Origin of the sequence: Gimesia alba (genome assembly GCF_007744675.1) — a bacterium.
In the GTDB taxonomy this organism is placed as follows: Bacteria; Planctomycetota; Planctomycetia; order Planctomycetales; family Planctomycetaceae; genus Gimesia; species Gimesia alba.
Genome location: NZ_CP036269.1, coordinates 1870423 through 1985765, shown reverse-complemented (window position 1 = coordinate 1985765; position 115343 = coordinate 1870423). Strand labels below are relative to the sequence as shown.

The following is a 115343-nucleotide window of genomic DNA, read 5'->3' as shown; positions in this document are numbered from 1 at the left end:
GTCTTCGCTCGGAACCTTATTGAGTTTTGTGCGTTGTGTGAAAGCGCTCAATTTTAAAGTGAGTCACGTTTTCAAGAAACTTCTGACCTGGAATCCGCAACGACTCACCCTGGCACACCCCACGCAGGCTTCCCTCGACTACAGTCAATCTGCGGCGGCCGGTTCGGTCGACATGCGAGGAAATCTCAAGGCACGTTTGGGAAACAATAGAGAAAAGCAACAGGACATCGCCAGCCGCGCCGAAAGCGAGATGCCTTTACTATAAAGGTATAAAGGCTGCTGGTAGCTGCGCAATTTAAAGTGCTTCACGTCATCGGCCGATTGTCCCAGCACGATATCCCGGGCCCCCTGCTTCAATGCGCGATCAGCGGTTTCGAACAGCATATTAAAATACAGGTCGTACTTCGAATTGTTTTCGTAATCCACGCCCAGATAAATCGGCACAAACACCGAATCTGTAAACAGGCAGGCACCGAACGCCAGCACGCGATCCTCTTCATACAGAAAAATGACTTCCATATTGTCGGGCAGACCTTGCAGCATTTCGAGAAAAAACGACTTCGGCAGTCGTTCCAGTTGAATCTTCGCGCGGTCTAATACATTCCGGTAAAGCTGATACACCTCGTCCGTCATGCGTTCCGCTGCTTCCGTTCCACGGTAGTATTCAAAGCGTAATTGATTTTTCTTGATCTTCTTGATTGACTTACGAAGTTTGCCGCGCGTGTCCGACTTAAGACTGGCTAGAAACCCGTCAAAATCAGCATGTTCCGGCTGCATATGATTCATCGGCAGACTGTCGGCCAGACGATACCCACAATCGAGTAAAGGCTGCATCAAAGGCAGTTCTGCTTCGGAAAATTCTTTTGCGAGAATGCATTCTGCTTTGACTTCCCTGGCTTTTGAAACGAGTAACTCATCCAGTTGTTTCAGAATCGCCGCCCTGTCTGCATCAACAGCAAAACAGATATGGTTCTGCCCTGCTGAAACCGGCATGCCGAGAAAAATGACTTTTAACTGCAATAATCCAGGCGCAACTTTCGCAACCTGCTGTGCAACTTTCGCGCTGAAACCTTCCGCGAGCAGACTGATGTCCAGCGTGTACGCTGAAAAGGCGGCGGCACATACCGGCCGCTGATCTTGATCTCGAAAAAGAACATACCAGAACTGCGCATCATCCGACAACGATCGCTCAATGGCTCCGAGCAAGCTCCGCTGCATGAACAGATTCTCTGCGGGCTGGCATAATTGATCCCAGGCCGGACCATCGACCGCATCGATCGAATCCCAAAGTTCAAACGTAAGTGCAGACATCAAAACAAGACTCAAACAATGATCGTAAAATAAAAGGCAGCCTTTAGAAACAGCATTGCTCTATATTCATTTTTCGACCGGAGTCCATTGCATGCAACAATTTAATCTCAAATTCTATGTTGGCAGATTGCAAATAGTACAAATCCCGGACTTCGTATCACCAATTCGGCTTATCAGCGCATTGCTATCTGATTCACTACACAGACAATTCCAATCGCTGCACTTTTCGTGAAGCCAGATACGCGGTGAAAACCGTGATCATACCGATGATCCCAAATACGAATGGAAAATGAAAGCCGGAGAGATCAAACTTGCCTTGGCGTTCTGCCATAAATAGATTGTTATACACATGCAGGGGTTCAAAATCCATCACGCCGGGAATGGACTCCATCATCATGGAACTGACAAAAAAGAGAGCCAGCGCTGTCACGGCACCTCGCACCGGTTTTTTCCACCAGCAGACTCCCAGTACCGCCAGAGAATACATCATCGCATGCAACACAGGAAAGCAGGCGATATAAGACCAGCTCAACAGATTTGAGTAATACATCGATTGCATTGCCGTGTCCTGGTTTAGTGAGTTCCAACTAAGCAGAATTGTGGTCCCATCCAAAACCAGTAGAACGGCGCACAACCCGACGAGATACTTCAACCAGAACCAGCGATTGATCTGTATCGGTCGCGACATCCAGAAATGCGCCAGGCCATTTGATAGCTCTCCAGCAAAGACTCCTGTCCCTACAACCGTCGCCCAAAGTAAGCCAGTGATCCACATGCCGGAAGGAAGACTGTAAGCCGTCAGTTGCATGGCTCGACCTTCGGTGTGCCCCGTCGAGAGTACATTCGCAGTTGCCAGCACCCCAGCTAGTAACAGTCCAGCAACTGCCAATGGAACCGACTGCCTCAAATTAATCCAGACCAGAGCAGAGACTTGTCTGCGATGAGGGAACGAGAGCCACGAGAAAAACGGCGGCCAACTCCAACGACGTTTTTTTTGCCGTGTGACAGACATATTCCGCGTACCATATCGCCGCGTGAACCAGTACCCCAAACCGGCAAGAATCAGTAGATTCAAAAACAGAGGCAGCCAGATTCGGTTGGGCATATCAAGATCGCTGAAACTCCCGGCTCCGTCCCCATAGCCGTAATAAATGACCATCGACTGTGGAAACAGAGCACCAATCCAGTCTACCATGGAATCGAGGCCCGCGCGGGATAACATCATGCGTGCTTCTGTGGGTAAGATCCAGGCAAAAGAAATCGTCACCCCTAGAAATCCAATATGGACTTCATGACGTCGACGCGCACCAATCAACGCCAGGATCAGGAACAAAGCGGTCGCCGATACGGCTGTGATACTGGTAACTTTCGCCAGCAGGATCAATCCATCAACAGGCGTCAGACTGGAAAGCTTCTCTGATTGAGAAACCGGAAGGAAATCCTGCTCGGCGCGCGGGCACCTGTTCCAGAATTCCCAAAGCCAGAAGTACAGCTAACAGGATTGATCCCAGAAATATGGGACCTGCCAGACACACAATTCCGCCAATCATTCGCATAGTTGCTACTCGGGAAAGTGACACCGGCAATGAGGACGTGAACGTGAGTGTGCCTTGTGTGACTTCACTCAAACAAACTCGCATCGCCAGAAACACGGTCATGAACATGCCGTAAACCATACAGACCGAACCAAATCGAGCTACCGGCGTGCGATATCCTGAGGCCAATTCATAAATGACGACATACACTAATCCACACAAAATCCAGGCCAGACAAACAAAAAACGTGCGTTTGCGTTCCTGCCATTCTTTCCAGAGCAGAGACTGTAAAACGGTATCCATAAAACAGGTCCTTATTTGATCACGCTTTAAACAGCTTGAATGTCACACCACAACCGGAGTGCCCGCCTGAGGCCAGCCATGCGTGCGACCAATAACAAACGCTTCAAAAATTTCGTCCAGACTCAAATTCACGACTTCATGATCGATCCCGAGTTCGGTCAAGCGCTCCACAAAGTCTGCCGCCCCATCAATGGTCAAGATCAACTGGTCTTCCAGGCGCTGGACATCGAGCAGTCCTGCTGGAGGTGAGACTTCAGTGATCTCAATGGCATTCACGACAATGCGCTTGACTTCGCTCCGCAGTGTTTCAGTCTCTGATTGCCGAATAATTCTGCCACCATCCAAAATCGCCACTGCGTCCGCGACCGCTTCGACTTCATCGAGCAAATGCGAACTGAACAGCACCGTCCGCCCTGCTGCCTGCAGATGCTCGATCAGATCGCGATTGAATTCCTTGCGGGCGATCGTATCCAGACCTAATGCGGGATCATCCAGAACTACCACGTTTGGTTGATGCGCAAGGGCCAGTGTTAAACCGAGTTTGACATTTTGTCCCTTGGAAAGCTGATCGATTCGCTGGTGGCGGGGAATGTGAAACCGCTCCAGATAATCATCGGCGAGCGCCTGATTCCACGCAGGATAAAATGGATACAGGAAATGACAGAGTTCGATCGCAGTCATCCAGCCATACATGGTCTGATCTTCTGCCAGATAGCCAACACGACGACGCAACTCAACCGCTTCCCGCGATGGATCGCAACCACCAACTTCGATAGACCCGCTATCCGGTTTCAATAATCCGAGCAGGATGCGAATCAACGTGGTTTTCCCGGTCCCGTTTCTCCCCAGCAGCGCCAGTGTCTGACCGCGGGGGATTTCCAGTGACACATTTTCCAGCACAATTTTCGCACCAAATTGCTGATGCACCTGATGAATTTTGATCGCCGCTTCTGACATGAGCATCTCCTGATGTAAGTGTTAAGCCGTTCGGGTTTCCGACTCGCGTGACCGTTGCGCAGAAGCTTCTGCTTTAAGTTCCCGTTTCGCATCTGCAATCGATGCGGTAAGCATTTTCCGCAATTCAGTCGCCGTCAGCCCCAATAAAATGCCACGATGGATGACCGTAGAAAACTCTAATGAAAACTGATTGCGCTGTTCTGCCATTTGTTGAGAATTCTCTGCCTTAGCAGACTGTGGCAATACAAACGTCCCTTCTCCGTGACGCATTTCGACCAGCCCTTCGGCAGACAACCGCTCATAAACACGAACGACCGTGTTCACATTGACAGCCAACCGCTGTGCCAGCTTGCGCACAGAAGGCAAGCTATCCCCTGGTTTTAAGGTTCCAGAAAGACAATGCGCCCGGATCTGTTCCATGATCTGCCGCGAAATTGGTGTCGCTGAACCACGTTCAATTCGAATATGCATAATGATCTCCCAAAGAGTACACAGTACTATAACAGTATCTATCTTCGGGTCAAGATCCTTTTTTGCATTTCGGAATTTATGGTACTCTTGATTCTTCTGAGCTTCCTTGAAGAATCGCGGGGAATTCCACATAGTAAACATAAACAACCACTGATCTATTTTAACTTGTCGATTGTTTTCATTCCTTTGACCTGGAGTGTCTCGCTAACCTGCACCTGAGAAACAGGAGAGAATACATGTCGCATATGAACCGGCGAACCTGGCTTCAGCATGCTTCGTCCGCCTCCCTCCCCTTGTTGTTATCAAACACAACCCGCGCTGCAGACACGCCCGCACGCCCCAAGTTACCTGTTGCAGCGATCGTCACGGAATATACGCCAAACTCCCACGCTGACGTGCTGGTGGGAAAAATCCTCTCAGGATTCCAGCAGCAAGGAGGAACAGGGCCTGACCTGTATCTCGCCTCTTTGTTTACCGATCAGGTTCCGAAACGCGACCTGAGCCGGAAAATGTCGCGTCAATATCAGTTCCCGATTTCCAAGACCATTGAAGAAGCAATCACGCTGGGAACCGACCAGGTTCAAGTCGCCGGGGTTCTGAGTATTGGAGAACATGGAAAGTACCCGCACACGCCGAAAACTAATCAGCACATGTATCCCCGCAAACGTTTTTTTGATGAAATTACCGCGACCTTCCAAAAGTACCACAAGGCAGTCCCCGTATTTAATGATAAGCACCTGGGTTATCGCTGGCAGGATGCGAAAGCCATGTATGACATTTCCCGCAAACTGAACTTTCCGTTGATGGCGGGTTCTTCATTGCCGGTGACGTGGCGTGAACCGGCAATGACGCTGCCCGAAGATTGCGAAATTGAAGCAGTCTTATCTGTCGGTCGTGGCCACTTTGAAGCACACGGGTTCCACACACTCGAAGCACAGCAAACTTTGATTGAACGTCGAAATGGCCCCACCGGTGTCACTGCCGTGCAGACAGCGCGGGGGGCACAGATCTGGGAGGCAGAACGGCAGGGTCTGTGGGAAAGGCCTATGTTACAAGCGGCATTGGATGTGATCCCCAATGTCGCCAAGGGAGACTGGGAGGATATTTTGAAAGACAACAGCGCCTTCTATTTTCTGGAACATCAGGACGGTTTGAGAAGTACCATCGCGATGGCCAACCGACTCAGCCGGCACTACGCGGTCGCGGTGAAACTGCGCGGCCAGAAAAAACCGCTGGCAACATGGTTCAAACTGGAACTCAATCCCCCCTTCGGCCATTTCGCTTATCTGCTCAAAGCCATCGAACAAATGATTCACACGGGTCAGGCCTCATATCCAGTCGAACGCACATTACTCACAACGGGGATTCTAGACGCGGTGATGCATAGCCTGGCGAGTAAAGGTAAACGAATCGAAACGCCGCAGTTGGCGATCGCTTATGAACATGGCAACTGGCCTTTTGCGAACCAGAATTCGAAACACTAGAGCGAATCACCATTGATCATCGCGTACTTCATTCTAATATACTCGGTCCAAACGGCTATGGAGACGCTACAGTAAACCTGAACACAGGCTAAATTTCAGAGACCCGGATTACTTCAATTCTTCGCATAGTCGTGTTGCTATCGTTCGAGCGTGCTCTGCAGTGAGACACAGCGGATTGATCGTCAGTATCCCTTCCTGCAATCGGGCATGGTTGACATAGATAGACGGCGATCCCTGACGTAATCTTTGACAAACTTCAAACGCGGTTCCTACAGCGTCTTCATCAATATGAATATCCAATAGAGGCCAGCGTTCGCTGCTGATTGGCGTGGCCAGATAACAGGTGGCGTGGACCTGTGCGAGTTCCAGTTCTTCTCCGATCATTTCCAGCCAGGACTGGAATTCCTGATTCTGCGCGTCGTACGCTCCCGAAGCAAACAGGTCTAACGCAGTCAGGAACGCCATAATTTCTTCCTTGGAAACCTTGAGCGCCCTGCCAATTCCATGTCGGGGGATTCCCTGAAATAATGACGTATCGATCAAATCAGCGGGAGGCTGCCAGAGTTCGAAATGATCATCCATATCAAGCATCTGTAACGCGGCTGAAGAAATCAACTCGCGTTTGCCACATAGCAGACCGGTGGACTGTGGCCCGCGAATCGCCTTCCCCCCGCTGAAGGCAACCAGATCGGCCCCCGTGGCAGCAATCGCTTTGAGATTGTCGCGGGGAGGCAGTTCACCGGCCGCATCGACTAGAACCGGTAACTCATGCTGCCGCGCGACTTCCACAACTTCGGCCAATGCCGGTTGTGAATCAGCCGCATTTACATACACGATGCCCGCAGTTTTCTCGGTAATCGCCGACGCATATTCCCAGCTTTCCGTGCGACGCACGCCGGCATTGGAAACAATTTCGTTGAAGCCGACCTCGACCAGCCTTGCTCCCGCGGCGCGGACGGCATGATCATAGCCGCTGCGCTGTTCCCGCGCGATGATGAATTCATGGGGAAACTCTTCGCAGTGCGGCAGCTGTTCGATCCGTCGCATGTTGTGTCCCGCCAGAATCGCAGCCGTTCCCAACGTCAATGCCCCCGCAGCACCGGAAGTGACCAACCCTGCTTCCGTCCCTGTATGCGCGGCGATTTTTTTTGAAGCGGCGGCCTGCAGCTGCTCTAACGGAACCCACTCACCGGCGGCTTCGCGAAACGCTTCCAATACCTGCGAAGGCATCGGTGCCCCGCCCAGCCGCGTCACACTGCCGCAAGCATTAATGATCGGCTCCACACCGAAACGTTGATAGATACTCATCAGTGTCTGTCTCTCTGAAGGTCTAGAAAATGTGAGGAACTGAATCGCTTTGAAAAAGCAGGAACATTGACACCAAGCATCAGGGCGGATAATGCGAGTCTATCTTAAAGTAACCGCAGGATCCTGGTAAAGGGGCCAGAACCCCGGAAACGATGATCCCAGAGTAAAAACAGACACTTATTCGAATTCCCAAAATTGAAAGAAACATGCTCTTTCGGACAATTTTGTCTAGTTGTATAATGATACTTAGAGAGCGCAGGAGGCAGGAAAAGTCTCTGAGTTTTCGAAGCAGGTTCTTAGCGTCAGCTCTGCAATCAAATTATGAGTGAACGAGGTGGGAGCATCATTTTATGAGCAATTCAAATCAGCAAAAAACGCGAATTATGATTGTCGATGACCACCCAATTGTAAGAGAAGGATATTCGCGACTGATTGAACGGGAACCGGATCTTCAAGTCTGCGCAGAAGCAGACAGCAAAGTCGGTGCGATCAAACAGGTGATGAACGATCCGCCAGACCTGATCATCGTTGATATTTCGCTGAAAGATGGAAGTGGTCTGGAATTGATCAAAGATATCAAATCACAATTCAAACAGATCAAAATGCTGACGGTTTCCATGCATGATGAAACCTTATTTGCAGAACGGTGTATTCGGGCAGGCGCATTAGGCTTTGTGAATAAACAACAGGCCCCGGAGCAGCTCATCGAAGCCATTTATCGGGTGCTGAAAGGGAAGGTCTTTCTCAGTTCCGAAATTACAGAGCGTATGATCTGCCGCTCGATTGGTTCAGATAATTACTCCAATGAATCTCCCATTGAAAGTCTCTCCGATCGTGAACTGGAAGTCTTTGAGCAGATCGGTCAGGGCGAAACGACGCGGCAGATTGCCGAAAAGCTGAATCTGAGCCCCAAAACGGTAGAGACGTACCGGGAAAATATCAAACACAAGTTGGACCTGGAAAACGCAACCGAATTAACCCGCAATGCAATCCAATGGGTGCTTGAAAAACAATAGTCTCATCAGCTTTTACCAACATTCCATGTTCTTCCAGTTCACCTTCACACTTCTACTGGGGCATTTCCCGATAGCAGCATCAGAAATTCACCCTCGTGATGTCGCTCTTTCAGCCTGATATTTATCTTCTTTGATCTTAATAAAATAAGGTGGAAAGTAGGCGGGCACACTTCCAATGATTTTAGAAGTACAAAAAAGAATGAGGGCAAAGCCGCTCAAGAGTTTTGTACAACAGGGTCGAGACCATGGTGACCATCAGCAGAAATGATTTACAAGGGCTCATCGTATCATGTCCTGATTTGAAACTGGTCGAGGTGTTGCCCGAAGCATGCTATCAAAAGTTTCACTTACGCGGCGCCATTAATATTCCACTCGACCCACAGTTTGATGAGCTATTCCTGCAGATGTTCCCAGATAAAAGTCAAACGATCATTGTTTACAGTCTGAATTTCGAATGTAAACTTTCCGAACAGGCGGTACAGCGTCTGCAGGAACTGGGTTACCGGAATATTTATGATTATGAGCCTGGCAAAATCGACTGGAACGCCGCGCAGCTTCCCGTCGAACATGGTACGCCGAAGTCAGCGCCCTTTGGGAAACAACAGGGATTTCTCTTTCTCTGAGCAGCCTGCTCAAAGTCGTGTACTGAGATCACAACACGCCGTCACTGCAGAAAAATCAGAGTGCCTTTTGCTGGCACACAACATGGGTCACGGGTGAAGACGAGACCTGCTGCATGCCAGCATGTTGACAAGGCCAATGCAATGCAGCTCATAAGCATCGCAAATTCCATTCGATGAAATCTCACACAGGCGAGCCAGATAGCGTTTATTTATTGGTTTTGAGTGTGATTCTCATGATTATAACCTTACCGAAATCGGTATTAACCGCGGCTAACGCCGTGCGGCTGATCCGGTTTTTGGTGATTTCCCAGCCGGAATGACTTATTAGCCGAAGGGCGTTAGCCCCGGTTCTTTCCATTTGCAAAGAGGCATTCGAATTAAGAAACGCTACCTGGGCGGCCCTACAAGAACTGTGTCTCTACAGCATCAAAACTGAGAAAACTCTCGTTCCACAACCAGGTCATTACTTAATGACTTGACCCCATCGACAGACAAAGCCCGGGTCTGAGCCACCTGCTTCATAAAATTGGTGGGAACATCGCCTGCCAGAAAGACCTGTCCCCGATCGACCATCACGCGCACTTGAGCTAAAGGAACATAGCCGGAGGTCCTTAAAGCGCGTTTGACTCGTGCAATGAGCTGATTGTCTGGATTGGGAAGCAATCTGCTTCGCATCTCTCCTTGTAGTTTCACCATACTCTCCTTAGTTTTTTGTATTACAAAAGCTCTCAATCCGATGGATTTCAAAAACAGGCTTCCCCAAGCGTGTCAGCTTCGATTGTCATCTCAGGATTTCGTTTTTACAGTGACTTTATGTGGCTTTCTGAAATCAGACTTGGGAAGTTTTACGGTCAACACACCATCCGCACACTCTGCTTCAATGTGTTCACTCTGCACTTCACAAGGCAATTTGACAGACCGGGAAAAGCGGCCGCTCGTCCGTTCAATTCGATGAAAGGTTTTCCCTTTTTCCTCTTTCTCTTCTTTTCGCTCTCCCGTGATCAGCAACGAATTCCCAATCACTTCCACTTCAATCTCTTCGGGTTGAATTCCTGGTACATCCAGTTTCACTTCGATTGCGTCATCCGTTTCCGACATGTCCAGCATGGCATTGAAACCGACCGCGATCCCTCCATCACCGGAGAACGTGCTCAACAGATTGTCCATTTCATCTCGAAGCGTTCCCAAAGGAGCCCTGCCCCAAAATGAACTGAGCCCTGGTAAGCCTCGATCGGATCGTGCCACAGTTCCTCGAATCGCTGGTTTGAGTGTCATTTCATTCTCCTCCGTTACTGAATTAAATCTCACGCCACAGGCTGTGTACCAACCGAAAGAGATAGCCCCTATCCTCCCTCCTCAGGGAACTCCTGATGAGATTCGTCAAAGGGCGAGTGCCTACTCCCCAAACTGCTCGACCAGACACAGCTCAGGTTCACTTACAGGCGCTGGTGGAACCTCACTTCGTCGGATCGGTACTTTGCGCGGGCATTCAATGCCCAGCTTGACTTTTCCGCCATGAACCCTGACGACAGTCAAAACGATATCGTCGGCAATCCGAATCGATTCATTTTTTTTTCGAGTTAAAACGAGCATGACGTCCTTTCCCTGAAATCTGTGTGCGTGAAATATGGTTCTGACAGCAATAACGTGCCAAAAACGCAAGCCGTTGCAGTGTCACTTGATCAAACAAGTGCAGACGTTGCCGACAATCTGCATTCAAAACAGAGGGATTGGCAGCTTTAATTACCCGCACCAGTTCTTCCTTTGCCATCTGGCGGATCTGTTCATTCGCCAGATCAGCAATTAACCCATGATCTAATGCTTCTGCCTGCGCTTCCTGGAGAAATCGATTCCGGGAATGAGTGCCACTCTGTTTATGTTTTGATGCCGTTGAACTGTCTGTCGTTTTCATTGAGATCATTTCCTGGAGAGAGCGCTTGAACCAAGATGAAAAACACGAGACATCCCTGCCAGTTATGCTCAGAAGTTTTTTCACGACTCAAAGAGAGACGCCGAGATAGTACATTCCATACCAATTGAGCACACGAGCCCTGCCTTTGACCTGACTCTCTCGTACTATCTGCCCTTATGATGATTCATTTGTAAAACGAATTTTAAAGTGAATTTTCTGTTAATCTCAATCTGCTTAAGCTAAAACAGAGAATACCATTGCTCTACGCGAAACGCATTTCTTAAGTGAATCATCCAGTGTGGACTAGATTACAGACTCTGTCATTTTTGGAAAACGGGGATTCTTTCCGAAATTGAATAGGGGAATTCCCCAGTCAAATTCCAGCCGGTGCACAAAATCGCGGGATCTTATTTACAGACTCAGTACGAACAGGTATTTTGAAGTAGATATGAAAGGTTAAAGGGGGCTCATTGAATTTCACTTCCGGAAATAATTCGTCTAGCATGTCTAATCCGCAAGGCTTACCAGTTCTGCTGGTAGAACCAGATTCCGAATCACGGTCTCAGCTGATCCAGATCTTGTTGAGAGACGGCTATCGCATTGATATTGCAGAAACACAGGAACAAATGCTGGACCGAAATAATTGGTCTGACTATTTCCTGATCATTCTCGAGCACGATCTCCCTGATGGTAGAATTGACGAACTTCTCCCCCAGCTGAAACAGCTGGCCCCGCATGCCGAGTTACTGGTGGTCACATCTCAACACAGAATTGAAAACATGATCATCGCTTTTCGAAACGGTATTGCCGACTATTTTGTCAAACCAATTGACCCCGATCTCTTTCGTGCTTCCTTGAAACGAATCCTGCAAAACAAGACCGTCTCCAGCGAATTACGCCAGACGCAGGCACAACTCAAAGCCATTGTGGATACTGCCATTGAAGCGGTGATTACGATCAACCGCAAAGGCATCGTACAATCATTTAACCCGGCTGCTGAGAAAATGTTTGGTTATCAAGCCGAGGAAATCATCGATCAGAATGTCAGCATCCTGACTTCTCCCCCCACGCGAACACATCACGACGAATACATCGCCCGTTACCTGGAAACCGGGGAATCAGAAATCGTGGGAGCCAGACGGGAACTGAAAGCCTGCCGCCGCGATGGAACAACATTCCCGATTGAACTTTCGGTAACCGACATTCCTCAATTTGGCATCTTTGCCGGAATCATTGCTGATATCAGCGAACGCAAGCAGGCAGAGCAACAACAGAATGAATTGTCCCGCGCTATCGCCGTCGCCGGGCAGCAGGAACGCCGCAATCTTGCCAATATTCTGCACGATCATCTGCAACAGGTCCTGGTCGGAGTTCGCATCCACCTTGATATTGCCAAAAATGACACGACGGATGAAACGATTAAGCAGACACTGGTACGCGCCGATGAGCTATTGAATCAAGGGCTCGAAATCACTCGTTCTTTAACCGCAGAGCTGAATCCGGTTGTGTTACACGAAGAGGGGCTGGCGACCGCGGTGGAGTGGTTAGCTCAGAACATGAAAGAACGCTATAAGCTCAACGTGACTCTCGATCTCGATCAACGTGCCAACCCGAAAAGTGAAACCTCAAAAATTGTGTTATATGAATGCATCCGCGAGCTGCTGTTTAATGTCGTTAAGCATTCACAAACAGACGAAGCACATGTCAGTTTGAAACACTTGCCGAACCAGGATATTGAAGTGACTGTCTCAGATCAGGGAATTGGCTTTGACACAGAGCAACTTGATCACCAGCTTTCGGATGCCAGTGGAATTGGTCTGAGTAATGTCGAGTTCCGCCTGTCGCTTATTAAAGGAAAGTTCTGGCTGGAGTCTCAAGAGGGAGCAGGCACCACCGCACACATCATTGCCTACCTGAATTCCGATAAAGTCAGTGATCCCAATACAGGCGTCTGAAATCAGGAGGCGAGAATCCTTTTTCACTGAATCCAGAACCCCTGAACAACTGCACTATAGCCGCCGCTCCTGTTTCGTCTATGATAAATAGAGCCTTGATCTTTTCAGCGAACGAGTCGGCTTGCCTGACCTGTTCAGAGCAGTAATGTCTAAGAACTACAATCCCGCTTCATCACAGCAGAATGAGAATCCTTTATGAATCGTCCCACCAATCTGGCGGAACTTCGCGAAAGCGGTTGGCAAAGCAAAACGGTCAAACGTGAGATTTATGATAACTTAATGCGTGCTCTGCAGAGCGGCGAGGAACTCTTTCCCGGCATCGTCGGTTATGATGACACCGTCATTCCGGATATCGTGCTGGCGTTACTTTCAGAACATGACATGCTCTTCCTGGGAGAAAAAGGCCAGGCCAAAAGCCGCATCATGCGGTTACTCGTCCGTTTTCTCGACCCCGAAATCCCGTATCTCGACATTCCCGAATCGCCGGTCCACGACGATCCCTATCAACCGATTACCAGCACCGGTCGCAAATTCCTGGCAAACACTCCTGACCACGAAGTTCCTATTGCCTGGTGGTCCCGTGAAGACCGCTACGCCGAACGTCTGGCCCCCGGAACCAAATTCGCCGACGTCATTGGTGAAATCGATCCCGCCAAACTCGCGCACGGCGAAAGCATGTCAGCGGAAAGTGCCCTGCACTTCGGTCTGATTCCCCGCATGCATCGCGGCATCTTTGCCATGAATGAACTGCCGGAACTGGACGAACTCGTGCAGGTCGGCCTGTTCAATATTCTGGAAGAACGGGACGTCCAGATTCGCGGCTATCCAATCCGCTTCGATCTGGACATGCTGATTCTGTTCTCTTCCAATCCGTCCACTTTCAACCGGAGTGGAAAAGTGATCCCGCAGCTCAAAGACCGGATCGGCTCAGTCATTCACACGCATTACCCGCGTGACCGCAGCCTGGGGATTGAAATCATGGAACAGGAAGCCAACGTGGAACTGGACGGCGAAGTCCCGGTCGTCGTGCCTTATTTCATGCGGGAAATTATCGAGCAGATCACCGTCGCCGCCCGGGCTTCGAAGTATATTGACCACGATTCCGGCGTCAGTGCCCGCTTCAGCATCGCCAACTATCGCATGATGGTCGCTTCGGCCCGCCGCCGCGGCGCGGTCCTCGGCGAAAAACCGGCCGTCCCCCGCATCAGCGATCTGGGGCACCTCTATTCGTCTTCACTAGGGAAACTGGAACTGGATCTGATGGGAGCCAGCCAGATGTCCGAACGGCAGGTGCTCGACGCCATCATTGCCCAGGCGATTCAGGATGTATTTCAGGAATACATCGTCGAACATGGTCTGGCCGAGATCAGCGAAATCTTTGCACAAGGCATCAAAATCGAAGTCGGAGACATGCTGCCTTCATCGCAGTATGCAGATCGACTCAAACGGGTGCCCCCTATCTGGGACAAAGCCTTCGAAGTCAACGCCTCCGGCGACGAAGCGATTCGGGCGTCATGTATCGAATTCGTGCTGGCCGGCCTGTATGCCAACAGCAAAATTTCACGCTCGCAGGATCATGGTCGCATCACCTATGAAACCTGATCGAAATCCCGTTCTCAATTCACTCTCGTCAGAGAGATCGAGACATCAATATGACTGACAAACGACTGACCGGCGGCATTATTCATACGTACCAGAAGTATGATCCCAAGCGCATCCCCGACCCAATGCAGCCGCCCCCTGACTTGGTCTCTCCAGCACTCAACCATATGATGTATTATGGCTCGATGCGGGAACTGACCGAGGAAGAGCTGGCCCGCGCCATTCGCCTCGACCCCAGTCAAATCGCCGGCCTCGGCCCCAGTCTGGATGCACTGCTGGCGATGCTCGAAGAACGCAAACGCAAAATTCTTACCACCTACGAAACCGACAGCGTCCGCAAAAAAGCCCGCCGCAGCTATCGTGATTACGCAAAACACATGAAGCCCCCTCGACGGGTTAAAGACTTCTTTCATCAGGCGGTTCATGAAGAGCAGATCTATGACCTGGAGCGGCTCTGGTACAAAGTCAACGACGATCAGAGCCCCTTCTCGCAAGGGCTGGTCCAACTGGTCGATCGACTCGGCGACAAGTATGAAATTGACGAGCTGGCAGCTAATTACCATTTCACCGGTCGCACTTCGATGACGATCCCGGAAGCACTGGAAATCAAAGCAGAACTGGAAAAGATCGACGAACTGCTCAAGCAGATGGAAGAAGCCCGCGAGACCGCACAGATCGCGATCATCGACATGGAAGCCCTTTCCGAATTCACTCAGCCGGGGGATATGGAAACACTGGAAGCCCTGCAGAAACAGGTTCGGGACCTGATGCGCGAAATGGCCGATCAGCAGGGACTCGAGTTTTCCAAAGGCCAGTTCCGCTTGACTCCAAAAGCCTATCGCCTGTTCCAGAGCCGCATCCTCGAACGCATTTTCAGCGACCTGCAGGCATCACGCACCGGCCGCCATAGCGGCCCGGTGGTTGGCGAAGGGGCCGTCGAACTGCCGAGCACGAAGCCATACGAATTCGGCGATTCAGTCACAAATATGGATATCGTGCAATCCTTCACCAACGCCATTCTGCGCGACGGACCGGGACTACCGATCCAACTGAAGTCAGACGATCTAGTGATTCATAAAACCCGCAACGCGCCTAAATGTGCCACGACGGTATTGATGGATATGAGCGGCTCCATGCGGTATGAAGGACAATATGTCAATGTGAAGCAGATGGGATTGGCACTCGAAGCGTTGATTCGTGGTGAATTTCCCGGCGATTATCTGCAATTCATCGAGATGTATTCCTTCGCGAAACCGCGTACCGCCGGCGAGATCGTGGAGCTGATGCCCAAACCAGTCACGATCTTCGATCCTGTCGTCCGCCTGAAAGTGGATATGAGCGACGAACAGATCAGCGAGCAGATGGTGCCGCCGCACTTCACGAACATTCAACACGGACTGCAGCTCTCCCGGCACTTCCTCTCCACGCAGGACACGCCTAATCGACAAATCATCCTGATCACCGACGGCTTGCCCACCGCGCACTTTGAAGGTGAAATGCTGTATCTGCTATATCCGCCCGATCCGCAAACCGAAGCCGCCACGATGCGCGAAGCCCATTTATGCCAGCGCGAAGGCATCACCATCAATATCTTTCTGATTCCCAGCTGGTCCCAGTCCAGCGAAGACATCCAGTTCGCCCACCGGCTGGCCGAAGCCACCCAGGGCCGAGTCTTCTTCACCGCCGGCCGCGACCTCGACCGCTACGTCGTCTGGGACTACGTCAAACAACGCCGCGATATCATCAGCTAATTTTTCATTCTTTCGGTTTACGAATCCAGTGATCATGAAACTTGATGCCGGCCGTCCATTCGACAGCTGGCATGTGACAGTCAATGCAATCCCCCTGTGGCTTCACGGGGCAGACGGTTGACTGTACCTTGTCCTGGTGACACGACTTGCACTGCTGGATGTATTCTGCCCGATTGTGTGAGGTCGCATCGTGGGGATCATGACAATACGCGCACGAGAGCTGTCCCTCGGAATTCAGATAGCATTTGCTCTTCTTTAAACCGTACGGCTGAAAACGGGCCAGTTCATTTGGCTGCGCAGTCGAAGAAACACTGTTTTCATCCCGATGACACTGTGCACAGGCGGTGATGTATTGTTCCGCGTTATCGTAATTGATCAGTGGTTTACTTTCGTGACCGCGACCGATTTTCGCAAGTTCCGCATGTTGCTTACGAGGGCCGTGACAACGTTCACAGCCGATATTGGGAATGAATAAGTCAGCACGAACGGGCGCCCCCGGCGGCGGACCGACCGTCATGTGGCATCCCAGACATTCCAGCACTTCACGATGCTGCATGGGACGCCCAAAACACTCGATACTGTTCCGGTTATATTCATCGAACTGTTCATGATCGGGAGTCAGACCAAGGCCATTTTGATTAGTCAGCCAGGTCCAACGGAGTTCCACCCCCTGCCCCCGCTTTTCATCGACGGCAATCGCCGTGTGGGCATGGACTCCTGAGCCGAGCAACCAGGTCACCGGCAGTGCGGGCATCGTCGGATGCGTTTCATCCTGTACCAGAAATTGGCCGTCACGAGTTGAGAACGCCCACTTCTGATCACGGCGGGAATCTTGATAGACACCGGCTTTAACTAAAATGGCAGACAACTCGCTTTCCGGCATCCGCGTCACAGTATGCGAATGGCCGGAACGCTGGTGTGCTTCATATTCCTTACGGTGACAATCGGCGCAGGCTTGATCGCCGGCAAAATTAGCAGACAGAAACTGCTTCCAGGCAGCCGCAGGATCGCGATGAAATAACGCTGCCTCCGCTTGCTGCTTGCTACCAGTTCGTTTTTCAGTCTGAGAAGGAAGAGGCTCATCAGCGCAGGAAACGGCGATAGCCGTCATACTCAAAAGCAAGACGGCTATCAGCGTGTGCCTCAGTTTGCCGTTAACCTGCATCAACGGTGCCCTTCGTAAATCGGCGACATTCAACGGCACTTCCATTGTCTGGCTGGTGTAGACAGAAACAGCCCAGGTAGCGTTTCTTAATTCAAATTGTCCTTACAAATGAGGATGAACCGGGGCTAACACCCTTCGGCTGATAAGTCATTCTGACAGGCAAAGTATCCAAAAACAAGATCAGCCGCACGGCGTTAGCCGCGGTTAAAACCGACCTGGGTCAGGTTGCGGTCCTGGGAATCACATTCAAAACGAATCAATCAACACGACCTAACCCGGGAGCGGTGCTTCCTTGATTTTCCACTCTTTGCCCTCGCGCTGTAACTTCCAGGTCATTTGCGTTTCCGATTTGTCACCCGCCTTTTCTTTCGCAGCACTATCCCCTTCTTGAGAAGAGATCACTCCACCGATAATTTTGACAGGTACCGATGCCTCATCTCCATTGATCTCGGCGGTCCCGTCAACCACGAAGGCATATTTACCATAATCTTCGCGATTTTTGGGTGCAGCTCCGGAAACAAAGGCCGCCTGAAACATGTCTTCACTGCCACTCGCATCGCCCAGACCAACCACATGCGCATAGACGTTTTCTTCGGTCGTCAGCGGAGGTGCGGCACTTTCACCACAACCTGCCAACAACAGACAAGGAATCAAACATAAAATCCAGTTTTTCATCTTTCACTCACTTCCCAATCTATTTCATAAAAAGAACGCTACAGACACCATTGTCTGCAGCGTACTCTTGAAGCTCACACTCGTTTAAAATTCACCTATCGTTTCGCCATAGCGGATGGTGTTCAACGGCCGCCAGATCCCGGCGTTGTCGATATTATCACTAATGAAACGCACCGCGCCATCGGCCATCAGGGCATTGACTCCTCCCGTATGGTAGCTGCGGGCGGCAGCATAGACATCAGCTGTCGAACGCTCTTCAGTACAATTCAGATAAGGATAGGCGTCTGTGGGAATTGACGAGTCACATCCGGCCAACACATCGGCAACGCGGGCATTGGGATTATTATAGGCAGAGAAGATTGTCGCACCCATTGCCGGTGAAAACCAGACGCCGCGGATATCAACACTCACGCTTCCACCAAAACCGTCTGTTCCGACAACTTCACTGACCGCAACGGTATTGCTCATACCATCGACAAAGTCGCTGTCAGTCGATCCTTTATCCTGTTGAAAATGATCTCCCGAACCACCGGAAGGTATTGAGATTTTATCCTGCGTCGTGAAGTAACAGCCGAATGCCCCCCGCGTGCTGCGGCTTTCCCAGGAAAGCATATTCCCGGATCCCCAGCTAACGGCATAGTTATTTCCCTTTGCCAAAGATTCCAGCCCATATGAACCATCACTATAGTAGGAATTGTCTGTCGGAGCAGAAGGACAACTGTTAAATGCCGGCAAACGCTCACGACCAATATGATTCGGAGCCAGGTATTCACAATGATCCCAGGGGTTCGTCGTCGAGCTTCCCCTGATATTATCGGCACAGACTTTGACCTGATCCCACAACCCAGGCTGTTCCATGAAGGGTAGAATCATCACCAGCCAGTGGAATCCAATTTCATTCTGACCATGTTGCCAGCCCCCGGTTTTGAAACGATTCCCCGATTCATCATAACACAGATATCCGGGCGGGAATGAACCGTGAGTATCCAGGTGGTTGTGCAACGCAATCCCATACTGCTTGAGGTTATTCTTACACTGTGAGCGGCGTGCTGCTTCGCGCGCCTGCTGAACGGCGGGTAATAACAGGGCAATCAGAATGGCAATGATGGCAATCACCACCAGCAGTTCAATCAACGTAAAACCGCGACGCCATTTCTGTCTCGCCTGTTGCTGAAAACGTGAATGTTGCATGTACTTTTCTCCAAATTAAAACAATAAAAATAACCGATTCACCACCCCAGCCTGATCCGTGCTGGCAGTGGAATTACCAAAAATGACTCACAGTTTGCAGCCAGTAATCAATTTCCATTCTCAACGTCAGAGACTTCCCCTCCGCCAGACATTCAGACAACCAAAGTGCTGTTGCTGTAAAGAGGTAAGCAGTTTCTTTCCTGGTATCGCATAGCGAGACGCATTCAACGCCATCGCCTGTTGAGCATGATCTCGTGCTTTTGTCGTCTGTTGTGTATCTTCATAAAACTGGGCCAGTAGATAATGCTGGTCCGCTGTGGGAACCAGTGATAACGCCGATAAATACGCAACTTCTGCTTCCGCATAGTTCCCTCTTTTCCTTTCAGCAAATGCCATCCCTTTCCAGGCGGCGACGATTCCCGCCTGCTGCTGCTCTGAATACGGTAGTGATTTCCAGGCCTTCAGCGCCCGTTGATAGTACCGTTCGCTTTTCTCCCAATTCTCCTGCTGTTGATAGATGTTCCCCAGTAGCTGATAACTCAGTGGACTAGCTCCTGATTTTCCGGTCCAGGGTTCCAACAAGCGGATCGCTGCTGTGAGCTGGCCTAAAATGGAAAGCAAACGTGCTTGCTGAAAATGAAATTCTTCGCTTTGAACGGGACGCCGCTTCATGAACGCCAGGTTGCGTTCGATTTCGTAACAGTCCCGATCCAGATCGCGTGCCAGATCTCCCGCAGACGTGCCGCCTATGTTCTGCCAGGGCGACAACACACAGATCTCTCGCGTCAGTTTCCGCGCGTCTCCTAATCGTCCACTTCCGAGATATTCTTCCGTTTGCGTCACCATTTCATCGACCCGCGACTGAGTATAAAACGCAGGTACAACCAGAGCAGTAATACAAACCAACAGCCAGACCAAAGCTCCCTGGCGCGGCGTTGACGCTGATTCTTGATATCGAAACAAATTTCCGGCAAGCAAGAGCGAAGAAATCAGGAGCCAGAAGGCAATGGTCGGGCGCAATATAAATGACTCCCAGGCATCATCCTGCCCCAGAGTGACACTTGTCCGATCTCCCGTTAATGCCAGAAAAAGGATCCCGGCAGCCCCGATGAATAAAACGAATTCCACAGTCCAAAACAATACACGATTGTGCCGTTTTAAAACCCCGGTCATTGATTCCGCAAGCAGTATCGCCAAAGGCGACATGCATAGAAAACTGACCACAATGAGATCAGCGCGAACATAAGGCAGGCTCAATCCCCCTTCAACACGCACACTCCCTACCCACCAGCCAGCCAGAGACGTTAAAATGCCCGCGGTCACAAATGCCACCGTTCGACTCGCTGTCCGGCAGTCAAGCTCCGGCAGACTTTCTCTGCTGTCTGCCTGTAACTGATTTCGCGATTTCCGCTCCTGTTGTTTCATGCGGGCACGCGCCTCCGTGATTTCCAGATCAAGCCATCATAGGCGTAGTGCAGAAACGCCATGATTAAATTTGCCGTGAGCCAGAGTTCCAGCAGATGCGACTCCATCAGCCAGGCTCCCATTCCCAGAATCACGATAAAGACAGCTAACACAAGCCCCCAGCGAGGCATCAAACGGGTGAACAGCGCCGTCGTTGGTTTACCTGATTTCTGCGTACGATCCACCGACCAGCTGACAATCGCCAGATATTCAATGGAATGAAAGAGTGCAGACGCCGTCGTCAATACCAGCAACATCATGGGATTTTTCATGACGACCGCCCCTAACATTGCCAGATAAAGCGTCATCACACTGGTGAAATAGAGACAACGTCCCACCGTTTCTGCACGCAACTGCCAGAGTTCACGCAGAACCATGCCGGCCGGAATGGCAGCGAATAGAGTATCGACCACGCCCCATCCCTGACTATCAGCAGATCCCAGTGAGACCCAGCTGGCAATTCGAAATGTGACATACAATAAAAACGTGCGCATCAGCCATTTATCAATCCGCGCACGACGGGGAGAGATGCCGCCGTTTTTTCGGCCATAGATACTATAAATACCGTGATGCTGGGCGGCGAAATGCCAGGCGTTCCAGATGTAATCGATGGTCAACAGACAGGTCAGTGCGCCTGTCGAAATCTTCACAGCGACGGGAATCGTCAATAAGCAGACCGTGATCAAAAGATATTTCATCTTATTTGCCTGCAGTCGGTCCCGTTCCAGAAACAGGAGCGCTGGTGTGATCCAGCGATGAGGCGTTGTAATGAAATAAATCTGCCAGAAGCTGATGCCGCTCTGAATTTCCAGACCGCCCCACCACTGAAACAAAACCAGTAAAGGCCAACCGAGATTCGCCAGAAAGAGCAAATCGTATTTGGGGTCAACCAGCCACGCTGTCTGCAGCGATTGCCGAAAGCTTCCCGCAGCCGCTTCTGATCGCTCTGAAGCAGCTTGAGGTAAAAAAGCAGGTTGTGAGATTTGTGACATAGTTTTGTTACACCAATTTGATTTCAGAGCACCAAAACCTTTTGATGATGAAAGCAACCGCAGCTCACAGTGAAAGTAAAATGAAAGGCTTCAAACCAGATGCCTCATAATTCGCAATAAGTTTGACGGTCATCTTAGGCGTGGTTTGTTAAGAATCTGTGAGCAATTAAAGAAATAGCCTTTACAGAATCCCCTGAAAAAAAAGACTCTGCTGCTGTTGTCTTATTCAACCAAATAATTTTTTAAATTAATGTTTCGTGAATTTCAGATTGATCTATCAAGAAGAAATCAGAATGGGAGCAGGAATATTGCGATCAAGCCCGATAGAGTTGAAGTGTGATTCAGGCGCAGAATCTCAGCCAACAGCACGTTTCAGCGTCTGTCTTGTGGTAGAGATTTCAGAAGCAGTGAAGACATAGCGGAAAACAGACGCTCGTCCCCCTACCCAGCTCAGCCGGCCGGCTGTTCGGGGTTGAAGCCTTTAATATTCAGACCATGCGGTTTGACCGCAGAATTGTCATCGATCACCCGTATAAAGGCGGAAGTCTCCTTGCCGGAAGCCAGTTCTCTGACACGCACACGCCAGATCCCAGCTTTGTCATTGGGCGCAATCTGAATCTGAAACGTCTGCACGCCCCCTTTCAGCGCCCGGTAACCGGAAAACTCGGCAACGCGTCCTTCTGCATCCTCAATGGAGACTTCGACGGGAATGACCGCAGCGACTGGTCGATTTTTCGGGTCCAGGACTTTCATCGAAATGGTACCACTCTCCCCCCGTTTCAGCTGTTTGGGGGCAGTTACATCAACACGATCCAGTGGCTGCTCCGTCGCCAGATAAATGCCGCCCGCACCAGGCGCCAGTTGAATCGAGGCAGCCCGTTTCCCAGCGGACTCTTTTAACGAAACCGGCCGATGATGAACCAGGTCATACAGATACCCCTTGGAACGGTTCAAGGACAATGTCGTCTTCGCAGGTAAGCCGTTTTCCATTACACGACCATGTTGACCGACATAGTCACCAAATTCACGATGATCGTTCACCAGGAAAATATAGTCTGCGTGACTTCCCTGACGACAATAGGGAACGACATCGGAGTTCGACGAATCGACAGCCCTCACATATCTTCCCGCCAGTGCTTGACGCACTTCCTGTGCTTTTTTCTGCAATTCCCGTTTATCCAGGTCGGCTTTGCCGGTTCGTTTATAGGAAGCAATCACCAGATCTGCGTTCACCGCCGGAGCAACCCGCTCATCGGCAACGACGATTCCCCCGCGTTTCTGAAAGGCTTCGATTTCGTTTAAGATCGATTCAGTAATGACGTCGCAATCCATCATGAACAGAACTTTATACTGATCGAGACCGTGCTGTTGGATTGTTTCATCAAAGACGACATCAGTTTGAAGCCCGGCCCACTGCAGCATCTGATGGGCGTCCCCCAGCCAGTAACCGTTCCAACCATAGGTGCCTCTGCGTGCAAAGACCTGAGCAGCAAAGCTCTCATAAAAGGCAATATCATTTTTGGCAGCAGGCATCGTTTTCAATGCCGGGCCTAACGGCTGGACCACTTCCTGGATCAAGCGTGTCAGCTCATGCTGTGTCTGAGAATTGGTATAGCGATAGCCACCGGTTGTTTCTGTCGGCACCAGTGATTGCCAGCCATGATACATAATCCCCTTAATCGGACGGGAAATCTTGGCCCAGAATGCTTCCCGTAAATGCAGGGGCGCGATCGTAATAAATGGCGCATCAGGCTGCTCACGTTCCCAACTCGCCTGCTGCGGGGATTCCTGATCTGTTTTTTTCGCTTGCGGTGCGGTTTGCGAACGATACCAGATGATCTGTGTCATCTTCATCACATCCTGATGCTTTTGGGACCCGCGCGCCATCGCAAACAGTTCATCCAGGACGACATTAATGCGAATCGGATCGGGATAGGAATACGTCCAGTGCGAGAGATAATCCACATTCCCGCCAGATCCAAACACGCTGGCCACACGCATAGCAGGATCGTACCAGGTCCAGATTTTCTTATCCGTTGAGTTCAACCCCCGTTCCAGATCGCTGTTAAGATCATTCCAGCCATCACCGGTTTTCCAGTGCCATTTGTAATAGACGTAAAGCGGATGATCGTCTTTCACGATACGACTGGAAGGAAAATCCTTCAGACGTCGATAGTCAACACCCCGTGGCGGTCCTGCTTCTGAGGGAATTTCGATTCCGGCAAACTTTTTGAAGGCGGCTCGATCATGATCATGAAAACAGGGACGCGAATGCCCACGCACCTCGGTATGCAACAGGGCAGAATCGAACGCAGGATAATCGCCATAAGTCTGCACCATGGAGACCCCGACGTTGTAACAAAACTGTTTGATCTCGGGAATCACAGGACAGATATCTTCCCGACTGGCAGGATGGGTTCCATCACGGTTCACCCGCTGTAAGTTCTCCCGGCTGCGCAGATAGGATCCCGGCGAAAGTGAGGCATAAAAGGAAACCCCATTCGCGAGACCCCGGTCCAAACCTGCTCGCAGCGTTTTCACATTCTCTTCCGTGTCTGCCAGTGTCGGTTTTTCCGCTTGCCAGATTTTGGAATAATTAGCACGAACTCCAGCCGCATGCGTAAAACCAATCTGTTTGAGCCGCTCAATCTCATTGATGCCGGCCCCCCACATCACAACTGGAAAACGATTGGGTAACGGTCGCGGAACAATCTGAATCGGAAAGGATGCGGCGGCTGTTGCTTCCTGCCCGTCACCTGCTTTCAATTTGGCGCTCAATTCATACTTGTCCGGACGCAATGCGGTATTAAGAGGAAATGAAACAGTGCGCGGCTGACCTGGCGCCAGTTTTTTCAGCGTGGAAGTTCCTTGAACCAGTCCATTTAAGGACCAGGTCACAGTTGCTTCCGGTAACTGGGTTCGCTGCAGATTCGTAATATCAAAATCGAGTGTCCGCTTGGGTTCCATGCGAATAAAACAGGATCGCTGTGAGACACGTTCAAAACGCACGGGACGAAATTCAAGTTCCCCTTCGCTGATCCGCACCTGATCAATCAGACCGGGGAAGCCACCATAATTGCTCCCATTCCGATCACCGATCGTCAATGGTCTAGATCCAGGAGTAATCGAGCCGGCACTCGTAATCGTTTTCTCTCCTTGGGGAATCCCATTGATCAAAAACTGCCCACGACCGGCTCCGTTATAAATAAAAGCAACGTGATACCAGGTGCCCTTTTCCAGCTTCAACGGATTCGAATACCAGGTCTCTGAAAAGTCTCCGAAACCCAGCACCGCTTTCAAGGTGCGTGTGCCGGACCGCCCTGCCCGAGTAAACAGCAACTGGTAGTCGGTATGGCTCACATATTTTTTATCGAGCAGAAAAGCAGAATGGGCTTTGTCAAAATCGTCCTCAGGCTTGATCCACATCTCCAGTGTAAATGCCCCACGCGGAGAGAGACGAGGAGAATCTTTTACAATTGCCCAATGCCGTTTGTCTTCCACAGGAAACCCCGGAAATGAACGCAAGGCAGCGCCAAATCGTCCCTGGGATTCAATGACCGCACCATCAAACGTCGCTGTCTGCTGATTGCCGGAAAGATCGGCTCCGGGTGTTCCTCCATCAAAGGTCCAGAGCCCCAGAACATGCTTCCCAACGGCATTCTTCTGTGTGTACTGAGATTGCCACGGCTCCCGAAGCGTCTGCTGAATTGGTCCTTCAGCATGCAATTCCGGGGAGAGATTGAAAATGATTAACAACAAAACAAGCTGCTGAATTCGCCTGAGCATGAGTAAGCACCCGCTGATCGCATCTGATGGGAATGAAGAACCTCTCTAATATTTTCTAAATTCAGTTTAGCAATAAGCACCATGAATAAAAACTGAGCGTTCTATCACACTTGCCTAGATTGATTCCATCGGGAGCCAGATCGTAAATAGAGGAATCGAGTAGGTTTAACCGAGTTTCGTACTCCCTTTGTTTACTGACTTCAATCCTGTTATGATTCCTGTGGCTCTCCTGCGTGAGCGCAGCGCTTCGTTTTCTGAATCTGTCCTTTCAACCCTTAGTCCTCTTCAGATGCCTGCAAAATCTACTGATATGAAAGAACACATGCCGCCTCTGATCGTAATGACGGATCTGGACGGAACTCTGTTAGATCACGATACGTATTCGTTCGCCCCGGCGGTCCCCGTAATGGAACGTCTGCGCGCAACGGGGATTCCTCTCATTTTGAATACCAGTAAAACGGCAGCGGAATTAGCGTCTCTTCGCACCACACTCCAGAACACAGATCCTTATGTCGTAGAAAACGGCTCGGCCATTTATCTGCCTGCGGATCAGAAGGGACAAACTGCACATAAAACAGGAGACCAGGTGCATATTTTAGGGGCACGTCGGTCTGAAATACTCTCTGTCATTCAAAATATCCGGGCAGAGGAAAAATTCCAGTTCACTGGATTTACGGATATGGAAGTCTCTGAAGTCATTGCATATACGGGATTATCGGAATCCGATTCCCGGCTGGCGATGACCCGAGAATTCTCCGAACCGCTAATTTGGCAGGACTCGGCACATCAATTGCGTAAGTTTGAAGCACTGATTGCCAATCATGGTCTGCGGCTGCTGATAGGTGGCCGGTTTGTGCATGTGATTGGCGCGTGTGACAAAGGAAAATGTCTGCATTGGTTACGGGAGCGTTTTACTGACTCGTATGGTGCACAACCCACGTTTGTAGCACTGGGCGATAGCCAGAATGACGTTGCCATGTTGAATGCAGCAGACATTGCCGTCATTGTGCGCTCGTCCCATCATGAACCACCCGATCTTGAGAAGCAATCTTCGGTCGTTATTACTGAAGACACAGGTCCACAAGGATGGGCCAACGCGTTAACCCAAATACTGGATGAAACACTGATCTGATCTTTCTGACCTGATCATTCTGGTTTTGGCGCTCAAGCTTTGATTACGGAGGTCTGGTATGGGAGACTTTTACCAAAACGGTATCATTACCACTTTACACAACCTCTCTTCACGTTCGACGGAAGAGATGGAAGCCGAGTTAGTCCGATTTGCCGAAGTCCGCCCGATGAGCCTGGTTCTCCCCTGTCTCTACAGCGAACTGGAAGGGCCCGCCCTTGATAAAATTGTGACGGAACTGGCGAAAGTCGAGTATCTGCACGAAATTGTCATCGGCCTGGATCGGGCTGACGAAACGCAATACAAACATGCCATCCAGTTTTTCAGTCGCCTGCCTCAGAATCATCGCATTCTCTGGAATGATGGCCCACGAATGCAGGCTGTCAACAGAATGCTACAGGAACAGGATCTGGCACCAAAGGAACTCGGAAAAGGCTGCAACGTCTGGTACTGTCTCGGCTATATTCTGGCCCAGGGAACCACATCCTCGGTCGCACTGCATGATTGTGATATTCTGACGTACGATCGCAGCCTGCTCGCGCGATTGGTTTATCCGGTTGCCAACCCCAGCTTTAATTATCAATTCTGTAAAGGCTACTACGCACGTGTGGCAGACAGCAAGATGAATGGTCGCGTCACCCGATTATTAGTGACGCCCTTAATGCGTGCCTTGAAAAAAATTCTGGGGTCACTGGATTATCTCGAATATCTGGACAGCTATCGTTACCCACTGGCGGGTGAATTTTCATTTCGCGTGGATGTGATTAACGACATTCGAATCCCCAGCGACTGGGGACTGGAAATCGGTGTGCTGTCTGAAGTGAATCGTAATTATTCGACAAACCGCTTATGCCAGGTTGACATCGCCGACAAGTATGATCATAAACACCAGAATTTATCCGTCGAAGACGCCCAGGCGGGATTATCAAAAATGTCGATTGATATTGCCAAAGGAGTTTTTCGGAAACTGGCCACCAATGGTGTTGTGTTTTCGACCGAAACCTTTCGTTCGATCAAAGCCACCTACTATCGCATTGCTCTGGACTTTATCGAGACATATCGTAACGATGCGACCATTAATGGTTTGAAGTTTGATGTGCATAACGAAGAGAAGGCGGTCGAATTATTCGCGGAAAATGTATTAAAAGCCGGTCTCCATTTTCTGGAAAACCCGATGGAGACGCCGTTCATCCCCAGTTGGAATCGGGTGCAAAGCGCGATTCCGGATATATTCAGACATCTGTGTTACGCCGTTGATGATGACTACCGGGAGTTTTCCTGAAAATATGATTGAACCTGTCGAACATTCCGCAATCAGTGAGTACCGATTCCTCGTCGAAAATCACTTGCGGGTTATTTATCCGGAGATTGACCATAGCGCCTTCGCCCAGACTTTGATTGATATCATGGCCCCGGATGGGAATTGCCAGACACCGGAAACACACCAGAACCACTGGGATCAACGTGATACCGTGATGATTACCTATGGCGACAGTCTGCTCACGGAGGGGCAGCCGCCACTGGAAACATTGTTGCAGTTTTCAGAATCGTTTCTCAAAGAAACGATCAACAGCATCCATATTCTTCCATTTTTCCCCTTCAGCTCCGACGATGGCTTTTCCATCATCGACTACGGGCAAGTCAATCCAAAGCTGGGAAACTGGGATCATATCAACGCGATTGCCGACGAGTTTCGCCTGATGTCAGACCTGGTAATCAATCACTGTTCGAGTCAGAGTGAATGGTTTCAACAATTCAAACGAGGAGAATCACCGGGTAAAGATTACTTCTTCTGCGGCAGCCCGGATGACGATCTCTCCGAGGTTGTTCGTCCGCGAACCAACAGTTTATTGCAGCGGATCGATACGCCAGAAGGCCCTCGCTATGCGTGGTGTACTTTCAGCTTCGATCAGGTCGATTTAAATTTTGCGAATCCGCATTTACTGCAGGAAATTGTTAAAGTCGTCAAATTATATCTTGATCACGGCGTTCAAATTTTCCGTCTGGATGCGGTCGCATTTCTCTGGAAAACCGTCGGCACGAATTGTTTGAGTCTGCCGGAGACCCATGAACTTGTGCGTCTGTTTCGCACATTGATTCAATTTGTCTCGCCCCATGCCATGATCATCACCGAGACCAATATTCCAAACCGCGAGAACCTGGCTTATTTTGGAAACTCAAACGAAGCGCATGCCATCTATAATTTTTCCCTGCCCCCCTTGCTGGTGAATGCACTGCTCTGCGGGAGTTGCCAGCATTTAAAAACATGGATGATGAGCATGCCCCCGGCGCTGCATGGTACAACCTATCTGAACTTCATTGCTTCGCACGACGGGATCGGCCTGCGGCCCGCGGAAGGGTTAATGGATGAAGACGAAATCAATAATATGGTTTCGATGATGGAACAATTTGGCGCTCGAATTTCAATGCGCTCACTCCCGGATGGCGGCATGCGGCCTTATGAAATTAATATTTCATTATTCGACGCCATGCGCGGGACCCTGGACGGCGAAGACGAATGGCAAATTGAACGTTTCTTCTGTGCGCATGCCATCATGTTTGCGCTGGAAGGAATTCCCGCTGTTTACATACATAGTTTTCTGGGCACGAGAAATGATCAAGTCGCCGTCGAACAAACGGGGCAAAATCGTTCGATCAACCGTCATCGCTGGGACTATGACCAACTACAGACACAACTGGCAAATGAAAAATCAACGCACGCACGCGTCTTTAAAGGCATCTGCCACCTGTTAAAAGTACGGCGGCGGCAGCCCGCGTTTCATCCGAATGCAACACAATTTACGCTGCACCTGGGTAATAGCGTATTTGCATTCTGGCGTCAGAGTATGGATCGTCAACAAAGTATTTTCGCGATTAATAATGTCACTAACCAGGAACAAATTGTCCCCTTATCAGAAATCAATCTGATAGGCACCGATTCCTGGGTCGATTTAATCAGCGGCGAATTATATACCAATCTCAGAGGCGATCTGGTTCTTAAACCCTATCAGGTGATCTGGCTGACCAATTTATTACAGCAGACTTAGTAGAGTCAGCGCTGTAGAAAGTCTTACGATCATTCAACAGCCATCTCAACCTGATTCTGAAAGCAGAGTTGATAACCATCCGGGTCTTTCACAAACAGCTGATTCATCCCGTAAAACGCTACTTTTGGTGGTTCGAGATCAAGCCCTTGCAATGTCAGTTCTTCAAAAATTGCCTGCGCGTCATCACACAGAAAAAAGAAACTAACCCCTTTGCAACGTTCGGCTGCGGTTCCATCTTCATCGGGACAGGTTAGCTGTAACATCAAAGCCGCATTGCCCCGCTCCAGTCGGCACCAGGCCAGCGTGCCCTCCGGTTCCCACTTGAGTTTCATTTCAAACCCAAGCTGATCGCAGTAAAAATCTACAGACCTGGAGACATCTTCGACATACAACAACGGCACCAGTTCTTGAATCGCAGGAGTCGTTTGAGACATAAAACTATTCCCTTTCCGAATCGAAGTAATAAGAATTGTGAATTAAAAAAACCACAGTTTTAATCTTCTTCAACACGGTGGACCGTATCGGGAGAAAAGGCGGGCGTACAAATCGCGATGTATTCTGCGCCTGCTTCACCGGGAGTACTATACCGTACCCATTCACCCGGTTCCAAAACAATCGCCTGTCCTGCTTTGACTTCGATCACACCGTCAGCGCATTCCACACGCAGAACTCCCTTGAGGACAATCGACGTTTCACGAAACTCCGGCGTTTGTTCCGGCTCTACCCAACCACCGGGAGAGACCATCCGAGCGATGCTCATCGATTCATCACCCGTGTTAGCGCGTCCTACAAATTCTTCGATCTGCTTGGGTTTGTTACCTGCCGCTTCTACGACTGTCGGCTGTGTGATCAATTGAGACATGTCGGTTCCTTTATATGAAAATGATTTCCAAATGAGATCAAAACATCCAATCTCGTAAATTCTCGACGATCGTCTGGCTGCGTACTGGGAAAACAGAATTTGTCATTTTATGATGAACCCAAATGCATTTCAGGGACTTGCCTGATTTCGGCAATCCCACGATTCCCTTCACACTCTCATTATTGAACGGCATCCAGGAGAGATGATATGTTGACAAGTTTGATAATTCCAATTGCATTGTCGGCTGTGGCTTTATTTTTTGCCAGTTTTTTATCGTGGATGATATTTCAACTTCATCGCGATGACTGGAAAAAGCTGGAGAGTGAAGACGAATTCCTGGAAGCGGTCAAACAGCAGAATGTGCCACTGGGTAGTTATATGTTTCCCGGTTGCAATTCACCAGAGGAAATGAAAAGTGAAGAGTATCAGCAGAAATGGAATGACGGCCCGTGCGGCGTCATGACCGTTTTCCCGAAAGTGAATATGGGAAAGAAGCTCGGACTGACTTTTTTGTATTTTCTTGTCATCAGTTTCGCTCTGGCATATCTTTCAACTCTGGCAATTAAGCCGGGTGCAGAATTCATAGTTGTATTTCGCTTCCTGGCAACCGCCGGGTTATTAACGTTTCTCTCAGCCGCCGTACAGCATGCGATCTGGTTTCATAATCGAATTATCGGGCATGTCATCGAATCGATCCTGTATGCTGTCATTGTCGGATTGATCTTCGGGCTGATGTGGCCCGCTGCCTGACTCCCACTATTAAAAAAATTAATCATTCAAATCTAAGGAAAGAATAGATGACTGGTTCCCTTCCCTTATCGGGGCAAAAGTTCCTCTTGTTTGTCGGCGAGGATTATGAAGACCTCGAACTCTGGTACCCCAAACTTCGCCTGGAAGAAGCGGGCGCAGAAACCACCATGGCGGGATTGGAAGCGGGCAAAACTTACCTGGGAAAACACGGTTATCCGGCTGTTTCAGATGCCACGATCGACAGTATCAACGCCAACGACTATCAAGGCGTGATCTGCGCCGGCGGCTGGATGCCCGACAAACTCAGACGCTTTGAAAAAGTCTTATCACTACTCTCTGAATTCCACGAGAGCCAGAAACTGATCGCCGCCATCTGTCATGGAGGCTGGATGCCGATCTCCGCGGGAATTTATCAGGGGGTCAAGGTCACCGGTTCACCAGGCATCAAAGATGACCTGATCAACGCAGGTGCGATCTGGGAAGACGCGGCCGTCACCATGGATCGTCACTTCGTTTCCAGTCGCCGCCCCGGAGACCTGCCCGAGTTCTGTAGAGGCATACTGGAAGTTTTACAACAGGCAACGTAAAGCTGTCTGCTCACTGTCCTGTTCTACGATGTATCAGTTCTCCCTACTGATTGAAAATTCGCTTCGCGTGTTTTTGAATCTCTGGATTGGGATGTTCTAATAACTGTTTTTGAATGGTCGCATCGATCAACTTGGCGGAGACTTTCTCCATCTGAACAGCATCTAATAATGCCACACATCGAGTAGCGGTTCTTAGCAGAGACAGTAGTGCAATTTTACGATTACGGGATGTCAAACGGGGTAGTGCGTCGAGCAAATCTTCTGTTGCTTTGGAATCATTAATATCCCCGAATCCACTCACGGCTCCCATCTGCAATTCTGCCAGCTTGGGATCAGCCAGATAGCGTTTCAACTGGGCCTGACAGTCTGCATAATCAAGCATGGCGATCATCCTAAGCGCATCATAGCGGGTCCCCGCTTTGATTTGTGGGTCATCGGCCATCTTCATGGCTTTCTGGAGCGAATGCTGCCAGCGGGCAGCCAGTTTCGGATCTTCCTTCAAGATGGCTTCGATTCGCGTGCGCGGCCAATCGCCGGCAATCGTAATCCCGTTAATGATCCCGCCACCAATCACTACCGCCTGCCAGCATCGCAGAGTTCCTTTCTCTTCCGGCAAAGACGCTTCGAGTAATTTTTTAATCTCTTCTGCCTGATTTCGTTTCCCCAGTGCAATCGCCTGTCGCCAGATCTCGGGAATTTCACGGTACTCGTCTGGAGTGCCCACTTTGACGCTGGCGACGAGTGATTTGATTTTCGCAACCGGGTCCACCGAAACCGTCGGCTGCTTCGTGTCTCCCGGCTTCACAGGCACTGCCTGATGTTGTTTCCCGGCTGAGCTGCTGCTGGCAAGTGAGATTTCCGACAGAAAGAGCCAGCCCTGTTTACTCTGAAAGTCAACACGAACAAAGCGTGCCCGTTGTTCAGGAAAAGTGATAGCAACCGTGCGCGGATCAATTTCATAGAGCCCCAGACCATCGGGATGATCATCAAAGTCAGAGAACTTGAGCGGATTCCCAAACTGCTGACCGTTATTACTAAAGGAAACTTGAACCGAGGCGGGGGCGTGAATCGACCCGGGTGCATGATTCACGCCGTACACAATTTTTAACGAACGTACCAGAATTTTTTTACCAAGATCAAAATCAAGTCTGGGCTGAGGCTGTTCGCCGGCAAATCGGAACCCAACCCAGTTCCCGTCATTAAATTTCCCCGAAACAGGAGATTGATTCACCAGCTTCAACTTTTTCGGATCATCCGGGTAGTTTGCATCCGGAGAAACAGCTCCGGCATACTTGTAATGAATGGGGGCACTGTGTTCCTGTAGAAAGACCAGTAAATCCGCCATCGCTCCCGGCGGGATCTCGCGTTCCAGACCTTCCGGCATCAGTGATTTGCCGGTATTGCTCAATTCTTCGATTTCTGTTCTGAGAATTGTCTGCACTTTCCCCTGCTGTGCTTTTAACGTAATGCTGTTACTTTGCTCGGACACCAGAATCCCGGTATTAATTCGGCCATCATCGGTGAGTGCCAGATAAGATGCATAACGCCCGTCGACGGCTTTGTTGGGATCGAGTATCGAAGTCAGCAGAAATGATTTTGACTGATCCGTCAACGCCGCCAGGTCCGGCCCCACCACAAATCCTTTGCCATTCAATTTATGACAGTTCGCACACTGTTTCTCAAACACAGCACTCCCCCGCTCGATACTGGCCTGTTTCAGATCGATCGATTGATAGCGTTTGAGTACCGCTTCACGACTGGCACTGGTCGCCACCGAAAACAGTTTCCGGGCACGCTGACTGACTTTCTTATTTTTATGATCAATCAATCGTTGGCGACTGGTTAAGTCAATCTGTGCGGGCTGAATCAGTTTTTTCTCGACGTTGTTTAACAGTACAACGGTCGTCGATTCGCGTGCCAGAAGTTGACTCAGAACTTCTGCCTGCAGCGCAGGCGTAAACTGTTTCCAGTTCTCCAGAACCGTTTTCAACGCCTCCGCATTCTGCGTATTAATTAAACTGCGCACTGCTGCCATTTGAATTTTCAGCGACGTTTGCGGCGTTAATAAATCAGAGATCAACTGCAGATCATCCTGACCTTGACCGGCCTGGACCACAAACGTAATCGCAGCAATCCGCTCTGCTGCCCCACGCTCGGAATCTGCCACCAGTTGACGGGCTCGTTCTTGTAATGTTTTGATCTGTTGACCTAGCGCCTGATCCTGGCTGAGTTTCGCGGCATTGCTCACTTCCAGAATGCGAGACAACGCCGCCCACTCCCAAAGAGGCGTCTTCTCATTCTGAACTGCATCAGCCAGCAAATGCGAAGCAACCTGCTGCAGAACAGCCGCATCTTTGGTCGCGATCGCCATCCCCAGTAAGGCCTCAAAAACCGGCTGCAGCTTGGGTTGATCACTGACTTGGGGAATCAAAACGGCGATCGCCGGTGCCAGACGACTCGGTTCGAAACTGGTCAGCACGGCCGACCTGATATAGACATTCCCAGAATGCTGTTCCATCAACTGTAACAACGACTGTGTTGCCATTTCGCTTTTTAATTCGCCGAGAGAATAAGCCAATTGTAAAATGACAGACAAGTCTTCTTCCTGCTTGACTCGCTGTAGAACGGCATTTGCCAAAGGCTTTGATGCATTCAAAAATGGCTCTGACAATCGCAGGGCTTCTCTGCGAACTCCCGGATGCGAATCCTGAATTCGTGGTAGTAACAACTCTGAATCGAGAGCCTGCAAACCGTCTAAAGTGCAGAGTGCTTGCAGACGAGATTCCGGTAAGTTCCCCTCCGCGGCAATCGACTTCAATTCTGGAATGCATTTTTCGTCTGCCCGCAAGATCAGTTCCTGCTGTACCATATCACGCAGTGTACCATTTCTGCTTCGGAGCAGCTTCGCCAGATACTGCGGTTCTAACTCTTTCAATTTCGGAATCGGTTTATACTGCTGTTCTTTGCGAGAGATCCGATAGATTCGGCCCCGTGTTTCTCCCGCACGCACATTCAGCTTCTGGACTGCTTCGGGTGAAAGAAACTTGGGATGCTCGATGAGATAGCGATACATGTCCACGATTAGCAATGATCCGTCGGGCGCGGGTCTTGCTTGTACCGGCCGAAACCAGTTATCGGTTGAAGTCAAGAATTCCCGATCCTGTTCTTCCGGCGCACGTGTCCCAAAAAATGTCACTCCTTCCGGCTGGATGACCTGACGATGCACAAGCTGGTTGACCGGTTCACAGACAAACGTGTTCCCTAAAAAACCGTTCCCCAGTCGTCGATCCCGGTAAAGTCCCAGCCCACAGGCAGACGTCGGTCTCCCGCGCTGTCCGCTTAAATGAAACTGAACCAGTTCTCCCACGGGGTAGAGCTGGCTGGGATCATCGCCTCGGGGAACAGCAACCTCAGGCGGAGGCGAAACCACAAACGGATTCTTACGATAATAGGATTCATTGACGGGATAATACACGCACAAGCTTCCATTACGACAACCAAACCAGTTCCCCCAGTCATCGCGCACGCGGCCCTGTTGGGTTCGGCCGCTGACTGGCTCCAGCACACCGGTATCCGGTTTGAACCGAAAATCACGATTCGTCACATTCACTGTCTGACCATTAAACGATTTGATGATGCCGCCGAATAAGCCACCCGACGCATAGACCCAGTTATCAAGTCCGGGAACCAGACTATTCACCCGTGCCTGATAATTATGGGTGGCGAAGCCAGTTAAGATTGTTTTCTGCAAGTCGGCTTTCCCATCGCCGTTCGTATCTTCCGCATAAATCACATCGGGAGCCGTACAGACCAGCACGCCCTGCTTCCAGACCATCAAGCCGGTCGGAAAAGGCAGCCCTTCCAGGAACACGGTCGCCTTGTCATAGACGCCGTCTTTATCCAGGTCTTCCAGAAATTTGACAACGCCCCCCGGCTTCAGATTTCCATCGATGCCATTCGGATAATCCCGCATTTCCACAATCCACAATTTCCCGTCAGGACCGAATTCCACAGCGACGGGATCAATGACCAGAGGTTCCGCAGCGACCACTTCAACTTTGAGATTGTCAGCGAAATTCATGTGGGAAATCGATTCGGCGGGAGTCAACGGTCGTTTGCCCCCCGTTCGACTCACATCCTCTTTCGCTTGATAGGCATCCGGTAATTGTCGATCTACTTCATCCGTGATTTTTTTCTCTAGCCCGGACGCAAAAGGACCAGGCAAGTCATACCAGACCATTGCATTCCGGCCTTCATAGCCCCCTTCCTGCAGGACCCGTTCGGAGGGTATATAACAGGGAACGTCGTTCGCATAGGAGGTCACCCATAGCTTCGAGCCATGGCGTTGCTTTATCGCCAATGAATAATCGACAACAACCTCTCCTCCCAAAAAGACCATCGCCAGGTCATCACCAAAGACCCAGGATTTCACCGGGTAAACTATTTTATCCGTTAAGGCCTGTCCCCGCTCCAGACGTTTGAGATTCTTTTGCGCATGATAGCCCCTGATCCCCTTTTTCTGTGCGCGCTCTTTCCACTCATCCTCTGTCGGCAGCTTGTCCAGCTCAAGTGTCAGTTCGTCACTCTCCGTTTTCAGATCTCCTGATAGTGGGGTTAATTGGCTTTTGAGACGCTGGCGGACTCCGTCTGCGATGCCTTTTCCATTGACCCGTGCCGCCCCCTGATCATCGCCTCTGAACTTCGGATTCTGATCCGCACCACAACCAATCACCACCATCGCCATACAACCGGGAATATCTGCTTCAATCCCCTCGACAGCGCAACCGGCCCAGTCGCCGGACATAAAGGGAACTCCCCCTAGCGTCGTACAATGGCAGGCATAGTTCACCAGGATCGCACGTGTCTTTCCATCAATACCTTTGACCTGCAGGATCGGCAGGTCATGATCTTTCGGCCCGGTAATATTGCGGCGATTTTTGGCAAACGTCGCCGTTCCAATTCCCCACTCCAGAAGCGAGGGTTCGGTCTTATGGATGGCTTCTTCCGCCACTTTCGTCAGTAGAAGCGTCAAGTCCTGAGTGTAGCGATCTATTCCCGCCTGTTCTGAAGTAGTCAGATCTTTGGTATATAAGTTGGGGAGGACTCCTGTGAGCATTGGAGCCGCGTGCGTATGAGTGGAGCAGATCACCAGATTCTGAGGAGTGAGGGAATACTCATCTTTCAGATTCGCGACAACGGCTTTCGTCACGGATGCGGGAACACCACAATTATCAACCGATATCAAAATCTGTGGTTGATGATTTTCAGAACGAATCACAATTGCGCGTGCCCAGAGTTGCTGCTCGACCCGATCTATTGGCTTTGTACTGCGTGAGGCATAGCCACTTAATATCACCGGGTAATCAGGAGTGATATCGACTTTGGCGATGCCTACGGAATAAGTTTTCGTTTTTTCAGCAGATAAACTGGAAATGCAACCGCCTGCAACGATCACTGCCATTACAATTCGAAGTACAAATATTTGCTTCATCTTGATTTCCTCAAAGCAATTTCGGTCAGTAGCGCATCAATCGTTAAAAAAATCATAAATCAGATTCCAGATTTCCTGTTTCTTCAAAACTCATTCATCTATGATCTGATTTTGAATGATCATATCCAGTCTAACCGCTCGGCTGACGCAGGATCAATCCAGTGTTGCGTCATTCTCTTTTATTTTTGCGACACTTCAGAAAGAGACCATGTCCCGTTCTGCTACACCACAAGTTGCCATCTTCATTGAAACCTCAAAGACCTTCGGGCGTGGAATCTTACAGGGAATCTCAACCTATTCACGAACGCATGGCCCCTGGTCTGTGTACATTGATGAATGGGGACCAGCGACGACTCTTCCCGATTGGATGAAACAGTGGGAAGGAGACGGCATCATTGCCCGAATCCGCTCACAACAGATGTCAGATCGGCTCCAGCAATCGGGCGTACCGATTGTGGATACATTACAGCAGGTGCCTGACCTGGGACTCCCCGGCGTTTATTCCGATGATCGTGCTATCGCACAAATGGCATTTGAACATTTACGCGACCGACACTTGAGACACTTTGCATTTGTCGGCGTGGAGCGTGCCAACTGGTCAGTACGTCGCAGGAATGCGTTCGCAGAGATCTCACACCAGCAGGGATTCGAATGCGATATTTATTCCCCCCTTTCGCGCAGACGTTTTGTGGAAAGTTGGAATGGCGGTCAGGAAGATCTGGGAGACTGGTTGGAATCGTTGCCGAAACCAGTTGGTTTAATGGCCGCACACGATTTGCGCGCTTTATGTGTTTTGGATGCCTGTCGCCGTCGCAATATCGCCGTCCCGGAACAGGTCGCTGTCGTCGGCGTCGACAACGATGACGTTTTCTGCGAAGTCGTTGACCCGAATCTTACCAGTATCACACACCAGGCAGAACAGATCGGTTATCAGGCAGCCGCCCTGCTCGACCTCCTGATGCAAGGAAAAGCCGCACCGGTTCAACCTCTGATGCTGCCTCCCCGAAATCTGGTTCCTCGCAGATCGACCGATATTATCGCCGTCGATGACGTCGCCATTGCCTCCGCACTGGAATTCATCCGACGCAATGCCTGCACGCAGATTAATGTTTCCCAGATAGCACAGCATGTCAATCTTGCCAGACGCTCCCTGGAACGACGCTTTATGAAACTGGTTGGTAAAACACCACATCAAATACTCGCAGAAGAACGGCTTCGCCGCGCAAAACAACTTTTGATTGATACCGACTTCACACTCGAACAAATCGCTTCCATGGCCGGATTCTCCAGTGCCGCCTATCTGAGCGTGGTCATCAAAGAACAGGAACATTGCACTCCAAGGGAGTTTCGAAATCAAACTTTTCGCTGAAATCGTTGACCAATCTCCGCCACGATGCAGTATCAGCAGCCTATTGACTACCTGATAGCATACACATAAAATAATCCAATTACGTTTCACTTGTCAGGGATTAAGATGGCACAAAGCAATTTGCAACAAGAGCTTAGAAAAAAACAACCTTTCGCTTCTCCGGAGCAAGAAGCGATCCTGAATATCCTGCGTACCAGCGATGTCTTTCATAACCAGTTTGGCAGATTATTTCGTGAGTATGGCCTGACACCTTCCCAATATAACGTACTTCGAATTTTACGCGGAGAAGGAAAACCAATGCCTTCTCTGGAGATCGCAGATCGAATGGTCCAGGTCGTCCCGGCAATCACCGGTTTACTCGACCGCTTGCAGGCACAGGACTTTGTCAAACGAAATCGATGCACCGAAGATCGGCGCGTTGTTTATATTGAAATCACTCCCAAGGCACTCAAACTTCTGAAAGAAATTGACGAACCGGATCTTTGTCTGCATCGCAAACTGATTGGGCATTTGAGTTCAGACGAACTAACGGAACTCTCACGGCTTCTTGAAAAAGCGCGCACATCACTGGTTTCAGTAGATCAAAACTAGTTCATTTATCATCCATATAAATAGATCACATGTAAAGATTTTTTCAGATTCACTTTAGAACCTCAGTCGGTTTCAGATCAGTAAAGCTGATAGACCGAATTCGCCTCAAGCCTCAAGTATGGCAGATATTGACTGATAGCAAATTAACACTACGAAGAAATACCAAAGCCAATCACTTTCTCCCCTACTAAGTCCATCAAACCAGTTTTGAATTGAGCAATTTACTGAACATGCTCGGTTTGAGAGGTTTGGCCAAACATTCTTTCCTGTTTTTTTGGTCCAAATCTTTATTCTTTGCCTATGATCCTCTACTTAACTGCGGTTATTTTGTAGAGAGTTTTGATATAAAGAATGGTGCACTTCCCACTCAATCCTCGTTACAATGAGAATTGAAAATCACTCCAACCAATGCGTACCTGAAAATATGATTTCATTCTGTGTTATGTTTCAGTAAACTAATACATACCCTGATCTTTATATATAAGCCCTGAGTTGAGTAGAATGGAACAGACTCCACTCAACACATACGTATATTACTTCGCACATACACAGCGACACGGAGCCAGGAAAAACGATGGATCATTGCTAAATCCCTCAAAGGAACGACTGAATGAATTACGGCTCCGACTGGCCATCAACACATATCACTCTCCTGAAACGTGTGCGCGTTCCCACGGATTCAGAAGCATGGAGAGAGTTTGTAAAAATATATGGCCCTTTAATCTATAATTACTGTCGAAAATTTCGATTGAACGACTGTGATTCGGAAGATGTGTGCCAGGAAGTGTTCCGCCAGATCAGCACCTCGTTTCATTCTTTTGAATACAATCAAAAACTGGGACGTTTCCGATCGTGGCTGGGTACCGTCACATATCACGAAATCTGTCGTTTTCACAAAAAGGCCCAACGATTTAAGAACCAGTCGGGGGCCAACGGGCTTCAGGACTTTATCTATGAGCAACCAGGGGAAATTGATGCGATGTGGTCAGATGAATTTTGCAGCCACATCTACACCATCGCTCTAGAAAATATTCGGCCTGAATTTGATGAAAAAACCTGGAGAGCATTTGAGCTGACCTGGATCAAAGACATCCCTTCCAAAATAGCCGCAACTGAACTGGATACAGACATAACCTGGATCTATAAAGCAAAGTTTCTTGTACAAAAAAAACTGAAGGAGGAAATTCAACGACTCTCTTTTGATAGTGTTGTCTTTCAAAAATAAGTTGATCCCGAGTTTTTCATGGAAAAGTGCATCGCGGAAAGTTTGTTATTCCAGTATCTCGTCAATGATCTTGACGAAGAGATGGGTAACCTTGTTAAAGACCATCTGAATCAGTGCCCCCTTTGCCAGAAAAAAGCAGAGGCATACTCAGAAGACTATGAACTCAAACAGTGGCATGATTCCCATCAGCGGCAACAAAGTCATCCGGATTCACAAAATCATCCCTTCACCGAAGATCGATTAGACCGATTATTCAATTCGACGGTGTCCTCTATTCAACGGTCGAATCTCCAGCAGTTGGAGAAAGACTCATCAAAAAGCACTCAGCGTCCCAGTCAGAGTTCCAGCGCGACTTTCAATAGAAAGCTGGAGCAAGACACTATCAGAGTGGTTGGCAACTATCATTTAATCAAAAAAATTGGCCAGGGAGGGATGGGCGTTGTCTATCTGGCTATTCATGCACATCTTAAAAAACAGGTGGTGCTGAAACTGTTACTGAACAGCGACTGGGAAAACTCGAATCAGACACAAAGATTCTATCGCGAAATGGAACTTGTGGGACAACTGGATCATCCCAATATCGTGAAGGCAACTGATGCTGGTGAGACAGATGAAACCTGCTTTCTTGTCATGGAATATCTGGAAGGCCATGACCTGAAAAAAATTCTCAAAATAGAACGCGCGCTCTCCATCACCGCTGCCTGTTCCATCCTGAGACAGGCAGCCAATGGGTTTCAGTATATCCACAATAACAATCTGATCCACAGAGACATTAAACCATCAAACCTGTTTTTAACGACAGCGGGGAAGATTAAAATTCTTGATTTGGGCTTAGCAGGGCTCAGCCATTCCGAAAGATCTTTCAGTGATCTGACTGACAGCAATTGCATCATGGGGAGTGCCTACTATATGGCTCCCGAACAGGCACTCAATGTCAAATCGATTGATCAACGCTCAGATATTTACAGCCTGGGATGCACATTCTATCAACTGCTCACAGGACGGCTTCCTTTTAAAAAAAACACTCCCGTAGAGACGATTATTGCCCATCGGGAAGATACCGCTCCGCACTTATCCGACTACCTTCCTGAAATCCCTGAGCCACTGGAAGAATTATTTCAGTCAATGATCCAAAAAGATCCAAACGACAGAATCCAGACGATGGCCGAGATTGTAAAAAAAATTGACGCCTTCCTGGCTCAGGAAGAGGATATTCATTTCAGCGAAACATCAGACACCAATCTGACCCATAGCCAGGAGCTGATTCAGCTATGCCAGAATACCGATTTATCCCCTCCCGTTGAGGCATTGAATCAGTACTCCAGCACTCTGTTTCAGCCGACATATCGGTTTTGGAACAAAAAAAACATACTCCTGTTAATTATGGGAGTTGTCTTGTTAAATACAGGACTGCTTTATTTCATGGGGTTCAATCTCCCCCAACCTCATCCCATTCCCATCCCAAAAATTTCTCCAGAAGAAGCCCAGAACCAAAGAGCAGCAGCCGAATGGGCTTTAAAACATGAATGCGAACTTACACTGCGCCTGGCAAGTGGTTCAAACATACTGGTTAACAATACGTCAAAAGGATTACCCAAGAATGATTTTCAAATCCTTAAGCTTAAGCTTTACCATGACCAGCCTTTAGACAAAAACTTTCTATCTCCCTTAAAAAATATTATGAGCCTGAAAGAGCTTCGGTTAGATGACTGTGTACTTGGTGATGATGCACTCGTTCCTATCAAAGGTCTCACTTCTCTGACACTGCTGGATATTCACTCTACCAACCTGACAGATAAAGGCTTATCTCATATCAGCGAGTTAAAAAATCTAAAAACGCTTTCCATGAAATCAAACCCAAAATTGACTGATGCAGGCCTGCAAGTCCTGAATCAGCTGACTCGATTAGGAGACGTAGATCTGGCTAGACTGAAAATCACAGACAAAGGCATCGCGTTTATCCAGAATAATCCAAAACTGTTCAAGCTGAATATCTCAGATACAAAAGTAAGTGATGCCTCTATCCCACACATCATCGCACTCAAGGTACTTAAGACCCTACGGATCAAGAATACTGAGATTTCAGAAAAAGGTATCGAAGAGATCAGGAACGCCTTTAAAGATCATGACCCTGTCTCATTTGATTAAAATCATTATTTCAGTTCTCTCTTTTCACTATTATCGCTTACCGCTTTTCACATCCTGAGTGCAAGTTTGCTCATCACTTTAACAAATCTCTGATGATTCTCATCTTGACCTGTTTGCCCCTTCCTGAATACTTCATATAAGTATATTTCTATAGAATCAACAGACCATTAAAAAGGGCCCCAAAATGGTAGGTAACGCTCTCTGGCCGGAATCGGATAGAACGCATCAACAGAATCGTCCTTCTGCGCAACCGAAAGTCCGTGAAGACAAAATCAGTATTGTAATCGCCGCCAGAAATAATGCCCTGTTTCTGGCAGAGGCTATTGATTCGGCTTTGAATCAAAGTATGCCTTGTGAAGTGATTTATTCTGATGACTGTAGCTTTGATGATTCTATTGATATTGCCAATAGCTATCACGACCAGGGAGTCATCACTCTGGAAACGCCTTATCACATCGGAGTCTGTGAAGCACGAAACCGCGGTGCAGAGCAAGCAACGGGAAACTATCTTTTATTTCTCGATGGAGATGATATCCTGCCGCCTGATTATGTAAAAGAACACTGGGAGACAATGACTCCAACGACTCCCTTTGTATATGGGGGAGCAGAAGCCTTTGGAGATTTCACAACTCTCTGGGATGCCCCGGAATGGAAACAAGGGCAGCTCTGGACAAGAAATTTTGTAAATACTTCTGCGCTATGGAACCGTCAGGCATTTGAGACGGCTGGTCGCTGGCAAAACAAAATCAATACCATGTGGGACTGGGATCTGGCTTTGCGAGGTGCAAGACTGGGTGCGCCTGCATTGAGTACGGCGATTCTGAAATATCGCCAGCATACAAGTTCCTGGTCTGCAAATATACAAACCAAATATGAAAAGCGACAGGAAATCCTGTTACCACAAATGCGCCGCTCATGTGCGAGACTCAGCGTCGGATCCATTATCAGTGGCAGGCTTGCTGAATTTTTTCCGCAATGGATTTCAGCTGTCGCCCAGTCTGTCAAACTGATCAATTCCACGGAACCGGTCGAACTGGTGCTATTAGATAATTCCAGGAATGAAAATATGCTATCAATGATGAGAACGGAAACAAATCGATATCAAAATACATTTGAAACAATCAGAATTATCCCCCATCCTGTATCTTTCAGTTATTCAAATGAGAAAGAACGCAGGAATCAGGTAGCAAAGTTTATGGCTCACTCCTGTAACCGCCTGAACGTAGAAATGAGGGGCGATGTGCACTGGTTGATCGAAGACGATATCCTGGTTCCACTGGAAGCAGGTGCGAATCTGATGAATCAGCTGACCGATGGCTGGGTTCCACCGAATGCGGTGAGTGGCTGCTATCGAAGCCGCCATGCGGAATCACAATTTGTAGGCGGGCATTTTGACGACTATCATCTCGTCAACGCGTTTACCGAAATTGGCACTGAAATCACACCCGTGGATTATTGTGGAACGGGTTGTCTGATGTTCTGGAAAGACCGAACGCCTCGCTATTGGGACAGCCATTATCAGCACGCACCCGCACACGACTGGGAATGGTGTGCGCGAGTCAAAAAAGCGGAAGGTGAGATCTTAATGCTGCCCTCAGTCCATTGCGGCCATGTGAAGACGCCGGATGAGATTCTCTATTGAGATGAGATCTAAATCGAACAAGGGCACAAAAAAAGAAAAGCACAGGCTCACGTACACAATGATAGGAAGCAGGCACTAGTCCCCTAACGTTGCGTGCTCATTAAAAGCAAGTGAGCCCATGCATTTTCATGATTAGTTCATTCATGCTTATCACAGTAATGAATGACACCCTCTACCCCCCTATAGCGCTTCTCAAATCATTTCTTCCCGTTTTTTTCTAATATTTCGACTATTATTTCAAAGAAAAAAACGCGACCATACAACACACCAGAGCAGTACTGTTCTTTTGACACTTATTCACATAGTTAAACTAATTCACAAAAGCATGCTACTTTAGCAACTGACTGTAATTTATCATAAGTCATTATTTAATATATCGTTATGTCTAACACATAGAATCATCCATCAATCTCACCCTGTACAGACAAATCTGCATTACTCAATTCCTTTTGTCAATTTGATCACCGAACACAGAAACTATACATTTAAACATAACCCTAAATCAAGGTTTTGAATATTCTCAGTTCAAACACGATGTTTTAATTTGACAATATATTGTTAACAATTTACAACTTGAGTTTATAAAAGCGAAAAGTGTGGAGTAAAATGTTTACTGCTCCGAATTCAGCCTGGGATCACCGGCTGGTTCACAATTAGAAACAACAATGACCAAAGGCAAACAGAGCGATCGCTTTAAGGAACGCCAATGAATGAAACACAATTAGTACGAGGCTTGGGCGAACAGATCGTAGAGCGTTTGCGAGAAGATATTTTTTCGGGCAAAATCGCAGAAGGAGAACGCCTACGCGAGGTGGATCTGGCACAGCGGTTCGCCGTCAGTCGCGGTCCGATTCGAGAAGCCATCCAGCAACTCGCCTGGGAGGGAATTGTAGAAACAGATCGGAATAAAGGCGCTCTCGTATCTACCTCAGCCCCCAATGAAATCACCGAATTGATCATTCCCCTGCGTTGCACGATCGAAAAATACGCGGTCCGTCTTTTTTTTGATACTTTAACGGAAGACGATTTTCTCGTCTGGGAAACAATTTTGGAGAAAATGAAACGTGCTTGCGAAGCGAAAGATTTCACACTGATCTCAGAACATGATATCGCCTTTCATCGTGCTTTAGTCACTCGCTCTCATTCCCCTGACCTGTTAGCGATCTGGTCTGCTATTGTCTCTCGCGTGCGACGGCATTTTCGTGAATCTCATTTAAGGTATACCAACCCGATTCAAATCTACGAAGAGCATCTTCCGATACTCGACGCGTTGAAAAATAAAAGTCTGACAGAAGCACTGGAAACGATCGAACATCATATTGAATAAATCAGCTGAAATTCTGTTATGCAAACTCAAATGAAACATCTTAGAACATTGTTACTTCAGACGCTGATCTTGTTCGGTAGCCTTGCCAATAGCTTTCAATTTGTCCGGGCAGAAGAGAAACCTGATCAGGCAGAACAGGAACATTTTTTTGAACAGCACGTTCGCCCGCTCCTGATCAAGCACTGTATTGAATGCCATGGTCCCAAAAAACAGTTCGCCGAACTGCGCCTTGATTCCCGCACTCACATACTCAAAGGAGGCGAGTCTGGCCCTACGATCAAAGTCAATCACCCGGAGAAAAGCCTGCTCATCAGTGCGGTCCGACGAGAGTCACTCGAAATGCCTCCCGAGCAACCGCTGAAAAAAGACGAAATCGAAATCCTGACAACGTGGATCAGTCAGGGCGCTGTCTGGCCTGAAAAATCAGCCATTGGAAACACCACAAAAGTCAACTTCGCGGAACACTGGTCGTTTCAACCGATTCAAAATCCCAGCCGCCCCAAAGTCAAGAACACAACCTGGCCGCAAAACGAAATCGATTATTTTATCCTGTCTCAACTGGAACAGCGTGAGCTCAAACCCTCTCCCCCCGCCAAGTTATCGACCTTGCTGCGCAGGATTACCTGGGATCTTACCGGACTGGCTCCCTCAGCCGAACAGTCCCAAATTTTCACCAGTAGCCAGAGTCTGCAATCCATCGAATCGGTGATTGAGCAACAACTCGCTTCTCCCCATTATGGAGAACGCTGGGGCAGATACTGGCTCGATCTCGCTCGTTATGCAGACACGAAAGGCTACGTCTTTTTTGAAAAGCCGGCGTTTCACAACGCATTCACCTACCGAGATTATGTCATCCAAAGTTTCAATCAGGACAAACCCTTTGACCAGTTTATTCTGGAACAACTGGCCGCCGATCTAATCAAAGACCAGATACCGCATCAGTCTCAAGCAGCATTAGGCTTCATCACTCTGGGACCACGATTCAAAAATGATACGCATGATATCATCTCCGACCGCATCGACGTGGTCACTCGTGGATTTCTGGGCTTAACGGTGGGCTGCGCCCGCTGCCATGACCATAAGTATGATCCTGTATCCATTGAAGACTATTACTCTCTGTATGGAGTCTTTCGAAATTCGCTCGAGCCGATTCATCTCCCCTTTCGAAACCTGGAAAACCTCCCTGACCCGCTCAAGACACAGGCACAAAACATTAAACAGGCCGCAGAAAATCTGGAACAACTTTATCAACAACAGTATGAAAGTGTATTACAGGGGACTTACGAGCGTTTAGCGGAATATCTAAGTGCTGCCCAGTCACGCAGGGATGGGCCGAATACCGTAAAGTTTGATGTCATCGTCGATGGCGATGATCTGAACCCGGAAGTCTTATTGAAATGGCAGGAATTTCTGGATCTCACTGAAAAAGCCAACTCCCCGGTATTCCGTCTCTGGCATCAACTGGCCAAAATTCCTGACGCGCAATTCGCCAGCCAGGCCCCCCTCTTACTTCAGCAGGCACAGCGCAATCAAAACAGTGATCCTGTCATTCCACTCATCGCCTCTCAGCTGCTCAACAACAAACTGGATCACTTTCAGGATGTGATTTCAAGCTACGAAAAACTGTTCAAGCAAATCGACCAGGAATGGAATAACTGGATCGTCGAAGCCCCCAAACCCGATCAGAAATCAAACCAGAAACCGTTCGCCTCAGAAAAACAGACGTTCCGGCAAGCCTTTTTTAGTCCTGACTCGCCGCTGGTCACACCAAGGCATGGTTTCACGATCTTGAAACTGTTTCCGGATCGCAAATTACAGAAAAAAGTCAAGGATTTGAATGCCGCTTTAGACAAAGCCCGTGCTGGAGCCCCCGTCGAACTGGCACAGATGTTATCCTTACAGGATGCAGAACAAATTATCGAACCACGAGTTTTCCGACGCGGAAATCCGGGAACCCCGGCACAGTCGATTCCCAGACGCTATCTCAGTTTTTTCGACCAGGTTTCGGATCAACCCTTCACACAAGGCAGCGGCAGACTGGAACTGGCCCAAGCCATTACTGATCCTCAGAACCCTCTGACGGCCCGCGTCATTGTGAATCGGGTCTGGCAGCATCACTTTGGCCTGGGAATCGTTTCGACTCCCAGCGACTTCGGGATTCAGGGCGCGCGTCCTTCGCACCCCGAACTTCTGGACCACCTGGCAAGCTGGTTTATGCAGCATGGCTGGTCGATCAAAAAACTCCATCGCTATATCATGTCCTCTGCGACATACCAGCAACAAAGTATCTCACGCGCAACAGGTGAGAAACTCGATCCCGCGAACAAACTGTTATGGAGAATGAATCGCCGCCGTCAGGACTTCGAAACCATGCGCGATACGCTTCTCCAGGTCAGTCATCAGCTGGATTTAAAAATCGGTGGAAAATCGGTCAATGGAATCACTGCGAATTCCAACAAACGTAGAACCTTATATACATCCATCAATCGGCAAAACGTGCCCGGCCTGTTACGCACCTTCGATTTCCCTTCTCCCGATGTCAGCAGCGGCAGCAGAAATTCAACCTCGGTTCCGGGACAGTCGCTGTTCCTGATGAATCATCCGCTCGTCCTCAAAGCGGCCCAGATCCTGGGAGAAGCAGCAGAAGACACTGCCAATCCGACCGCAGGAATTCAGCAACTCTATCAGAAAATTTTACAACGCGCACCAACGCAAGAAGAATTGAGTGACATGCGTGCGTATCTGGAAACAGATCAGGCTCCCCTCAAACAAGCTCCCATCGCGTCTCAATGGGAATATGGTTATGGCGCCTATGATTTAAAAACAAACACATTATCCCATTTCAAGACGATTCCCCATTGGAACGGCAAACAGTACCAAGGCAGTGATCGCCTGCCCGACCCCAAAATCGGTTGGGTCTTTTTAGATAAAACCGGCGGCCATCCGGGGAATGACATGAACCATGTCGCCGTCATTCGCTGGCGCGCTCCTGAAACGATGACCGTCTCCATCAAAGGCAGTTTCAAACACGAACTGCCGCAAGGAAATGGGGTGCGGGGACGAGTCTTGATAGCCGGCAAACAGACTCTGGGTCCCTGGACCATTCATCAAAAGTCGGTGGAAACCAATCTCGACCAAGTCAAACTGAAGAAAGATCAAACCATCGATTTTATCGTCGATATTGCAGACAATCTGGGATTCGACACTTTTATCTGGTCCCCTGAAATCAGTGTCCAACCGGTTCAAACAGCGGCTACTTCCAAAACAGACAACGGTCAACAACCTGTAAAACACTGGAACTATTCACAGGATTTCAGAGAACCAGACAAGATCCGGATTACCCCCTGGCAAAGCCTGGCGCAGATTTTATTGCTCTCCAATGAATTTCAGTTTATCGATTAAGTCAGCAGGTATACCATGCATCCACTCACACAAAATCTTCCCCCCTTCACTCGGCGCGAAATGCTGACGCGATCCGGGATGGGCATGGGCATGCTGGCATTAGCCGGTCTGACTGCCAAAGAAAACGCACAGGCAGCCGGCAGCAGCACTCCCATCACCCGACACCATCCGGCTCAAGCCAAACAGGTCGTGCACCTGTTCATGAACGGCGGCCCTTCGCACGTCGACACCTTTGATCCCAAACCATTACTCAAAAAGTTTCATGGCAAGCCGCTCCCGAATCCGAACCTGCCCACAGAACGCAAAACCGCCGGTGCCCTGGGGTCTCCCTTTCAGTTTCATAAATATGGGGAATCCGGCATCGAAGTCAGTGAGCTGTTTCAAAAAACAGCCGCCCATATCGATGACATGTGTATCATCCGTTCGATGCATTCTGACATTCCCAATCATGAACCCTCATTACTATTGATGAATTGCGGCGACAACGCCCTGCCCCGCCCCAGCTTCGGTTCCTGGGTGAATTACGGCCTCGGTACCCTCAATGAAAACCTGCCCGGTTTCGTCGTCCTCTGCCCGAATGGTTTTCCAGTAGTCGGACCTAAAAACTGGCGTTCCGCTTTTCTGCCTGGATCCTTTCAGGGAACGCATCTGGATACGAAAGAAACCGACGTCTCGCGATTAATCGAAAACATCAACAACCCGCAATCGCCCGAGCGTCAACGCCGACAGTTAGATCTATTACAAAAAATCAATCAACGTCATTTAGCACAACGGGGACACGATTCCCTGCTCGAAGCGCGCATCCAGTCCTTCGAATTGGCTTACCGCATGCAGTTTGAAGCCTCGAATGTGCTTGATCTTTCCAAAGAACCGAAGCACATCCACGAAATGTACGGGGATGGCCTGCAAGGCCGTCAGTTATTGATGACCCGCCGCCTGCTCGAACAGGGCGTCCGCTTTATTCAGGTCTGGCACAGTGGCGGTCAGGAATGGGATCATCATAGTGGCATCGAAAAAAATCTCAGACGCCTCTGCGGACAATGGGACCAACCGATCGCCGCGTTTCTGACAGACCTGAAACAACGAGGCATGCTGGACTCCACATTGACTCTCTGGGGTGGCGAATTCGGCAGGACCCCCGTTGCAGAACTTCCCGCCATGAACGGTCGGGATCACAATCATTATGGTTTTAGTATGTGGATGGCTGGCGGAGGTGTTAAAGGAGGCTACGTCCACGGCGCTACCGATGAAACCGGTTTCGCCGCTTCTGAAAATAAAGTCCACGTGCATGATCTGCATGCCACCATGCTGCATCTACTGGGCATCGACCACGAACGACTCACTTATCGCTACGCAGGCCGGGATTTTCGTTTAACTGACGTGCATGGCCATGTTGTCAAAGAAATCCTGGCATAGTCAATCAAACATAATTAAATAGACACTTCATTTAAGGCTCCCCCTATCTATGAAAATCGAACAAATCGTTTGTCAAATTTTGAGGTCAGGTTCCGTCACCAATAAAACAGCCAGCTGTCAGGATTCCGTGCTGGTACGGATTAAAACCGACAATGGTCTGGAAGGCATTGGTGAAGCCGATTCCTCACCGGAAGTCGTCAAAGCCATCATCGACGCGCCCTACAGTCACAATGTCGCCTGCGGTTTAAGAGAACTGCTCATCGGCGAAAACCCACTGGAAACAGAACGACTCTGGCAGAAAATGTATCGGCACACCATGTATTTTGGCAGAACCGGCGTCACGATCACCGCGATGGCGGCCATCGATATGGCGCTCTGGGATTTGAAAGGCAAACACTTTGGCGAGCCCATTCACCGTCTACTGGGAGGCCAGCACCACACCGAATTCCAGGCCTATGCCTCGATTCTGTTCGGCAAAGATGGCCAGGAAACCTGCGATATCGCCCAGCGCTGGATTGAAAACGGCTACACGGCTGTCAAATTTGGTTGGGAACCGATGGGCCAGTCAGAACAACTCGACCTGGAACTCGTCGCCGGTGCTCGTGAAGGAATGAAAGATGGTATATTACTGATTGACGCAGGTTGTGTCTGGGATGCCCGAACCGCACTACAGCGCGCCCACGCATTTTCAGACTACAACATCGGCTGGCTCGAAGAGCCGCTCTTCCCCCACGATGTTGCCGGCTATGCCTGGCTCAAAGACCGCTCACCCGTTCCCATTGCCGCCGGGGAAGAAGAGTGTGGCCGTGAATCGTTCCGCCCCTACTTCGATCAGAGAGCCCTCGACGTGTATCAAATCGACCTGGCCCGCAATGGCTTCACCGAGGCCTCGTACCTGAAACAACGTGTTGCAGAAATCGGCGCTCGTCCCTGTAATCACTGCTACACCAGCCCGATCACGGTCGCCGCCAGTCTACACTGGCTGGCCACCTGTAAGGACGCCTTCATCTTTGAAGACTGTGTCGAAGACGAACCACTCCGGCACGAATTGACCTACGAAAAAGTGCAGGCTGAGAATGGCGTGATTCAAGTTCCCAATCGACCCGGACTCGGAATCACGCTGAATGAAGAATTCATCGCGGCCCACGTTGTCGCGGAATCAAAATAAAATCAACATCCGATTTCTCCCCTTTTGAAATAGAATCAGCACGATGTCACAAACTCCCATTCGCACGAATATCGATTTCGATAAACCCGGAATTCAGTGGGGCACGCTGAATATTCCGTTTTCCTATAACCTGAGTGGCTGGTCGCAGCTCCAAATTCCCATTTCCACCTTCGCAAACGGCGAAGGGCCCACCGTGCTGCTGATGGCAGGCAATCACGGCGATGAATATCCCGGCCAGATTGCCATCATGAAACTCATGAAATCGCTCAACTTAAATGAGATTTCAGGACGCATTATTTTCATCCCCGCCATCAACATTCCGGCCGCCAAAGCAGCCACCCGCCTTTCTCCTCTGGATGGCAAGAACCTGAATCGCTGTTTCCCCGGAAACGCCGATGGCACCGTCACCGATATTATGGCGCATTACCTGACGCACGAAATTTTTCCGCGCGTCGATGTCGTCATCGATCTGCACACCGGTGGACGCGGCGTCTATTTTTATCCGTGCGCCCATATGCATCTGGTGGATGATCTTGAACAACGCCGCCGGATGGCGCAGGCCACCCAGGCCTATAATACTGATTTCGCATTCCTGTACGCCGACATCGCCGGCAAAGGTCTCCTGCCGGTCGAAGCGGAAAACATGGGAAAAACTGTGGTCACCACGGAAATGGGAGGGGGCGAAGTCACAAACGCCGCCGTCCATCGCCTCTCACAGGAAGGGCTGCACAACGTATTGGTTCATCTGGAAGTATTGCAAGGCGAAGAACAGAGCCGCTCGGATTTAGGGCTGCCCCCCACTCGCTGGATCCAGGCACTCGACGCCGAAGACTATATTTTCGCGCCGGAGTCCGGGCTCTTCGAAAGTTTTGTGGATGTCGGGGCCGACGTTTCATCGGGGCAACCATTGGGAGCCCTCTACTTCCTCGAACGTCCCGACCGCGAACCCACGATCATTCATGCCAACTCCGAAGGTATCGCGATTGCCCATCGCGGCCCCACACTGACCAGTCAGGGAGATATTCTGTTTTGTCTGGCACATGACGTCGAACCAGAAGTCTTAAAAACGTTTGCATAACCACGATAGGAATCTCTTATGAGTTGGCTGGACTGGTTAATCGTTTTCGTCCTGAATGGATCTGTCATCGCGTTCGGATTTTATCTGGCCCGCAGTACCAAATCCAGTAGTGACTGGTTTCTGGGCGGCCGCTCTCTCCCCTGGTGGGGTTTAGGACTTTCGATTTTTGCCACCAGTGTCGACAATGCCGACGCAGTCTCGTTGACCGGCTACGCCTATAACCACGGCATGCATATCATCACGGCCTTTACCCTGGCCAGTGTCTGCGGGGCCATCCTGGCTTCATTCATCGTCGTACCTGTCTTATATCGAGGCGGCTTTTATACCAATGCCGAGTACCTGGAAACCCGTTTTGGAAAATCCATTCGAACCATCAGCGCGCTGATTCAAATTCAATACCGGACCAGCATGCTGGGGCTGATGATCTGGTCGATCTATCTGATGTTGCAGGGAATCCTCGATTTTACTCCCGTACAAATCTGGACCTTGATCGTCCTGCTCGTCATCTTCACCGCCGCCTACACAACCTGGGGCGGCTTGACCTCGGTCGTCTGGACCGACGCCTTACAGAGCCTGATCATGATCGCCGGAGGCATCGCCATTTTCTGCGCCGTCTGGTCCGCCAGTGGAGGCTGGTCGGAAACAGTTCAAAAATTATCGGAGTCAACCGACGAGAAAGGACAGCCGCTGATTAATTGGTTGCACATCGGCCAATTCCAGGACAGTCAAGCGACGTCTCCTTATCTGATTGTCATCGGCTGGACCATCGTAGGACTGGGCTATTACACCGTGAATCACACACAAACCATGCGGTTAATGGGAGCACGGTCTCTCTGGGATATGAAAATGGCAACGCTGTTCGGCTGTCTGCTGATCATGCCCATCATGATCGGAACCACGCTGATGGGCGTCATGGGCCGCGTGATCGTTCCCGAATTTACCGATCATTCCGCCGCCGACCAGTTGTTTCCCTATTATGCGAACCAGTTTCTGGCCCCCGGTTTCAAAGGACTGGTCGTCGCCGGGATCTTATCCGCCGCCATCAGCACCTTCGATTCCATCGGCTCTGCATTGTCGGCCCTGTTTACTCGTGATATTTACGCACGCTGGATCTGTACCGATCAGACGGAAAAACATTACCTGAAAGTCACGCGCTGGGCCACCATCGGCATCCTGCTGATGGGATTCCTCTATATCCCATTTATCGTTCGTTATGACAATATGATCAAAGCCTTTCGTACCCTGATCCCCATTTTTGTCACTCCCCTGTTTACGATTTATCTGTTAGGCATCCTGACCCGCGTTCCTCGTCAAAGCGGCCTCGTCGGCCTGATCGCCGGCTCCCTGTTCGGCCTACTGGGGTTCATTGACCGCGAACTGGTGGAACGCCAGCTTTTCAGTCCGCTACTGACCGAACAATGGTACGCCTTCCCCGCATCCATGATGGTCACTTCACTCGCCATGTTGGGATCTGCCTTCAAATGGGGTTGGCTGGAAAAAGGAACTTCCCTGAAACAGTCGGATGTTTCACCAAAGCATGACTGGCTCTCTGAAAGCCGACAGGAACTGGCTGAGATCAAAGTCTCTCCGTTTTCAAAACCTGTTCCACAATACCTGAACCCGAACTGGTATGCGATTTTATTAATCGCACTTTCGTTCTGGATTATCTTTGGCTTCTTCTGGTAACAAACATTCAAACCCGCATTAATTGAAACGATAGTATGTTCACACGAAATCAAATCTTACTTGCAGCGAGTATATTGCTCGCTCTGATGGCAAAGCTGGTCTTCGCTACCGAAGCTGCTTCAGAAAAAACTGCGCCTCGGGATATTGAATTCACCGCGGACTGTGACCAGACAAAACAACGCTACGTCATGCTTCTGCCTGAAGCGTTTTCGGATCAGAAACCACACTCACTTTTAATCGCCCTGCACGGTCATGGCTCGGATCGCTGGCAATTCATTAAAAATCAGCGTGGTGAATGCAAGGCAGCCCGCGATATCGCTCAGAAATATCAGATGATTTATGTCTCGCCCGATTATCGCGCACGGACCTCGTGGATGGGTCCCCAGGCTGAAGCCGATCTGGTTCAAATCATCCACGATCTGAAATCGAAATATCAAATTACCAACATATTTTTGTGCGGCGGCTCCATGGGCGGATCGTCCAGCCTGACCTTTGCCGCGATTCACCCGGAACTCATCAATGGCGTCGCCGCGATGAATCCTACGGCCAATCATCTGGAATATGATCAGTTCCAACCGGCCATCCAGGCCTCCTTCGGTGGAACGAAACAGGAAATTCCCGAGGAATATAAAAAACGGAGTGCCGAGTATTGGCCCGAGAAATTGAGCATGCCTGTCAGCATTGCAGTCGGCGGTCAGGACCGACTGGTTCCCCCTGACAGCGCCCGTCGCTTGAGTAAAGTGCTCAAGCAGATCAACGACAATGTGCTGCTGATTGACCGTCCTCAGCAAGGCCATGCGACGTCCTATGAGGACAGTCTATCCATCCTGGAATTTATGATCCAGCGCGCATCACAGAAGAAAAACGAATAAGCAAGCAAACGGCTACTGTCCAATTTGCGTTTCGCTGCGCAGTAAATTGCCCCGATTCAGCAACTCTTCCGTCGGCACCACGACTTTCGGTTGTAACTGGTAGGTAAAGTCGTGCCGATTCGTCACCTCGAATGGCAGAAGATTATCAGAGACAAGGTCCAGCGGCATCACTTGATACCAGGGCGTCCTCACCTTTTGCATTACCGTCTGCGTTTCATAGCCATCTTTGGTGAGTGTGATTTCACGAGTGCCATAATAAGTAAAGTCGACCGAAGCCGGCGTATAGCCGATCTCTTCTCCATCGACCTTGACCAGAGCGCCCGACGGAATCGACCGTATCGTCATTCTCCGATGCACACAGCCAAATTGACTGCCTGATACCAACACCATGAGCGCAACCAGCAGCCAACGTTTCACAGAAACGGAGACACTCAGAGGAGCGGATAAGGTTAAATCGGAATTTTCAGGGAAATCAGAATCGGACATGGATGATTTGAAAGGAATTAACAACGACGAAAAATGAAAGTTCAGGCGTTAAAGCCTGATTCAGGAGCGGGGATTCTACTTTGCTTCCCCATTTCTGCCAAGAGAAGTTTGATTTCAATCCCCATCACTATTTAAACGTAACTCCTTTATTTAAAAATAGTTATACACACCAACCCAAACAGGCTAAATAAACAGATCCCCGCGAACCTGATCCCCCTGAAATGTTTCTCACTATCATACGGCCCGCGAAAAAAGCAGTTTTACTGATTTTCCCAGATTATTTTGAAGACAAAAGCGGGTAAGTGACTCGGTTATCTTGAATTTCTATCGCGGGCGTGCGATAAAGTGCTCATCAATAGTAAGTTACCCAATTCTGAGCCAGCAAATTTAGAGCGGTAACAAAATCGGGACGTGGCGCAGCCTGGTAGCGCGCTACACTGGGGGTGTAGAGGTCGCAGGTTCAAATCCTGTCGTCCCGACTCTTGCCAAAAGCTTAAATCTCGTTAAAAGTTGTGAAAACAATGATTGGCGAGATTTAAGCTTTTTCTTTTACCCCGACTCAACCAAAGCAGATTCTGATCACTTCCTGGCAGAGCTTCCTCGCCAGCGATTCAACGGGCAAATTCACCCCGATTGTCACAAGGAAAAATCAATGCAGAAACGAAAACTAGGAAAGAGTGACCTGGAGGTATCCGCACTGGGTCTTGGCTGTATGGGGCTGAGCTTCGGATACGGTGAACCTGTTGAAGAGCAAGCAGGAATTTCTTTGATCAGAACCGCCGTCGATCGGGGCATTAACTTTTTTGATACAGCGGAGGTCTATGGAGCGTACACGAACGAAGAACTGGTTGGCAAAGCGTTGGCGCCGATGCGTGACCAGGTGATCATTGCCACCAAATTTGGGTTCGCCATTGATGCGCAGGGCGTACAGACGGGCCTCGACAGCCGGCCGGAACATATCAGAGATGTCGTAGAAGCATCTTTGCAGCGGCTGCAAACCGACTACATTGATCTGCTGTATCAGCATCGTGTTGACCCCAATGTGCCAATCGAAGATGTTGCGGGAACGGTCAAAGAACTGATTCAGGCAGGCAAGGTGAAACACTTTGGCCTCTCTGAGGCAGGGGTGGAGATTATCCGCCGTGCCCACACCGTGCAACCTGTCACCGCACTGCAGAGTGAATATTCACTCTGGTGGCGAGAGCCGGAAGACGTGATCTTCCCGACACTCGAAGAACTGGGGATTGGCTTTGTCCCCTTCAGCCCCTTGGGGAAGGGATTTTTGACCGGTAAAATCGACGAGTCCACCACGTTCGACAGTAGCGACTTCCGCAACAAAGTTCCGCGGTTCTCACCCGAAAATCGGAAAGCAAACCTGGCTTTGATTGCGCTGCTCGATCGGATCGCCACGCGTAACAATGCAACAACGGCTCAAATCGCACTGGCCTGGATATTGGCCCAAAAGCCCTGGATTGTCCCCATTCCGGGAACAACCAAAGTGCATCGTCTTGAGGAGAACATCGCAGCAGTTGAGGTCAAGCTCTCCGAATCCGATCTCGCTGAAATCGAGACTGCCGCTGCACAAATCAATGTCAAAGGGGACCGATACCCTGAAGCCGCGATGAAAATGATCAATCGCTGAACGAGAACGACAGTAACACGCAGAAAAAATCTGAACCGAGTCTTGTCGCCCCAAATCCATTCCAGACAGCGTTTCACGGGAATTCGTGGAACGCTGTTTTCTTTAATGCTGATCCAGTTTTTCCATTTCAAGTTGCCAACTCCAGGCGATGTGACTACAATCAATCTATTATTCGTACGAACTTCATAATATAACTTATTTAACGCGTGATTACAGATGCGAATTCACAAACATTCAAGCTGAATCAGGAAGCCCTCTCATGCTGAATCGATTTTTTCTCACCGTTTCCCTGGCGTTAATGCTGCTGCCAGGTTCAATCTGCTCCGCTCAGAATCAATCAGGCCAGGCTTTGACTCCTGATGCCCCCTATCATGCCCAAAAGCAGGACCCCGTGAGTCACAATGTGGAATTCTCCATCGTGGTCACTCCACCTTACCACTGCAAAGTTTTGAAAGTCTGGGTTCCGGTCCCGCAAACCGATGTTGCCCAAGAGATACAAGAGAGCCAGTTCAGCACGTTTCCCAATGATGTGAAACCGCAAATCAATCGTGAACCCGTTTACGGAAATCGATTTGCTTACTTTGAATTTCATGATCCGCAGGGAGCGCAGATCATTACCCACAGTTTTAAAGCGAAAGTCTGGAATCTGGACTGGCAGGTAAATCCGAAATCCGTGGAAACAGTGGAAAAATGGCCCGATTCATTTGCGTCTTACCTAAAGCCGCAATCACTGAATCAGGAACAAAAATTTCAGCAAGTGATCCAACAAATTGCTGCTGGTCCGAAGAATGCCAGCATGCCTCTCATGAATGCCATGAACTGGATCGACCAGAATCTGGCCTACGATCACATCAATGCTTCGCTGAAAGCAGACGCCAATCATGCATTCACACAGCGACGAGGACATTGCAGTGATTACCACGGATTGTGTGCCACCATGGGTCGGGCACTCGGATATCCGACGCGTGTGACATATGGTCTGGCACTCTATCCGAAAAACTCCCCCTCGCACTGCAAGATGGAAGCCTTTTTACCGCCGTATGGCTGGGTCAGCTTTGATCTGTCGGAGACACAGAAACTCGTCAAGAAGATCCGAACGTCGCAAGACTTATCCGCTTCACAAAAAGTAACGCTGACAGCGGCCGCCCGCAAACGGACGCTCTCTGGTTTCCGAGAAAACAGCTGGCTGCTGTTGACCAAAGGGACTGATTACGAATTAGTCCCCAAAGCCTCCCAGCCGGTTCGCGTGGTTCGAACCGCCTATGTCGAAGCGGATGGCGAAGCCCTGCCCGATCCCGATCCTGCCAATGGAAAGAAACGCGAATTCTCCTGGATGACCTCACATCGCTATACCGCAGACAAACCCTTCAAAAAACCGTTCAAGGATCTCACCACGCTCACTGTTGATTAATTTTCCGGCAAGGCAGGAGCTGCCACAGACGGTGGTCGCGCAGAAAAATTCCCAGCCAGACCAGTACACCGATAATGATCTGAATCACAAACGGATCACCCACACGCCAGTGGGTGCAAATCGCGCCGCCCAGATAACCCGTCAGTAAAATTGCGCCCAGCACTGAAGTCCAGGGGAGCAGGTAAATAATCAGGCAGACTAATTCCAGAATCGCCAATGGAAAAACCATCGACTCGGGCAATCCCATTTTTGCCATTCCTTCGGACAGTTCCGGTCCCCCTTTGAATTTCATGATCGCGCTCATCCCAAAAACAAAGGCCATCAGCGCGGCGATGACACGACCGCACCAGACCATGATCTGGTGTGAGTTCGATTTCGTTTTAATGTCGGGCTGGCTCATGTCGTTTCCTTTACGAATTCGATAAATGCTTTAGATTCGCTGGATCTCTACTTATTGTTTGACCGGTATTTCAGGTAGTTCAAAAATCGGACGAATTTCTACAGTCCCCTTCTTGGCCGGGGGGATTTGGCTGGCGACTGCAATTGCCTCGTCGAGATTCTCGACATCGATAATATAATAGCCACCAAGCTGTTCGGTGGTTTCTGCGAAAGGCCCATCGGTAATCAATCGCTTCCCTTCACGAACCCGAACGCTGGTCGCCATTGAGACAGGATGTAAGGGAGACGCCGCCAGAAACTGTCCTTTCTCGTTCAATTCATGGCAGACTTCGGTCGACTTTACCATACAGGCTTCACGTTCCTCTTCAGTCCAGTCACTCTCGGTACTGTAAATCAGCAGCATGTATTTCACAACTCTCTCCTTGTTCTTGGTCCATTTCTATATGTTGACTCTCTGGGCCACTCATACTGACGACTTTACGCCGCACGCGATTATGACTGCATCTTTTCATCGCGAGCTTTGATCAGCGCGTTGATTTCTTCATCAGCGGGTCTGATTTCAAAAGGGCCGCCCTTCACTCCAGGGTGCTTCGACATCAGAGCGATGGCGTGATTCAAATCGCGCGCTTCCAGAATCAAGAGTCCGCCGATCTGCTCTTTCGTTTCAGCAAATGGTCCCTCGGTCACATCCACCTGACCACTGTGCATTCTCAACGTGACCGCCTGGCTCGCATGCTGCAACGCTTCGCCGCCAATAAAATGCCCACCGCGACGCAACTCGTCGTCATAGGCCATGCACTCCTCCATCATCGCTGCCATCTCTGCTTCAGTCTTTCCTTCCCAGGCAGACTCATCATAATATCCAAGACAAATAAATTTCATCATCAGTTCCTTTTAAATTGAAAGAAGCTGTTTTATTACTTTACCAGCGAATAAATACTCGTCTATCCGCCATTAGAGGCCTCCTGCAGACGTTGAATGTCAATCTTTGTCATCTGCATCAAAGCCTGCATGACTCGATTTGATTTCCCTGCCCCCTGCATTAACTCAGGTAAAATGGAGGGCACAATTTGCCAGGACAGACCGAATTTATCTTTGAGCCAACCACACTGCCCCGGCTCTCCTTCCTCAGTCAGTTTTTCCCACAGTTCATCGATTTCTTGCTGTGTGTCACAGTTCACAGCAAATGAAACGGCTTCGTTGAATTTAAACATCGGACCTCCATTCAGAGCAATAAACGTCTGCCCTTCTAACTCAAACGAAGCGACCATCACGGAACCCGCCGGACCGGGCCCTGCCTCTCCGTAGCGAGAGACGCTCAGCTTTTTTGAGTTTTTGAAGATTGATGTATAGTGATCGATGGCTGCTTCCGCATTATCATCAAACCAGAGAAAGGGAGCAATTTTAGGTGAATCCGACATGTTTACTTCTACTTTTCGGCTTAATTTTCAGCGTTAGTGAAATGATCACACGCTCTGACGATTTATTCAAACATCACCTTCATCGCTGCATTCATTTCATCCAGGCTCACATCACGCACGTGCGTGGCGACAGACCAACGATGTCCAAATGGATCTTCCAGCATGCCATAACGATCTCCCCAAAACATATCCGCCACAGGCATCGTAATTTTTGCCCCGGCAGCGACAGCCTGTTTTACGCTGGCATCCACATCTTCGACCTGTAGATGCAGACACACAGGCGAGCCCTTCAGTGCCTGCGGTCCCAGACCGCCACACTCAGCATTTTCGTCAGCCAGCATCATCCGCGAATCACCAATTTGCAGACAGGCATGCATCAACTTACCATCGGGCCCCGGCAGACGCATCTGTTCGACTGCCCCAAACGCGCTTTTATAAAACTCGATTGCATCAGCGGCTCCCGCACAAACCAGGTGAGGAGTGAGTGTATGCATGCCATCCGGAATTGGTTTTACGGCGGACGTGTCATCAGGCGTATTCATTGTTCTTCTCTCCAATTTCAGCAGGGATCAAAAATCCGGCTGTCCTCACACTTTGGACGAAAATACCGGCGATTTAATGAGTAGTCGAATCGAATGATCCTGAATCGACATCTTCATCGACTTTTTTCAAGAAATTCAGCATCAAGTCTCAGATAAGCCGGCGTTGATCACTTCCTGCAAACGTTTTTCGAGAAATCGACGTTCTGATGACTGTTTTGTCAATGTCAGGGCGCGTTCATAAGCGGCTCGAGCCTCGTCGCTGCGACCAAGGCGGCGACAAAAATCGGCTCGGGCGGCGTGCGCCAAATGATAGTCTGTCAAATCACCTCGCGCGAATATGGCATCGATTAATTCCAAACCGGCGGCGGCATCATCCCGCATCGCTACGGCCACTGCCCGGTTCAGCTCAATAATTGGTGACGGGTTGGCCTGGAATAGCAAATCATACCAGGAGACAATCTGCGTCCAGTTTGTTTCTGCAGACGCGCGTGCCCCCGCATGCACCGCGGCAATCGCTGCCTGAATGGTATAGCTGCCCACTTCTCCCGAACCAATCGCACGTTCAACCAGTGAAATCCCTTCTCTGATCTTGTCCCGATCCCAAAGCCTGCGATCCTGATCTTCCAGCAAAATCAATTCGCCATCCGAGGTCGCTCGCGCTTCTCTACGTGATTCATGTAACAACATCAGTGCCAGTAATCCGATCGCTTCCGGATCGGGCAACAGCTCGATCAGCAAACGCGCCAGGCGAATCGCTTCTTCAGATAGATCCCCTCGCGTGAGTGTATCCCCTGAAGAGGCAGAATAACCTTCGTTAAACACCAGATAAATCACGGTCAGCACCGCATCCAGTCGTTCCGGCAAATCGACGTGTGTGGGTACGACATACGGAATGCCTGCTTCCCGAATTTTTGATTTGCCACGTACGATGCGCTGAGCCATCGTTGAAGGAGAGGTCAAAAATGCACTGGCGATTTCCTCCGTCGTCAGACCGCACACCTCGCGCAGCGTCAAAGCAACCTGGATATTCGGCGCAATCGCCGGGTGACAGCAGGTAAAAATCAAACGTAGACGGTCGTCTTCGACCTCTGTATCCAACTTATCGGCATTTAACTCTGCGATTCCCTCCAGCCGGGTGATCAATTCCTCTTGAGACTGATCATAGCGAGTTCGACGGCGGATCGTATCGATCGCCTTAAAGCGACCGGTCGAGACCAGCCAGGAAACGGGATTGGCGGGAATTCCATCCCGCTCCCATTGCTCCATCGCCGCAGTAAAGGCTTCATGGAGTGCCTCTTCCGCCAGATCGAAATCCCCCAGCAACCGCACGAGTGTGGCATACACGCGACGCGATTCGTGACGATAGATTTCGTCCACTTTCCGGGAAACTGATTCGGTAGATCGTTCGCTCATCCGCTATTCCGTTTCGACTTATCGATGAATGACGGATCTATCTTAGAAAAACAAGCATCAGAGTCCAGAGCGACCATAGTCCAACGAGTTGAAGATATCATTCTGCAGCGATCACAAACCGCGGGATTCATTCCGCGATCTTGCTCAATATCGGATGGTTATTGCGGATATGATAAGACAGGGCTTTGCGAGCGGAACGCCAATCTTTTTTGATCAGCGCATTCAGAATCGATTGATGCTGACGTACCGTTTCGATGGCGGTTTCCCGATCCTGATCTTCCCAGTCAAACAGAATGTCGTAATACCGGCCCTGATGCTGAAAAAAGTCCTGAATGTAATAATTCCCGGCTTTTTCGATGATATATTCATGCAACGAATTATCGATCAAGACACTCTCAGACTTCTTTTGGGGAATCACATTTCCAGCGAGAATCCTCTGTAGATCTTCTTTGACCAGATGCGGCTTGGCCAGTTCGAGTGCTTTCAATTCCAGCAGTTCGCGTACTTCCAGAAACGCCTGCATATCTTCCTGGCGAAACGGTCTGAGCCTCCAGCCTCGTCGGGGAATGTGATCCAGAATTCCGGTTCCCGCCAGACGGTTCAAAATAATTCGTAGCGAAGAACGACTGATGTTGTATTTTCGAGCCGTCACTTCTTCGCGAATATCGATCGGCTCTCCCTGTAAACTCAATTTCACGAAATCATTGGTGATCACTTCAAACATGTCGACAGGAGGTTCTGGAAGAACAGACTTTTTCCCGCGCTTTAACGGTTTGATCTGCTCCGTGTTTAAAACCAGCCTGCGATTGGCTCCTTTTTGCAGCAGTCCTTCTTCGACCAGTTCTGCCAGTGCCGTTCTGACGGGAGAAAAGCTGACCTCATAATGCTCTGCCAATGATTCCAATGTCAGCTGCGCAGGCAGTTCCTGTCCATTCCGCAAGCGGACTTCCAAATCATTCTTGATATAATTTTTGAGCGACATCGTTTGAATGTGAGACTTAAAAGCAGTCAGGCAACATGCGTTAGTAAAATCGAAAAAGAGAGTCTCGGAATGACAGCTGAACCCGCCAGACTCTCTTTCAGTCTACAGTTCAACACAAGTGCTTTAAAGCCCGCATCTCCGGAAAAGCAGAAAAGCCCTGTTTCCTAAGTCAAAACGATTCCTCGTCGCCCCGCCCCCCTTGTCTCATCTCAAGATTGATAAAAAAAGCCCCTTGCTCTACCGATAGAACAAGAGGCCTGAGATACTTCTCGATTTTGGACTTCAGTTAAACCCCTAACTCCTCCCAGGGGCCGGTAATTGCAAAGGTCATGCCCGGGTCTTGAATGTTAACGAACAGCCATTTGCCATCCGGACTGAAGCAGGCACCTGCCCATTCTCCACCACTGAAATCACCTTCCAGATTGAGATGCTGGCCTTTTTTCAGTTGGATGTTATTGATGGCGACGGTTTTCAAAGTTCCCTTGCGACTCAACGCATGCAAACGCAAAGGCTTCAGGTCAGCATCTTCGCATAGAATCAAACCGCCTCGCGGACTGACTGTCAAATTATCCGGGCTATCCAGAATCTCATGGCTGGGAGACTGAAACACAAGCTGCAGCGTCTGATCTTTGGGTGAGAATGACCAGACCTGTCCCAGGCCGGCTTCTCCCCCATTGGTGCAGTTAAAATAAACCAGACCGTCACCATACCAGCAGCCTTCCAGGCGACCAAAGGTTGTCGCCCCCTTCTCTTTTCCCTGTGAGTAAACGCCGAGTCCGTCTTCCTTACCCGGCGTATTACGACGCTCCGGATCTTCAATGTCAACCCATTCCGCTTCGTAACGAACGCCACGGCTTGCACCAGTTCGCAAATCCGACTGGCCTTTGACCTTCAACATCTGCAAGCCGCCCCCCTGGGTGAGTACTTCACGCTCATTGGGCAGGAAGCGATAGAAGCCCGCTGTATCCCGGTCTTCCGTTTCATAAATGATGCCATCGCGCGGATCAATGGCGAGTGCTTCGTGTACGAATCGCCCTAATGCTTTCAGCGGCTCTAATGAAGCGGTCCCTTCGGCTGGTACTTCAAAAACCCAGCCATGATGTTTTTCATGATGATATTGAACGTCGCGAAAACTTTCTTTCGGGCCAATCACTGTCTCTTCACAAGACAACCAGGTTCCCCATGGAGTTGGTCCGCCGGCACAGTTTTGTACGGTTCCCGCTAAACTGGTCCAGCTCTTCAACCATTTTCCTGCTTTGACATCAAATTGAAGATTCGCACACCCCCCGCCCGCTTTCCGGTCAAACGTAAGGGCTTCCGGACCGAAACTTTGGGAGCCTCGAATTTCATGATTTCGGCAAAGCGTAATCACATCCCCGTTCTGGGAAATCACCGCCATGCCGTCATGACCTTCAGGCGTGATCACCCCATCTGACATTTTGTCTCCCACCCAGCCAAACGACTGGTAGCGGAAACCGTCCGGCAGCCGCAGTAACGGCAACCCCGTTGTCTCATCCAAAACAGGCCGAAGTTCGGAATGATCTTTCGTAATCCCGTTGGCAGACGCCATCGTTAGAAAGCGGGAAAAAACCGTTCCCACCGCAGGGGCCGTAATAGCCGTCTTTAAGAAATGACGTCGAGAAGAAGAGGTGCGCACGATTGGCTCTACCTTATAAACAGTGAGTTCAACATCCAGTTTTCACTCATTGAAACAAATCAACGGCTGGATCTATTTTGGGATAATACAGCCTATTGTTAATTTTTGATGAACGTTCTATTAAGAACTCTAAATAGCAAATTCTTATTTCGCTGTTCACTGGCTTTCACACCAGAAAAACGGTCCCAGATCACAGATCCTGAAATGTCAGGAGCCCCAAGTGTACACATAAAGCCACTCATATCGGGCCGCAGTTAACAGCACAGCAGAGCTGCGTTTTATCTGTTCATGAAGAAAGCGGAGTGAGAGACCAGACCGTGAACGAGAAAGAAAACGTCCCTTTCCCTCAGTCTCAACAATCAAGGAGACGAAACGGGAAGTGAGATATTAAAGAATGAGCAGCAACTCTGATTCAGCGTGCTCTACCGGGAAAGGAGAAGCCGGATTGTTTAATCTGCGACGATTTTTCGGTTGGTTCTTTGAGCCCCGAACTCCCTTTCATGGCGCCGCCTACTCCCAGTATTTCCGGGTGACGGGCAATTTTATCACTAAAGATGCGAATATCACGTGCGATTGGTTCCAGGTTATTCAACAGAACCGTCAATGAACTGGCCGACCGATTCATATTGCGGTACAACTCGGGATCTGACATGAACTTTTTGAGAGACCCATCGCCTGAATTCAACGCGCGGGTAAACGAATTCATCTCCGCCATTATCGCATCCAGGCGGGATAAGCTCCGATCCAGTTTAACGATCATCGACTGACTGTGTTTGGCCAACGGATCGGTAACCTGTGACAGATTATCCAGGTTTTCTCCCGCTTTCTTGACCGCCACTTCCACCGAAGCAATCGTGCGGTGCGTACTTTCGATCATGGCAGGCATCGCGGCGATCGTACGTTTCAGGTTTTCCTGTTGCTTGGGATCAGCAACGAGTTGATTCACACTCCCCATCATCTGATTCATTTTTCGCATCGCCAGCGAAAACTCCTCTAAGGAAGTCGCTGCACGCTCGATCACGACATCCAGGTTCCCCTCTTTGGTCTCCATCAGTCGGTTCATGTTCCCCGCCAGTTTCTCCCACTCTTTACTGGTCGAAGTGAACGCTTCCAGTGTTGTAGAAACCTGCTTCTCCATTCGGAAGACGACTTCCATCGGGTCACTGGAAGCCTGCCCGATCAGACGTTCTCCCGGCTGAATAAAGTTTGTACTCTTGCCGGGAGTAATCACAATTTTTGAATCGCCCATGATCGAACTGACAATCTGCGGGCTCGCGTCTTTTCGCAGATGCTGAGTTTCACTGATGGCCACCAGCAACAGCACACCCGGCTTGGAATCACTGGTGATAATCTTGCTCACCTCGCCAATCCGAATCCCGTGCCGCACAACGGGCGTCCCGCGATGTACTCCGGAGATGGATTCAAATCGCATCGCAATCGTGTATTTCTTCTTCCACAAGGTTTCCAGTTGACCGAACTGAAAGATCATCGCGGCTCCCGTAATCATCGCGGAAATCACAAACAGTCCTACACGAAATTGTATTTGGCGATCCGTCATATTTGCCTCAATCTTGATCTCATCCTTGAGATCAAACCCTCTCGTTACGTTTTAAAATTGTTGATGAATACGATTTCTGAACAGTGCCCGCTCAGGCGGCTTCCGCCATCTCCCGAATCCGGTCCCCGGCTTCGCCATAGACAAACTGATGGACCCGCGGCGAAGAAGATGCGAACGCTTCTTCTGCTGTCCCTTCGAAGACGATCTGTTCCTCTTCCGGATTCAAACGCGCCAACGGATACAACATGATAATCCGATCGGCGACTTTTTTGACAGTACTCATATCATGCGTCACGACAATGCTGGTCACCGGGCGACTGGCCCGTGTCTGCAGAATCAGCTCGTTAATGACATCCGTCATCACAGGGTCAAGCCCTGTTGTCGGTTCATCATACAGCATGACTTCAGGAGTCATCGCCAGTGCACGCGCTAACCCCACACGTTTTTTCATACCGCCGGAAAGTTGCGCCGGCTTCTTCTGACTGATTGTTTCAGAAAGCCCGACTTCTCTTAAACGTTCAACCACAATCTGATCAATGTCTGCTTTTTTCAATTTGGTATTCTGGGTTAACCCAAAGGCAACATTCTCGTAGACAGACAGGCTGTCAAATAACGCCGCCCCCTGAAACAGATAGCCAATTCGCAGTCGATCCCGATGTAATTCACGCGGGCTGCGATCTGAAATCGAACGGTCATTCCACAATACATCACCTTGTGTTGGCTGCAATAAATTCATGATCAGCTTCATGGTCACACTTTTCCCGCAACCACTCTCCCCAATCACCACCAGCGTTTCCCCACGACGCACACCAAACGAAACATCGCGCAGAACCTGATGTGTTCCAAACTGGCGCGAGACATTGCGCAGTTCAATGACATAGCCATCTTTTGATTTCTGCTCATCCATAGTAATGTTTTCTTTGGGTTCAGTTTAGTAGCGCTGAGTTACCTGAGGACACCCGGATAAACCGTCTGCATGAAGTGATAAAAATTGACGATTCCCACTCCCAGCAGAAAATCTAGAATCATGATCATAATGAAGGAATACACGAATGCTTCTGTCGCTGCTTTGCCAACTCCCTCAGCACCCGCACCACAATGGAAGCCACGGTGACAGGAGATTAACGAAATGGCAGCGCCAAAGAAGAAGCTTTTAAAGATTCCCCCCATCACATCATAGGCGTACACAAATTGTATCGAATAATGCCAGTAGTAGAACGAATCGACGCCTAAGATCTGGGTGCTGAAAAACCAGCCTCCCAGGATTCCCACCGCATCAGCAATAATAGTGAGTAGCGGGATCAACAGACAGCAGGACAGAAATCGCGGCACAACCAGATAGTGAATCGGATCTGCCCCGAGCGCGCGCAAGGCATCGATCTGTTCGGTCACGCGCATCGTTCCCAGCTCGGCCGACATCGAAGTCCCCACACGACCAGCCAGCATGATTGCGGCTAGAACGGGCCCCAGTTCTTCCACCAGTGAGATGGAAATTACCGCGCCGATCTGATTTTCCAGATGCATTAGTTTGAACTGATCATAAGACTGCACAGCCAGGACCATGCCAATAAAGCCGCCTGTAATCAAAATGACAGGAATACTCTGAATCCCTATGTGGTACATACACCACCAGAGATTGCTCCGAGGAGGCAGGCGCGTCACCATCCAGCCCAGCATTTCCCAGCCGAACAGAAACAGGTCGCCCATGAGACAAATTGTATTGATCACCCCGCGCCCCAGCCCATGAATGATGGTATCTCGGGGGTACGAAGTTGAAACTGATGACATTAATGGTTTCCAGTTCAGACTTTACTATGCAAATGACAGAATATTCCGAGGCGGAAGGTTAATGGATTTTCTGATTTGAATCGAGACCATTTCCACCACGACAGGCAAAAAACAGACCTCATCGATATTCCAGTCCAAAACTGACATTTTTTGCACTGACTCTTTTCGAAACCGGTACACTCCTGATAAAATATATCAAGATAAGTTGAATTGATAGTTTAGGACCTATCTCTATTGCCCATATTGATTTAATGCAATTCACCCATCTGGGGCAGTCGAGAGAGGCACAATAGAATATGATGTACCTTCAGCTTTGACATCAATACCGAAGAACGCAAGCGAAAGTAAGGATAGGTAAAATGAGAATTTTTTCTGTAGCGCTATTTACCGCAATTTCACTCTCAATGATTCCCGTGGTTTCGGCAGAAGAGAAGAAAGCAGACCCGGCGACGGAACAGGCCAAAGCCAAAATTCGTGCCGCCGGTGGTTCCGTTCTGGAACTGGCACAGAATGATGACCGTCTGGAAATCGCCTTTCATCTCTCGGACCAGAAAATTACAGATGACACCCTGAAAACGCTGGCAGGCCTGTCGAAAGTGGCCAGTCTGAATTTACGTGGAACGGAAGTCACTTCAGCTGGTCTGGCGCATCTGAAACACCTCAAAGATCTGACACATCTGCACCTTGAAAAAACGAAAGTCAACGACGCCGGTCTCAAACAGCTGCAAGCCCTCCCCAACCTGGAATATTTGAACCTCTATGGAACAGAAATCACAGACGCCGGTCTGCCCCAGCTCAGTTCATTGAAAAAACTGAAACGTCTTTATGTCTGGCAAACCAAAGTCACTCGCCCCGCGGGATTGGCCTTACAAAAACAAATTACGGGCTTAGCAATCATTGGTCTTCCCGAAGAACCCAAACCGGTCGCAGCAGCAAAACCAGAACCAGCAAAACCAGAACCAGCAAAACCAGCTGCAAAGAAACCAGCCGAGAAAAAGCCGGCAGCGAAGAAAGAGAAAAAACCAGCTCCGAAACCCGCTAAAAAGAAAGCGGAAAAGAAAAAGGAAGAAAAGAAACCCGCTCCAAAACCAGCTGCTAAAAAAGAAGCCCCTAAGAAAGAAGAGAAAAAGAAGTAACTTCTCACGACAACTAAAAACGATTTTCCGCAGGGCTGATTCAGCCCTGCTTTTTTTGGTTCCGGCGTTCCCCTCAACCAAACATCCGTCAACCAAACCGCACATGCTCCGCACATTTCGAGATCTTGATTCCATTTAAATCGCCAAAACCATGCCCTCATTCTACAGAATTCTTGATCCTAAACGCTCCAGAAACTGTTACAATAAACTAGAATCAGGGCTGCCAAGCCTCGGTGAAGTTGAATTCGTAAAGAGTCACCTCAATTCCCTCATGCTGATTTTGGAAGCACTGCTTCAGATGAGACAGGAGTAGTAGTGGCAATTTTAAGGAGTGGGCCCCCTTGGAAATTACCTATCAGCAGGAAATCATCGCACCGATTGATGTGGTTTTCAGCTTTCTCAACGATGACGAAAAAATGAAGCTCTGGATGGAAGGCCTGGAATCAACTGAATATCCCAACGGCGAAAATGCTGATAACCCGGTGGGAACAGAGTTTATCCAAACGATTCGAGAAGGCGGTCAAATACAGCAATACACAGGGAAAGTCACTCAATACGAGCCTCCCACTCTGCTCGCAGTCGAACTGCAAAGCAACGCGTTTCAGCTCAATGTAACGTATGAATTAACGGACCTGGGCCGTAAAACGCAATTAGACTACCATTGTGAGCTGGTCTTCGCTTCCCTGTTTCATCGAATCATCGGCATTTTATTCTGCGGATTGACAAAACGAATCTTAAATTCGCAAATGAAAAAACTGAGTCTACTCGCAGAGCAGGAATCAGTCCGGCGGTCTCCCCCGCAAAAATGAGCAGAAATCAAGCGTGATCAAACGGACCTACTTCTTCTTTTTGCCTTTTTCTTTCGCTAACTCAACCGCCGTCTTGGGTCCCAGATTGTAGAGCCGCGCTGTCTTGTCATAGCAGGCCACGCACATCCGAAGACCATCCGGATGGAAATCCAGATCGTAAGGCACACTTTTGACTTTCTGGGCAGTAAAAGGTTTCTCTTCTCCCAGTTTCCAGAACCAGATCATGCCGGATGAATTTCCTCCCGCAGCGGCGATGAAATCATTCTCGGGATGAAACCGAACTCCCCAGCAGGTGCCTTTGAAATTATCGCTGGGCGTCATCACCGCCAGTCGCTTGCCGGTTTCCCAATCAAACAGAATCACTGTCGGAACTCCGATACCGGCAAATGCATTTGAGACTTCTCCAATGCTGGAAATCGCAAAATATTTTCCATCCCGGCTGATATCCATCCCCCGCACACCACCAATGTGAGCGTGGAATGTTTTATCATATTTGTAAATCACGCTCCCATCAAAATCCCGCACCAGTTTCCCGGTTTTCACATCCCACTGCTTGAGATTTCCCCGCAAGTCACCGGAAATCAGATATTGACCACCAGGGTGAAATTTCACGTTATAGACCTGATGCTCATGCCCTGCGAGTGTCCGAATCAGCTTGGCCGTTTGCACCGACCAGATTTTTACCAGCCGATCATTGCCGGCAGTTGCCACCAACGTGCCATCCGGACTGAGTGAGACCCCGCGTACATAACCCTTATGTGCATCAATCAAATGCTTCGGCGTTGGTTGAGCAGAAGTCAGGTCCCACCAGGCAAGCTTGCCTTCATAGGCCCCGGTGATGAGCAACGGTTTGGAATCATCGACATCAAAGCGACGGACCCAACTCTTATGGCCTGCGAGCTGTGTGTTTTCGGCACTGACCAGATCCCAGCGCTGGAAGTCAGACCCCTGAGCACCGGCCAGCAAATAGTTTCCGCTTGCATCAATTTTACAGGAATACAGGGGGCGTGAATTCTGAAACGTGGCAACTTCGCGAATTAACTTCGGATCAGCAATCGGCGGTTTTGACTGATACAATTTGGCAATCTCTAAAAATTGATTCTCTTTCATTTTTAAATTAGCCAACTGTTTATTAACTTCGGCAACCTGCTTCTTCAATTCCCCCTGTTGTTTTTGTTTTTCCTTCAGGGATTGTTCGAGCGATTTGACTTGCTGCTGGCTCTGTGTGATTTGTTTTTTCAGCAGATCGGTATCGGGAATCGGTTTGGCTGCAACGAGAGGTTCGTTCGATTTCTTTTCTCTCACTTTGTTTTCGTTGTACTTCTTCAACGCCTGTTGAGATTGCTTCAGGGTGTCAGAATCGATCTTAATTTTTTGCTGTGTCTCTTGGACCCGTTTCTGAATGCCTTTGATTTCTTCATCAACTAGTTGCAGTTTTTTTGATGCTTCCGCTACAACTTTGCTTTGCAGCGCAGTCTGTTTGGCTGCCTTCTGTGCATCCAGTTGTGCAAACTTGAGCGCCGCAGGCAAAGGGGTCGATCCATGATCTAAAATCGGCTTCACTGCCATGACCGGTTGTTCGACAGGCTCAGTTTTCGCATCCGGCTTCGCGGCTGTCGCGGGTAGAATCGTTGAGAAAACAGTCAGCAACATGCCCAGACAGACTCTCCAAGATTTGATTGGCTCAAAACCGCTCACGCCAGAATCTCCTTGATCGGCTCTGCTTTGGGATCTGCTTTCGCAATCGGCTGACCGTTCGGATAAAACTCTTCTGTCGAATCCAGTCCTACCGCCTGATAATACGTGTGGAACAGATGACCGCCGTTGACTTCACGATCAATCACCTTTGTGCCTGTTTCATTGGTCTTTCCGGAGACAGCGCCCCCTTTGATGCCTGTGCCCCCCAGGGCCACCGACCAGGCCGTTCCCCAGTGATCACGACCCACCCGTTGATTAATCCGAGGCGTTCGCCCAAATTCACACATGCAGATAATTAAGGTGTGGTCTAATAAACCACGGTCGTACAAATCGGAAATGAATGTTGCGAAAGGCTTATCAAATTCACCTAACTGCTCGATATGAAAATTGAAGTTTTCTGAATGCGTATCGTAGTTGGTATGCCCGACTTTGACGAATGTCACTCCCTTTTCAATCAGCTGCCGGGCCATTAAACAGTGACGGCCAAAATCATGCTTACCATATCGTTCGACGTCTTTGTCAGAAAATTTGCTGAAGTCAAAAATATCACTCCGCGCCATTAAAGCCGCTGCCTGATCGAACGATTGATTGTAAACTTCCGTGTGCGCAGTTCTTCGCTTCTGCTCAAAACGCTGGCTAAATTTATGACGCAGGCTTCTGCGAAGCTTATCCCGATCCTCAGTCATCGATGAATGCAGCGCCAAATTGCTGGGTGCTTTTCCATTCGAAAGCACCAGCGGTGCATGCCGTGGCCCTAAAAATGTCGACTCGGCAGAGGAGCCCCCTGCCCCCACTGAAATATAGCCTGGCAAAGGACTTTTCGGCGGTGCCAGATGATGTGAAAATGTCGATCCCAGATAAGGATAGGCAAAACCGGGTTGTTTCTTCCGCCCGGTCTGCATGATGTAGGCACCTTTACCATGGTCGTTCTCTTTGGTATTGATGCCCCTTACCAGTGCCAGATGATGCATCTGCTGCGCGGTATAAGGCAGAAGTTCGCTGATCTGAACTCCTGGTGCCGATGTCGAAATCGCCTGGAAAGGTCCCCCCGTTTCGACCCCTGGTTTGGGATCCCAGGTTTCCAACTGGCTGACTCCACCAGAAAGCCAGAATACCACGACCTGCTTTTGTTGTGACGCCAGTTTTTTCGCAGCTTCGACCTGAGTCATGCCGCCAAAGCCGAGCATACTCAAAGCCCCCGCCGCCGTGCCTCCTAAAAAGGAACGACGTGTCAACGATTCATGGGATCCACAAGCATATTTACAACGCATTGTCTCACCTTCCCTGCATTTCAATAATGTGTCTGACTGACTCTGAAAACCGTACTTCGTACACAATGCCGACTAATGATTAAAACGAAACTCCGAAGACATCACTAATGCCCAGATCAAATCACTCACCAGTTCCGACCGCGTTTTGCTTGTTTTCCCTGCCAATAAACTAGCGACTTCTTTTGTCTCTGCCTGATCCGGATGCCGATTCAAGACGCTCAGATATAATTCTGCTGCCGCTTTTTCTGGCTGCTCAACGGGAAACTTCAAAACTCGATCAGCCGTATTGCCGGCACGCGCAGAAAGAATTCCCTGAATGGCTTGATTATTGGAAAGATACAAAATCTGGTCCGCGGTGGCTTCAAACCTTTCCGCAGGCTTGCCGGGTAAACCACCAAACAAAGAAACAAACTGGCGTTCGTAATTTAGCAGCTTCTTGCGTAAGCTCGCTTCGGTCAGATTCTTCTTCAAACTATTCCGATAGACGGCTGTCTGCCCCGTGGCTTCGAGAACCGCCCAGGCAAACTGCTCCGGGGTGAGCGGCTTCAAAATCGCATGAGTAAACTTCGCATCGTCCAGTTCCGCGGCGTCTTTGCCGTTGAACAGGTCATTGGCACTGGACCGCTGGTAGGTCTCACTCAATACCAGTTCCCGCAAATACCATTTCAGATCAAATTGATGTGCAATCATCTGATCGGTCAGCGTTTCCAACAGTTCCGGATGCGAAGGGGGATTCTCGGAATGATCGGCGTCGAGCGGATGCACAATACCCCGCCCCATCATCATCGCCCAGAGACGATTCGCCATCGTGCGGGCAAAACGGCGATTTTGGGGTGAAGTCAGCGCGGCTCCCAGTTGTTCCCGACGACTATATTTCGGAATCGGCCTAACATCTTTCGCTGGTTTGACTTTGTATTCTTCCCCCTTCTTGAAGGCGGGCTCGGGAACTTTGCTTCCGTTAAATACGACCGGTAAGGTTGTCTCGGGACCTTTTGAAGTTTTATCACGGACTTCAAACACCGACTCAAATTTGACTTCACCTTCGGCCTTCTCTGCAAAAACCGTCTGCTTTTTCTTTTTGTCCTTGAACACAAAACTCCGTACCAGAAACGCAGAGATGCCATAGTAATGATCCTGCTTCCAGTCATTCACATCGGGATGATCATGGCATTGAGCGCACGTTAAGTCGGCTCCCAGAAAGATCCGACTGATGTCACGCGTTAACTCATTCACATCACCATCACGGGCCAGGTAAAACCGGGCGGCTGCCTGCTCCTCTTTCTTCGAACCGTCTGCGGCAAGAATCTCTCTCACCATCTGATCCAGTGGTTTATTTTCCGCTACAGACTGACGCAAAAACTCTTCCCATGCGCCGACATCGATGTACTTCTTTCGCAGACGCTCCATCAATATCACATCCAACTGCTGCGAAATATACCGGGCATACTCCGGCGACCCCAATAATTGATCCACCAGAATCGTTCGCTTCGCAGGACGCTTATCTGTCAAAAAAGCACGTGTCTGTTCAATGGATGGAATTCGGCCTGTCAGATCAAGGGTCACTCTCCGCAGAAATTCACTGTCACTGCAGCGAACAGAGGCCAGCTTGTCATAATCTTGGTGTTGCTGCTGAATCTGCTGATCAATCATCTGATGCAACGGTTTCGCGACAGGCAACGCTGGTTTTTTCGCGACCAGGGGTAACTCAGAGGTGGTTGCCGGTCCGGCGAATAGAGACTGCGCAACTAAAGCATGCGACAGGAAAATGACCAGAAGTAAAACGTAAACACACATGTTTGTCCGAAACATGGGTCTCCTTTCTTCCGTTCTCTTCAATTTGATTCAGATAGTCAGGCTATCTGAGGCGGGACGTACAGAACTTCAAGACGGTACGGTACGCTGTTTGAAGCCAATTCACATAGGTGGGTCTTTATCTATCGTCTATTTTGCTGGCGTTCCTTCAGTCAGTCAAGTTCAAACCGTAGATCTTGCTTAGGTTTACGAAAACCACTCAAGATGCACAATCGGCGAACTTTTTTCGCAAAATATCGATTTTGAGTGTCGTCGCGATTCAGAGGCGACTACTTAGACACTGGCGAAAGATCGTAACAGGCGGCCTCTTCACTATTTCGAACAAATAGTTTACCACCAGCCAAAGCCGGATGATTCCAGGTTTGCCCCTCAATTGCCTGAAATTCGGCAACCTGCTCGTATTTCTCAGGATCCGCTTTGACCAGTTCCACCCGGCCATCTTCAGCCAGAATCAACAGATGAGAGCCAACCAGTAACATCTGGCCATATCCATAGCGGCCCCGTTTCCAATTGCGTTTCCCAGTCTCCAGATTCAGGCAGGTCAACACACCTTCATCCAGTCCATACACGAATCCGTCCCACTTCACAGCAGAGTTGAATTTCAACTTCATGCTCTGGCTCTTCCAATCCTGAGTCACTTGTGCGTCTGATTCGACAGATGGACTGATCCTGATCCGGGCAGAACCTTTTCCATATCCGGTTCCGAGAAAGAGGCTGTGATCATCGACCACAATCGGTTGCGCCGCATTGATCCCCGACTGATTCGTCCAGGGAAAAAACCAGAGCGACGTTCCATCGGCAAGTGCAAAACCTTCCAGCCCCTTGGAGTGAAATACCAGAACTTGTGGCGTTCCATTCAGCACTGCAAACTGGGGCGCACTATAACTCGACTTCTTCGTTCCGCCCGTCCAGACTTTCTCACCCGTCAATCGGTCAAACGCAATCAGCGATTGATCCTCTGCCTTGGACCCGCTTTTCTGAAGCCCCTGATTCACTATCACTAGCTCTTCCCAGATCAGCGGTGACCCGGCCATCCCCCATTCGAGATTTTTTAAATCTCCATCCTTCAATAAATCATGCGACCAGACCAGTTCTCCCGTGCCTGCGTTTAGACAATTCAGAATTCCGGTTCCCCCCATTGTGTAAAGAAAACCGTCGTGGAACGTAGGAGTCGCCCGCGGTCCTACACCTCCCAGTGTTTCCGAAAAACGCACCGGATCCGAATAAACCCAGATCTGTTTCCCGGTCGCCGCGTCGTAACAAACCACGGTCTCCTGCGCGCCGCGCTGTTCCTGGGTAAACGCACGGTCGCCTATCGCACAGAACGAACTCCAGCCAGCACCAACGGGATGTTTCCAGAGTAATTCAGGTGGATTCTGTTTCCAGTCAGTGCGAATCGTTTGATCCCGAACCACACCGTCCCGTTCCGCCCCGCGAAATGCGGGCCAGTCGCCGGGAGAAACTTCTAAAGTCTGTTCCGTGACCTCAACGTTTGCTGCAGGCGCATTGTTTTCGATCTGTTCAAAATATTGCTCTGCGCGTTGCTCAGGCGTTGGTAAAAAACGAAAGCGAAAGCGGGGCACCATATCACCTTCAAAACTTTCGACACGCAACAGTGAAAAGAAAAGCACGAAAAACAGCACTGTTCCGAACAGACCTTTGAAACGCGTTTTCCAGGCGACACCGGAAATCAACATCCACCAGATCAACAAGCCAATCAGCAGATTCCGGATCCCAAAATAGACTGAAAAGACCTGATAGGTTCGGTCAGGGGCTAATTGAAACCATTGATAAATCATGGCAGCGATGCCCACCATAAGAACTCCCAGGCCCCACTTCCATCTGAGCTTCCGCTTCCGCAACGGTGGAGTCTCGGAATGATCGGACTCAGAAAGTTCCTGCTGTTCCAGTTCGCTGGTATTCATAAACCCGCTCCGACTTACTTCTTAAACAATCCAACATAGGATTTTACTACTGTGGAAGCAGGTTTGAGATCCGATTTCACAACCTGAGCCAGCGGAGCATAGACAGTTTTCACCGTCTTCGAAAACGGGCCGAACTTCATCTTCCCTTCCAGCCAGGCCAGAGGTCCTGATATCACAAAGTACAGCAGCAAAAATGCTGTGAAACACATCGCGCAAACCCCGGCCTTTTGCACAAATGTCGGTTTTTCCGCATCTGGTATTAACTTCGCTTCAGAATCATTGGGAGCTGCCATGTTCCGTACCTCTTACCCGTAAAAGATCCTGATAGTGATACTCTTAAAGCACAGGTTGCGTTTCAAATTTCTTCCTGAAATGAAAAATTCAGCACCACGTTCATTTTTTATGAAAGGCTGGCAATTGCTGGCCGGTTTCCCGATCGAATTCATCAGGCCGCCGCATACGAGGCAGACGATCATGCGTCTCTTCCTGCCACTGGTCGAGGGCCGCCCGCAATTCCTGTTGCACTTTCTGAAACTCTTTCTGACCTGCGAGATTGTGTAACTCATGCGGATCAGCCTCAAGATCATACAGCTCTTCCGCAGGCCGCGGTGCCAGAAAACAACCTTGTTGATCTCCATTGAGTTTCCTGGCATCGCGCAACTGACGCATTTTGACATAAGTTTCACTGCGTACCGCGTCTGCCGGTGGCGTGCCGGGAAGATCGGGATAAAAATTGCGAATGTATTTGAATCGGGACGAGCGAACCGCGCGACCAAAATCTTCAAAATCATGCCAGTTATGTTCGGCGAAAATATGAAGCCGCGTTGTCGCAGCCGGATTTTGCAGTAGAGGCTTAAAACTCTTTCCTTGAAATGTCTCGCCGACAGGTAGACCGGCCAACTCCAGAATGGTGGGCGCCAGATCAACCGAACTGATCAACGAATCAGAAACCGATCCCCCTTTGACCTGTGCAGGCCAGGTCACAATCCAGGGTGTTCGCACACCACTGTCATACACGGTGGTTTTGCAGCGTGGGAAAGGACGCCCGTTATCACTTAAAAACACAATTACCGTATTTGATGCGACATCCTGTTTTTTCAATTCATCACGGACGCGCCCAACCACCCCATCCAGCCTGGTTATTTCATCGTAATACAGCGCCAAGTCATCTCTGACCTCAGGGGTATCGGGCAGGTATGGAGGCACGATGACATCTTCATTTGTATGTGGACGTTCGATAATGTTTCGTTGATAAGGACGATGCGGATCGGTAAACGCAAACCACATGAAGAAAGGTTTATCTTTCGGTCGCTGTTTGAGAGTCGAGACCCATTCATTCAGTTTGGTGGTCACGTGGTCAAACTTGCTTTTCGTCGGCGTACCCAGATGCCACTTACCTGCGGACGCAGTGTAGTAACCCGCGTCTTTTAACTGCTCCACAAACGTGACCTGACTCTCGGGTAACGGAAGATGCAACTGATGCGCACCGGTACTGTGCGGATAACGGCCGGTAATGATACTCGAACGGCTCGGACTACAAGAACTGCAAGTCAGATACGCATGATTAAATTTCATGCCGTCCACTGCCAGTTGATTCAGATTCGGAGTCTGAATTTTAGGATGACCATAAGCACCACAATCATCCCATGCCATATCATCGGCAATGAAAACGATAAAGTTTGGTTTTTCCTCAGTCGGTTTTTGCGCAAATAAATCTTCACCGCAAAAATGCAAAGCCAGCAGTAACGTAACCAGGGTTAAAAACGGAATCAATCGCATCATTCTCTCTTCACTCACTTCTGACTTATCAGGTTCAGGGTAAAAAACGCGTCCGTTCTTCCGGTGTCGGCATCCGACAGGTTTCATGTTTGCCAAACAGCCGATAACGTGAGCCCGCCACCATGCGATAACCAAGATTCCTGATCGGCAAAGGAATCAACCACAATAGCCATCCACAAACATTCCAGGGAAATCCCAGCAACCAGAGGACTCGCACAATCGCCGCTGATCGCCGATAGAGCCGGCCTTCCTTTGGAGTACGAAATATGACTGTGTCAATGTTTTGAATGTCCTGCTCACTTAATAACGCGGCTGCTGTCTCTCCCTGCAACGGGGAATACAAAAGCCGCCCTTGTCGATCTCGCGCAATCGCAAAATCCACACTGCTGTTACATAAACCACACACACCATCAAAAAATAGAACTGGCTTATCCACAGCAACCCCCAATCCGCTGTTTGCTTCTTGTGACTCTGTTTGAGAAACAGGACTGGGAACCACTTCGTTACGACTTTCCTGAACAGTCTGATCAACGGTCGTTGATTTATTCATCTGATTCCGTATCGCAACCTTGAATAAAATTAAAAGAGCCCGAGTAAAATCTCGAAACACTCAGGTAACCTAATAGTATACGTAACAAGTATTTATCTCCAGTCGTTTTTTGTCGCTTTGAACGGAATCCTGCGAAATCTTGATGCGCTGAATGAATCGCGAGCAAACAGAAGCTTCTGAGCAGATTTCTTCCTGTCGTTTGCTGAAAAAAACGCTAAAATAACAGAGACGAACAATTCCAAGCCTGCCCAAAAGGGCGCTGCTTTTTCTGTATTCATCCATTAGAGCCCGTGATGTCAACACACACTCCCCATCCTCATTCGCAATCGCGTTGGAATCAGGGAGTCTGCGTATCGACACTGTTCCACCTGACGCTCATCGGCGGGTTAGCCATGATCGTCGATCAGATGGAAACACAGCCCAGTTCACCCGCGAATTCAATTCAAACGCGTTGGTCTGCTCCGCCCAAAAACGTTGAGCCCGTCCTGATGGAAGTGGCTGTGACGGAGAAACAGGAAAACGCTTCCAGCGGAGCCATACTTTCCAAACTGCCACCAGTTCTCGACTTAAATTCTGCTCCCGATACCAAGTCGCTTTCCTCGCTTTTGGACGGTCCACTTCCCCAAACAACTCAGCATGAAGAATCGCTCACTACCAAATATGCGGCTGACATCGTTGGCGCCTTACTCACTTCATCCGCCCTCGGAACCGCCGATTCCGGCTCGGGAAACGGCTCCGGAAATGGTGATTTTTTCGGCCTGAATCCGAAAAGCAAACGCATTGTCTTCGTCGTTGACTCTTCAAAGAGTATGAACTTTCCCCATGAAAGCGTGGGCAAAACCAGACTGGGACGGGTCAAACTGGAACTTGCCAAAACCATTTATTCAATGGATGAGCATCAGGAATTCTTTGTCATCTTCTTCAGTGACTTTGCCATCCCCATGCCTGCCAGAAAACTTCAGCCCGCAACGCCCGAAACAAAAAAGAAATTCCTATCCTGGGTCGCCAAGGTCCCCGGCGTCGGAACAACAGAACCACTGGAAGCCCTGCTGATCGCACTCCGTCTGCAACCAGACACGATTTATTTCCTGACGGACGGGCAATTCAATCCCACCATCGTCAAAGCGTTCAACAAAGTGGCTGCACGAACAAAACGAAATCGAAACGTGATCGTTAACGGGATCTGCTTGGGAAATCGGGAAGGCGAATCAGTTATTCGCGAACTGGTTGAGCAGAATTCGGGCAGCTACACCTTTATTCCCTGATCCCACCTCTCTCATAAACATCACAAATTTACACTTCTCGATACTCTCTCGTAGTATCTTACACTCTGTCCGAATCTAAGTCTTTACAGATAAATAGTTTTTGACATATTATGCCCTTTATTCGATCTTCACATTTTTCTCGTGATATTTTTGAGCATTCTTCGCCTTCTATGAAGGCAGCAATTTAATTGCTCAGCTTTCAATAACTTTTCCGAATGTCGCCCAAAAATCAAAAACTGATTCGACCAGGAATCATCTGAACGGGGCGTATCGATATCTGGATCTCAACAAATAATGAATTCATTGAACTCCGCCGAAACAGAGACTCAGAAACTCGGTGAGCCGAAGGGGACTTTAAACTCTCCCTCCTTTCTGGCGCTGCTGGCAACCCAGTTTCTGGGTGCGATGAACGATAATATGTTTCGCTGGTTTATCATTCCCATCGGGAAACCGATAATCGGCGATGCCGTCGCGCTTTCACTGGGTTTGGCCTGTTTCACGCTGCCCTACCTCCTGTTGGCAAGTGTCGCTGGTTATCTTGCCGACCGCTTCAGTAAGCGTACGGTGATTATCTCCTGCAAAGTGGCTGAGATCATCATCATGACTCTAGGAATTCTGGCCATACAGGTCGGGAATATCTATCTGCTCTTTTTTATCGTGGCCTTAATGGGCTGCCAGAGTGCGCTCTTCGGTCCTGCCAAATTCGGCAGTATCCCCGAAATGCTGCGTGATAACCGCCTTTCCAAAGGGAACGGTGTCATGGGACTGATTACCGTGGTCTCTTCGGCCCTGGGGTTTATCGCCGGGAACTATTTATACCACGTCACTCAGCCTGATCTAAATGCTCCCGGATCACTCACTGATTTAGCGATCGCCGCATTAACGCTCGTTGGTGTTGCCATTGTCGGTACAATCGTCAGTCTGAAAATTCGTAAACTCCCCCCTGCTGCTCCCGAACGCGGCTTCCCCTTTAATCCCGCCAAAGAGACCTGGCACCAGCTGCAACTGCTCCGCAGCAGTACGCCTTTACTCAGAACCGCACTGGGTGTTGCCTTCTTCTGGATGCTGGCTTCACTCGCACAAATTAACGTCGATACATACGGAATTCATGAGCTGGGACTTTCACAAAAAGATATCGGACCCTTATTGGGAATTCTGGTCTTCGGTGTCGCCTTAGGAAGTATGCTCGCCGGAATCTGGTCTGCAGGACGCATTGAACTAGGGATCGTCCCCTTAGGCGCTGCCGGAATCGTCATCACCTCATTACTCCTGTTTTTCACAGGCAGCAGCGTGATCCCCGGACAGGAATCCGATTCGCAGATGTATTACCTGCTATCGCTACTCTGGCTGTTTCTGCTCGGTGTCAGTTCCGGTTTATTCGATATTCCGCTGGAAACATTCCTCCAGCACCGCAGCGATGTGGAAACGCGTGGTAGCATTCTGGCTGCGGCCAACTTCCTGGCGTTCGCATTCATCCTGTTTGCTTCATTCGCATTTTGGGTGATGCAGGATACTTTGAAGATGTCAGCCAGCCAGATTTTCATGGTCATCGGGTTACTTACAGTTCCGGTTGGCATTTACATTTTCAAATTGCTCCCAAACGCCACTATCCGCTTTATGGTCTGGCTCGTGAGCTGTACCATCTATAAACTCAGAGTCAAAGGGCTGAAAAATCTGCCCAAAAAAGGTGGCGCACTCCTCGTAGCAAATCATGTCTCCTGGCTTGATGGAATCTTTCTGATTCTCACTTCCACGCGTCCCGTTCGCATGATCGCCTATTCAACTTATGTACAAGGTCCCTGGATTTCGTGGCTGACAAAACTGTATAAGACGATCCCCATCAACGTGGAAGATGGACCGAAAGCATTAATGCGTTCCATTAAAGATGCCCGCTCTGCAATTGAAAATGGTGAATTAGTCTGTATCTTCGCTGAAGGCAAATTGACTCGTTCCGGTTACTTGCAACCGTTTCAGTCGGGTTTAATGAAAATCATTAAAGGAACTGGCGCTCCCGTCATTCCCGTCTACATTGACGAACTATGGGGGAGCATTTTTAGTTTTCATGGCGGAAAGTTTTTCTGGAAAAAACCCCGGCGCTGGCCTTACCCGGTTTCCATCCGCTTTGGAAAACCGATCCTGCATCCGGAAAATGAAAAACATGTCCAGAAGGTTGTTCAAAACCTGGGGATCGAAGCGGCCAATTTTCGAAAGACGTATCAAATGATTCCACCAAGATTGTTTCTCAGAAAATGTAAAAACCGACGATTCCAGCAAAAAGTCGCCGACTCAACGGGAGTTGAAATTACAGGCGGCAAGCTGCTCACCGGGGCGCTGTTAATGCGTCGGTTGCTTAACAAACATGTTTTAAAACAAGACGAAAAAATGGTCGGCGTGCTCCTGCCACCTTCGGTCGGAGGTTCTGTCATCAATGCCAGCCTCGCGATCGCCGGTCGGGTTCCGATCAATCTGAATTACACACTTTCTGACGGCGATATTAACTATTGCATCAAGGAAGCAGGCATCAAAACCGTTTTGACCAGCCAGAAATTCCTGGAGAAAAAACCGATCGACATGGACGCCAATGTCGTACTTCTTGACGATTTAAAACCCAAAGCTTCAGCCCTCGACAAACTGATCTGCGCCTTCATGGCCTATGTCGTCCCTGCCTGGATCATCGAACGAATCATCGGTTTAAAGCACGTTGATTCCGACGAACTGAGTACCGTCATCTTTACATCCGGTTCAACAGGACGCCCCAAAGGTGTCATGCTCACACACCATAATATTGTTTCCAATATCAATTCCGCCGACGATTTACTGCACCTCTCCAACAAAGACTGCATTCTTGGAATCCTGCCGTTCTTCCATTCCTTTGGGTATACAATTTCCCTCTGGATGCCATTTATCCGAAACATGGGAGTCTGCTATCACTTTAACCCGACCGACGCACGCACGGTTGGAAAAATGGTCGAGAAGTACGAAGTCACGCTCTTCGCATCAACGCCGACCTTCCTAAGACATTACCTCAAACGCTGCACTCCGGAGCAATTCAAAACGCTGGAAATTGTCATCACCGGCGCAGAAAAACTGCCGCAGAGTCTAGCACATGAATTCCATGACAAGTTCGGCATCTTTCCGACGGAAGGTTACGGCACGACCGAACTCTCTCCCGTCGCAGCAGTAAACATCCCCCCCAGCCGACAACTCGATCCGAATGAAATCAGTTCCAAACCAGGTACCGTCGGCCGGGCGATTCCCTGTGTCATGGCAAAAACCGTTGACCCGGATACCATGCAAGATCTGCCCGACGGACAGGAAGGACTTCTGTTTATCAAAGGCCCGAATGTCATGAAAGGCTATTTGAATAACGAAGAAAAAACAGCCGAAGTCATCTTCGATGGCTGGTACAACACCGGCGACTTCGCCACAATCGATGAAGATGGGTTTATCACTATCACAGGCAGACAAACCCGCTTTTCAAAAATTGGTGGGGAAATGGTGCCGCACGTTCGAATCGAAGAACTCATTGCCAATATTGTCAGTGATCCAAATGAAGACGAACCTGAGGTACAAGTTGCCGTGACCGCCGTTCCCGATCCTAAAAAGGGAGAACGGTTAATCGTTCTTCATAAACCGCTGAATATCCCCATTGATACCATTCTAAAAGAAATTGCCAAACAAGAGATTCCCAATCTGTGGATTCCCTCCAGCGACAGTTTTCTGGAAGTGGAGTCGATCCCGCTCCTGGGGACAGGCAAACTGGATCTGGCTAAAATCAAGCAGCTAGCCGCGGATGCGTATTCCACTGAACTCAGTAGCTAGTCTAAACAATGATCACGTCTGGGTTTATCAAAAATCATAATCCACACCACTGATAAGGATTTACACGAAATCCTTTAAAAAAACGGTTAGATTTTCAGGTCCCATTGGTCCATTAGTGTATAGAACGGGCCATGGTGTGGCGAGAGCCACTATGAATTCAACCGTTTACGCGAAAGTGATGAGGAAGCAGGCATGATCAATCAAACTGTCAAACTGACGGAACGACAAACGGCAATCTATCAATTTCTGAAAGATAAGATTGTCAACCGTGGCTATGGCCCGACTGTCAGAGAAATCGGCGACGCATTCGATATTCGATCCCCTAACGGCGTCATGGGACATTTAAAAGCACTGGAACGCAAGGGACTCATCAAACGACAGTCTCACATTTCCCGATCTATTCAACTCTGTGATAATTCGCAAAAACCGGCCAACATTGCTTTAGCCGGCACCTTAATAGCAGGCGCTCCCCTGGATCAACCCTCTCAAGGTCAAACCCAAGTTGACTTCAGCCCCTTGTTCAACTCATCTGAAAATTTCTGCCTGAAGGTCAAAGGCACTTCCATGATCGATGCCCAGATCCAGGACGGCGATTATGTCGTAGTTCAAAAACAGGAAACCTGCCAGCAGGGAGACATCGTCGTCGCACTGGTTGACAAGCAGGAAGCCACGTTGAAACGCTTCTATCAAGAAGGAGATCGAGTTCGATTAGAGCCGGCTAATTCCGCAATGGCTCCCATTTATTCGAATGATGTTCAAATTCTCGGCGTTGTGAAAGGCGTCATCAGAAAATTTATTTAAGCTTTCGGTTCAATCTAATCCTGACCTGACAGCGTTCCCATTTGTGTGCGTGCCAGCGTAATCAGCATCAGATCGGGCAGGCATGTTGCTCCAGCATGACGCAACATGTTTACTACTTGCGCGGCAGTATAATGCGCATGAGTACAAACGTGTAATAAGACATCACTCCGCCTGGTTTGATACACACGCCCCTTGCCCGAGCTGTTGCTGCGTTTTTGGATGAATTCGTTCAGGGCTGCTTCCGTTAACTGCTCCAGATAATTTATCCAGCGCTGCTCCAGCGCTTCCCACTTCTGTTTCAACTCGGACACTGATTGAATGGCTCCCTCAGCTTTTTGATTCCCCGGAATCTCTCCCTCCAGATCCCCGGGTAACAGGGGATTTTCATCGCCCAGCAGTGCTTCCAGCCAGATATATTCCGCCGCATACAAATGCAACATTGATTGCCAGATTGTCCCCTGCCCAATCGCAAACTCTTGCATGCATTGCGACTCTGAAAGCATTTGAACAGACTCCAGTAACCTCTGATTCGCCCACCTTCGGTGTTCATGCAACCGTAAAATCAATTTGAGTGACATAGTAGCATCTCCCGATCCGTTCTGAGAAAACCAAACTCCCAAGGTCCTCTGCCCACTCTCTGCAGAGACAAACTCAGGTACAGGGGTTCGCAGGTCAGAAATCTCATTTTTCCTCATGCAACTCTATTTGAAAACTCTAGTTAAGCATGATTTAGCTGACCGGGCGTTTTTTAGTCGTTTTTTTCATTTAGATTGTTTCTCAGCACTTGAATTGCCGAAACTATTTTCTATCCTTACCCTTACATTCAGGTAATTTTACCGCACTCTGGGGGATTAGCTCAGTTGGGAGAGCGTTTGGCTGGCAGCCAAAAGGTCACCGGTTCGAGCCCGGTATCCTCCACTTTTAAGCTGACTGTTGAAACCAACAGTCAGCTTTTTTTGTGGGCTCAAATCGATGTTCCTACAGAACGCACCTTTAAAACAAAAACAGCCAGCATTTATTACAAATGCTGGCTGGAAAACAGTTCGTTTAAGAATTCAGGAGCACTGAGTCTTCACGCAGTTTACTTTTCGCTATTCTCGCTTTGGCTCAGTTGCCTGGGGAATAATGATTTCCTTGCCGAGTTCACATTTCGGACAGTCCACTTCTGTTTCTTCAATGATTTCTTCCTGCACTTCACCTGGTCTGCAGATCTGGCATGGTTCTTCGACCGTTTCAGATTCTAACAGCACATCTTCCGAGTAACTGCCGCCTCGCTGCAGGTAGTCGCATCCATTATATCCCAGAACAGCTCCCCCACGGGGATATGTGTAGTACGCAGAACCAGCATAAAACGATTTGAATTTTCCAAAATAGCTGCGCGAATAATAACCAGAATATGCATAACTCTGGTTCAGAGATGAAATGGCTCCTGCCACATCAGAAAACTCACTCACAACAGCAGACTGCACATAGCTTAAACCGACAATCATCGCCAGAACTGCCACCGTTAGAATAATCACCAGCTCTGCTGATATAACGAAACCATTTTCGTCGTTCCAAAACTGATTTACCAAATGACTCATTTGAAGCTCCTTTGTGTATTTTGATTAACAGCACTTTTTAAGTTAAGAGGATCGAATTTTAGAGCGTCTCATTTCTCAGACAGTCACATATCACGGCAACTCAACTTCTGTTTTGACGCCACAACTTTTACAAACTCAGGGTCAATACCCTGCCAATTTTTTTGATTCCTGTTTTGAAAGTGCCGATTGGCTAAAGCGGGAGAGGAAAGTTTCTCAGGCTTTCCGTTTCTGGTTTTCAAGGCGGAACTCATTGCCTCACTCACCATAAAAATCAGGGTAAAGACACCAGAACTTCTCTCCGCTTCAGTCAATCAGTCATCGGTGGTCTCTCAGGTCACCGACTTGTGTAACGGTCTCTCAGGTCGCCACACACTCTCTCTATGCGTTTCACTTCTTCGCCTTCATTCGAGTGGCAAAAGTGGATTATTCAGATTTCGTTACAACCGTTAGATCCCGACTTTTCAATAACTCCGGAACAACTGGTTTAACTGACATAACACGCAAGACATGTGCCACTCATAGAATCTCTATAACAATCAACACCGTCACATCCGTCATAAACATCACACACGTAATAACTTATAGAATCACTACAAAACGAACTTTTTTCGTATGCGTGTTTTTATAAATCGCTGAACTCAGAAAATGTTCAAATCTCTTTACAAGGAATTTAACGCTTTTGATAAGAATTCCTGTCGTATCGATTATGCCGATTGTAAAGGGAATGGAGTCCAGAAGCGGGACGACTTGATTGAGAAGACATCAGACAGATGCCCTTAAGAAGCAGAGATAGAGCCAGATCCCTACTGTGATGTGCCTGTGAAGGGGGCTCAGAACGGACAGAGGCTTAATCGTTCAACGCGCATAAAAACAGCCCCCTGAAACGTGAGTTTCAGGGGGCTGTGGTTTTTTACTTGGCAGCAGTGTCTGCTGTTAGTTCAACAGCGGATTGTCACCGCCGGCGATAGCGCTGAAGAAGTCATCGAGATCGGATGCGTCTGCATCGTCGATCACAGGCAGACGCCGCTGTGAATCGTTCAGCGATTCACTCATCAGGTCGTTGCCCGCTTCATCAGCGTCCAGATCGTCATAACCCAGGACGTGCCCCAGTTCGTGCATCACGACCGTCAACAGATCCATGCGACCGAAGGCTGCACTCGCTTCGTCGGCGACCAGGTTGCCGTCTGCATCCAGCGTGAATTCGCTGTTGTCAAACGGGCTGTCGTCTACGAACCAGCCATAGCCGGCGGCATTCACGTCGATCAGGATCGTGCTGCTGTTCGCACCACCGAGCATCGCATCCGGCAGATCTGCCAACACAAAGCTTACCGACTGCAGACGATCCAGTTCTTCCGCCGTCAACCCTGTGGCACTCCAGTAGGTCAACGCGGCATTCCGCACAGCGTCCAGATCGGCCTGGGTGATCGAGTCAGCAGGCGTGCTGCTTACACCGGCGGCGGCTACCAGCGGTCCGGTCCGTTCGATGCGAACGGCGTCCGCGATGATCGAACCGTCGGCCACATTGTCACTCAGTGTCACCGTGATCGTTCCACCGGCTCCGACAGCGATGGTGCCCAGGATTTCCCAGTACTTGCCTTCGGAATAGAAGTCGTCCGCTTTCAGTCGCTGATTGACCACGATCGGCCCGGTGCCAATGTTATATTCTGCATTGCTGGCCCGAAGGCTCGAATGCTGGTACCAGGTAGTAGACACGGTATACGTCCCGGCGGCCAGACCGTTGAAGTTCCAGGTTGCCGTACCGTTATCGCCCAGATTCAACTGCTGCGCATCAGATTCGTAGTAGAACAGACTCGCACCGCCCTTTGCCTGCCAGGGGCCCACACTGCTGTAATCGGCGTCCCCGTTGTCGACAATCTGCACCGTCGTCATCGTAGCCGATACATTGATCGTGAAGGGATTCTCGTCGGTATCATCGTTGGCAATCGAAACCACGCCGGCGGAGACACCAGACATTCCCGTGCTGTTGAATTCCAGCACAAACGTCGTCGATTGGCCGGCGGCCAGCGCCACCGTTCCCGGCCCCGAGAAGACACTGAAGTTCGCCGGAGTGGAGATCGCTCCCAGGTTCAGCGTGTCGGTGCCTGAATTCGTAATCGTGAAGGTCTGGAACAGGGATTCCGCAAAGCTGGCTGTGCCCAAGTCGACACTGCCGACGCCGCTGACCAGATCAACGGCGTCTGCCTGCACTTCGATTTCCGGGCTTCGCAGGCCGATGGGAATCAGTTCCAGTCGCATCGCATCGGCGACGACATCACCATTGGCACCGTCGTCGGTAATCGTCACCGTCAACGTGGCTCCTGCTGCCACCTGGAAGTTCCCCAGTTCTTCCCAGGTCGTACCATCGGCAGTGAAATCATTGGGAGCATACCGCTGGTCCAGGCTGACCGTAATCGGTCCCCCTTCAATTCCGGAGATCGTGATCTGGGCATCCGGTGCCAGACTGCTGTGCTGGAACCAGTGAGTCGATACCTGATAGGTGCCGGCTCCCAGATTGTCGAAGGTCCAGGTCGCGGTGTTGCTGCCCAGCAGATCGCCACCACGCAGGATATCCTGATCCCGCTGGAAGTAGGTATAGAACGAGGAATCGTAATTGATAGAAACGGTTTCCCAGGGACCACTGTTGCTGTAATTCAGGTCTCCATTGTCCACAATCATCGAGTTTTGTGCCGATCCCGTCACACTGAAGTTGAAGGGATTTGCATCAAACGAATCAGCGCCGAAGGAAATCATGCCGCCAAAGGGACCGGCGACTGCAGCATCCATCTGTACGGTAAATGTGGTGGAAGACCCAGGTGACAGATTGTCATTCCCAAAGCCACTAAGGAGGCTGAATCCTGCTGGCAGGTTCAGCGTTCCCAGTGCCATATTCCGTTCACCATAGTTGGTCACAGTGAAGGTCTTGATGACAGGAGCCCCGACGATGGTCTCTTCGAAATCAACGGTGCCGCCATCTTCGACGACTCCCCCGTCAACTTCCACGCTGATCACAGGATCGACCACGCGATAGATGCGGATTTCATCGGCGAAAACAATCCCATCGGCATTGTCGGTCAGCTGCACACTCAGGGTGTTCCCTGTGATCGCAACCGGATTACCAATATATTCCCAGAGCGTGCCATCATCCAGGAAATCATTGGGGTTGGTCTGATGACTCACCAGTACGGTCGTCACAGGAGACAGATCGTCATAGATCGTATAGGGAGCGTTGCTAGCAGCGGCCCCGCCGTAGGGAGCGAGATTCGGGTGGACGTACCAGTTAGCAACCACCTGATAACGGCCTGGTTCCACATCAAAGCTCCAGGTGGCACTGTTGGCACCACTGCCGCCCACATCTGCCACGCCGGCATACAGGAATTCGGGATCGCCAATGCCCCGGGGGGTATAATCGTTCCAGGTTCCCGTGGTAGAGAAATCGGAGTCCGTGATGCCGACGGTGGCCGGCCCCGCTGTTCCACTCACAGTGAAGTTATAAGGATTCTCATCTTCGTCGCCCGTTGTAAACGAAATCTGACCAAAGGTAGAACCGCTGGTCCCCCCGTCAAACTGGATCGTAAAGGTAACGGAACCACCGCCGGCAATCGTAACCGGCATTGTATCGGTTCCAAACGGCGAAGCGGGATCAATGCTGAAGCCGGCAGGAAATTCGACCAGGCCGGTGACATCGACGTCCATCGAAGACAGATTGGTCACGGTAAAAGTCTTGCTGACCGGTACTCCGGGCAGCGTGCTGCCGAAGTCAACATTGCCGGTATCGTCTTCGACAACCGTGCCCATATCCACGGTGACCTGCAGATCGGGCTCTGGCAGATATTCAATGCGGATCGCATCGGCAATCACGCCGTAAGACAGGTCGGACATATGGTAGAAGTCACGCGGATTGTTGTTGGCGTCGTTGGTCAGCGTGACCGTCAGTACCCCACCAACAACAAGGTACGATGCGTTCAAATCAAACCAGGCAGTTCCGTCTTCCGTAAAGCTGGACGGGGTAACCTGCTGGTTGACATCGACCGTCACCACGCCCGATCCGCCATCCAGAGAGAACGGCGCGTCATCGACGCGGTTGAAATAGGGAGCCCAGGTGGTCGAAACCCGGTAATTGCCATCGGCCAGATCGGTAAAGGTCCAGGTTGCGGTTTCTGCACCAGGTTGAGTCGTGGCGCCGGGCTGATTTGGAATCGCTGCCGTCGAATCCGCTTGGTAACCATCGTCACCCAGGTTGGTTCCGTCCGGGAAATTTTGAAAACCGGCCGTTGCGGAAAATTCCGCATCGCCGTCATCGATGATCACCACGTTGGAAACACGGCCATCCAGCAGAATGTTGAAGGTCGCTTCGTCGACATCATCGGTTTCGAATGAGAAGATGCCGGAGCGGTCTCCGAAGCTGGAAGCGTCCATCGTAATCGTAAACTGGATCGTGGCCCCAATGCCAACGGCCTGAGGGGTCAGGTCGGTCGTATAACCAGCTGGAATTGTGATATTGCTGATATTCAGGACCGCGGAACCGTTATTGGTGATTTCAAAGGTTCGCACGGCGGGAGTCAACAGTTCGGTATCACCGAACTGAATACCGCCGGGATGTCCGTCAACGACCACCGCCGGTGGTGCCAGTACGTCGGTCACATCCGTCAGTTCGATTTCCGGACCTGCAGAAACCCGTTCGATGCGGATCGCATCGGCGATCACATTGCCATCGGCCAGGTTGGTCAACATGACGGTCAGGGACCGGGTGCTGATCGTAAACGTCCCCAGATCTTCCCAGATAGCGCCATCGGCACTGAAGTCATCGGGCAGTAACTGCTGATTCAGATCAACGGTTGCCAGCGGAGTCGCAGCAATGGTGCCCACATCGGACTGAGCCCCGTCAAAGACCGTAAACGGAGTATCGGTGGCGACGAGCCCGACTGATTGAGGATTGTCCGAAACTGGCCAGGTCACGGAGACCCGGTATTCTCCCGGTGTCAGGCCGAAGAATTCCCAGAAGGCCTGAGCAGGCCCCGTTCCGGTCGGCGTGTTTCCGTGGACCGAATGAATGTCGTCTTCGAAACCAGTCCCATTGGTAATGGCGGCCGTTCCATTCGGATGGAAAGCCCAGTCTCCGGTGAGCGTGAAGCCGACATCGCCGTTGTCCACGATGAAGCCGGGACTGTCTTCAAATGGACGCACATTTTCGAAGTTCAGATACTGCACGGTACCCACGCCGTCCGCCGTCAGGGAGAAGCCGGTGTCGATCACGGACTGTCCCTTGGCGTCGAAGTCCAGCGTATCCAGGCCCCCGCGGCCGTCGGCCGAACGCAGGACCGGTGGTCCGTCGATCGGGAAGTTACCGTCCTGGGAAAGTGGATCGATGAAGATCAGGTCGTTGAACTCACTACCGACCACGTTTTCCATGAAGCTGGGGTTCGTATCCGGCTGCTGTGGCTGAATCTGTCGCAGTTCGACCGTGTTGCCGCCGAAGACATCTTGAGGCATGTTGATGATATCGGCATCAAACACGATGCCCTGGCTGGCGAAGCGGAAGTCGATCGTGTCGTTGCCGTGGATATCGGTGATCACGTCGGCACTGCCGCCGGCCCCTGGTTCCATCAGGAACACGTCGTTGCCGCCGTTTTCGCTGCCGACGCCATTGCCGCCGCCGTCCAGGTTGTCGTTGCCGAAGCCGTCACCCAGAATGTTGTCATCGTTGTCGCCGGTGATATTGTCGTTGCCGTCACCACCGAAGACGTTTTCGATGCTGTTGTCATCGTCGCCGCCGCCGGTGCCCAGAGCCAGGCCACCACCAATGTTGGTCGCGGTTCCGGCAAACAGGTCGACGTTCACGCCTGTGGTGTAATCCCGGTAATCGAGGCTGTCGTTCCCCAGATCCCCGTTCAGGGTGCCGGTGAGGCCCGCTCCGTCACTCAGGTCGAAGCGGTCATCCAGGTTGCCCCCGATCAGGTTTTCGAAGTCGAGGAAGCTCAGGAACTGTTCCGGTGGTGTGGCCGTGGCGTCACCGCCCGTGGTCGGACGACCGCTCATCAGGTTGGGACGGTCGGCGATAATGAAGCCGGTATCCGTCGAGGTGATACCCCAGTAGTTATTCAGATCGGGACCTTCCAGCGTATCCCCGCCGGCGGTTCCCAAGAGATCGTCGATGTTATCGAAGCCCAGGCTGCCGATGCCGGTACCCAGGATGCTGCCGTTGTTTTCGCGGCCCTGGAAGCCGTCGATGGTTCCCAGACCGGAGAGGGCAATGTGCACCACGGCGGCATAGGTGGTGTAGTCGATGGTATCGACGTCGCCGCCCCCGTCGATGAAGCCTCGCAGAATGCTGCCAGGCAGGAAGAAGAATTCATCATTGCCGGCATCCCCGTTCAGGCGGGTGTCCACGCCCATGGGCGTGCTGCCGTTCTGCAGGGAGAAGTCATCGTCGCCGTTAAAGCCGTTGATCGTGACGTTATTCAGGTCTTCCTGAGTCGTCAGGTTCACACTGATGTCATCATTGCCGTCGGTCCCCGTGACGTTCAGGTTATCGATTGCCATATACGTGATATCGGTGCCCACGGCACTGGTCAGGCCTTCGACGGTGGTCGAAGTGACTTCGAACGTGTCACCAGTCAGATCGCCGGAATCGATGAGGATCAGCGTGTCGTCGCCCCCTTCGCCGTCAATCATGATCTGAGCATTGATGTTGTCGACGGTATTGCCGGCATCAAAGACATTGATCACGTCATCGCCGGCGGCCGCCAGGATGTCGATGTTGAGTACGCCCAGCGGAGCCGAATGCACACGGATCACATCGTTGTCGGCTGCGTTGGTGCCGAAGACGTCATCGGCATCCAGTTCGATATTGGTCAGACTGGTGATGGAGTCCAATGCAATCAGGTCGATGGTTTCGCTGCCCGGTCCCGAGACCAGTTGCAGATCGTTAAATCCACCGAACAGCAGGTTGGTGAATCCACCATTGGCCATCACCTGGGAAATCCCGTCGCCGGCTCCGAGAGCATCGTCAATCACCACCTGACTGGTTGCCGGGGTGGCACTGGCATCGACGTGCAGACCACCGCCGGTGGTCGTGCCAAAGATCCCGGCCCCTTCCACGCGAGCGAAGGAGAGCCCCAGATCGATATCGGTGTCGCCCGTCAGAGCAGCCACAATATTGCCGCTGCCCAGGGCATCGTCCATGTCCGAGAAGTAACCGGCGTCATGGTCGGTAATGAAGTCGACGTTCACGTCATCAACGCCGGCGCCCCCGTCAAAATGAATCGTGATGTCGGTGGCATCGTAGGTGTTGGGGTTGAAGATGTCTTCCAGGAAGAAGTCGGCCGCTGCATTCAGGTGCGAACCGTTGGAAATGCCAATCGCCGGAGCCGCCGTGGTAAAGAACGGCAGGCCGCCGGGAGATTCGTTGATGTTCAGCGTGTCGTTATCGGCAGAACCGATGACGGTGAAGGAGAGAATGTCGCTGGCGTCTCCCGTGAAGAAATTCGCCGCATTGATATCGATCACCAGATCGGTGCCCGATCCATCCAGGGCCGCGTCAATCGTATCGGCGGCTGCATTCTGGAAACCGGAAGCCAGCATGTCCAATACCAGGTGGTAAGCCCCCGTGCTGGTGGTGACGTTTTCGATGCTGCTGTAGGTTACCGGCAGTTGAGGATCGCCGGCAAAACTGAAGGTTCCCGAACCAGGGCTCATTCCCAGTGTCAGCACGGGAGACGTCAGCCCGGTAAAGTCCAGATTAAGGACATCGCCGGGAACCGTCGGCAGAGTCGGATTACCGCCGTTAATGGTAATCGGTGAATCCTGCGTTGGCAGAATGTTGAAGGTATCTTCATCGTCGCCGCCGTTGATCGTAGTCAGGGTCGCATCGACATTGCCCAGCAGGTCGACGGTCGCACCAGCTCCATCGGTAATCGGATCGACGTTGATCGTAATCGTTGTATCTGCGATGACTTCCCCAGTCAGTGCGAGCAGGAAGTTGTCGCCGGAATTCAAGATTACGTCCGCGCCCGTCGATTCGACGGTCACACCGGCATTGATTGTCAAATCATCCCCGGGGCCGGCACCATCGGTTGAGGTCAGAGTGACCGTCCCTGAAGCCGTAACGTTGCTGGCAACGGTCAACGGGCTGGAAGCGGAAACGGTTACCGAACCGTTCGTGGCCACCACACCTGACAAGGGAATCACATCGCCGATGATCAAAGCGCCGGTATTGCTGACAACAACGTCGCCCGAGGTGACATTGGCAGACAGGGTGCTCACTGCGGTGTCGATATCCGCATCTCCCGCACCGCCAACACTACCCGCCGCCTGGAATGCAACTCCACTTGCGGTAATCAATGGTGCTTCACTCGGGCTGGTCGTGTTATCCACAACGCCGCCCCCATTACTAATCACCACGACTCGACCACCTACAGACTGCAGATCGGCAATCTCGACGTCCCCAAAAGCCTGTGCAAGCAGATCACCGCCTCGTGCATTGACAAGACTCCCCTCATCCTGCGTGAACCCACCGCTGCTGTCACTGTTGAAATCAGCAATGAGCCTGACTAATTCAGCCGTGGTGGTATCCACCAGAGAAGACGCTCCCAGTACCAGATTATCATCAGCGAACAGGTTAATCTCACCACCATTGGTCTGCACGGTATTGTTGACGTTGATATCCCCTTGTACGTTCGCCTGAACAATCGAGGCCGCACCAGTAGCTTCAATGGCAGAGTTGATATTCAGCGTCCCGCCGATGGCTAAGAAAATATGACCAGGGGCCGTCATCCCGATCAGTCCGTCTACAATCCCTACCGTGGCTGCAGAAGGTTCCTGGATGAAGATATCGCCTGACGTTGTGACAGCGGCCATGGTATTGATGGCCAGATCAATGTCGCCGGCACCCGCAGCTCCAATGACGGTCGCGGCCCGCAGGGCCACGGTATCTGCAGTAATCACAGCGTCTTCTGCAATACTATTGTCGCCGATGTAACTCAGGGCCGAGGTAATCTGCACTTCGCCACCCGTATTAACGTTAGTTAGAGAGATTTGGAGGGATGCATCAAGGTCAATCAAACCATTCCCACTGCTGGTGATCTCTGTTCCATCGACCATTGTAAGGTCACTAGCAGAATCAATATCGATCAGGTTACTACCAGTATTGGAGATGACAGCAGAATTATTAACAAGGAAGCCCCCCCCGGTATTTTCCAGCTCCAGAGTTCCCGTGGAAGCGGCAATATCGTTTGAAATTGTCATGGTATCGTTCGATCTTAAATCAACGGCTCCCCCTGTAACTGCCTCACTGACCAACAGAGTGCCAGTGGTCGTCAGGAAGATGCTACTGGCAGCGGCTGTGATACCACTCAAACCATCGACCGTGCCAATTTCCAATGCTCCGGTATTATCAATCGTAAATCCACCACCGGCCACGCTGGTTGCCAGAGTATTGACGTTTGTGTCTATACCGGTAATACCGCCGGGACCACCAACACGCAACGCCGCCCGATCTGCGGTGATCAGAGCATTGCCTGTGAAATCATTGATCCCACCGCCTGTAGCGGTCACACGAACTTCACTGGTTGTTGTGACCTGTAACGATTCCACATTGAAGAAGGCCGTTAAATCGATATCACTGGCACCGGCATCAATCGAACCGGCTGCAGCAAAGGTAATATCATTGAATGTCGAATCAATATCCACGCTGCCCGTAGTGGTAAACGCGCCATTCACGTTGACCTGACCGGCAGTCAGATCCAACATACCCGCTCCGATGTCAACTGTTCCCGTGTTGATAATATCATCGGTGCCCGCATTGACCGTCAGGTTGGCGGTAAAGGCGGCGTCAGCCCCATCAAGATTCACGGTATCGACACCACTGCCGCCGCTGGCTTCGGTGTTGATCGTGAGTGTCCCGGTGGGATGTGTAAAGACAACGGATTCACCGAGCGTGGAATCAATCTGCGATTGGCCTCCAATTCCACCATCAGTGAGTGAAATCATTTCACCGGCACCGGTGAAACTGAAGATCCGATCGGTCGCAGCAATCGTATCGAGTACCGGTTCCAGACCGGTGTAAGTAATCGTCGCAAAGCCTTCACCATTATAGAATACGCTGCCGTCATTGTCGTTTACGAAGCGATGTTCAACCGAGCCTGCGGTTCCGCCGATAATCTCGAGGGTATCGCCGAGCGTTTCGCCGCCAGAGCCACCATTGAAAGTAATCCCATCGACAGGATCAAACAGGCCACCGGCAGGGTTATTGATTACCAGTCGATCATCGCCAGTCAAACCATTGAAGGTGAAATCGGTGACCGCGGAGAAATTGATGACCGAACCACCGTTGATCTGGTAAGTACCCGAATCAGCACCTGTCGCTGTAATTGTCAGCACGTCATCGCCGGCTGTACCATCCACGGAAATACTGCCACCAAACGTGAGACTTTCAATTTCATCAAAGGTTACATTCTGGAATCCACCGGTGGCAGCGATCGTGCCGCTATCCGGGCCGGATGGAGTGAATGTGGATGTTTCTCCCATCGGTGTCAGATAGGTCAGCGAATCGCCGGGAAAAGCGGGAAGGCTTGGAGTGCCACCAAAGATATCGATGGTTGTCAGAACGTTTGGATTGACGGTGATGTCGTCCATATCTGACCCGGTAAAGAGCCTCAGGTTTTCCAACGCTTCAAAGCTCAAGGAATTTGCTCCAGCACCCACTACACTCCCAATTCCGGGGAGCAAACTGACAATGTTGATGATATCGCCGGTCGCATCGCCGGAATCATCGACAATCAACTCATCTGTTCCATTGCCGCCCACGAACGAGAAGATCGACTGAATCCCGTCTACGGTACCACCATTGTTGAGAACACCACCGTTGCCGTCGATGATGACCTGATCGTCATCATCGTCGCCCGTCACGGTAATCTGTGTTCCGGCGGTCAGAATTCCATTCAGGTTGGCTACGCCCCCTTCTGCATCAACACCACTATTGATATCGAGTGTGATATCAATTGCAGCAGCAGAGTTCAGTGTAACACCTGTGGCGAGATTTAAATCATCTCCTGCAAGCAGGTCGATGTCGCCCCCCGTACTGGTGATCCCTGCATTGACATTCAAATCATCCCCAACCGCTGCCGAACCTGCGACTTCAAATGAGACACCGTCTCCCGTGACACTCTGGTTGACTGTGATCGCACCAAAGCTAACCAGTCTGGCAAGACCTGTGGTGACAGTCACTCCTGAAAGACCATCGACCGTACCAATTTCTAAAGCCCCACTAGCATTAGCAAGAATCATATCTCCCGTCGTCGTGCTCGCAGCCAATCTGCTGACAGCGATATCAAAATCGGCTGCCCCAGCACCGCCAATCCCGGTTGCAGCCCGCAGTACCAGTTCGTTACTGGTCACCAGGGAGAGATCGGCAGCCGTGTTGTCCTGGATGGCTCCACTGACAGACTCAATCGCAATCGTTCCCCCTGCACTTTGCAGAGCGGCAATCAAGGCATCACCAGTCGAGGTCACATCAATCATGCCGCCAAAGGCATCGACTATTGAGATCTCATCTTGTTGGAACTGTCCACCGCCCATACTATCGGCATCTGCCGTCAACGTCACTGTTGCAGCCGACGTCGTATCGATACTAGAAAAGGCATTGATCACCAGATTGTTATCGGCCAGCAGATCGATTGCTCCGCCGTTGGTTTGTACGGATGCACTCACGTTGATATCACCCTGTGCATCGGCCAGAATTGTGGATCCGGCACCAGTCGCTTCAATATCGTGGTTCACATTGAGCGTCCCACCGATTACCAGTGAGATATCACCGGCGGCTGTGATTCCACTCAGACCGTCGACCAAACCAATGGATGCGGCAGACGGTTCCTGCAGGAAGATATCTCCTGCTGTACTCTCGGCAGCCATGATATTGATTGCCAGATCAAGGTCACCAGCGCCAGCTAAACCGATATGTGATGTGGCCCGCAGTGCGACTGTGTCCGCGGTGATGACTGGCGACTCTGCTGCCGTATTATCATAAATCTCACCACCGGTTGTTGTGATCTGGACTTCGCCACTTGTATTCACATTCGTAAGCGAAACATGGCCGGCCGCATCAATGTCAATCAGACCGGACCCACTGCTGGTGATCTGAGTGCCATTATCTGCCATGGAGAAATGAAAACCTGAATCGATCTCAATCAGATTGCTACCAGTATTAGAAATGACAGCTCCATCACTTATTAAGAAGCTCCCTGTCGCATTGGACAGCTGGAGTGCCCCGCCGGAGGCAACGATATCTTCATTCACGGTCATGTAAGAGCCTGAAACAATGTTCGTCGCGCCGCTGACCGTGATCCCGTTGATGCCACCGGCATTACCGATGACGATCCCATCAAGCTCAGCCAGTTCCAGGCCACCGCTGATATTGGCTTCCAGAAAAAAAATATCAGTCTCCAACGCATCCCCTACGCCGACCCCTGTCGCCGCTGTCAGGGTAGTGGTGCCATTGGATGAAATATTAAAGGCTCCGGCATTGGCATCATTGATGGCGCCTGCGGTCGAAGTGAGGGTCACGTCCGCATTGCTGCCAACTATCCCCAGCTCAATATTATTCACCGCTTCCAGGTCTATATTTCCGGGACCAGATAAAAGACTGCCCGCCAGCGCAAAGACGATGGTATCGCCCGCGTTAATGTCAACATTGCCGGTTGTGGTGACCGCACCATTTACATTGACGTCTTCGGCGTTGATTGTGGTATTACCACTGCCCAGTGTCAGCGCTGCCGCCAGATTGACGGTATCGTCGTTGCCTTCTCCGTTAATGGTAATGTTCGCGGCGAAGGCAGGGTCCAGTGAGTTGACGTTGACGATATCATCGCCGCCACCGGCGTTAATGGTCAGCGTTCCAGTGGGGTTATTAAAGGTCGTCATTTCCCCAGCGGTCGAGTTGACGGTCGTCTGTCCGCCACCAGCGTCGGTCACGGTAATCGTCTCGCTGGTACCACCAAAATTCAGTGTAACATCGGTCGCGGTAACTGTAGACGAGATTGGCTCCAGACCGGTATAGGTAATGAAATCGACTCCGGAGCCATTGAGTTGGATACTACCATCACTGTTATTGACAAAGAAGTATTCCATTGAGGTCAGGCTGCCGTTGACCAGTTCGAGTGTATCAAAACCAGCAGCACCGCCGTTGAACTCGATTTGCAGTGGAGTCGTGTGATCAATGCCAGTCATGTCGATGGTTAAGGTATCGTTCTGACCGTCTTCACCGTTAATGACCAGTGGACCATTCAGAGAAGCAAGAGGGATCGAAGAAATGATCGTTCCAGATCCCACTTCGGTAATGACGACGTTGCCACCGACTATCGCGAACGTGTACTCATCTGCCATGCCGTTTGAAGGGAGAGTCACTTCAGGAGTGGAATCAACCATGTGGATCACCACATCGTTGCCGTTACCGCCGACATAAGTGAGGTAGGCACTCAGACCACTGCCCAGGAAGTCGATGAACTCGAAACCTTCGGGAAGTCCAGCAAACGTGCCCGTCACAGGGCCGACACCAGTATTCTCGATCAAGGTAAAAACGTCACCGTCGACGGGATCATATCCGTCGATCAGGTTCAAAGTGGCGCCACCGAGATCAACAGTTCCGCTTACTACGAACTGATCAAAACCGGAACCGGGAGTCGTGCTGTTGATTTCAATTTCCAGCGCGTCATCGCCGTTTAAGATCAAATCTCCGTTGATGATGGCCTGACCGGGACTGTTGCCGGGAGCCAGAGTGACATTCTTATCGATACCCGTTGCCGTGGTATTAACGTTTTCGTTGTAGGTTCCGCTGCTAATGTTGACCGTTCCACCAGGAGTGACTGCCTGCAGTGCTTCTGCGATGCGATCTGGCGCTCCAGTCTGGCCTCCCTCATCGGTGACATTCAGTGTGGTGAAATCCCCCTGAAAACCGGTCGTCCCGCCATCAACGTCTGTGCCATTATCGAGATAAGTTGAGAAATCAACACTGCTGACATGGGGCATCAAACCTGCGACAGTTGCTTCGACCACCGAACCCCACCAGTTATTAGAAGCATTGGTAATCGCCCCTGCACCACTGACAATGCCGGCGGTATTTCCTGCCAGTGAGTTATTATTGATATTCAACTGGGCGCCGACGATCAACCCGCCGAAAACATCGCCGACTGCATCATAGAGAGTGACGGCGTTGTCGAAGTTGATGATATAGTTATTGCTGACGTCGATGACAGCGGCGGCATCAATCTGGCCCATTGAACTATCGTTGGTCCGCACAACGATCCCCGAAGAGGGAGGCGTACCACCAAGGCTGCCAACGTTTCCACCATCAATGGCGTTGCGGCGGATATTAATCGCATCGGAAGCACCACGTACCTGGATCCCATGAGCGGCCATGGCACCCGCACCAAACGTTCCAGAAAATGTGAAAGAGTTCTCATCGATATTGACAGGAGCGTGAGAGAAGTTTGCATCGAGGCGAACATCAATCTTCGCCCAGTCTGCGGTCATGACGCCCACATCACTGTTGATAGTGTTATTAGCGATATCAATGGTGCCGGCCAGACCACTGTTGGCGACGAAAATCAGAACTGATGAATTCGCTGAGTCGGTCATCATGTTATTGATGATCTGTAGATTCTCTACGTCTGTTCCTGCACCGGTATAATTCTTGAAGAGAGTGAAGTCGCGGCGGTTGTCTTCAAAGGTGTTGCCATCGATGGCAGAATCACGAATTTCTTCGGCGAAGATGGCAGTATCGGTAAAGTTTCGGAAGGTTGAACCAGTTACCTGCAAATCACGCACGTTTCCAGTGCTGCCATCGTTTGCCTGGTAAAAGCCTAACGAGCCACCATCAAATTCGGTATTTGTGATATCGATCCCATCACCGACGGCGGAAGAAGCAAGCCGAATCCCGGTAGCTGTATTCTGGAAGAGGCTGTTGGTGACACTCATGTTCGTCACGGTGGTGTCGTTATGAATTTCAATCCCGCGTGAGCTCATGTTGACGAAATGCACATTATCGACCTGCAGGTCGTCAACGGTACCCGCTGCCAGTTCAGCACGAATCCCCTGAGAGGCATTCTGCAGGGTCATGTCCTGGAAGCGAACATCGTTTGCTGTCACTGTAAACAGGTTGCCGGCGTTATCAACAACGGTGCTGCCGGTGCCTGCTCCGTCAAGGATAACTGACTTATTAACATTGACGTTTTCATTATAGGTGCCGGCAAGGATATTCACTGTACCGCCGGACGTCACACTATCGATGGCTTCCTGAATGCGGCCGACTCCCCCGGTCTGGGCTCCCAAGGTAGTCACATTCAGAGTGGAAAAATCACCCTGAAAACCAGCGGTCCCCCCGTCTGTGTCTGCACCGTCATTCAAGAATGAAGTGAAGTCGACCATGAGTGGTGTGCCGCCATCTCCGTCTTCCATTAACGCTGCAATACTACTTTCGTTGGTGGTTCCCCACCAGTTTCCCGACGCATCGACTGCGGTTGTCTGGTCACCGAAATGTCGAATCGCTTTGGCATCGCCGCGAACGCCGCCATCGATAAATGTGTTGTTGTTGATGTGAATCGTGGATGCATCGATCCCCGATCCTCCATCGGGGAGACGCAATCGGATCCCGTGAGTCGGCTCGGCAGCACCGACGACATCGTTGTAGTGGATCACGTTATTCTCGATTGTCACGTTCTCTGAAACAGTCGTGCCATACTGTCCTCCCCAGAGTTCGAATGCCTGCCCAAAGAAACCAGGGTAGGCTTCGATGTTCTGGAATGTGTTGCCGACGATTTCACCACCAATTGTTCCAACCTGAAAACCAGTGAAGAAATTCCCATCGAAAGTGTTTTCTCGGATCTGAATATTACCAGCATCGCCCATGTTCATCCCGACGCCGCCTGTAAACACGTTCTGTTCGACGACAGCGTCATTGATCGTGCCGCCGTTTTGGAAGATTCCCCCCGTCGTTCCAGCGAAGTGGTTTCCGACAATGTGCATTCTCTCGAAAGAACCGCCTCCGCCGACCAACAGCGCATCTCCGTCTCCCGTGAACTGAAAGAGGTTTTGTTCGACTGTCAAATCATCAAACGAACCGGATTGCAACTGGATGCCACCTTGAACCCCCGAAATATTTGTGTTGTTGAAAATGTTGTTGGCAATGGTCAAGTTATTCGCACTTGCGTAGCTATCGATCACACGTCCGCCGTTTCCTTCGAAGGAAAAACCGTCGATTGTGACATCGTCCGCAGTCGGCTGAATCGCATAAAAACCATCATGGTCGATGATACTTTCGGCTCCTCGGGCCATGGCATTCGGGTCGATACCTGCATTAGCTCCGAGCAAATCGACCGACTTGTTCAATGTGATCAGCCCGCTATAGGTACCCGCGGCGACTTGAATCGTGTCGCCGGTAGCGGCAGCAGCGGTGACAGCGTCGTTAATCGTGGCAAAGGCATTCGTCCCGAAAATCAGCCCTACTGTCTCGCCGGCTTCACCAAACGCAAAAGTGACAGTATCACCCGCGTCCAAACCGCCGGCCCCCTGGTCATTCGTGATCACCAGGGAGTCATCGACGAATAATGTTGTCAGCAGCGTCCGGTCTTCCAGAACCTCGGCTGTCGAAATTCGGTTGTTCACGGCAGCGTGCCAGCGTCGCCGAATCGCACGACGATCACGAGAACGATATGTGGGACGTTTTTTGATGCGGGAAGTGATAGTACCGAGCCAATTCGTAAGCAGCATCCTGTCAACTCCTCAGATAGTAGGTCAATTCAGTTAGAAAAACTGTAAATGTATGAGACGATTGGTATCGAATATTTTTGAGAGGCAGAAAAACCTCACCCCTCATTAGTGTCATTAGGACTTTTTCTTAGTGACATCAGGCCTGTTACCGACCTATTTCCACTTGGCGCAGTAGACCTATTGTCATTTGTCTAACTATCAATATCCGAAATTTCGAAAAAATTCCACAGAAAAAGCGCCCGTTCTCCTAATTTTAACAAATTTACCATAACGTTAATTTCTACCAACACTCCTTAGAGCAACATCTAAAACTCCCGTTGCACCAACGCATAAATCGTATTTTATTTATAATGACATCTAAATCAGGAACAAATGTGCGAGCCTAAATCGGTCTTCAGCCCCCTTATTGTGTAAACGCCGGAAATCTTTTATTTATTCCAGACTATTTTTCTTTACATCAGGGCCGCTTCTCGGGCACAATACGACTATTAGAACAATGGGCAGAGTACGTCACGTACCTGCGTCGTGCGTTCTCTTTCTGGCTCTAAGATCAATCTGTTAGAGGAATCAAATGCAGTTTCAGCATTCAGGAATGGCGTTATTACTGATCTTGGTCTGTGTGTCGAGTTCATGCCAACAATCGGAACATGAGAATCTGATCGGGCGCTGGCAGAATTCGAATGGACCAAATATGATCTTCCGTGAAGATGGCACGGTCTTCAGCATTAATAACGGACCACGTCAGAAAGGCCGCTATTATCTCAATACGGAATCGAAGCCATCCACGATCGTCATGGATATGCGAAAATCTAACATCAATGCCGTATTGTACTTCGATTTCACCCCTTTTTCGGCCAGGCACATTGAACTGACCCCCACCCATATCCAGCGAACGGGTGAGAAGAAAAAAGAATCCGAGATCAAACGTAAAATGCTTTTCCGTAAAATCGATCCCAATGATCCATTGCTGGGAGAAAAACGTTTTACAGTCAAAACGACGCCGGGCGCACCTTGAAGCCGGTTCTATTTTGATCCCACACTGAAACGCCTCTGAGAGTGAAATTAGCGTCCAGGCCTGATTCCCCAAATAAAATCAGGAGGCGAAATGAGATCACTTCGCCCCCTGATTTGATGAGTTTTCTGATTTCTAAATGAGACTATTATTCTGCACTGCGAACCGTAGTCACCGATTCGGTGCTTTGTACCGTTTCAAAGAATTCGTTGTTCTGTGAAGGAATATAGTCATCATTACTGACATTCAGCGGAGGTTCAAATCCCTGAATCGGTAGTTCCTGCACAGCAGAAATTTGTGCCACCGGTAATTCGCTGGCGGCAATTTGCTCAGGATTGATCACATCGACTTCTGCATCTGAAATCACCCGAAATGGTGTTTCTTCTGATGATTCGGCGACTTCTGCAACGACAGCCGGTTCGGATACGACAGGCTCAGCAGCCGGAGTTTGAGCAATTTGTACTTCGGGCTGTGACTCATTACGCTGCATTTGCTGCTTCTGCAGTTCTGCAATCTGCACAATGGCTTCTTTGACAGAATCCAGATTCGGATCCATCTCCAACGCTCGATTGTAGTGCCGTGCGGCGTCATCCAGCATGCCTCGCTGCAGACAGATATAGCCGATGTTCGCATGGGCTTCCTCGGCACTCATCACAGTACGGGCAACCTGATACGCTTCATCCATACGTCCCTGATGTCCTAAGACCAGACTCATATTATTGAACGATCGCTTAGAACTGGGATCACGCTTGATGGATTCTTCCAAAGCGATTTCTGCTGCAGGCAGGTCATTCTGAAGATACAGCGCGTATCCGAGGTCAGTCAGGTACGTGGCGTTATTCGGCTGAATTTTGACCGCTTCCATCAAATACTTTGTCGCGGAATCATGCTTCCCCAATTTGGAACAGACGATTCCCATGCGATGTAAGACGGTCGCATTCTGTGGATTTCGCTGTAACATAACCCGATATGTTCGTTCTGCATCCGCGAACTGCCCTTTATCCTCGGCTGTTCGCGCCATTAGCATTTGTGGTGACTCTTCCAGCGGCATTCTCAAATTTGTTCCCACCATATTGTTCGTATGAGAACAGCCGACGTTAAAAAGAGCGGCAAACCCCGAAAGGATGACCAGAGACCACGTTGTTGAGTTTCGCATTCCATTACCTCACAAAACAAAATTGTGATTTTTCACTATCCATTGTGAGAAACACTCAGACCGTCCTGGGCAGAAACAAGAAAGATCAAACAGTTCTATTCTGACCTGAAAGTTACTCGATAAAAATTCCATTTAAACCATGCCGCTGCTTATTTTTGTGTTACAAATATTTCGCAAAACAGAGGCACTTATTCTCAAGTATCGTCTATTGATTACAAGAAGATGAAAGAACTCAGAGAATCGCTAGACTCTTCTTGAATTCCCATCTGGAGTAAAGCCTATAAATTAACACCAGCGTCTCAATCGGCAGAAATTGCCGGTCAAGAGCAGAAAACCGGTCGCCGATTGGCGTCTTCTTGAGTAGATCACCGTTTGAGACAGAAGGTAAATCCGAGCGAAAATTCACCGCAACCGAAGACGGCTATTCATCCGACTCAGCCTCTTTCGCTTCAAATTCGGGCAATATTTCGAGCCCTAACAGCTTTTCCACTTGCTCTGCGAGGAGACAAAGTTTCCCGAGTGCCCGGTGGTTTAATGACATCAAATTCTCGAAGAGTGCTTCCGAAGCTCCCAGCAGATCCCCTGGGTTATTCGATTCCGGCGTCCGAGATAAAGCAAATTCACCAATCGTGATGTCCGCCTGAGAATGCTCAAAGGGATACGGAAGTCGTTTGAAACGGGTATGAATGGAATTCAGCAGATGTTCCATCTTTTCCATTTCTGTCATAACAACTTCGCAATATTGCTCGTCTTGACGCATCTGATCAAAGAAATGCATCAGGACCTGGAATGAGGTACAAATCGTATGCAGTTCCCACAAACGCGCTATCTGGGAATTGGTGTTCTGCAGCGTTAACAGCAAATCCCGTAAGTCACGTTCCCATTCAGCCGCTTCTGGGATCTGTGCTTGTACTTTAGGCACCAGAAATAACTGGAGTGCCCGTTCCAGCCGCTTGACGATGAGTGTTTCATACTTCTCCAGTTCAATCCGCAGCTCACCTTTTTTACGATCAATGGCAGTGCTTGCTTTGATGGTTTTATCATAGCTGGTCAATGACTTGAGAAATGCGTCATCCCCCCCCAGCTTGATATTCGCGCGCAATGTTACTGTTGCCACATTCACACTGACTGATTTTGATTCCTGTTCGCGAAACTCGTCAACGTACGTTTTATATTTTGAACGATGCTTCAGAACTTTTTCCCGATAATTCTTTAACTCCTGCGCACACTGCTTGGCATCCTCGGGAACCTGTACCGAGTGTTCGGAAATCTGCAGCGGTCGGTTGGGGTAAATCGCCCCCTGATAGTAGCGTTGCACCGCCCGATGCATTTTCTGTTCTTCTTCCTGACGAATCAGCAGTTCATCAATCGAGTGTAACTCGGACGGTTTGATTTTCTTTCCAAAAACGCCAAAGTAAAAATCACGAGTCACATACTTTGCTTCGCGGGGATAGTTACTCAGCAGGACTGTTGCAGGTGCTTTGAGCCGAAAGACCCCCTCGGTCTCTTCATTTTGCACACTGGCAATTCTGGCGAGCGTAGCCGGGTGCGTATCGAACCAGCCTGTCTTTTCCTGCTGAATGCTGGCATCCACGGCCTGCAGGACATCCTCGGGCAGTTTTTTCAAATTGATATTGATCAGCGCGGGAAAGTTATCGACCAGCCGACCTTCGGCATAAAATTGCCCTAAATCATTGAGCGCCCCTTGATTGGCAACTCCTAATAATGCCAGGCGTTTGCTGGTCGCTGCAAAACAACGGCTGCCTGCTAATCGTGCTTCGTAGCGGTCGGCGTCAAATTCCATCTGACGCATTAAGAAACCACTTACCAGATGCCCGACCATCATCAGCACCCACAAAATTTTCCGGGTCAGCCAGATAAAAAGCCGAGCCAGATACAAGATCCAACTGACTCGTAAATCGAGTGTCTCCGAAAGATGCTCCAGTCGTTCATCCCAATCATCGCGTTCATAGACGACTCGCAAAAACCACATATTGATACTGCGAATGATAAACGAAAGCCGCATCCCGGCCCCTTGAGAAAAGTGGCCGAATTCGTGCGCCAGCACACCGGAAAACTGGCGGAGAGACAAACCGGCAATCAAAGGCATACCAATCGTTAATACCAGATCATTGCCAAGCAGACTCAGCCAGCCACGCCTGAAACCGGCAGAAGCATTGACTTGAATATCCAAATTGATTTGCACAGGCCTGGGTGCACCTACGGCATCACAGACTCGATCAACAAACATGAACAACAAAGGCTCATTTTCCCGCTTGAGCGACCGGCGTGAAGAGGACTGTACCGGTCGTGAAAAAAGTGGTTTGAACATGAATACAATCAGGATGGCACCAATCACGATTGGTGCCACGTAGACCAGCGCCATCAGAATCATGCCCTTCCCCCGAGCTCGTCCGGAAGAAGCTGAGCCAGCAACCTCAAACAAACCGAGAGAGTTGACTGCGTGAAAATACACGCCCCAGATCACCAGACCGATAATTCCCACATAGATCAGCGGTAACAAGACCATCACGATACTGACAAGCAGCGCGTTCAGTCGATACAGCATTGTGGGCGTAACGGGCTCGATATTCCCTTCGAGCGCCTGCAGGATTTTTTGCGGAGTCAATTCTTTCGCGGTTGCAGGCGAAGACTTCTTAGAAGCCGGTTTCTGCTTTGTGGCATCTGTTTTCACCGGGTTTGCAGACGTGCGTTTCTTTTGTACTCGTTTGGGGGACGGGTCACTCATCTCAAATCCAGTCTCGGTTTTGCCAGGCGGGAGTAGAATTCCAGAGCCATATATCTGATCCAACGAACAGATATCAGATAGGACATATCCTAAGAATTCGATTTGAAAAAATCTATGCACACCTCTGGACAATTGAGACAGTTCTGCATCAAACTGCTTGCGCGGGATCCTGCCGATAGAACATTCTCAGGGTCTCATATAAATCGACTGAGTACTCCTGCATCTGATGCGGCTGCTCAAAAAAGTGTTCTGAGCAGACGGCAAAGAATTCCGCAGGATTCGTCGCGCCATAGGGATCAATGAAGGTTTCGTACCCATGCCGTAACTGTGAAACCAGCGAGTTATATTCCGCCGTCATGACTTCGTTCCAGCGTTCGTACTCAGCAGGAGCATTCAGGGGCGGTGTTCCGTTAAACTGATGATCGACGGCATCGTAATAGTGCGCAAATTCGTGAATCACCACATTCCGGCCATCATCGGGAATTTCTCCCCCCTCGCGAATGCTTTCCCAGGATAAAATAATCGGCCCCTGCCCCCAGGATTCTCCCAGCCGAAATGAAGTCCCTTCCGTCATGACGCCGATCGAATTCACCAATGTCTCTTTCGCGGCATATGTATCCGGGTAAACCAGAACCGTCTTCAGGCGGTCGAAACAGTCACTGGCAAACCCCAATGTGATCAAACAGGCCTGACCGGCGATCGTCAATTTGACTTCTTCGGTAATTTCAAAACCATTGCAGCCTTCCCAGTACTTCTCTTTTACGAAAATCTGCACTCGTTGATATAACAGACTCCGCTGCTGAGGTGTCAGCCGTGCTAGTTGAGACACATTCTGATTCAGAATTTCTTCCCAGTGTGCTGGCATGGGTGCAGCCAGTATTTTTTTGCGGCGGCGGTTGCGCAACCAGGTAAAAATCATGAAACGCTTTCCTCTGTTCGGATACTGAAAACGGGTACTTAACGTGTTCCACACATGTCAGTCGTATTTTGGGATGCTAATATTTGAATTATAGCTTGAATTCAAGTAGGGAAAGTGACTATCTCAAAGGGAATTTGCGCGATCTGTTCGTGCAAATGTTCTATCAATCTTATCGATTCCATGCTGCAGTATACTTTAGTAAACAAAGTCCGCCTGAATCATATGTAGATTTCGTGGTTTTCATTCTGCTTTGTGAAGAGCTTTTAGCCCAACAAATGGAACGCATTTCTGACGTCATTTTTCGCTTCCACCCTGCCATTTTGCATTCAATCGTCGTTGATACTTGTGAGGACTTGCTTGACCCGCCTGTTTGAGTTAATGATACTGGAACGGATCATATTCAATCTCAGAAATCGAACATCCAGAGGAGTTGCCATGCAGGCGCCAGCATCATTCCCCCTATCAACCTTAACATCACTCAAATGTCTCTTCCGAAGTAATCGATCTAAACCGATTGCATTCCTGCTTATTTTTTGCATTTCAGTTCTTTTCGTCTGCTCAAATACAGCTGTCTATTCTGCTGAAAAAACGAGCCCGAATATTATTTTCATCATGGCCGATGACCTTGGTTATGGTGATCTCGGTTGTTACGGACAACAGAAAATTAAAACGCCCCGCATCGACCAGATGGCAGCGGAAGGCATGAAGTTCACACAGATGTACGCGGGTAACACCGTGTGTGCCCCGTCTCGTTGTGTATTGATGACCGGCTTGCATATGGGCCACGGCCGCGTTCGAGGAAATACCTGGGTCAAACAGAATCAATCGCTCAAACCCGAAGATGTGACCGTTGCGGAAGTCCTGAAACAGGCTGGCTACAAAACCGCGCTGACCGGAAAATGGGGCATCGGTGAGGAAGGTACACAAGGCGTTCCCAACCTGCAGGGGTTCGATTTTTTTTACGGCTATTTAAACCAGCACAACGCCCACAACTACTATCCTGAATTCCTCTGGAAAAATGGAAAGAAAGTCCGGCTCAGAAATATTGTTGACCCCAGCACCATCTCTAAAGGCCCCACCGGCAAAGACAGTCTGGGGGGCGTATCGACGAAAAAAGTAGATTACTCGCACGACCTGATTATGCAGGAAGCGCTCAACTTCATCGACCAGAGTGCCAAACAGCCTTTCTTTTTATACGTCGCACTGACAATCCCCCATGCCAATAATGAAGCAGGGCGAAAAGTCGGCGATGGACAGGAAGTTCCCGACTACGGTATCTACAAAGACAAGGACTGGAAAAAACAGGATAAAGGCCAGGCAGCCATGATCACGCGCATGGATACTGGCATCGGACAGATTCTGGATCGACTCAAGAAACTGAATATCGATCAAAACACGCTGGTGATCTTCACCTCCGATAATGGTCATCACCGCGAAGGTGGCAATGATCCGGAATTCTTCGATGCCAACGGCCCACTCAGAGGCATGAAACGTGATCTGTACGAAGGAGGCATCCGCGTCCCCTTTATTGCCTACTGGCCCGGAACCACGCCGGCAGGGACCGTCTCTGATCACATCGGATACTTCGGTGATTTAATGGCCACTGCAGCAGACCTCGCACATGTCGCCTGCCCTCCCGATCTGGACAGCGTCAGCATTGCCCCCACGCTGACAGGGAAACCAGATCAACAGAAACAGCATGGTTTTCTGTATTGGGAATTCTATGAACAAGGCAGCAAGCAGGCCGCCCGCTGGGGAAAATGGAAAGCCGTCCGCATGCCGATGCTGACGGGCGAAACAGAACTGTATAATCTCGATCAGGACTTAGGTGAAGGAACCAACCTGGCAGACCAACACCCGGACATCGTCAAACAGATGGAAGCCATGATGCAGGAAGCACACACGCCAGATCCCCTGTGGAAACCGGGTGGCAAACGGCCTAAAAAGAAATCCGCTCCCGGCGATGGGAAACCCCGCTTTTAAAATATTTCCTAAGATCCTTTAGTTCGACCTCAAAAAGCAGACTGGTTTCAGTCTGCTTTTTTTATTGTTCGGGGAAGATCGCGATTCGCTTCACTTCCAAATATCTCGCTTATTCTTCTATTTTTTTTGAGTCAAATAGAATGGAATTACGTATTACTAGACAGAACAAAATGGAATACACAATTCTTCAATTCCTATTTCTATCAAGGAGACGAAATAATGTGCTTTACTGTAGACCAGGTAGAAGAATCGGAAAATGATCTGAGACAAAGATAGTCTTTTGCCCCGCTCATTCTCGAAAGAGGAACTGCACGCTGCTTGCCCTTTTGTGAGAAAGAGGCGCGGAGAAAAAAGAGGCTTGCTTAAAGAGAGTCAATTTTCAAGGGAAGATAACATTATCAACACTGACCAAAGCAGCGCGACCAGTGCCGCAGTCATAATAAGCAATTGATGATGCGCTCGCGTTTAAGAAATTGACTCCAAACAGTTGAGAACAAAACCCGTTTACAGGCACGGTTGTTTGCGCGATGACAGCAGGAAAGCCACCCGCCCCACCACCTGTAAGCGTTGCCTCCGAGGTATTGGCTGCTGGCACATTGACAAACACAGTCGAAGCCGTTGATGTCACATTGGAAATCGTATTGCGGAAAGTAACCTCAGCCGTAACCCCATATTCTCCCCATGCATCACCCAGACTACCTGGATAAGGAGCAGGATATCCAGAGGGACTTAATTGATTCGTAGAGACTCCAAAGTGCAGAAAATCTAATTCCGTAAATGAATTTCCGTCAAAATTGATCTGGACCGTTTGAAATTGGTTTGGCGCTAATGGATCTGCAAATGTAAAACAAACATCACCATTCGGGTTAGGACAAACCCAGTTGGGAGGCCCGGGATTAGTCGGATCCACGTCGACCCCACTAAAAGATCCTCCTGTCGTATCCACCTGAGGGGGCGTAAGAGCATTAAAATAAGCGAATGCACTGGGAGGCCCCATTGTCTTAGTTGGAAGGGTAAACGCAATTGAGTCAATGGCAAGATTCGTTCCGGCATCAAAACTCAATCGGATCGAACCTGGAATTACGGTACCGCCAGCGGTGTTATCCGTAATCGTGATTGTAACATCACCGGCTGCACAGCTGGCTTCTGCATTCCCGTTAAAAGTAATGGGATCTGTTGTGGTATCAATGGCCCCAAACACAAAATTCCCCGTATTGGAAGCATTTCCATTGGGGTTGCCAGGACCGGGAGGGGTATAATTTGTGTTAGGTGTGAAAACAACGCCGAGAATTGGATTCGCTTCCGTGTAGGCGACACCCGCATCTCTGGGAATCTGAGTTGCCCCAGTACCACCCTCTCCCCACTCCTTGACAGCAGCCAGAGCTGCAGAATCAAGAGCGTTTTGAACTTCTACCTGCGCCTGCCACAGCGTTGCTATTTCCAGCACAACACAGAAAAAAGTCAGAAACAAAGACCCCCAGATAATCAGCCACAGGATCGCTATCCCGCGCCGCTTCTGATGAACTTCGCTATTCGAATGAATTCGTTTCATGGGTAAAAGATCAGTCTAAACTTACAAAGTCAAATTATCTGGATCAGAGTTCGTATAAATAGGTCGTGGATTGTTCAACGACATAGTCTTGAATCGAAAATCCGAAGCTGGATAAAAAGTCGGGAACGTTCCCATCCAGGGGCACACAGACAGTCGTACGCACCGACTCATTTACGGCCGCACCTGATACAGACGGTAAGCTGGTCGCCGGTGGATCACAGTCACAGTTTGGAAGTGCTACGACCGGATCAGCAATGGTGGTATGTGCTCCCAAATTATGTTCTAAAATCACACGACAGCTTCCTTGCGGCAGCCCCCCGACTTGCAGCACGTTATCTACGTTCGTTTTCAATGCACCAGTATTCAATGCATTGAGCGCCCCGGAAGGAGTTTCCGATGCAATCTTAGCGGCATACCGACTCGCATACGCAGTCTGCTCTGTTGCCACGTAAATCAAGGAAATCTGAACCATCGCCAGCATAATGATCAGGAACGCAGGCGCCGCCAGAATTAATTCCAGCACGACAACACCCGATCGTGGCGCATTTCGCTTCTCAGTTCGTTGCCTGTTACTCTGCACAGTCTGGTACCACTCTTCTCTTCAGGTCAAATATGGAACGATTTACCCTAATCTACTCTCAACAATAGTAGTTTGGCAAGCAATTTGCGTTCCCTACTCAAGAGACGCCTCACTTCTCCGCTGATTCAGAGGAGAATCGAGGAATGGTGTGTAATTCGTCTCAATCAGAGACTACACCAACCGGATCTCAGATCGGACGGATTTGAGAAATGATAACCAGCCTTAGCAAGTGTGAAGCAAATGTCTCCGTTTGTTAACACTCGTCTGTTTAGAAGTACGTAAGATGGAAATCATCAGGAAGCCATCATTGCCCACAAACAAGACCAGTCAACGACAGAAGCTCCTTCGAAACAGGAGTCGAACAGGTTCCGTCTTGCTGGAATTTATCCTGGCGTTTCCCATCATTTTGATCCTCTCGCTGGCGATCATCCAATTCGGCTTTTTTGCACTGCTGCAGCAAACCATTACGGCAGCAACAATTGAAGGCTCACGGGAAGCAGCCCAGGTGGGAGCGACCTCGACTTCAGTCGGAAACTTAATTCAAGAATACGTGGCGATTAACTCGCTCTCTCTGACTGTCGCCCCAGCCGCTCCGGGAGCCGGCGATGTGCTGGTGGTGATTCAGGAAGGAGGCGATCTTCCCATTAATACGACCAGCTTAGGAAATTCCAGCATCCCCTGTTCTCCGGTTGGCCCTGCTCCTTCCCCGTCAGAAGTTAAGGTCACCGTCTGCCTCAATTTAACCGATACGAATGGTACGTTTCCACTCCCCAACCTTTTATCTTCTTTTGGCTTCACGCTTTCGGGAAAACAACTTGAAATCAGCGCTATGACCGGATTAGAGTAATAGCAGACCGCCGTTTCCGTCCGCCGTCACTTCTTTGCTGATCTAGAGTATCAGTCAGAATAGCAAGTTTTCCCTGCTTATGAACGAAATTGCCACAGGAATGTTCTTCTGGCTGCTTAAGATTCTGGGAGCCTACCTCGCTCTGCTCGTTGTCTTAACGTTCATCCTCTCCCGCTGGAAAAAGAAATCGAAGCAGGAAACCGAGGAGATTTCTCAAAGCAGACAAAAACGATCCAAGAAATGATCTAGTCTGACCTTAATGGAAATCATTGCGCAAAGGGCAGTGGAAATTGCCTCGGAGTTCGAGAATTGGTTTGGACCGGTTGAATGCGGCGCCCTGGAATATTATTGCCGGGACGCCCTCGCACTACATTATTCAGAAATGTTTTCAGAGAACCATCCAACAGCGGATTCGACTTGATATCGACAATCGGACTTGATGTCGTGCCGCGCAATTCCACTCGAATCCAGCCACTCGTCGCATGCCCGATCAGTTGAGTAATGGCCGGCAGCGGAAGTTGACGACGCGATAATCGTGAAAACAGATCCACCTTCAAACGACCGTCAAAGTGGGCTTCTCCCGCCTGTCCGTACAAACTGATGGCATTCCCTTTTAGCTCAATGTACTTCAGATGAAAGGTCTCATTCGAAACAGTAAAGTCACAGAAGGCAGAATCAAAGGCTGTTTTATCCGGCTGAGCGAGGCGCACGACTTTAAAAATCTGAGCAATCGGCGGCAGTTCGTA

81 protein-coding genes and 2 tRNA genes (1 of these 83 running past the window's edge) are annotated in these 115343 nt (G+C 49.9%); 36 read left to right on the top strand and 47 right to left on the bottom strand.

Features of this window, described 5'->3' with window-relative positions:
• Positions 1-144 precede the first annotated feature (144 nt).
• The 5 genes from Pan241w_RS29665 to Pan241w_RS07600 form a co-directional block, all read right to left on the bottom strand.
• Positions 145-1311, bottom strand: coding sequence for a GNAT family N-acetyltransferase (locus Pan241w_RS29665; protein WP_145213280.1), 1167 nt, complete (start codon positions 1309-1311; stop codon positions 145-147).
• 196 nt (positions 1312-1507) lie between these two features.
• Positions 1508-2695 (bottom strand): hypothetical protein, encoded by a 1188-nt coding sequence (locus Pan241w_RS07615; RefSeq protein ID WP_145213277.1) that lies wholly within the window; start codon positions 2693-2695, stop codon positions 1508-1510.
• Positions 2696-2699: 4 nt separating this feature from the next.
• Positions 2700-3149 (bottom strand): hypothetical protein, encoded by a 450-nt coding sequence (locus tag Pan241w_RS07610; RefSeq protein ID WP_145213274.1) that lies wholly within the window; start codon positions 3147-3149, stop codon positions 2700-2702.
• 42 nt (positions 3150-3191) lie between these two features.
• Complete coding sequence (locus Pan241w_RS07605) at positions 3192-4106, bottom strand: ABC transporter ATP-binding protein (protein ID WP_198000384.1); 915 nt, start codon at positions 4104-4106, stop codon at positions 3192-3194.
• Positions 4107-4127: 21 nt separating this feature from the next.
• Complete coding sequence (locus Pan241w_RS07600; protein ID WP_198000383.1) at positions 4128-4577, bottom strand: GntR family transcriptional regulator; 450 nt, start codon at positions 4575-4577, stop codon at positions 4128-4130.
• 236 nt (positions 4578-4813) lie between these two features.
• Here Pan241w_RS07600 and Pan241w_RS07595 point away from each other — a divergent pair, with 236 nt between their 5' ends.
• Entirely contained in the window at positions 4814-6061 is a 1248-nt protein-coding gene (locus tag Pan241w_RS07595; protein WP_145213266.1) for a hypothetical protein, read from the top strand.
• 108 nt (positions 6062-6169) lie between these two features.
• Here Pan241w_RS07595 and Pan241w_RS07590 read toward each other — a convergent pair whose 3' ends face one another.
• The gene (locus tag Pan241w_RS07590) at positions 6170-7369 is read right to left on the bottom strand and encodes an aminotransferase class V-fold PLP-dependent enzyme (RefSeq protein WP_145213264.1); all 1200 of its coding nucleotides are present in this window, start codon (positions 7367-7369) and stop codon (positions 6170-6172) included.
• A 350-nt stretch (positions 7370-7719) separates the two neighbouring features.
• Between Pan241w_RS07590 and Pan241w_RS07585 the strand changes: the two genes are divergently transcribed.
• Positions 7720-8385, top strand: coding sequence for a response regulator (locus Pan241w_RS07585; protein WP_145213261.1), 666 nt, complete (start codon positions 7720-7722; stop codon positions 8383-8385).
• 245 nt (positions 8386-8630) lie between these two features.
• Positions 8631-9008: a rhodanese-like domain-containing protein gene (locus Pan241w_RS07580; protein WP_145213258.1), complete on the top strand. Its 378-nt coding sequence runs from the start codon at positions 8631-8633 to the stop codon at positions 9006-9008.
• Between the two features lie 426 nt (positions 9009-9434).
• On the opposite strand, the gene Pan241w_RS07575 is transcribed toward Pan241w_RS07580, so the two are convergent.
• The 4 genes from Pan241w_RS07575 to Pan241w_RS07560 all read right to left on the bottom strand — a co-directional run bounded on the left by Pan241w_RS07575 (position 9435) and on the right by Pan241w_RS07560 (position 10920).
• Positions 9435-9683 (bottom strand): BON domain-containing protein, encoded by a 249-nt coding sequence (locus tag Pan241w_RS07575; RefSeq protein ID WP_198000382.1) that lies wholly within the window; start codon positions 9681-9683, stop codon positions 9435-9437.
• 111 nt (positions 9684-9794) lie between these two features.
• Positions 9795-10283: an Hsp20/alpha crystallin family protein gene (locus tag Pan241w_RS07570; protein WP_145213250.1), complete on the bottom strand. Its 489-nt coding sequence runs from the start codon at positions 10281-10283 to the stop codon at positions 9795-9797.
• Between the two features lie 120 nt (positions 10284-10403).
• Entirely contained in the window at positions 10404-10601 is a 198-nt protein-coding gene (locus Pan241w_RS07565) for a carbon storage regulator (protein ID WP_145213247.1), read from the bottom strand.
• A complete protein-coding gene (locus Pan241w_RS07560) occupies positions 10573-10920 on the bottom strand; it encodes a hypothetical protein (protein WP_145213244.1) in 348 nt (115 codons plus the stop codon). The genes Pan241w_RS07565 and Pan241w_RS07560 overlap by 29 nt, the downstream gene beginning before the upstream one ends.
• Before the next feature lie 503 nt (positions 10921-11423).
• Here Pan241w_RS07560 and Pan241w_RS07555 point away from each other — a divergent pair.
• The 3 genes from Pan241w_RS07555 to Pan241w_RS07545 all read left to right on the top strand — a co-directional run bounded on the left by Pan241w_RS07555 (position 11424) and on the right by Pan241w_RS07545 (position 16228).
• Positions 11424-12875, top strand: a complete 1452-nt coding sequence (locus Pan241w_RS07555; RefSeq protein WP_145213241.1) for a PAS domain S-box protein — start codon at positions 11424-11426, stop codon at positions 12873-12875.
• A 195-nt stretch (positions 12876-13070) separates the two neighbouring features.
• On the top strand, positions 13071-14477 hold the full coding sequence (locus tag Pan241w_RS07550) for a magnesium chelatase (protein WP_145213238.1): 1407 nt from the start codon (positions 13071-13073) through the stop codon (positions 14475-14477).
• Positions 14478-14527: 50 nt separating this feature from the next.
• Entirely contained in the window at positions 14528-16228 is a 1701-nt protein-coding gene (locus tag Pan241w_RS07545; RefSeq protein WP_145213235.1) for a vWA domain-containing protein, read from the top strand.
• 4 nt (positions 16229-16232) lie between these two features.
• On the opposite strand, the gene Pan241w_RS07540 is transcribed toward Pan241w_RS07545, so the two are convergent.
• The 6 genes from Pan241w_RS07540 to Pan241w_RS07515 form a co-directional block, all read right to left on the bottom strand.
• Complete coding sequence (locus Pan241w_RS07540; RefSeq protein WP_198000381.1) at positions 16233-17426, bottom strand: multiheme c-type cytochrome; 1194 nt, start codon at positions 17424-17426, stop codon at positions 16233-16235.
• A gap of 237 nt (positions 17427-17663) precedes the next feature.
• Positions 17664-18068, bottom strand: a complete 405-nt coding sequence (locus Pan241w_RS07535; protein ID WP_145213229.1) for a hypothetical protein — start codon at positions 18066-18068, stop codon at positions 17664-17666.
• A gap of 84 nt (positions 18069-18152) precedes the next feature.
• Complete coding sequence (locus tag Pan241w_RS07530) at positions 18153-19259, bottom strand: DUF1559 domain-containing protein (RefSeq protein ID WP_145213226.1); 1107 nt, start codon at positions 19257-19259, stop codon at positions 18153-18155.
• A 126-nt stretch (positions 19260-19385) separates the two neighbouring features.
• Positions 19386-20684 (bottom strand): tetratricopeptide repeat protein, encoded by a 1299-nt coding sequence (locus Pan241w_RS07525; protein WP_145213223.1) that lies wholly within the window; start codon positions 20682-20684, stop codon positions 19386-19388.
• Complete coding sequence (locus tag Pan241w_RS07520; protein WP_145213220.1) at positions 20681-21715, bottom strand: hypothetical protein; 1035 nt, start codon at positions 21713-21715, stop codon at positions 20681-20683. The genes Pan241w_RS07525 and Pan241w_RS07520 overlap by 4 nt, the downstream gene beginning before the upstream one ends.
• 450 nt (positions 21716-22165) lie before the next feature.
• Positions 22166-25501, bottom strand: coding sequence for a LamG-like jellyroll fold domain-containing protein (locus Pan241w_RS07515; RefSeq protein ID WP_145213217.1), 3336 nt, complete (start codon positions 25499-25501; stop codon positions 22166-22168).
• 322 nt (positions 25502-25823) lie between these two features.
• Between Pan241w_RS07515 and Pan241w_RS07510 the strand changes: the two genes are divergently transcribed.
• The 3 genes from Pan241w_RS07510 to Pan241w_RS07500 are packed head-to-tail and all read left to right on the top strand — an operon-like array spanning position 25824 to position 29677.
• On the top strand, positions 25824-26633 hold the full coding sequence (locus Pan241w_RS07510) for an HAD-IIB family hydrolase (RefSeq protein ID WP_198000380.1): 810 nt from the start codon (positions 25824-25826) through the stop codon (positions 26631-26633).
• A gap of 58 nt (positions 26634-26691) precedes the next feature.
• Positions 26692-27912: a glycosyltransferase family protein gene (locus Pan241w_RS07505; protein ID WP_145213211.1), complete on the top strand. Its 1221-nt coding sequence runs from the start codon at positions 26692-26694 to the stop codon at positions 27910-27912.
• 4 nt (positions 27913-27916) lie between these two features.
• Positions 27917-29677 (top strand): sugar phosphorylase, encoded by a 1761-nt coding sequence (locus Pan241w_RS07500; RefSeq protein WP_145213207.1) that lies wholly within the window; start codon positions 27917-27919, stop codon positions 29675-29677.
• 29 nt (positions 29678-29706) lie between these two features.
• Here the strand turns inward: Pan241w_RS07500 and Pan241w_RS07495 are convergent, their stop codons facing one another.
• Both Pan241w_RS07495 and Pan241w_RS07490 read right to left on the bottom strand, forming a co-directional pair.
• The gene (locus Pan241w_RS07495) at positions 29707-30111 is read right to left on the bottom strand and encodes a VOC family protein (protein WP_145213204.1); all 405 of its coding nucleotides are present in this window, start codon (positions 30109-30111) and stop codon (positions 29707-29709) included.
• Between the two features lie 59 nt (positions 30112-30170).
• Complete coding sequence (locus Pan241w_RS07490) at positions 30171-30539, bottom strand: cupin domain-containing protein (RefSeq protein WP_145213201.1); 369 nt, start codon at positions 30537-30539, stop codon at positions 30171-30173.
• 207 nt (positions 30540-30746) lie between these two features.
• On the opposite strand from Pan241w_RS07490, the gene Pan241w_RS07485 reads away from it, so the two are divergent.
• Together Pan241w_RS07485 and Pan241w_RS07480 are read left to right on the top strand one after the other, a co-directional pair.
• Complete coding sequence (locus Pan241w_RS07485) at positions 30747-31289, top strand: hypothetical protein (RefSeq protein ID WP_145213198.1); 543 nt, start codon at positions 30747-30749, stop codon at positions 31287-31289.
• A 47-nt stretch (positions 31290-31336) separates the two neighbouring features.
• Complete coding sequence (locus Pan241w_RS07480) at positions 31337-31876, top strand: type 1 glutamine amidotransferase domain-containing protein (protein ID WP_145213195.1); 540 nt, start codon at positions 31337-31339, stop codon at positions 31874-31876.
• A 43-nt stretch (positions 31877-31919) separates the two neighbouring features.
• Here Pan241w_RS07480 and Pan241w_RS07475 read toward each other — a convergent pair whose 3' ends face one another.
• The gene (locus Pan241w_RS07475) at positions 31920-37367 is read right to left on the bottom strand and encodes a neutral/alkaline non-lysosomal ceramidase N-terminal domain-containing protein (protein ID WP_145213192.1); all 5448 of its coding nucleotides are present in this window, start codon (positions 37365-37367) and stop codon (positions 31920-31922) included.
• A 208-nt stretch (positions 37368-37575) separates the two neighbouring features.
• Here Pan241w_RS07475 and Pan241w_RS07470 point away from each other — a divergent pair, with 208 nt between their 5' ends.
• From Pan241w_RS07470 to Pan241w_RS07415, 12 genes are all read left to right on the top strand, one after another.
• Positions 37576-38736: a XylR family transcriptional regulator gene (locus tag Pan241w_RS07470; protein WP_198000379.1), complete on the top strand. Its 1161-nt coding sequence runs from the start codon at positions 37576-37578 to the stop codon at positions 38734-38736.
• A 105-nt stretch (positions 38737-38841) separates the two neighbouring features.
• Entirely contained in the window at positions 38842-39327 is a 486-nt protein-coding gene (locus Pan241w_RS07465; RefSeq protein ID WP_145213186.1) for a MarR family winged helix-turn-helix transcriptional regulator, read from the top strand.
• Between the two features lie 610 nt (positions 39328-39937).
• Positions 39938-40552, top strand: coding sequence for an RNA polymerase sigma factor (locus tag Pan241w_RS07460; RefSeq protein ID WP_145213183.1), 615 nt, complete (start codon positions 39938-39940; stop codon positions 40550-40552).
• Between the two features lie 18 nt (positions 40553-40570).
• Positions 40571-42700 (top strand): serine/threonine-protein kinase, encoded by a 2130-nt coding sequence (locus Pan241w_RS07455; protein WP_145213180.1) that lies wholly within the window; start codon positions 40571-40573, stop codon positions 42698-42700.
• Between the two features lie 184 nt (positions 42701-42884).
• Positions 42885-44342 (top strand): glycosyltransferase family 2 protein, encoded by a 1458-nt coding sequence (locus Pan241w_RS07450; protein WP_145213177.1) that lies wholly within the window; start codon positions 42885-42887, stop codon positions 44340-44342.
• A 706-nt stretch (positions 44343-45048) separates the two neighbouring features.
• On the top strand, positions 45049-45669 hold the full coding sequence (locus Pan241w_RS07445; protein WP_145213175.1) for a GntR family transcriptional regulator: 621 nt from the start codon (positions 45049-45051) through the stop codon (positions 45667-45669).
• Between the two features lie 30 nt (positions 45670-45699).
• On the top strand, positions 45700-49071 hold the full coding sequence (locus Pan241w_RS07440) for a PSD1 and planctomycete cytochrome C domain-containing protein (protein ID WP_198000378.1): 3372 nt from the start codon (positions 45700-45702) through the stop codon (positions 49069-49071).
• 15 nt (positions 49072-49086) lie between these two features.
• On the top strand, positions 49087-50487 hold the full coding sequence (locus Pan241w_RS07435; RefSeq protein ID WP_145213169.1) for a DUF1501 domain-containing protein: 1401 nt from the start codon (positions 49087-49089) through the stop codon (positions 50485-50487).
• 49 nt (positions 50488-50536) lie between these two features.
• Positions 50537-51655 carry a mandelate racemase/muconate lactonizing enzyme family protein gene (locus tag Pan241w_RS07430; protein ID WP_145213166.1) on the top strand — a complete coding sequence of 373 codons (1119 nt, stop codon included), beginning with the start codon at positions 50537-50539 and terminating at the stop codon, positions 51653-51655.
• Between the two features lie 43 nt (positions 51656-51698).
• Positions 51699-52733 carry a succinylglutamate desuccinylase/aspartoacylase family protein gene (locus Pan241w_RS07425; RefSeq protein ID WP_145213164.1) on the top strand — a complete coding sequence of 345 codons (1035 nt, stop codon included), beginning with the start codon at positions 51699-51701 and terminating at the stop codon, positions 52731-52733.
• An 18-nt stretch (positions 52734-52751) separates the two neighbouring features.
• Positions 52752-54419: a sodium:solute symporter family transporter gene (locus Pan241w_RS07420; protein WP_145213161.1), complete on the top strand. Its 1668-nt coding sequence runs from the start codon at positions 52752-52754 to the stop codon at positions 54417-54419.
• 35 nt (positions 54420-54454) lie between these two features.
• The gene (locus tag Pan241w_RS07415) at positions 54455-55291 is read left to right on the top strand and encodes an alpha/beta fold hydrolase (RefSeq protein WP_145213158.1); all 837 of its coding nucleotides are present in this window, start codon (positions 54455-54457) and stop codon (positions 55289-55291) included.
• Between the two features lie 12 nt (positions 55292-55303).
• Here the strand turns inward: Pan241w_RS07415 and Pan241w_RS07410 are convergent, their stop codons facing one another.
• Positions 55304-55777, bottom strand: coding sequence for a PEGA domain-containing protein (locus Pan241w_RS07410; protein WP_145213154.1), 474 nt, complete (start codon positions 55775-55777; stop codon positions 55304-55306).
• Positions 55778-56182: 405 nt separating this feature from the next.
• On the opposite strand from Pan241w_RS07410, the gene Pan241w_RS07405 reads away from it, so the two are divergent.
• From Pan241w_RS07405 to Pan241w_RS07395, 3 genes are all read left to right on the top strand, one after another.
• A tRNA-Pro gene (locus Pan241w_RS07405) sits at positions 56183-56256 on the top strand.
• 173 nt (positions 56257-56429) lie between these two features.
• Positions 56430-57419 (top strand): aldo/keto reductase, encoded by a 990-nt coding sequence (locus tag Pan241w_RS07400; protein WP_145213151.1) that lies wholly within the window; start codon positions 56430-56432, stop codon positions 57417-57419.
• Positions 57420-57678: 259 nt separating this feature from the next.
• Positions 57679-58830 (top strand): transglutaminase-like domain-containing protein, encoded by a 1152-nt coding sequence (locus tag Pan241w_RS07395; protein WP_232107384.1) that lies wholly within the window; start codon positions 57679-57681, stop codon positions 58828-58830.
• Here the strand turns inward: Pan241w_RS07395 and Pan241w_RS07390 are convergent.
• The 11 genes from Pan241w_RS07390 to Pan241w_RS07340 form a co-directional block, all read right to left on the bottom strand.
• Positions 58817-59230, bottom strand: a complete 414-nt coding sequence (locus Pan241w_RS07390) for a DoxX family protein (protein WP_145213148.1) — start codon at positions 59228-59230, stop codon at positions 58817-58819. The genes Pan241w_RS07395 and Pan241w_RS07390 overlap by 14 nt on opposite strands.
• A 51-nt stretch (positions 59231-59281) precedes the next feature.
• Positions 59282-59641: a YciI family protein gene (locus Pan241w_RS07385; RefSeq protein WP_198000377.1), complete on the bottom strand. Its 360-nt coding sequence runs from the start codon at positions 59639-59641 to the stop codon at positions 59282-59284.
• An 80-nt stretch (positions 59642-59721) separates the two neighbouring features.
• Positions 59722-60111: a YciI family protein gene (locus Pan241w_RS07380; protein ID WP_145223260.1), complete on the bottom strand. Its 390-nt coding sequence runs from the start codon at positions 60109-60111 to the stop codon at positions 59722-59724.
• Between the two features lie 62 nt (positions 60112-60173).
• A complete protein-coding gene (locus Pan241w_RS07375; RefSeq protein ID WP_145213145.1) occupies positions 60174-60650 on the bottom strand; it encodes a VOC family protein in 477 nt (158 codons plus the stop codon).
• Positions 60651-60712: 62 nt separating this feature from the next.
• A complete protein-coding gene (locus tag Pan241w_RS07370) occupies positions 60713-61192 on the bottom strand; it encodes a VOC family protein (protein ID WP_145213142.1) in 480 nt (159 codons plus the stop codon).
• Positions 61193-61333: 141 nt separating this feature from the next.
• Positions 61334-62605 carry an RNA polymerase sigma factor gene (locus tag Pan241w_RS07365; RefSeq protein ID WP_145213139.1) on the bottom strand — a complete coding sequence of 424 codons (1272 nt, stop codon included), beginning with the start codon at positions 62603-62605 and terminating at the stop codon, positions 61334-61336.
• Positions 62606-62732: 127 nt separating this feature from the next.
• Complete coding sequence (locus tag Pan241w_RS07360) at positions 62733-63587, bottom strand: GntR family transcriptional regulator (RefSeq protein ID WP_145213137.1); 855 nt, start codon at positions 63585-63587, stop codon at positions 62733-62735.
• 286 nt (positions 63588-63873) lie between these two features.
• A complete protein-coding gene (locus tag Pan241w_RS07355) occupies positions 63874-65244 on the bottom strand; it encodes an alkaline phosphatase PhoX (protein WP_145213134.1) in 1371 nt (456 codons plus the stop codon).
• 412 nt (positions 65245-65656) lie between these two features.
• Positions 65657-66802, bottom strand: a complete 1146-nt coding sequence (locus tag Pan241w_RS07350; protein ID WP_145213131.1) for an MlaD family protein — start codon at positions 66800-66802, stop codon at positions 65657-65659.
• 91 nt (positions 66803-66893) lie between these two features.
• Complete coding sequence (locus Pan241w_RS07345) at positions 66894-67709, bottom strand: ABC transporter ATP-binding protein (RefSeq protein ID WP_145213128.1); 816 nt, start codon at positions 67707-67709, stop codon at positions 66894-66896.
• Between the two features lie 38 nt (positions 67710-67747).
• Positions 67748-68590, bottom strand: coding sequence for an MlaE family ABC transporter permease (locus Pan241w_RS07340; protein WP_145213126.1), 843 nt, complete (start codon positions 68588-68590; stop codon positions 67748-67750).
• A 359-nt stretch (positions 68591-68949) separates the two neighbouring features.
• On the opposite strand from Pan241w_RS07340, the gene Pan241w_RS07335 reads away from it, so the two are divergent.
• The gene (locus Pan241w_RS07335) at positions 68950-69726 is read left to right on the top strand and encodes a leucine-rich repeat domain-containing protein (RefSeq protein ID WP_145213123.1); all 777 of its coding nucleotides are present in this window, start codon (positions 68950-68952) and stop codon (positions 69724-69726) included.
• 341 nt (positions 69727-70067) lie between these two features.
• Positions 70068-70535, top strand: a complete 468-nt coding sequence (locus Pan241w_RS07330; protein ID WP_145213121.1) for an SRPBCC family protein — start codon at positions 70068-70070, stop codon at positions 70533-70535.
• A gap of 27 nt (positions 70536-70562) precedes the next feature.
• Here the strand turns inward: Pan241w_RS07330 and Pan241w_RS07325 are convergent, their stop codons facing one another.
• From Pan241w_RS07325 to Pan241w_RS07295, 7 genes are all read right to left on the bottom strand, one after another.
• Positions 70563-72233, bottom strand: coding sequence for a WD40 repeat domain-containing protein (locus Pan241w_RS07325; protein WP_145213118.1), 1671 nt, complete (start codon positions 72231-72233; stop codon positions 70563-70565).
• A complete protein-coding gene (locus tag Pan241w_RS07320) occupies positions 72230-73504 on the bottom strand; it encodes a DUF1501 domain-containing protein (RefSeq protein WP_145213115.1) in 1275 nt (424 codons plus the stop codon). The genes Pan241w_RS07325 and Pan241w_RS07320 overlap by 4 nt, the downstream gene beginning before the upstream one ends.
• A 72-nt stretch (positions 73505-73576) precedes the next feature.
• Positions 73577-75313, bottom strand: coding sequence for a DUF1549 domain-containing protein (locus tag Pan241w_RS07315; RefSeq protein WP_145213112.1), 1737 nt, complete (start codon positions 75311-75313; stop codon positions 73577-73579).
• A 272-nt stretch (positions 75314-75585) separates the two neighbouring features.
• On the bottom strand, positions 75586-77241 hold the full coding sequence (locus Pan241w_RS07310) for a PQQ-binding-like beta-propeller repeat protein (RefSeq protein ID WP_145213109.1): 1656 nt from the start codon (positions 77239-77241) through the stop codon (positions 75586-75588).
• 14 nt (positions 77242-77255) lie between these two features.
• Positions 77256-77534 (bottom strand): hypothetical protein, encoded by a 279-nt coding sequence (locus Pan241w_RS07305; RefSeq protein ID WP_145213106.1) that lies wholly within the window; start codon positions 77532-77534, stop codon positions 77256-77258.
• A gap of 100 nt (positions 77535-77634) precedes the next feature.
• A complete protein-coding gene (locus Pan241w_RS07300) occupies positions 77635-79023 on the bottom strand; it encodes a sulfatase family protein (protein ID WP_232107382.1) in 1389 nt (462 codons plus the stop codon).
• Positions 79024-79054: 31 nt separating this feature from the next.
• On the bottom strand, positions 79055-79570 hold the full coding sequence (locus Pan241w_RS07295; protein WP_145213104.1) for a thiol-disulfide oxidoreductase DCC family protein: 516 nt from the start codon (positions 79568-79570) through the stop codon (positions 79055-79057).
• Between the two features lie 293 nt (positions 79571-79863).
• On the opposite strand from Pan241w_RS07295, the gene Pan241w_RS07290 reads away from it, so the two are divergent.
• From Pan241w_RS07290 to lexA, 3 genes are all read left to right on the top strand, one after another.
• Entirely contained in the window at positions 79864-80835 is a 972-nt protein-coding gene (locus Pan241w_RS07290; RefSeq protein ID WP_145213101.1) for a vWA domain-containing protein, read from the top strand.
• A 294-nt stretch (positions 80836-81129) separates the two neighbouring features.
• Positions 81130-84657 (top strand): acyl-[ACP]--phospholipid O-acyltransferase, encoded by a 3528-nt coding sequence (locus Pan241w_RS07285; protein ID WP_145213097.1) that lies wholly within the window; start codon positions 81130-81132, stop codon positions 84655-84657.
• A gap of 192 nt (positions 84658-84849) precedes the next feature.
• Positions 84850-85458, top strand: a complete 609-nt coding sequence (gene lexA / locus Pan241w_RS07280; protein ID WP_145213094.1) for a transcriptional repressor LexA — start codon at positions 84850-84852, stop codon at positions 85456-85458.
• Between the two features lie 14 nt (positions 85459-85472).
• Here lexA and Pan241w_RS07275 read toward each other — a convergent pair whose 3' ends face one another.
• Positions 85473-86036, bottom strand: a complete 564-nt coding sequence (locus Pan241w_RS07275; RefSeq protein ID WP_145213091.1) for a DinB family protein — start codon at positions 86034-86036, stop codon at positions 85473-85475.
• 267 nt (positions 86037-86303) lie between these two features.
• Between Pan241w_RS07275 and Pan241w_RS07270 the strand changes: the two genes are divergently transcribed.
• Positions 86304-86376: transfer RNA gene (locus Pan241w_RS07270), tRNA-Ala, on the top strand.
• A 173-nt stretch (positions 86377-86549) separates the two neighbouring features.
• On the opposite strand, the gene Pan241w_RS07265 is transcribed toward Pan241w_RS07270, so the two are convergent.
• Together Pan241w_RS07265 and Pan241w_RS07260 are read right to left on the bottom strand one after the other, a co-directional pair.
• Entirely contained in the window at positions 86550-87041 is a 492-nt protein-coding gene (locus Pan241w_RS07265; protein ID WP_145213088.1) for a Flp family type IVb pilin, read from the bottom strand.
• Between the two features lie 933 nt (positions 87042-87974).
• On the bottom strand, positions 87975-103799 hold the full coding sequence (locus Pan241w_RS07260; RefSeq protein WP_145213085.1) for a golvesin C-terminal-like domain-containing protein: 15825 nt from the start codon (positions 103797-103799) through the stop codon (positions 87975-87977).
• 571 nt (positions 103800-104370) lie between these two features.
• On the opposite strand from Pan241w_RS07260, the gene Pan241w_RS07255 reads away from it, so the two are divergent.
• Positions 104371-104814 (top strand): hypothetical protein, encoded by a 444-nt coding sequence (locus Pan241w_RS07255; RefSeq protein WP_145213082.1) that lies wholly within the window; start codon positions 104371-104373, stop codon positions 104812-104814.
• A 145-nt stretch (positions 104815-104959) separates the two neighbouring features.
• On the opposite strand, the gene Pan241w_RS07250 is transcribed toward Pan241w_RS07255, so the two are convergent.
• From Pan241w_RS07250 to Pan241w_RS07240, 3 genes are all read right to left on the bottom strand, one after another.
• Positions 104960-105967, bottom strand: a complete 1008-nt coding sequence (locus tag Pan241w_RS07250) for a tetratricopeptide repeat protein (protein WP_145213078.1) — start codon at positions 105965-105967, stop codon at positions 104960-104962.
• Between the two features lie 421 nt (positions 105968-106388).
• Positions 106389-108716, bottom strand: coding sequence for a M48 family metallopeptidase (locus Pan241w_RS07245; RefSeq protein WP_145213075.1), 2328 nt, complete (start codon positions 108714-108716; stop codon positions 106389-106391).
• Positions 108717-108864: 148 nt separating this feature from the next.
• A complete protein-coding gene (locus Pan241w_RS07240) occupies positions 108865-109635 on the bottom strand; it encodes a M90 family metallopeptidase (protein WP_145213072.1) in 771 nt (256 codons plus the stop codon).
• Positions 109636-110172: 537 nt separating this feature from the next.
• Between Pan241w_RS07240 and Pan241w_RS07235 the strand changes: the two genes are divergently transcribed.
• The gene (locus Pan241w_RS07235; protein ID WP_390621018.1) at positions 110173-111618 is read left to right on the top strand and encodes an arylsulfatase; all 1446 of its coding nucleotides are present in this window, start codon (positions 110173-110175) and stop codon (positions 111616-111618) included.
• A gap of 379 nt (positions 111619-111997) precedes the next feature.
• On the opposite strand, the gene Pan241w_RS07230 is transcribed toward Pan241w_RS07235, so the two are convergent.
• Together Pan241w_RS07230 and Pan241w_RS07225 are read right to left on the bottom strand one after the other, a co-directional pair.
• Positions 111998-113170 carry a TadE/TadG family type IV pilus assembly protein gene (locus Pan241w_RS07230; protein WP_145213065.1) on the bottom strand — a complete coding sequence of 391 codons (1173 nt, stop codon included), beginning with the start codon at positions 113168-113170 and terminating at the stop codon, positions 111998-112000.
• Positions 113171-113213: 43 nt separating this feature from the next.
• Complete coding sequence (locus Pan241w_RS07225; protein WP_198000376.1) at positions 113214-113693, bottom strand: pilus assembly protein; 480 nt, start codon at positions 113691-113693, stop codon at positions 113214-113216.
• A gap of 430 nt (positions 113694-114123) precedes the next feature.
• Between Pan241w_RS07225 and Pan241w_RS07220 the strand changes: the two genes are divergently transcribed.
• Both Pan241w_RS07220 and Pan241w_RS29310 read left to right on the top strand, forming a co-directional pair.
• Positions 114124-114597: a TadE/TadG family type IV pilus assembly protein gene (locus Pan241w_RS07220; protein WP_198000375.1), complete on the top strand. Its 474-nt coding sequence runs from the start codon at positions 114124-114126 to the stop codon at positions 114595-114597.
• A 79-nt stretch (positions 114598-114676) separates the two neighbouring features.
• On the top strand, positions 114677-114841 hold the full coding sequence (locus Pan241w_RS29310) for a hypothetical protein (protein ID WP_198000374.1): 165 nt from the start codon (positions 114677-114679) through the stop codon (positions 114839-114841).
• Positions 114842-114863: 22 nt separating this feature from the next.
• Here Pan241w_RS29310 and Pan241w_RS07215 read toward each other — a convergent pair whose 3' ends face one another.
• Positions 114864-115343, bottom strand: the 3' portion of a protein-coding gene (locus tag Pan241w_RS07215) for a hypothetical protein (RefSeq protein WP_145213056.1). Its footprint extends 2835 nt past the window's final position; 480 of the gene's 3315 nt are visible here — the last part of the coding sequence; its start codon lies off the right edge, out of view; the stop codon is at positions 114864-114866.

Bases quoted from the DNA above. Each gene is read 5' to 3' on its own strand.
- Pan241w_RS29665 (WP_145213280.1), bottom strand. From the start codon at position 1,311: ATGTCTGCACTTACGTTTGAACTTTGGGATTCGATCGATGCGGTCGAT.
- Pan241w_RS07610 (WP_145213274.1), bottom strand. From the start codon at position 3,149: ATGGATACCGTTTTACAGTCTCTGCTCTGGAAAGAATGGCAGGAACGC.
- Pan241w_RS07605 (WP_198000384.1), bottom strand. From the start codon at position 4,106: ATGTCAGAAGCGGCGATCAAAATTCATCAGGTGCATCAGCAATTTGGT.
- Pan241w_RS07600 (WP_198000383.1), bottom strand. From the start codon at position 4,577: ATGCATATTCGAATTGAACGTGGTTCAGCGACACCAATTTCGCGGCAG.
- Pan241w_RS07595 (WP_145213266.1), top strand. From the start codon at position 4,814: ATGTCGCATATGAACCGGCGAACCTGGCTTCAGCATGCTTCGTCCGCC.
- Pan241w_RS07590 (WP_145213264.1), bottom strand. From the start codon at position 7,369: ATGAGTATCTATCAACGTTTCGGTGTGGAGCCGATCATTAATGCTTGC.
- Pan241w_RS07585 (WP_145213261.1), top strand. From the start codon at position 7,720: ATGAGCAATTCAAATCAGCAAAAAACGCGAATTATGATTGTCGATGAC.
- Pan241w_RS07580 (WP_145213258.1), top strand. From the start codon at position 8,631: ATGGTGACCATCAGCAGAAATGATTTACAAGGGCTCATCGTATCATGT.
- Pan241w_RS07575 (WP_198000382.1), bottom strand. From the start codon at position 9,683: ATGCGAAGCAGATTGCTTCCCAATCCAGACAATCAGCTCATTGCACGA.
- Pan241w_RS07570 (WP_145213250.1), bottom strand. From the start codon at position 10,283: ATGACACTCAAACCAGCGATTCGAGGAACTGTGGCACGATCCGATCGA.
- Pan241w_RS07565 (WP_145213247.1), bottom strand. From the start codon at position 10,601: ATGCTCGTTTTAACTCGAAAAAAAAATGAATCGATTCGGATTGCCGAC.
- Pan241w_RS07560 (WP_145213244.1), bottom strand. From the start codon at position 10,920: ATGAAAACGACAGACAGTTCAACGGCATCAAAACATAAACAGAGTGGC.
- Pan241w_RS07555 (WP_145213241.1), top strand. From the start codon at position 11,424: ATGTCTAATCCGCAAGGCTTACCAGTTCTGCTGGTAGAACCAGATTCC.
- Pan241w_RS07550 (WP_145213238.1), top strand. From the start codon at position 13,071: ATGAATCGTCCCACCAATCTGGCGGAACTTCGCGAAAGCGGTTGGCAA.
- Pan241w_RS07545 (WP_145213235.1), top strand. From the start codon at position 14,528: ATGACTGACAAACGACTGACCGGCGGCATTATTCATACGTACCAGAAG.
- Pan241w_RS07535 (WP_145213229.1), bottom strand. From the start codon at position 18,068: ATGAAAAACTGGATTTTATGTTTGATTCCTTGTCTGTTGTTGGCAGGT.
- Pan241w_RS07530 (WP_145213226.1), bottom strand. From the start codon at position 19,259: ATGCAACATTCACGTTTTCAGCAACAGGCGAGACAGAAATGGCGTCGC.
- Pan241w_RS07525 (WP_145213223.1), bottom strand. From the start codon at position 20,684: ATGAAACAACAGGAGCGGAAATCGCGAAATCAGTTACAGGCAGACAGC.
- Pan241w_RS07520 (WP_145213220.1), bottom strand. From the start codon at position 21,715: ATGTCACAAATCTCACAACCTGCTTTTTTACCTCAAGCTGCTTCAGAG.
- Pan241w_RS07515 (WP_145213217.1), bottom strand. From the start codon at position 25,501: ATGCTCAGGCGAATTCAGCAGCTTGTTTTGTTGTTAATCATTTTCAAT.
- Pan241w_RS07510 (WP_198000380.1), top strand. From the start codon at position 25,824: ATGCCGCCTCTGATCGTAATGACGGATCTGGACGGAACTCTGTTAGAT.
- Pan241w_RS07505 (WP_145213211.1), top strand. From the start codon at position 26,692: ATGGGAGACTTTTACCAAAACGGTATCATTACCACTTTACACAACCTC.
- Pan241w_RS07500 (WP_145213207.1), top strand. From the start codon at position 27,917: ATGATTGAACCTGTCGAACATTCCGCAATCAGTGAGTACCGATTCCTC.
- Pan241w_RS07495 (WP_145213204.1), bottom strand. From the start codon at position 30,111: ATGTCTCAAACGACTCCTGCGATTCAAGAACTGGTGCCGTTGTTGTAT.
- Pan241w_RS07490 (WP_145213201.1), bottom strand. From the start codon at position 30,539: ATGTCTCAATTGATCACACAGCCGACAGTCGTAGAAGCGGCAGGTAAC.
- Pan241w_RS07485 (WP_145213198.1), top strand. From the start codon at position 30,747: ATGTTGACAAGTTTGATAATTCCAATTGCATTGTCGGCTGTGGCTTTA.
- Pan241w_RS07480 (WP_145213195.1), top strand. From the start codon at position 31,337: ATGACTGGTTCCCTTCCCTTATCGGGGCAAAAGTTCCTCTTGTTTGTC.
- Pan241w_RS07475 (WP_145213192.1), bottom strand. From the start codon at position 37,367: ATGAAGCAAATATTTGTACTTCGAATTGTAATGGCAGTGATCGTTGCA.
- Pan241w_RS07470 (WP_198000379.1), top strand. From the start codon at position 37,576: ATGTCCCGTTCTGCTACACCACAAGTTGCCATCTTCATTGAAACCTCA.
- Pan241w_RS07465 (WP_145213186.1), top strand. From the start codon at position 38,842: ATGGCACAAAGCAATTTGCAACAAGAGCTTAGAAAAAAACAACCTTTC.
- Pan241w_RS07460 (WP_145213183.1), top strand. From the start codon at position 39,938: ATGAATTACGGCTCCGACTGGCCATCAACACATATCACTCTCCTGAAA.
- Pan241w_RS07455 (WP_145213180.1), top strand. From the start codon at position 40,571: ATGGAAAAGTGCATCGCGGAAAGTTTGTTATTCCAGTATCTCGTCAAT.
- Pan241w_RS07450 (WP_145213177.1), top strand. From the start codon at position 42,885: ATGGTAGGTAACGCTCTCTGGCCGGAATCGGATAGAACGCATCAACAG.
- Pan241w_RS07445 (WP_145213175.1), top strand. From the start codon at position 45,049: ATGAATGAAACACAATTAGTACGAGGCTTGGGCGAACAGATCGTAGAG.
- Pan241w_RS07440 (WP_198000378.1), top strand. From the start codon at position 45,700: ATGAAACATCTTAGAACATTGTTACTTCAGACGCTGATCTTGTTCGGT.
- Pan241w_RS07435 (WP_145213169.1), top strand. From the start codon at position 49,087: ATGCATCCACTCACACAAAATCTTCCCCCCTTCACTCGGCGCGAAATG.
- Pan241w_RS07430 (WP_145213166.1), top strand. From the start codon at position 50,537: ATGAAAATCGAACAAATCGTTTGTCAAATTTTGAGGTCAGGTTCCGTC.
- Pan241w_RS07425 (WP_145213164.1), top strand. From the start codon at position 51,699: ATGTCACAAACTCCCATTCGCACGAATATCGATTTCGATAAACCCGGA.
- Pan241w_RS07420 (WP_145213161.1), top strand. From the start codon at position 52,752: ATGAGTTGGCTGGACTGGTTAATCGTTTTCGTCCTGAATGGATCTGTC.
- Pan241w_RS07415 (WP_145213158.1), top strand. From the start codon at position 54,455: ATGTTCACACGAAATCAAATCTTACTTGCAGCGAGTATATTGCTCGCT.
- Pan241w_RS07410 (WP_145213154.1), bottom strand. From the start codon at position 55,777: ATGTCCGATTCTGATTTCCCTGAAAATTCCGATTTAACCTTATCCGCT.
- Pan241w_RS07400 (WP_145213151.1), top strand. From the start codon at position 56,430: ATGCAGAAACGAAAACTAGGAAAGAGTGACCTGGAGGTATCCGCACTG.
- Pan241w_RS07395 (WP_232107384.1), top strand. From the start codon at position 57,679: ATGCTGAATCGATTTTTTCTCACCGTTTCCCTGGCGTTAATGCTGCTG.
- Pan241w_RS07390 (WP_145213148.1), bottom strand. From the start codon at position 59,230: ATGAGCCAGCCCGACATTAAAACGAAATCGAACTCACACCAGATCATG.
- Pan241w_RS07380 (WP_145223260.1), bottom strand. From the start codon at position 60,111: ATGAAATTTATTTGTCTTGGATATTATGATGAGTCTGCCTGGGAAGGA.
- Pan241w_RS07375 (WP_145213145.1), bottom strand. From the start codon at position 60,650: ATGTCGGATTCACCTAAAATTGCTCCCTTTCTCTGGTTTGATGATAAT.
- Pan241w_RS07370 (WP_145213142.1), bottom strand. From the start codon at position 61,192: ATGAATACGCCTGATGACACGTCCGCCGTAAAACCAATTCCGGATGGC.
- Pan241w_RS07365 (WP_145213139.1), bottom strand. From the start codon at position 62,605: ATGAGCGAACGATCTACCGAATCAGTTTCCCGGAAAGTGGACGAAATC.
- Pan241w_RS07360 (WP_145213137.1), bottom strand. From the start codon at position 63,587: ATGTCGCTCAAAAATTATATCAAGAATGATTTGGAAGTCCGCTTGCGG.
- Pan241w_RS07350 (WP_145213131.1), bottom strand. From the start codon at position 66,802: ATGACGGATCGCCAAATACAATTTCGTGTAGGACTGTTTGTGATTTCC.
- Pan241w_RS07345 (WP_145213128.1), bottom strand. From the start codon at position 67,709: ATGGATGAGCAGAAATCAAAAGATGGCTATGTCATTGAACTGCGCAAT.
- Pan241w_RS07340 (WP_145213126.1), bottom strand. From the start codon at position 68,590: ATGTCATCAGTTTCAACTTCGTACCCCCGAGATACCATCATTCATGGG.
- Pan241w_RS07335 (WP_145213123.1), top strand. From the start codon at position 68,950: ATGAGAATTTTTTCTGTAGCGCTATTTACCGCAATTTCACTCTCAATG.
- Pan241w_RS07320 (WP_145213115.1), bottom strand. From the start codon at position 73,504: ATGCGTTGTAAATATGCTTGTGGATCCCATGAATCGTTGACACGTCGT.
- Pan241w_RS07315 (WP_145213112.1), bottom strand. From the start codon at position 75,313: ATGTTTCGGACAAACATGTGTGTTTACGTTTTACTTCTGGTCATTTTC.
- Pan241w_RS07310 (WP_145213109.1), bottom strand. From the start codon at position 77,241: ATGAATACCAGCGAACTGGAACAGCAGGAACTTTCTGAGTCCGATCAT.
- Pan241w_RS07305 (WP_145213106.1), bottom strand. From the start codon at position 77,534: ATGGCAGCTCCCAATGATTCTGAAGCGAAGTTAATACCAGATGCGGAA.
- Pan241w_RS07300 (WP_232107382.1), bottom strand. From the start codon at position 79,023: ATGATGCGATTGATTCCGTTTTTAACCCTGGTTACGTTACTGCTGGCT.
- Pan241w_RS07295 (WP_145213104.1), bottom strand. From the start codon at position 79,570: ATGAATAAATCAACGACCGTTGATCAGACTGTTCAGGAAAGTCGTAAC.
- Pan241w_RS07290 (WP_145213101.1), top strand. From the start codon at position 79,864: ATGTCAACACACACTCCCCATCCTCATTCGCAATCGCGTTGGAATCAG.
- Pan241w_RS07285 (WP_145213097.1), top strand. From the start codon at position 81,130: ATGAATTCATTGAACTCCGCCGAAACAGAGACTCAGAAACTCGGTGAG.
- lexA (WP_145213094.1), top strand. From the start codon at position 84,850: ATGATCAATCAAACTGTCAAACTGACGGAACGACAAACGGCAATCTAT.
- Pan241w_RS07275 (WP_145213091.1), bottom strand. From the start codon at position 86,036: ATGTCACTCAAATTGATTTTACGGTTGCATGAACACCGAAGGTGGGCG.
- Pan241w_RS07265 (WP_145213088.1), bottom strand. From the start codon at position 87,041: ATGAGTCATTTGGTAAATCAGTTTTGGAACGACGAAAATGGTTTCGTT.
- Pan241w_RS07260 (WP_145213085.1), bottom strand. From the start codon at position 103,799: ATGCTGCTTACGAATTGGCTCGGTACTATCACTTCCCGCATCAAAAAA.
- Pan241w_RS07255 (WP_145213082.1), top strand. From the start codon at position 104,371: ATGCAGTTTCAGCATTCAGGAATGGCGTTATTACTGATCTTGGTCTGT.
- Pan241w_RS07250 (WP_145213078.1), bottom strand. From the start codon at position 105,967: ATGCGAAACTCAACAACGTGGTCTCTGGTCATCCTTTCGGGGTTTGCC.
- Pan241w_RS07245 (WP_145213075.1), bottom strand. From the start codon at position 108,716: ATGAGTGACCCGTCCCCCAAACGAGTACAAAAGAAACGCACGTCTGCA.
- Pan241w_RS07240 (WP_145213072.1), bottom strand. From the start codon at position 109,635: ATGATTTTTACCTGGTTGCGCAACCGCCGCCGCAAAAAAATACTGGCT.
- Pan241w_RS07230 (WP_145213065.1), bottom strand. From the start codon at position 113,170: ATGAAACGAATTCATTCGAATAGCGAAGTTCATCAGAAGCGGCGCGGG.
- Pan241w_RS29310 (WP_198000374.1), top strand. From the start codon at position 114,677: ATGAACGAAATTGCCACAGGAATGTTCTTCTGGCTGCTTAAGATTCTG.